This is a genomic window from Streptomyces sp. NPDC050759 (assembly GCF_044456945.1).
Lineage (GTDB): Bacteria > Actinomycetota > Actinomycetes > Streptomycetales > Streptomycetaceae > Streptomyces.
This window is the reverse complement of record NZ_JBITGI010000004.1, coordinates 226,555-339,900: the sequence shown is the minus strand read 5'-3', so window position 1 is coordinate 339,900 and position 113,346 is coordinate 226,555. Positions and strand designations below refer to the sequence as shown.

At 70.9% G+C, this 113,346-nt stretch carries 101 protein-coding genes and 2 tRNA genes (2 of these 103 cut by a window edge); 61 read left to right on the top strand and 42 right to left on the bottom strand.

Annotated features, from left to right (window positions below; all coding sequences use genetic code 11):
* From ACIBJB_RS15055 to ACIBJB_RS15045, 3 genes are all read right to left on the bottom strand, one after another.
* On the bottom strand, positions 1-1,078 hold the 5' portion of the coding sequence (locus ACIBJB_RS15055; RefSeq protein WP_398930440.1) for a family 43 glycosylhydrolase. The gene continues 407 nt to the left of window position 1, outside the view; the window shows 1,078 of its 1,485 coding nt (coding positions 1-1,078); its start codon is at positions 1,076-1,078; its stop codon lies beyond the left edge, outside the window.
* Positions 1,075-4,365 carry a discoidin domain-containing protein gene (locus ACIBJB_RS15050; RefSeq protein ID WP_398930438.1) on the bottom strand — a complete coding sequence of 1,097 codons (3,291 nt, stop codon included), beginning with the start codon at positions 4,363-4,365 and terminating at the stop codon, positions 1,075-1,077. Before ACIBJB_RS15050 ends, ACIBJB_RS15055 begins: the two co-directional genes overlap by 4 nt.
* Before the next feature lie 108 nt (positions 4,366-4,473).
* A complete protein-coding gene (locus ACIBJB_RS15045) occupies positions 4,474-5,502 on the bottom strand; it encodes a LacI family DNA-binding transcriptional regulator (protein ID WP_398930436.1) in 1,029 nt (342 codons plus the stop codon).
* Positions 5,503-5,674: 172 nt separating this feature from the next.
* Between ACIBJB_RS15045 and ACIBJB_RS15040 the strand changes: the two genes are divergently transcribed.
* From ACIBJB_RS15040 to ACIBJB_RS15025, 4 genes are read left to right on the top strand one after another with little or no spacing between them, the layout of a single operon-like run.
* Entirely contained in the window at positions 5,675-6,988 is a 1,314-nt protein-coding gene (locus tag ACIBJB_RS15040) for an ABC transporter substrate-binding protein (protein ID WP_398930434.1), read from the top strand.
* A gap of 32 nt (positions 6,989-7,020) precedes the next feature.
* On the top strand, positions 7,021-7,965 hold the full coding sequence (locus tag ACIBJB_RS15035) for a carbohydrate ABC transporter permease (protein ID WP_398930432.1): 945 nt from the start codon (positions 7,021-7,023) through the stop codon (positions 7,963-7,965).
* A gap of 14 nt (positions 7,966-7,979) precedes the next feature.
* Entirely contained in the window at positions 7,980-8,801 is an 822-nt protein-coding gene (locus ACIBJB_RS15030; protein ID WP_398930430.1) for a carbohydrate ABC transporter permease, read from the top strand.
* 4 nt (positions 8,802-8,805) lie between these two features.
* Positions 8,806-10,683: a glycoside hydrolase family 127 protein gene (locus ACIBJB_RS15025; RefSeq protein WP_398930427.1), complete on the top strand. Its 1,878-nt coding sequence runs from the start codon at positions 8,806-8,808 to the stop codon at positions 10,681-10,683.
* Between the two features lie 31 nt (positions 10,684-10,714).
* Here the strand turns inward: ACIBJB_RS15025 and ACIBJB_RS15020 are convergent, their stop codons facing one another.
* A complete protein-coding gene (locus ACIBJB_RS15020) occupies positions 10,715-11,710 on the bottom strand; it encodes a glycoside hydrolase family 43 protein (protein WP_398931000.1) in 996 nt (331 codons plus the stop codon).
* 59 nt (positions 11,711-11,769) lie between these two features.
* Entirely contained in the window at positions 11,770-12,627 is an 858-nt protein-coding gene (locus ACIBJB_RS15015) for a LysR family transcriptional regulator (protein WP_398930425.1), read from the bottom strand.
* Between the two features lie 69 nt (positions 12,628-12,696).
* On the opposite strand from ACIBJB_RS15015, the gene ACIBJB_RS15010 reads away from it, so the two are divergent.
* Entirely contained in the window at positions 12,697-13,620 is a 924-nt protein-coding gene (locus tag ACIBJB_RS15010) for an EamA family transporter (protein ID WP_398930423.1), read from the top strand.
* 42 nt (positions 13,621-13,662) lie between these two features.
* On the opposite strand, the gene ACIBJB_RS15005 is transcribed toward ACIBJB_RS15010, so the two are convergent.
* The gene (locus tag ACIBJB_RS15005) at positions 13,663-13,950 is read right to left on the bottom strand and encodes a DUF1905 domain-containing protein (protein WP_398930421.1); all 288 of its coding nucleotides are present in this window, start codon (positions 13,948-13,950) and stop codon (positions 13,663-13,665) included.
* Between the two features lie 24 nt (positions 13,951-13,974).
* Positions 13,975-14,634 (bottom strand): TetR/AcrR family transcriptional regulator, encoded by a 660-nt coding sequence (locus tag ACIBJB_RS15000; protein ID WP_398930419.1) that lies wholly within the window; start codon positions 14,632-14,634, stop codon positions 13,975-13,977.
* A 93-nt stretch (positions 14,635-14,727) separates the two neighbouring features.
* Between ACIBJB_RS15000 and ACIBJB_RS14995 the strand changes: the two genes are divergently transcribed.
* The 3 genes from ACIBJB_RS14995 (at position 14,728) to ACIBJB_RS14985 (ending at position 16,787) form a co-directional block, all read left to right on the top strand.
* Complete coding sequence (locus ACIBJB_RS14995; protein ID WP_398930417.1) at positions 14,728-15,414, top strand: class II aldolase/adducin family protein; 687 nt, start codon at positions 14,728-14,730, stop codon at positions 15,412-15,414.
* Positions 15,411-16,349 (top strand): carbohydrate kinase family protein, encoded by a 939-nt coding sequence (locus ACIBJB_RS14990; protein WP_398930415.1) that lies wholly within the window; start codon positions 15,411-15,413, stop codon positions 16,347-16,349. Before ACIBJB_RS14995 ends, ACIBJB_RS14990 begins: the two co-directional genes overlap by 4 nt.
* Before the next feature lie 108 nt (positions 16,350-16,457).
* Positions 16,458-16,787: a DUF2218 domain-containing protein gene (locus ACIBJB_RS14985; RefSeq protein WP_398930413.1), complete on the top strand. Its 330-nt coding sequence runs from the start codon at positions 16,458-16,460 to the stop codon at positions 16,785-16,787.
* Positions 16,788-16,796: 9 nt separating this feature from the next.
* Here ACIBJB_RS14985 and ACIBJB_RS14980 read toward each other — a convergent pair whose 3' ends face one another.
* From ACIBJB_RS14980 to ACIBJB_RS14950, 7 genes are all read right to left on the bottom strand, one after another.
* Positions 16,797-17,333 carry an NUDIX hydrolase family protein gene (locus ACIBJB_RS14980; RefSeq protein ID WP_088245341.1) on the bottom strand — a complete coding sequence of 179 codons (537 nt, stop codon included), beginning with the start codon at positions 17,331-17,333 and terminating at the stop codon, positions 16,797-16,799.
* A 33-nt stretch (positions 17,334-17,366) separates the two neighbouring features.
* Positions 17,367-18,521, bottom strand: coding sequence for an amidohydrolase family protein (locus tag ACIBJB_RS14975; RefSeq protein WP_398930411.1), 1,155 nt, complete (start codon positions 18,519-18,521; stop codon positions 17,367-17,369).
* Positions 18,522-18,523: 2 nt separating this feature from the next.
* Positions 18,524-19,927 (bottom strand): glutamine synthetase family protein, encoded by a 1,404-nt coding sequence (locus ACIBJB_RS14970; RefSeq protein ID WP_398930409.1) that lies wholly within the window; start codon positions 19,925-19,927, stop codon positions 18,524-18,526.
* A gap of 39 nt (positions 19,928-19,966) precedes the next feature.
* Positions 19,967-20,779, bottom strand: a complete 813-nt coding sequence (locus tag ACIBJB_RS14965; RefSeq protein WP_355748562.1) for an SAM-dependent methyltransferase — start codon at positions 20,777-20,779, stop codon at positions 19,967-19,969.
* 103 nt (positions 20,780-20,882) lie between these two features.
* On the bottom strand, positions 20,883-21,584 hold the full coding sequence (locus ACIBJB_RS14960; RefSeq protein WP_398930406.1) for a response regulator: 702 nt from the start codon (positions 21,582-21,584) through the stop codon (positions 20,883-20,885).
* Between the two features lie 197 nt (positions 21,585-21,781).
* Positions 21,782-22,465 (bottom strand): ABC transporter ATP-binding protein, encoded by a 684-nt coding sequence (locus ACIBJB_RS14955; RefSeq protein ID WP_398930404.1) that lies wholly within the window; start codon positions 22,463-22,465, stop codon positions 21,782-21,784.
* Positions 22,466-22,484: 19 nt separating this feature from the next.
* Complete coding sequence (locus ACIBJB_RS14950) at positions 22,485-22,853, bottom strand: DUF4333 domain-containing protein (protein ID WP_398930402.1); 369 nt, start codon at positions 22,851-22,853, stop codon at positions 22,485-22,487.
* Between the two features lie 185 nt (positions 22,854-23,038).
* On the opposite strand from ACIBJB_RS14950, the gene ACIBJB_RS14945 reads away from it, so the two are divergent.
* The 8 genes from ACIBJB_RS14945 (at position 23,039) to ACIBJB_RS14910 (ending at position 31,828) form a co-directional block, all read left to right on the top strand.
* A complete protein-coding gene (locus ACIBJB_RS14945) occupies positions 23,039-24,184 on the top strand; it encodes a sensor histidine kinase (protein WP_398930400.1) in 1,146 nt (381 codons plus the stop codon).
* 765 nt (positions 24,185-24,949) lie between these two features.
* Positions 24,950-25,582: a helix-turn-helix domain-containing protein gene (locus tag ACIBJB_RS14940; RefSeq protein WP_398930398.1), complete on the top strand. Its 633-nt coding sequence runs from the start codon at positions 24,950-24,952 to the stop codon at positions 25,580-25,582.
* A gap of 52 nt (positions 25,583-25,634) precedes the next feature.
* Positions 25,635-26,972, top strand: a complete 1,338-nt coding sequence (locus tag ACIBJB_RS14935) for a M24 family metallopeptidase (RefSeq protein ID WP_398930397.1) — start codon at positions 25,635-25,637, stop codon at positions 26,970-26,972.
* Positions 26,959-27,936, top strand: coding sequence for a thiamine pyrophosphate-dependent dehydrogenase E1 component subunit alpha (locus tag ACIBJB_RS14930; protein ID WP_398930395.1), 978 nt, complete (start codon positions 26,959-26,961; stop codon positions 27,934-27,936). The genes ACIBJB_RS14935 and ACIBJB_RS14930 overlap by 14 nt, the downstream gene beginning before the upstream one ends.
* Positions 27,924-28,904 (top strand): alpha-ketoacid dehydrogenase subunit beta, encoded by a 981-nt coding sequence (locus ACIBJB_RS14925; protein WP_398930393.1) that lies wholly within the window; start codon positions 27,924-27,926, stop codon positions 28,902-28,904. Before ACIBJB_RS14930 ends, ACIBJB_RS14925 begins: the two co-directional genes overlap by 13 nt.
* A gap of 22 nt (positions 28,905-28,926) precedes the next feature.
* Positions 28,927-30,273, top strand: a complete 1,347-nt coding sequence (locus ACIBJB_RS14920; RefSeq protein ID WP_398930391.1) for an amidohydrolase family protein — start codon at positions 28,927-28,929, stop codon at positions 30,271-30,273.
* Complete coding sequence (locus tag ACIBJB_RS14915) at positions 30,270-31,142, top strand: cupin domain-containing protein (RefSeq protein WP_398930389.1); 873 nt, start codon at positions 30,270-30,272, stop codon at positions 31,140-31,142. The genes ACIBJB_RS14920 and ACIBJB_RS14915 overlap by 4 nt, the downstream gene beginning before the upstream one ends.
* Positions 31,139-31,828 (top strand): SDR family oxidoreductase, encoded by a 690-nt coding sequence (locus ACIBJB_RS14910; RefSeq protein ID WP_398930387.1) that lies wholly within the window; start codon positions 31,139-31,141, stop codon positions 31,826-31,828. The genes ACIBJB_RS14915 and ACIBJB_RS14910 overlap by 4 nt, the downstream gene beginning before the upstream one ends.
* A gap of 17 nt (positions 31,829-31,845) precedes the next feature.
* On the opposite strand, the gene ACIBJB_RS14905 is transcribed toward ACIBJB_RS14910, so the two are convergent.
* The 5 genes from ACIBJB_RS14905 to ACIBJB_RS14885 form a co-directional block, all read right to left on the bottom strand.
* Positions 31,846-32,640: an SAM-dependent methyltransferase gene (locus ACIBJB_RS14905; RefSeq protein ID WP_398930385.1), complete on the bottom strand. Its 795-nt coding sequence runs from the start codon at positions 32,638-32,640 to the stop codon at positions 31,846-31,848.
* A 150-nt stretch (positions 32,641-32,790) separates the two neighbouring features.
* Positions 32,791-33,123, bottom strand: a complete 333-nt coding sequence (locus ACIBJB_RS14900; protein WP_398930383.1) for a DUF3140 domain-containing protein — start codon at positions 33,121-33,123, stop codon at positions 32,791-32,793.
* Between the two features lie 31 nt (positions 33,124-33,154).
* Positions 33,155-33,634: a Dps family protein gene (locus ACIBJB_RS14895; RefSeq protein WP_398930381.1), complete on the bottom strand. Its 480-nt coding sequence runs from the start codon at positions 33,632-33,634 to the stop codon at positions 33,155-33,157.
* Positions 33,631-33,888, bottom strand: a complete 258-nt coding sequence (locus ACIBJB_RS14890) for a WhiB family transcriptional regulator (RefSeq protein ID WP_398930379.1) — start codon at positions 33,886-33,888, stop codon at positions 33,631-33,633. The genes ACIBJB_RS14895 and ACIBJB_RS14890 overlap by 4 nt, the downstream gene beginning before the upstream one ends.
* 44 nt (positions 33,889-33,932) lie before the next feature.
* Positions 33,933-34,733 carry a lysophospholipase gene (locus ACIBJB_RS14885; protein ID WP_398930377.1) on the bottom strand — a complete coding sequence of 267 codons (801 nt, stop codon included), beginning with the start codon at positions 34,731-34,733 and terminating at the stop codon, positions 33,933-33,935.
* A 137-nt stretch (positions 34,734-34,870) separates the two neighbouring features.
* Between ACIBJB_RS14885 and ACIBJB_RS14880 the strand changes: the two genes are divergently transcribed.
* Positions 34,871-35,644: a sulfite exporter TauE/SafE family protein gene (locus ACIBJB_RS14880; protein ID WP_398930375.1), complete on the top strand. Its 774-nt coding sequence runs from the start codon at positions 34,871-34,873 to the stop codon at positions 35,642-35,644.
* Here the strand turns inward: ACIBJB_RS14880 and ACIBJB_RS14875 are convergent.
* Complete coding sequence (locus tag ACIBJB_RS14875; RefSeq protein WP_398930372.1) at positions 35,630-36,424, bottom strand: TIGR01458 family HAD-type hydrolase; 795 nt, start codon at positions 36,422-36,424, stop codon at positions 35,630-35,632. The genes ACIBJB_RS14880 and ACIBJB_RS14875 overlap by 15 nt on opposite strands.
* 136 nt (positions 36,425-36,560) lie before the next feature.
* Here ACIBJB_RS14875 and ACIBJB_RS14870 point away from each other — a divergent pair, with 136 nt between their 5' ends.
* The gene (locus tag ACIBJB_RS14870) at positions 36,561-37,307 is read left to right on the top strand and encodes a cobalt-precorrin-6A reductase (protein ID WP_398930370.1); all 747 of its coding nucleotides are present in this window, start codon (positions 36,561-36,563) and stop codon (positions 37,305-37,307) included.
* Positions 37,308-37,442: 135 nt separating this feature from the next.
* On the opposite strand, the gene cobF is transcribed toward ACIBJB_RS14870, so the two are convergent.
* The gene (gene cobF, locus ACIBJB_RS14865) at positions 37,443-38,216 is read right to left on the bottom strand and encodes a precorrin-6A synthase (deacetylating) (protein ID WP_398930368.1); all 774 of its coding nucleotides are present in this window, start codon (positions 38,214-38,216) and stop codon (positions 37,443-37,445) included.
* A 400-nt stretch (positions 38,217-38,616) separates the two neighbouring features.
* The gene (locus tag ACIBJB_RS14860; protein WP_398930366.1) at positions 38,617-39,135 is read right to left on the bottom strand and encodes a DUF309 domain-containing protein; all 519 of its coding nucleotides are present in this window, start codon (positions 39,133-39,135) and stop codon (positions 38,617-38,619) included.
* A gap of 100 nt (positions 39,136-39,235) precedes the next feature.
* On the opposite strand from ACIBJB_RS14860, the gene ACIBJB_RS14855 reads away from it, so the two are divergent.
* Positions 39,236-39,309: transfer RNA gene (locus ACIBJB_RS14855), tRNA-Pro, on the top strand.
* A gap of 202 nt (positions 39,310-39,511) precedes the next feature.
* On the opposite strand, the gene dhaK is transcribed toward ACIBJB_RS14855, so the two are convergent.
* Positions 39,512-40,516, bottom strand: a complete 1,005-nt coding sequence (gene dhaK, locus ACIBJB_RS14850) for a dihydroxyacetone kinase subunit DhaK (RefSeq protein ID WP_398930364.1) — start codon at positions 40,514-40,516, stop codon at positions 39,512-39,514.
* A 535-nt stretch (positions 40,517-41,051) separates the two neighbouring features.
* Here dhaK and ACIBJB_RS14845 point away from each other — a divergent pair.
* From ACIBJB_RS14845 to ACIBJB_RS14810, 8 genes are all read left to right on the top strand, one after another.
* Positions 41,052-41,900, top strand: a complete 849-nt coding sequence (locus ACIBJB_RS14845) for an MIP/aquaporin family protein (RefSeq protein WP_398930362.1) — start codon at positions 41,052-41,054, stop codon at positions 41,898-41,900.
* An 86-nt stretch (positions 41,901-41,986) separates the two neighbouring features.
* The gene (glpK, locus tag ACIBJB_RS14840) at positions 41,987-43,504 is read left to right on the top strand and encodes a glycerol kinase GlpK (RefSeq protein WP_398930360.1); all 1,518 of its coding nucleotides are present in this window, start codon (positions 41,987-41,989) and stop codon (positions 43,502-43,504) included.
* An 82-nt stretch (positions 43,505-43,586) separates the two neighbouring features.
* Positions 43,587-45,299, top strand: coding sequence for a glycerol-3-phosphate dehydrogenase/oxidase (locus ACIBJB_RS14835; RefSeq protein WP_398930358.1), 1,713 nt, complete (start codon positions 43,587-43,589; stop codon positions 45,297-45,299).
* 246 nt (positions 45,300-45,545) lie between these two features.
* Complete coding sequence (locus tag ACIBJB_RS14830; RefSeq protein WP_398930356.1) at positions 45,546-46,592, top strand: glycosyl hydrolase 53 family protein; 1,047 nt, start codon at positions 45,546-45,548, stop codon at positions 46,590-46,592.
* 20 nt (positions 46,593-46,612) lie between these two features.
* The gene (locus ACIBJB_RS14825; RefSeq protein ID WP_398930354.1) at positions 46,613-47,944 is read left to right on the top strand and encodes a right-handed parallel beta-helix repeat-containing protein; all 1,332 of its coding nucleotides are present in this window, start codon (positions 46,613-46,615) and stop codon (positions 47,942-47,944) included.
* Positions 47,945-48,328: 384 nt separating this feature from the next.
* Positions 48,329-49,021, top strand: coding sequence for a hypothetical protein (locus tag ACIBJB_RS14820; RefSeq protein WP_398930352.1), 693 nt, complete (start codon positions 48,329-48,331; stop codon positions 49,019-49,021).
* A 326-nt stretch (positions 49,022-49,347) separates the two neighbouring features.
* The gene (locus tag ACIBJB_RS14815; protein WP_398930998.1) at positions 49,348-50,187 is read left to right on the top strand and encodes a pectate lyase; all 840 of its coding nucleotides are present in this window, start codon (positions 49,348-49,350) and stop codon (positions 50,185-50,187) included.
* Between the two features lie 63 nt (positions 50,188-50,250).
* Positions 50,251-50,757, top strand: a complete 507-nt coding sequence (locus ACIBJB_RS14810; protein WP_398930350.1) for a MarR family winged helix-turn-helix transcriptional regulator — start codon at positions 50,251-50,253, stop codon at positions 50,755-50,757.
* A gap of 133 nt (positions 50,758-50,890) precedes the next feature.
* Here the strand turns inward: ACIBJB_RS14810 and ACIBJB_RS14805 are convergent, their stop codons facing one another.
* Positions 50,891-52,786, bottom strand: coding sequence for an acyltransferase (locus ACIBJB_RS14805; protein WP_398930348.1), 1,896 nt, complete (start codon positions 52,784-52,786; stop codon positions 50,891-50,893).
* Positions 52,787-52,919: 133 nt separating this feature from the next.
* Here ACIBJB_RS14805 and ACIBJB_RS14800 point away from each other — a divergent pair, with 133 nt between their 5' ends.
* Both ACIBJB_RS14800 and ACIBJB_RS14795 read left to right on the top strand, forming a co-directional pair.
* Positions 52,920-53,582: an NUDIX domain-containing protein gene (locus tag ACIBJB_RS14800; RefSeq protein WP_398930346.1), complete on the top strand. Its 663-nt coding sequence runs from the start codon at positions 52,920-52,922 to the stop codon at positions 53,580-53,582.
* An 87-nt stretch (positions 53,583-53,669) separates the two neighbouring features.
* Positions 53,670-54,653: an aldo/keto reductase gene (locus tag ACIBJB_RS14795; protein WP_398930344.1), complete on the top strand. Its 984-nt coding sequence runs from the start codon at positions 53,670-53,672 to the stop codon at positions 54,651-54,653.
* A gap of 11 nt (positions 54,654-54,664) precedes the next feature.
* Here the strand turns inward: ACIBJB_RS14795 and ACIBJB_RS14790 are convergent, their stop codons facing one another.
* The 3 genes from ACIBJB_RS14790 to ACIBJB_RS14780 all read right to left on the bottom strand — a co-directional run bounded on the left by ACIBJB_RS14790 (position 54,665) and on the right by ACIBJB_RS14780 (position 57,630).
* Positions 54,665-55,384: a TetR/AcrR family transcriptional regulator gene (locus tag ACIBJB_RS14790; RefSeq protein WP_398930342.1), complete on the bottom strand. Its 720-nt coding sequence runs from the start codon at positions 55,382-55,384 to the stop codon at positions 54,665-54,667.
* A gap of 284 nt (positions 55,385-55,668) precedes the next feature.
* On the bottom strand, positions 55,669-56,862 hold the full coding sequence (wecB, locus tag ACIBJB_RS14785) for a non-hydrolyzing UDP-N-acetylglucosamine 2-epimerase (protein WP_398930340.1): 1,194 nt from the start codon (positions 56,860-56,862) through the stop codon (positions 55,669-55,671).
* 18 nt (positions 56,863-56,880) lie between these two features.
* Positions 56,881-57,630, bottom strand: coding sequence for a hypothetical protein (locus tag ACIBJB_RS14780; protein WP_398930338.1), 750 nt, complete (start codon positions 57,628-57,630; stop codon positions 56,881-56,883).
* 340 nt (positions 57,631-57,970) lie between these two features.
* Between ACIBJB_RS14780 and ACIBJB_RS14775 the strand changes: the two genes are divergently transcribed.
* Positions 57,971-59,758, top strand: a complete 1,788-nt coding sequence (locus ACIBJB_RS14775) for a glycoside hydrolase family 15 protein (RefSeq protein WP_398930336.1) — start codon at positions 57,971-57,973, stop codon at positions 59,756-59,758.
* Between the two features lie 18 nt (positions 59,759-59,776).
* Here ACIBJB_RS14775 and galE read toward each other — a convergent pair whose 3' ends face one another.
* The 4 genes from galE to iolC all read right to left on the bottom strand — a co-directional run bounded on the left by galE (position 59,777) and on the right by iolC (position 64,814).
* Complete coding sequence (gene galE / locus ACIBJB_RS14770; protein WP_398930334.1) at positions 59,777-60,844, bottom strand: UDP-glucose 4-epimerase GalE; 1,068 nt, start codon at positions 60,842-60,844, stop codon at positions 59,777-59,779.
* A 94-nt stretch (positions 60,845-60,938) separates the two neighbouring features.
* Positions 60,939-61,724: a GntR family transcriptional regulator gene (locus ACIBJB_RS14765; RefSeq protein ID WP_398930332.1), complete on the bottom strand. Its 786-nt coding sequence runs from the start codon at positions 61,722-61,724 to the stop codon at positions 60,939-60,941.
* Between the two features lie 35 nt (positions 61,725-61,759).
* Entirely contained in the window at positions 61,760-63,634 is a 1,875-nt protein-coding gene (gene iolD, locus ACIBJB_RS14760) for a 3D-(3,5/4)-trihydroxycyclohexane-1,2-dione acylhydrolase (decyclizing) (RefSeq protein WP_398930329.1), read from the bottom strand.
* A 202-nt stretch (positions 63,635-63,836) separates the two neighbouring features.
* Positions 63,837-64,814 carry a 5-dehydro-2-deoxygluconokinase gene (gene iolC, locus ACIBJB_RS14755; protein WP_398930327.1) on the bottom strand — a complete coding sequence of 326 codons (978 nt, stop codon included), beginning with the start codon at positions 64,812-64,814 and terminating at the stop codon, positions 63,837-63,839.
* A 259-nt stretch (positions 64,815-65,073) separates the two neighbouring features.
* Between iolC and ACIBJB_RS14750 the strand changes: the two genes are divergently transcribed.
* The 6 genes from ACIBJB_RS14750 to ACIBJB_RS14725 all read left to right on the top strand — a co-directional run bounded on the left by ACIBJB_RS14750 (position 65,074) and on the right by ACIBJB_RS14725 (position 71,119).
* Complete coding sequence (locus ACIBJB_RS14750) at positions 65,074-66,093, top strand: sugar ABC transporter substrate-binding protein (protein WP_398930325.1); 1,020 nt, start codon at positions 65,074-65,076, stop codon at positions 66,091-66,093.
* Complete coding sequence (locus ACIBJB_RS14745) at positions 66,093-67,172, top strand: ABC transporter permease (protein WP_398930323.1); 1,080 nt, start codon at positions 66,093-66,095, stop codon at positions 67,170-67,172. The genes ACIBJB_RS14750 and ACIBJB_RS14745 overlap by 1 nt, the downstream gene beginning before the upstream one ends.
* A 7-nt stretch (positions 67,173-67,179) precedes the next feature.
* Entirely contained in the window at positions 67,180-68,097 is a 918-nt protein-coding gene (locus ACIBJB_RS14740) for an ATP-binding cassette domain-containing protein (protein ID WP_398930321.1), read from the top strand.
* Position 68,098: 1 nt separating this feature from the next.
* On the top strand, positions 68,099-69,001 hold the full coding sequence (locus ACIBJB_RS14735) for a sugar phosphate isomerase/epimerase family protein (protein ID WP_398930319.1): 903 nt from the start codon (positions 68,099-68,101) through the stop codon (positions 68,999-69,001).
* A 10-nt stretch (positions 69,002-69,011) separates the two neighbouring features.
* Complete coding sequence (locus ACIBJB_RS14730) at positions 69,012-70,031, top strand: Gfo/Idh/MocA family protein (protein WP_398930317.1); 1,020 nt, start codon at positions 69,012-69,014, stop codon at positions 70,029-70,031.
* A 92-nt stretch (positions 70,032-70,123) separates the two neighbouring features.
* Positions 70,124-71,119 (top strand): hypothetical protein, encoded by a 996-nt coding sequence (locus ACIBJB_RS14725; protein ID WP_398930315.1) that lies wholly within the window; start codon positions 70,124-70,126, stop codon positions 71,117-71,119.
* Here the strand turns inward: ACIBJB_RS14725 and ACIBJB_RS14720 are convergent.
* From ACIBJB_RS14720 to ACIBJB_RS14705, 4 genes are all read right to left on the bottom strand, one after another.
* Entirely contained in the window at positions 71,116-72,117 is a 1,002-nt protein-coding gene (locus tag ACIBJB_RS14720) for a Gfo/Idh/MocA family protein (protein WP_398930313.1), read from the bottom strand. The genes ACIBJB_RS14725 and ACIBJB_RS14720 overlap by 4 nt on opposite strands.
* Positions 72,118-72,315: 198 nt before the next feature.
* Entirely contained in the window at positions 72,316-73,320 is a 1,005-nt protein-coding gene (locus ACIBJB_RS14715; protein ID WP_398930311.1) for a Gfo/Idh/MocA family oxidoreductase, read from the bottom strand.
* Positions 73,321-73,374: 54 nt separating this feature from the next.
* Complete coding sequence (locus ACIBJB_RS14710) at positions 73,375-74,151, bottom strand: SDR family oxidoreductase (protein ID WP_398930309.1); 777 nt, start codon at positions 74,149-74,151, stop codon at positions 73,375-73,377.
* Between the two features lie 37 nt (positions 74,152-74,188).
* Positions 74,189-75,355 (bottom strand): phytanoyl-CoA dioxygenase family protein, encoded by a 1,167-nt coding sequence (locus tag ACIBJB_RS14705; protein WP_398930307.1) that lies wholly within the window; start codon positions 75,353-75,355, stop codon positions 74,189-74,191.
* 107 nt (positions 75,356-75,462) lie between these two features.
* Here ACIBJB_RS14705 and ACIBJB_RS14700 point away from each other — a divergent pair, with 107 nt between their 5' ends.
* Positions 75,463-76,482, top strand: a complete 1,020-nt coding sequence (locus ACIBJB_RS14700; RefSeq protein ID WP_398930305.1) for a LacI family DNA-binding transcriptional regulator — start codon at positions 75,463-75,465, stop codon at positions 76,480-76,482.
* 12 nt (positions 76,483-76,494) lie between these two features.
* Here ACIBJB_RS14700 and ACIBJB_RS14695 read toward each other — a convergent pair whose 3' ends face one another.
* The 3 genes from ACIBJB_RS14695 to ACIBJB_RS14685 are packed head-to-tail and all read right to left on the bottom strand — an operon-like array spanning position 76,495 to position 79,696.
* Positions 76,495-77,544 (bottom strand): Gfo/Idh/MocA family protein, encoded by a 1,050-nt coding sequence (locus tag ACIBJB_RS14695; RefSeq protein ID WP_398930303.1) that lies wholly within the window; start codon positions 77,542-77,544, stop codon positions 76,495-76,497.
* Positions 77,545-77,552: 8 nt separating this feature from the next.
* Positions 77,553-78,545, bottom strand: coding sequence for a Gfo/Idh/MocA family oxidoreductase (locus ACIBJB_RS14690; RefSeq protein WP_398930301.1), 993 nt, complete (start codon positions 78,543-78,545; stop codon positions 77,553-77,555).
* Complete coding sequence (locus ACIBJB_RS14685; protein ID WP_398930299.1) at positions 78,542-79,696, bottom strand: Gfo/Idh/MocA family protein; 1,155 nt, start codon at positions 79,694-79,696, stop codon at positions 78,542-78,544. Before ACIBJB_RS14685 ends, ACIBJB_RS14690 begins: the two co-directional genes overlap by 4 nt.
* 113 nt (positions 79,697-79,809) lie before the next feature.
* Between ACIBJB_RS14685 and ACIBJB_RS14680 the strand changes: the two genes are divergently transcribed.
* Positions 79,810-80,814: a LacI family DNA-binding transcriptional regulator gene (locus ACIBJB_RS14680; RefSeq protein ID WP_398930297.1), complete on the top strand. Its 1,005-nt coding sequence runs from the start codon at positions 79,810-79,812 to the stop codon at positions 80,812-80,814.
* Here the strand turns inward: ACIBJB_RS14680 and ACIBJB_RS14675 are convergent.
* The 3 genes from ACIBJB_RS14675 to ACIBJB_RS14665 all read right to left on the bottom strand — a co-directional run bounded on the left by ACIBJB_RS14675 (position 80,804) and on the right by ACIBJB_RS14665 (position 83,972).
* Positions 80,804-81,148: a cupin domain-containing protein gene (locus tag ACIBJB_RS14675; protein ID WP_398930295.1), complete on the bottom strand. Its 345-nt coding sequence runs from the start codon at positions 81,146-81,148 to the stop codon at positions 80,804-80,806. The two genes, ACIBJB_RS14680 and ACIBJB_RS14675, sit on opposite strands and share 11 nt — an antisense overlap.
* 210 nt (positions 81,149-81,358) lie before the next feature.
* Positions 81,359-82,837 carry an MFS transporter gene (locus tag ACIBJB_RS14670; protein ID WP_398930293.1) on the bottom strand — a complete coding sequence of 493 codons (1,479 nt, stop codon included), beginning with the start codon at positions 82,835-82,837 and terminating at the stop codon, positions 81,359-81,361.
* Positions 82,838-82,928: 91 nt separating this feature from the next.
* Complete coding sequence (locus tag ACIBJB_RS14665; protein ID WP_398930291.1) at positions 82,929-83,972, bottom strand: zinc-binding dehydrogenase; 1,044 nt, start codon at positions 83,970-83,972, stop codon at positions 82,929-82,931.
* Positions 83,973-84,297: 325 nt separating this feature from the next.
* On the opposite strand from ACIBJB_RS14665, the gene ACIBJB_RS14660 reads away from it, so the two are divergent.
* The 6 genes from ACIBJB_RS14660 (at position 84,298) to ACIBJB_RS14635 (ending at position 89,929) form a co-directional block, all read left to right on the top strand.
* Positions 84,298-84,948: a GntR family transcriptional regulator gene (locus ACIBJB_RS14660; protein WP_069761104.1), complete on the top strand. Its 651-nt coding sequence runs from the start codon at positions 84,298-84,300 to the stop codon at positions 84,946-84,948.
* A 49-nt stretch (positions 84,949-84,997) separates the two neighbouring features.
* A complete protein-coding gene (locus ACIBJB_RS14655) occupies positions 84,998-85,747 on the top strand; it encodes a PIG-L deacetylase family protein (RefSeq protein ID WP_398930289.1) in 750 nt (249 codons plus the stop codon).
* Complete coding sequence (locus ACIBJB_RS14650) at positions 85,744-86,448, top strand: 4-carboxy-4-hydroxy-2-oxoadipate aldolase/oxaloacetate decarboxylase (protein ID WP_398930287.1); 705 nt, start codon at positions 85,744-85,746, stop codon at positions 86,446-86,448. Before ACIBJB_RS14655 ends, ACIBJB_RS14650 begins: the two co-directional genes overlap by 4 nt.
* A complete protein-coding gene (locus tag ACIBJB_RS14645) occupies positions 86,445-87,527 on the top strand; it encodes a 4-oxalomesaconate tautomerase (RefSeq protein ID WP_398930285.1) in 1,083 nt (360 codons plus the stop codon). The genes ACIBJB_RS14650 and ACIBJB_RS14645 overlap by 4 nt, the downstream gene beginning before the upstream one ends.
* Positions 87,527-88,477 carry a catechol 2,3-dioxygenase gene (locus ACIBJB_RS14640; protein WP_398930283.1) on the top strand — a complete coding sequence of 317 codons (951 nt, stop codon included), beginning with the start codon at positions 87,527-87,529 and terminating at the stop codon, positions 88,475-88,477. Before ACIBJB_RS14645 ends, ACIBJB_RS14640 begins: the two co-directional genes overlap by 1 nt.
* 126 nt (positions 88,478-88,603) lie before the next feature.
* On the top strand, positions 88,604-89,929 hold the full coding sequence (locus ACIBJB_RS14635; RefSeq protein ID WP_398930281.1) for an MFS transporter: 1,326 nt from the start codon (positions 88,604-88,606) through the stop codon (positions 89,927-89,929).
* Positions 89,930-90,031: 102 nt separating this feature from the next.
* Here ACIBJB_RS14635 and ACIBJB_RS14630 read toward each other — a convergent pair whose 3' ends face one another.
* Positions 90,032-90,628 (bottom strand): TetR/AcrR family transcriptional regulator, encoded by a 597-nt coding sequence (locus tag ACIBJB_RS14630; RefSeq protein ID WP_398930278.1) that lies wholly within the window; start codon positions 90,626-90,628, stop codon positions 90,032-90,034.
* Positions 90,629-90,804: 176 nt separating this feature from the next.
* On the opposite strand from ACIBJB_RS14630, the gene ACIBJB_RS14625 reads away from it, so the two are divergent.
* The 17 genes from ACIBJB_RS14625 to ACIBJB_RS14545 form a co-directional block, all read left to right on the top strand.
* Positions 90,805-92,232 carry an MFS transporter gene (locus tag ACIBJB_RS14625; protein ID WP_398930276.1) on the top strand — a complete coding sequence of 476 codons (1,428 nt, stop codon included), beginning with the start codon at positions 90,805-90,807 and terminating at the stop codon, positions 92,230-92,232.
* A gap of 81 nt (positions 92,233-92,313) precedes the next feature.
* Positions 92,314-92,387: transfer RNA gene (locus ACIBJB_RS14620), tRNA-Pro, on the top strand.
* A 704-nt stretch (positions 92,388-93,091) separates the two neighbouring features.
* Positions 93,092-94,570, top strand: coding sequence for a sugar transferase (locus ACIBJB_RS14615; protein ID WP_398930274.1), 1,479 nt, complete (start codon positions 93,092-93,094; stop codon positions 94,568-94,570).
* An 82-nt stretch (positions 94,571-94,652) separates the two neighbouring features.
* Positions 94,653-95,969, top strand: coding sequence for a nucleotide sugar dehydrogenase (locus ACIBJB_RS14610; RefSeq protein WP_398930272.1), 1,317 nt, complete (start codon positions 94,653-94,655; stop codon positions 95,967-95,969).
* Complete coding sequence (locus ACIBJB_RS14605) at positions 95,959-97,239, top strand: glycosyltransferase family 4 protein (protein ID WP_398930270.1); 1,281 nt, start codon at positions 95,959-95,961, stop codon at positions 97,237-97,239. Before ACIBJB_RS14610 ends, ACIBJB_RS14605 begins: the two co-directional genes overlap by 11 nt.
* Positions 97,236-98,603, top strand: a complete 1,368-nt coding sequence (locus ACIBJB_RS14600) for a Wzz/FepE/Etk N-terminal domain-containing protein (RefSeq protein ID WP_398930268.1) — start codon at positions 97,236-97,238, stop codon at positions 98,601-98,603. The genes ACIBJB_RS14605 and ACIBJB_RS14600 overlap by 4 nt, the downstream gene beginning before the upstream one ends.
* Positions 98,600-100,117, top strand: a complete 1,518-nt coding sequence (locus ACIBJB_RS14595) for a Wzz/FepE/Etk N-terminal domain-containing protein (RefSeq protein WP_398930266.1) — start codon at positions 98,600-98,602, stop codon at positions 100,115-100,117. The genes ACIBJB_RS14600 and ACIBJB_RS14595 overlap by 4 nt, the downstream gene beginning before the upstream one ends.
* A 3-nt stretch (positions 100,118-100,120) precedes the next feature.
* Positions 100,121-102,049: an asparagine synthase (glutamine-hydrolyzing) gene (gene asnB, locus ACIBJB_RS14590; protein WP_398930264.1), complete on the top strand. Its 1,929-nt coding sequence runs from the start codon at positions 100,121-100,123 to the stop codon at positions 102,047-102,049.
* A gap of 25 nt (positions 102,050-102,074) precedes the next feature.
* The gene (locus ACIBJB_RS14585; RefSeq protein WP_398930262.1) at positions 102,075-104,243 is read left to right on the top strand and encodes a bi-domain-containing oxidoreductase; all 2,169 of its coding nucleotides are present in this window, start codon (positions 102,075-102,077) and stop codon (positions 104,241-104,243) included.
* Entirely contained in the window at positions 104,243-106,207 is a 1,965-nt protein-coding gene (locus ACIBJB_RS14580) for an alginate lyase family protein (protein ID WP_398930260.1), read from the top strand. The genes ACIBJB_RS14585 and ACIBJB_RS14580 overlap by 1 nt, the downstream gene beginning before the upstream one ends.
* Before the next feature lie 164 nt (positions 106,208-106,371).
* Positions 106,372-107,910 carry a right-handed parallel beta-helix repeat-containing protein gene (locus tag ACIBJB_RS14575; RefSeq protein ID WP_398930258.1) on the top strand — a complete coding sequence of 513 codons (1,539 nt, stop codon included), beginning with the start codon at positions 106,372-106,374 and terminating at the stop codon, positions 107,908-107,910.
* Position 107,911: 1 nt separating this feature from the next.
* Positions 107,912-109,216, top strand: a complete 1,305-nt coding sequence (locus ACIBJB_RS14570; protein ID WP_398930256.1) for an O-antigen ligase domain-containing protein — start codon at positions 107,912-107,914, stop codon at positions 109,214-109,216.
* Positions 109,217-109,218: 2 nt separating this feature from the next.
* Positions 109,219-110,442: a glycosyltransferase gene (locus tag ACIBJB_RS14565; RefSeq protein WP_398930996.1), complete on the top strand. Its 1,224-nt coding sequence runs from the start codon at positions 109,219-109,221 to the stop codon at positions 110,440-110,442.
* On the top strand, positions 110,439-111,707 hold the full coding sequence (locus tag ACIBJB_RS14560; protein WP_398930254.1) for a class I SAM-dependent methyltransferase: 1,269 nt from the start codon (positions 110,439-110,441) through the stop codon (positions 111,705-111,707). Before ACIBJB_RS14565 ends, ACIBJB_RS14560 begins: the two co-directional genes overlap by 4 nt.
* Complete coding sequence (locus ACIBJB_RS14555; RefSeq protein ID WP_398930252.1) at positions 111,704-112,498, top strand: sugar phosphate nucleotidyltransferase; 795 nt, start codon at positions 111,704-111,706, stop codon at positions 112,496-112,498. Before ACIBJB_RS14560 ends, ACIBJB_RS14555 begins: the two co-directional genes overlap by 4 nt.
* The gene (locus tag ACIBJB_RS14550) at positions 112,495-113,142 is read left to right on the top strand and encodes a PIG-L deacetylase family protein (RefSeq protein WP_398930250.1); all 648 of its coding nucleotides are present in this window, start codon (positions 112,495-112,497) and stop codon (positions 113,140-113,142) included. The genes ACIBJB_RS14555 and ACIBJB_RS14550 overlap by 4 nt, the downstream gene beginning before the upstream one ends.
* A gap of 3 nt (positions 113,143-113,145) precedes the next feature.
* Positions 113,146-113,346 carry the start of an NAD-dependent epimerase/dehydratase family protein gene (locus ACIBJB_RS14545; RefSeq protein ID WP_398930248.1) on the top strand. It continues 825 nt past the right edge of the window, so only the first 201 of its 1,026 coding nucleotides appear in the window; its start codon is at positions 113,146-113,148; its stop codon lies beyond the right edge, outside the window.

Sequence of the window (113,346 nt, the reverse complement as noted above, 5' to 3'; positions counted from 1 at the left end):
TTTCCCAGCTGTAGGTGGGCGTGGACAGTACGCGCCGGGTGCCGCTCGCGGTCCAGGGGTTGGACAGCGGCCGGATGAACATGGGCTGTGAACCGTTGTAGAAGGTGCCCAACAGATAGAGCTGCCCGTTGAGCTGGAGGATGCTCGGGTCCAGTTCCCAGGTGTTGTCCTGGGTGGGGTCGAGCAGGTCGGCCTTGAAGGTGTAGGGGCCCATGGGGTCCAGTCCGGCGCTCTCCAGCACATGGATGCGCTGGGTGCCGAGGTCGTACGGTTCGCGCCCGGCCGTGTAGTAGAAATACCACCGCTTCCCGTTGGGCCCGTCGAGCAGGTGGAACTCCGGAGCCCACATCGTGCCTGCCCCGTTGGGTCGGGTCAGGTTGAAGATCACCTGGTCGGGGGCGGTGGCGAGCCCGGCGAGGGTGCTCGCCTTGCGCATGGTGACCGTCGAGTTCCAGGTCGTGGTGGCGAGGTAGTAGGAACCGTCGTAGTACGTCAGCCAGGGGTCGGGCCCGTGCTGGGAGAGCGGGTTGGTGAAAGTGCCCGGGCCGGTGCCGCCGCCGGTGAGGGCGGGCAGTCGCCACACCCGGCCGTTGCTCGTGGCGCACGGCAGTTGGACCAGGTTGGTGTTCGAGGCCGACGAACCACCGTTCGGCGCCACGCACTTGCCGGAGCCGACGGACACCAGGTTGAAGGTCTTGTCGGTGCCCGCGACCGTCACCGGGACGAGCCGCCACTGCTGGTTCGTCCCGCCGTGGCAGGGCCACTGGATGATCGCCGCGTTGTCCGCCGTGGAGGCGCCGTTGACGTCGACGCACTGACCGGAGCGGGTGGTGATCGTGTACGTGTCGCTCGTACCGGAGACGGGTGTGTAGACGAGGTTCTGGTCGGCGCCCGACGAGCAGGTGAACGCCCGGAGTTGAGCGCCTGCGGTGGTCGAACCCCCGGGCAGGTCCAGGCAGTTGCCGCCACTCTGGTTCACGGCCGTCGAGGTGAACGTGACGGCGGCGGACGCGGGCGGTGCGACGAGCCGGGCCGTTGCCAGAACGAGCAGGGCCAGGAGGATTCTGGATCTGGTCACGGGCCGTACACCTTTGCTTCGAGGAGGCCGACGGAGTTCGTGCCGTTGCTCGTGAGCAGGATGCGTAGTCGGGTGGTGTCGGTGGCGGTGAAAGTGACGCTGTTGTACTGGTTCCTGACCAGCGGATAGCCGCCCGCCCCGGGCACGTCGACGTAGGCGCTGCCGTTCCAGTACTGCAGCTTCCAGGCGGCGGGCAGGTCGATGCCCTGGTCGTCGTCGAAGAAGTACACGTCGGCCCTGTTCAGGGTCTTCGTCGTCGGCCAGGTCAGTTCGGCCCACTGCTGGCCCGTCTCCGGCCAGGTGCCCCAGCGCGGGTTGGCGGTGTCGTTGGACGAGGGCGGATCGATGCCGTCGTTGACGGCCGCGACACTCTCCCAGGAGGAGGTGTACGACGCCGAAGCCGTCGCCGATGCCGCCTGGTTGGCCGGTGGCTGGACCCCGCCCCGGTTGAACACCTTGACCTCGGTCAGGCCTGTCCTGGCACCGGAGGCGTTGGTGGCCAGGATGCGCACGCGCTGGGCGCTGATCGCCGGGAACCTCACCAGGTTGTAGTTGGCGCGCGGTGCCGCCGGACTCTTCGTCTGGCTCGGGGCGTCCACCCATGAACTGCCGTTGAAGTACTGGACGGTGTACGCCGACGGCGCTCGGTAGGTCGTACTCGCGGGGCGGCTGTCCTTGAAGTACAGGCGCACCTCGTCGAGCGTGCGGGCCGTGCCGAAGTTCAGCTCGTACCAGTCCTGGGCGGCCGATCCGCCGGCGCCCCAGAACGGTTCGTTGGTGGGGTGGCCGTCGACCGCTCCGCCCACCGTGCTGCCGGACCCGGTGGAGGAGGCGGACACGGTCGCCCCGGCGGCGAGGTTGGTCAGGTCGGCGGTGAGGTCGACGCCGGCCTTGGCGAGCATGTCGACCATGCGGGGGCTGTCCTGCACGACCTGGTTCGGCGCCTTGAGTCCGGAGACGGCCGTGTGGTGGGTGACCGTGCCGCCCGTGGTGACGTCACCGGTGGCCGGATCCCAGGTGAAGGGCACCAGCGAGCCGACCGTGGCCACCCGGTTGCCGTTCACGTAGATCGAGTAGCCCTCCGGGATGCCCGGGTACCGCACGACACCGTCGGCCGGGTCGTCCCAGACGATCGACAGGTCGGCGCCCCGGTAACGGACGTTGTTGACCGTGAAGTGGTCCCAGCCGATGTCGATGGGCGAGAGCTCCACCTTGGCGTCGTTGCGCGGCCGCAGCCCCGCCACGTCCTCGATCACGGTCCAGTTGCTGCTGCCGAGGATGTTGTGGTGGATCCAGGAGCGGTAGTCGATCGAGCTGCCGTTCCAGTCCGCCCAGAACTCGTTGGCGTCCGGCCACCGGGTGTCGCCGCCGACGTACTGCGCCCAGGCGTTCCAGTAGAGGAGCTTCTTGTAGTCCGTCGCGTTCATCCAGGAGTTGGGATAGTTGCGCAACACCGAGGAGTAGAGCCGGAACTGGACCGTGGAGTTGATGGTCGAGAAGTTGTTGGAGCCGGGCTCACCTGCGTCGGCGGCCGCCTTCTTGTCGACCTGGTTGGCCGTGTAGAACGGGAAGACCGGGTACTGGGCGGGGTCGTCGTACAGCCGCAACGCCTGCTTGTACGTTGCCGTGTTGGGGACCGCGCCGACAGAGAACGGGTAGTAGTTGTTGATCTCCTTCCAGGGCACCCACTCGTTGGTCGACTTCAACCGGTGCTCGAACAGCTGCCTGTTGGGGTTCCAGAGCACGTTGACGATGGCGTCCTTGATCTGGTTCGCCAGCGTGCGCATCTCGGTCGCCTTGGCGGTGTTGCCGGTCGCCTCGTAGGCCTGCGCGGCGGCGAGAGCCCCGCTGTACTGGTAGGCGGACTCGGCGCGGTCCATGTTCCCGGGCTTCCAGTGGAAGGAGACCGCGTCGGCGTCGTTGCCGGTCAGGGCGCCCCAGTCGTACTCGATCAGCTTGTTGTTGTCGTGGTCGTAGTAGGCGAGCTGTCCCTTCACATCGCCCTCGGCGTAGTGGGCGAGCTGGCCCGCGATCGCCGGCTGGCCGCCGTGGATCTGATAGCTCTTCCAGGCCGCCTCCGCGATGTACTGGGTGTAGCTGTTCGACCAGTTCGCCGGATCGCCCGGGTTGTCGAGGAAGCGGCCGCCCTTGGAGACCTGGCCGACGCTGAGCCAGTCCCCGTACGCGTAGGCCGGGTTGCGCAGGTACTTGAGGTCGTCGATGTGCATCGGCTGGGTCAGCGCGATCGCGTTGTTGTAGCCCAGGACGCCCTCGGTGGAGGTCGGGAACTGGAAGGTCTGCCCGGGGATGTCGGCGTCGAGGTTGTTGAAGCGCATCAGCCACCAGCGGTAGTAGATGTTCTTCTTGATCGCCGGTTCCGGTACGTCGATGTAGGGCACGTTCTGCGCCCACCACAGGTTGTAGGCCCGGACGTGGGTCGCGAAGGCGGTCGCGGGGGAGTAGCCCGCGTAGGCCTGGTACTCGGTCAGCGACTCGGGGATCTCGTCGGTGACGAAGCCCATGACTACCTTCGTAGTCACCGTGGCCCCGGCCGCGATCGTCACCGAGCGGTTGAGCCCTCCACCGGACGCGCTGAAACCGTCGCCGGTGAGCCGGGGCCGGACGGTGGTGAGGTTGTTGTAGGCGTTGACCTGGCCGGTCAGCTCACTGCCGGTGCCCGTGGTGGCGTACGGCGAAGTCGCCCGCAATTGCAGGGTGGTCGTGCTGCTGCCGTTGTTCCTGATCGACAGGTTCGTCACGGCGACGTTGTTGTCGGTGATGAACTTGGTCTGCTCGACCGAGACCGAACCGCCGGTGTGGACGCTCTTCCAGTGGCTGGGCGTCTGACGGCGCTGGGAGACCTGCTCGGTGAAGGTGCCCGGGGTGATCGCGACCGTGTAGGCGCTGTTGTCGTTGATGCTCTCCCAGTAGGCGACCTTGCCGGCGAACCCGAGCCGGGCGGGGTCGTGCTCCTTCATGAAGAGGGCCCGTCCGCGGCTCATCAGCCAGGGCCCGGCCGGGTCGTCGCCGGTGCGGGCCAGCAGCCGGTCCATCCAGAAGTCGGTGCCCGAGCTCTCCGCGTCGTAGATGGCCCGCATCATGTCACCCGTGGTCTGGGCGACGGGCGGGGCGGGGATCGCGGGCCCGGTGAAGGTGGGGAACCCGATGGTCTGCGCGGCACGGGCGGGGGCCGTGAGGGAGACGGAACACAGGAGGAGCGCCAGAATCACAAGCAGGCGCTGGGGGACGGTCCCGGTTCGCCGTCGCAGTGGAGTTCGTCTTCGCATCGGATGCTCCCCTTTGCTGAAACGACCTAAAAGGTTTTCGCAACGTAGGAGCGAGCTGATGGTGTGTCAAGAGAGGTCGGTGATGGCCGAGTTCGGCAACCGCATGGTTCAGGACAGGTGGGCCGTGGACCCCCGGATCACGACCCGGCACGGCAGCGTCTCCACCCCCGAGCGGGGAATGCCGTCGATCGCCCCGAACAGCGCCTCAGCGGCTGCCCGCCCGACCTGCTCCAGGTTCATGTCGACGCTCGTCAGCGGCGGCCGGGAGGCCGAGGTCAGCACCTGCCAGTTGTCGAAGCCCATGACCGCCACGTCCTCCGGAACCCGGTGCCCGCGCTCCCGCAGGATCTCGATGACCCCCCGCGCGATCTGGTCGCTGCCGCACAGCACCGCGTCCACGTCGGCCTGCCGCTCCAGCAGCATCGCGGTGGCCGCCCGCCCCCACCCCTCCGACCACTCCGCGAACCGCGGTTCCCCGACGAAGTCCAGCCCCGCGCCCGCGAGCGCCGCCCGGGCGCCGTCCGCCCGCTCCCGCGCGGCGAGATAGCCCGGGTCACCGGTGATGTGCGCGATCCGGGTGCGGCCGCAGGCCAGCAGGTGCTCGACCGCGATCCGGCCCGCGTCCACGTTGTCGGGCACGATCGACAGATCCGCCGGGTCGTCGGAGGGAGCGTACGCGTACACGACGGGAACGGGCAGGTCGCGGCCCAGGGAGGGGCGTGGATCGGTCCGGCTGCCCACCACGATCAGCCCGTCGACCCGGCGCCCGAGCAGCGCGCGCACATGGTGCTGCTCGCGGATCGCGTCCCCGCGGGCGTCGCACAGGAACACCGCGACCTCGCCCGCGCCGAAGGCGTCCTCGGCGCCCATGAGGATCGGGATGCTGAATCTGCCTTCCAGGTCGCTGGTGAGCAGTCCCACGGTGCCGGTCCGCCCGGCGAGCAGTCCCCGGGCCAGCTGGTTGGGCCGGAACGACAGCCGCTCCGCCGCCTCGATCACCCGCTGCCGGGTCTCGGCGCGTACCTGGCTGCGGCCGTTGAGGGCCTTGGACGCCGTGGCCACCGAGACGCCGGCGAGCCGGGCGACGTCGGTGAGGGTGGCGGTGTGCGAACGAGCGGGGCCGGGGGCGGGTGTCATGCGGGTCTCCTGTCTCGCGTCGCGCACTCTCAACCGTACGCGAGAATTTTCGCCCGCCCACCTGAACTCGTTGTTCTGCGCGGGGGATTGACGGGCATTGAGCTCGGTTCTAGCTTGACGAAAGCCTTTTCGGTTCGTTTCTTCCGGGTGCACGTCACGTAGGGGGATCGTCATGGGGAGCCCGTTCGGATCGCGTGGACCCGTCCGCCGACTCGTCACCGCCGCAGTCGCCCTGGTCGCCACCGTCGGCCTGGCCACGGCCTGCGGATCGGGGGACGACGACTCCGGCGGCGGGGCAGGGGGCACAGCGGACGCGAAGGGCGTCGACGACGGCGCCACGCTGACGATGTGGACCCGCGCGGCGACCCGCCCGCAGAGCGAGGCCCTGGTCAAGGCCTACAACGCCCACCACAAGAACAAGGTCGAACTGACCGTCGTCCCCACCGACGACTACCAGGCCAAGGTGGGCGCGGCCGCCGGTTCCAAGGACCTCCCCGACCTGTTCGCCTCCGATGTGGTGTTCGTCCCGAACTACACCTCCAGCGGGCTCTTCGCCGACCTCACCGACCGCATCGACGCCCTGCCCTTCGCGGACGACCTCGCCCAGTCGCACATCAAGGCGGGCACGTACGACGGCAAGAAGTACGTCGTCCCGCACACCCTCGACCTCTCGGTGCTCTTCTACAACAAGGACCTGTACCGTCGGGCGAAGCTCGACCCCGGCAAGCCGCCCACCACCCTGGCCGAATGGGACCAACAGGCGCGGGCTGTCGACAAGTTGGGCGGTGGCGTCGACGGCACCTTCTTCGGCGGCAACTGCGGCGGCTGCGGCGTCTTCACCTGGTGGCCGTCGATCTGGGCCGCAGGCGAGGACGTACTGAACAAGGACGGCACCGAGGCACTCCTGGCCTCCGACACCGCCGAGAAGGTCTACGACACCTACCGCGGCTGGGTCCAGGACGACATCGTGGCCCCCGGCGCCCGCGACGAGACCGGTGTGACCTGGACCGGTGTCTTCCCGAAGGGCAAGGTCGGCGTGATGCCCATGCCGTCGACGACCCTGGGCCTGATGCCCAAGGACCTCGACCTCGGTGTCGCCCCCATCCCCGGACCCGACGGCGGCAAATCGACCTTCGTCGGCGGGGACGCCATCGGCATCTCCGCCACCAGCGACAAGACCGACCAGGCCTGGAACTTCCTCGCCTGGTCCGTGGGCGACGAGGCACAGGTCGACGTGGTCGCCGCGCACAAGGACGTGGTGGCCCGCACCGACCTCGCGTCCAACAAGTACTCCAAGGCCGACCCGCGCCTGGTCACCGTCAACCAGCTGGTGGCGGACGGCCGTACCCCTTACGCCCTGAAGTTCGGTCAGACCTTCAACGACCCCAACGGGCCCTGGCTGACGCTGATGCGCGACGCCGTCTTCGGTGACGCGGCGAAGGTCGACAAGGACAACGAGGCCGTCACCGCCTCACTGGGCGACTGACCGTGCCGCAGAGGCTACGGCCGAGGAGGGACATGCAGGTGAAGGCACCGGACCGGGAGGCAGTCGAACCCCTGGTCCGGACGGAACGCCGGCACCGTCGCTGGTGGCACTCCCGCACCCTCCAAGGCCTCGGATACGCCACCCCGACAGCCGTGTTCGTCGCCGTCTTCTTCGTCCTGCCGCTCCTCCTCGTCGGCCAGATGTCGCTCCACGACTGGCCGTTGCTCGCCGGCGACCGGGGCGGCAACACCCCCGAGAACTACACGGACGTCACCGACAGCACACTGTTCTGGCCCGCCGTCCGCTTCACGCTCCTCTACACGGGGATCGTCACCGTCGTCCTCCTCGGCCTCGCGCTCCTCCTCGCGCTGCTGGTGCAGGAGTCCCGCCCCGGCACCGGCTTCTTCCGCACGGTCTACTTCCTGCCGGGCGCCCTCGGCCTCGCCTCCGCATCCCTCCTCTTCTGGGGCATGTACAGCCCCACCACCGGCCCCCTCAGCCGTCCCCTGGAGAAACTAGGCCTGGCCGACGGCCCGGTGTCCTTTCTCGGCACACCGAACTCCGCCCTGCTGTCGACGGTGTTCCTCGTCGTATGGAAGTTCGCCGGCTTCTACATGCTGATCCTGCTCGTCGGCCTCCAGCGCATCCCGCACGAGCTGTACGAGGCGGCGCGCATGGACGGCGCGAGCCGAGGCCAGATCTTCCGCTCCATCACCCTGCCGCTGCTGCGACCCTCCCTCGCCCTGTCCCTGCTGCTGTGCGTGACCGGATCGCTGCTCGCCTTCGACCAGTTCTTCGTCCTGACCAAGGGCGGCCCGGACAACAGCACGGTGACAGTGGTGCAGTTGATCTACCGGGAGGCGTTCCAGCGGCTCGACCTCGGTACCGCTGCGGCCCTTTCGATCATCGTGCTGGCCGCGCTGCTCCTCCTCAACGCCGTGCAGTTCCGCGGTCTGCGGCACGCCGACGAATCATGAAGGGAGACCGCGCCGTGCGCACCCGGGCTCTCGGACAGACGCCGTACTACGTCGTCGCCTCCGGCCTCGCCGTCATCTTCCTCTTCCCGCTGCTCTGGAACACCTGGGCCTCCGTCAGCGCCCAGCCCGGCACCGCCCAGGAGTCCGGCTACGGCCTCGGCAACTACCGCACCCTCCTCGACTACGACGCCGGACTGTGGCGCTACCTGCTCAACTCGACCGTCGTCTCGGCCCTCACGGTCGCGCTCACCGTCGGTGTGTCGCTCCTCGGCGGCTACGCCTTCGCGCGGTTCAGCTTCCCCGGCAAGAACCTGCTGTTCCTGCTGACCCTGGCCATCCTCATGGTCCCGTACGCCACCCTCCTGATCCCCCTCTACGTCCTCCTCGGTCGGCTGCATCTCCAGAACTCCCTGGTCGGGCTGAGCCTGGTGCTGGCCATGTTCCAACTCCCCTTCGCCACCTTCATGATGAGGATCTCCTTCGAGGCGGTCCCCCGCGAATTGGAGGAGTCGGCCCTCGTCGACGGCTGCGGCACCGCGGGCGCGCTGCGCCGGGTGCTGCTCCCGGCGGTGCGTCCGGGACTGATCACGGTGGGCCTTTTCGCGTTCCTCGCGGCCTGGAACGACTTCATCGCGCCGCTGATCCTCATCTCAGACAGCGAGAAGGCGCCCCTGCCGCTGGCCGTCGCGAATCTGCGCCAGCAGAGCATGGGCGCCGTCGACTACGGCGCCACCGAGGCGGGTGTGGTGGTGCTCGCCGTGCCCTGTCTCCTCGTTTTCCTGCTTCTGCAACGCCACTACGTGCGCGGGTTCATGTCGGGCGCCCTGAAGGGATGACGCGTTGAAGTCGACGTCGAAGGCGAACACGGACGTTGTCGTACCGGTCGCACCGAGACGCGGCCGGCTACGGCCGCTCGGACTCGAGGAGGTCCGGATCACCGGCGGCTTCTGGGCGCGCCGCAGGGAGGTCAACGCCGGCGCCACCCTCGACCACTGCCGCGACTGGATGGAACGCGTCGGCTGGACCGGCAACTTCAGCGCACCCGTGGAGCAGCGGCGCGGACGGGAGTTCGCCGACTCCGACGTGTACAAGCTGCTCGAAGCGATGGCCTGGGCAGGCACCGGCTCCGACACGATCACCGAGACGATCGCCTCCGCCCAGGAACCCGACGGCTACCTCAACACCGCCTTCGGTCGCCCCGGCCAGCAGCCCCGCTACAGCGACCTCGAATGGGGCCACGAGCTGTACTGCTACGGCCACTTGATCCAGGCGGGCGTGGCTGAGATCCGCACCCGTGGCGAGGGCGAGCTGGCGAAGACCGCCCGGCGGGCCGCCGATCACGTGTGCGCTACTTTCGGCCCCGGCGGCATTGACGGCGTGTGCGGACACCCCGAGATCGAGACCGCTCTGGTCGAACTGGCCCGCGCGACCGGCGAACAGCGCTACCTCGACCAGGCGGCCCTCTTCATCGACCGGCGAGGCCGAGGCAGGCTCGCCGACGGCGAGTTCGGCCGCGCCTACTACCAGGACGACCTGCCCGTCCGGCAGGCCACCGTTCTGCGCGGTCACGCCGTCCGTGCCCTCTACCTCGCGGCCGGTGCCGTGGACGTCGCCGTGGAGACGGGGGACGAGGACCTCCTCGCGGCCGTCCTACGGCAGTGGGAGACCACGGTCGCCCGGCGCACCTACCTGACCGGCGGCATGGGCTCCCACCACCGCGACGAGTCCTTCGGGGACGACTTCGTCCTCCCACCCGACCGCGCCTACTCGGAGACCTGCGCCGCCGTCGCCTCCGTGATGCTGAGCTGGCGGCTCCTCCTCGCCACCGGCGAACCACGCTTCGCCGACCTCGCCGAGCGGACCCTGTTCAACGTCGTCGCGACCTCACCCTCCGAGGACGGCCGCTCCTTCTTCTACGCCAACACCCTGCACCGCCGCCGACGCGGCACCGTCCCGATGGCCGACGCCGTGAGCCCGCGCGCCGAATCGAGCCTGCGCGCCCCCTGGTTCGCGGTGTCCTGCTGCCCGACCAACGTGGCCCGCACCCTGGCCCTGCTGCCCGCGTATCTGGCTTCCGTCGACGACCACGGCATCCAGCTCCACCAGTACGCGGACGCCGAGATCTCCGTCGACCACATCGCCCTGCGCGTCCGCACCGCCTACCCGTCCGACGGGACCGTGACCGTACGGATCGCCCGGTCCCCGGACCATCCCTGGACCCTGTCCCTGCGCGTTCCGGCGTGGACGGAGGGCGCCACGGCCCGGCTGGTCGACGTGGACGGAACCCGCCGCACCGTTCCCCCGGGCACGGCGACGGTCACCCGCGTTTTTTGCCCCGGCGACGAGATCCGGCTCGAACTGCCCGTGGCCCCGCGCTGGATCGGGCCGGACCCCCGCATCGACGCGGTACGCGGCACGGTCGCCGTCCAGCGCGGCCCCCTGGTGTACTGCGCCGAGTCGGTGGACCTGCCGGACGGACGGGAGGTCGACGCCGTACGGGTGGACACCGCCGCCGAGCCGGTGGAAGGACCGGACGACACGGTCGTGGCGCCGGGCGAACTCGCCGAGCCGCACGACGAGGAGTGGCCGTACCGGCCGCCGGACCAGGCCGAGGTGCCCGCCGCCGAGCGGCAGGGGATCGTGCTGGTGCCGTACCACTCCTGGGCGAACCGCGGCCCGTCGACGATGCGGGTGTGGCTGCCGACGACCGGGCGCTGACCCCACGCCTGCTTCAAGTGGGCCGAACCCTTCACCCGCTGATGTCGTCGCCGTCCAGGTCGGTGCACTGCCGCAGCACCCGCAGCTCGTCACCCTCGACCCGCATCTCGTACAGCTTCCCGCGCGCGTTCTCGAAGGGGCGGTGAAGGATCATCATCAGCCGTCCGTCGAAGGTCCGGAACAGCATCCCGTGCCCGCTGTCGTCCCGGACCAGCGGCCGGCGCTGCTCCCAGGGGCCGGTCAGCTCACCGGACGTGGAGACGGCGTAGGTCTGCACGTAACCGCCGCTGACGGTGCCGTCCGCACCGGCCGTGTTCTTCTCGTACGTCGACCACAGCATGAGGAGGGCACCGTCAGGGGTGCGGTGGAGCTGCGGGCCGTCGGTGACGTAGGGGGCGAGCTGGTGCGGTACGCCCGCGGGGATCTGCTCACCGAGCCAGAACGCGTCCGAGCCCTTGAACAGAAAGACGGGCTCGCCGACCGTCCCGGTCAGATCGGGAGCCAGCCGGACGGCCTCCATCGTCCCGTCGACGGTCTGCAGCCACTCGTGCGCGTACACCATCCAGGGCTGCCCGGCCGGATCGACGTAGAGCGTGCCGTCGAGGGTCATCAGGTGCGCGGGCGGCGTGGGTCCGGACGGATCGACCACGGTGAAGGGCCCGAGCAGCGAGTCGGACACGGCGGTGACCGTGCCGCGCGCGTGGTTCGGCAGCTGGAAGGGCGTGCCCCAGCGCCCGGCCGGCGGCACCGTCAGCACCCGGCCCTCGTCGTGCAGCGTGGTGAACAAGTAGTACCTGCCGTCCCACGCATGCACCTCCGGCGCCCACCCGCCGTCCCGCGCCCAGATCCCGTCCTGCTCGTCCGTCCGGAACACCACGACGGGCCGCTTCCACTCCCGCAGATCCCGGCTGCGGTAGACCATCGTCCCGACGCCCTCCACACCCGACACGGACGGTTCGTTGGAGGTGTAGAGGTAGTACGTCCGCGTCTCGGCGTCGGCGACGACGAACGGATCGTGCAACGGCATGTCGGGCAGCCGCAGGGGCTCGGTGTCGGTCACGGCTGAACGATACGTCGACGTCGTGATCAGCCGGTCGCGAGGATCTCGTGCGTCAGCGCGATCAGGTCCGGCAGGGCCGGATGCCCCGGCCCCTCGCGCCGGGCGAGGACCAGCGGGACGTCCGGGGCGTCCGCGAGCGGGCGGAAGACCAGTGCCGGGTGGGTGTGGTTGCCGGGGGTGGCCGTCGTGGAGATGCCCACGGCGCGGCCCGCGGCGATGGCCATGAGCCACTCGTCGGTGTTGGTCACCTCCAGGGTCGCCAGGGGTTGGGCCGTCGGGGGCCACAGGTCCATGGTCGTGGTGCCGGAGACCGTGTTGAGAGCGATCCGATGGGCCGTGAGGTCCGTCAGGCCGACCTGGGGGAGAGCGGCAAGAGGGCTGTCGGACGCCATCACGACCACCCGCTTCTCCGACCCGAGCGGTTCCGTACGGAGGCCGGGCGCGGTGACCTCGCCGCGCAGCAGGGCCGCGTCGACCTTGCCCTGGGTGAGGCCCGCCGTACGGTCGTCGATGCGGAGGAGCTCCAGGGGAATGTCGGGGTGCGCCTCGTCCCAGCGGCGCAGCAGGGTGATGGTGTGGTCGCCGAGTGCCGCCCAGGAGTGGCCGAGGCGCAACGGCCAGGACGTGAGACCCCGGGGGTCCAGCGCGGTCTCCACGGCGGCCAGGGCCACGGCGGCCTTGTCGCGGAACGTGCGGCCCTCGGCGGTGAGTTCGAGGTGGTGGGTGGAGCGGTCGACCAGCCGGACGCCCAGGTGGTCCTCCAGCCTGCGCAGAGTGCGGGAGAGCGCGGGCTGACCCAGACGGAGCCGGGTCGCGGCGCGGGTGATGTTGCCCTCCTCGGCGATGACGAGGAAGGCGCGCAGGTGCCGCAGCTCGACGGTCATGTCTGTGGAGCATAACCGCGGGTGAACCGGCATTTCACATGCCGCTCGAGGATTTCTAGCGTGTACGGCATGACCTCTGCGGCGCACCCGTCGTCCACGCACACCGCCTCACCCCTTCCCGTACGGCATCCCGCGGGCCGCGGCTCCCTCGGCGGCGTCGGCCTCGTCCTGGCCGGAGCCGTCTCGGTCCAGTTCGCCTCCGCCTTCGCGGCCCTGCTCTTCCCCCGCGCCGGGGCACTCGGCACGGTGGCCCTGCGGGCCGTGTTCGCCGCGGTGCTCCTGCTGGCCGTGACCCGGCCCCGGCTGCGCGGCCACTCCCGCGGCGACTGGGCAGTGGTCACCGGCTTCGGTGTCGCCCTCGGCTCCATGAACATCCTCTTCTACCAGTCGATCGACCGGATCCCGCTGGGCGCGGCGGTCACCGTTGAGGTGCTCGGCCCGCTCCTGCTCTCCGTCGCCGCCTCCCGCCGCGCCGCCGGCCTGTTGTGGGCCGCCCTCGCCCTGACCGGGGTCTTCCTGCTGGGCCGGAGCGACTTCGGCGCCCTGAACGTCGCGGGCGTCGGCCTCGCGCTCGGCGCCGGGGCCATGTGGGCGGCGTACATCGTGCTCAACGCCCGCGCGGGCGCCCGCTTCCCGCGGCTCGACGGACTCGCCGTCGCGATGACCGTCGCCGCGCTCGTCAGCCTGCCGCTCGGCATCGGCGCCTCGGGGGCGACCCTGCTGGAGCCCGGGGTGCTCGGACTGGGCCTCGCGATCGCGGTCCTCGGCTCGGGGGTGCCGTACACCCTGGAACTGCTCGCCCTGCGACGGCTGCCCGCCGCGACCTTCGCGGTCCTCATGAGCCTGGCCCCCGCCCTCGCCGCACTGGCCGGCTACCTGGTCCTCGACCAGGCGCTGTCGCCGCCGCAGTGCGCCGCGGTCGCGCTGGTGGTGACGGCGAGTGCGGGCGCGGTCCGGATGAGCAGCCGGGAGAACCGGAAACGGTCCGGATGAGCGGCCGCGAGAATCCAAACGGTTCTGATACAGCCGTGAGAACTAGAAGCGGACCGTCATCTTCACTCTCACGTCGTCCCCCGCCTCGAGCCCCTCCGGCCCCCGCACGGCGTTCTTGACCGGCAGCAGATAGCCGCCGTCCTTCGGGAACAGCGACGTAGTGAAGGTGACCTCGCCGATCCGGGCCTCGACCGGGATCACGCCCCAGCCGTACGTGGCCATCCGGGCCACCTCGCCGATGTCGGCGGACTCCTGGTCGGGCACCGGGACGAAGTAGTAGGGCGCCGGGCCGCGCCATTCGATCACCCGGCCGGTGAAGGTGAGCTGCATCGGACCCCCGTCGCGCAGAAGACGTCAGGACCCGTTGTACCGCGCCGCGATGTCCGTGAGATAACCGCGCAGCAGGATCTTGGTCTCCTCGAGCAGCGCCGCGTCCCCCTTCGTCTCCCGGCGGAAGGCCTCCTGGGCGAGGGCGTCGGCGGCGAGGATCGCGGCGTGGCAGACGCGGGCGAGGGTCTCGTCGTCCTCGGCGAGCCGCAGGGCGAGCAGGATGCGGCGGATCCCGTCGGCCATCCGGCGCTTGTGCTCGCGGTCAGCGGTCCGGGTCCGCTCGGTCAGTCCGCTGCCGAACCACAGGGCGCGGAAGCCGTGTTCGGTGCGGTAGATCTCCGCGTACGCGTCGATGAGGACGCCGACCGGGTCCTCCCAGCGCTCGGCGGCCGCGGCCTCGACGAGCGCGTCCATCGCCGCTTCCAGCTTGGCGAAGTAGCCGGCCGCGAGCGCGTCGATGATCGCCCCGCGGTCGGGCAGGTACTGGTACAGCGAGCCGACCGACACCCGCGCCTCGGACGCGATCCGGGTGGTGGTGAGCGACTCGACGCCCTCCTCGACCAGGATGCGCTCCGCCGCCTCGAGCACCCTGGCCAACCGGGCCCGACTGCGGGCCTGTTGGGGAGTGCGGCGCAGGGCGGCGACCCATGCCGCCGGGTCGGCGTCCGGGGTGGGCTCAGCCACGGGACGACCTCCGCTCACTCACGTGAACACCTCACGTGACAACCTCCGAACGTGAACGTGACTTTGTTTCAGGTTTAGGTTAGCGTCGCGCGCATGACCGACTCAAGCCCGGTGCTGGGCGAGGAGCGGGCCGCCGTGGCGGACGCCTGCCGCCGTCTGGGGGCCGAGGGACTGCTCATCGGTACGGCGGGCAATGTCAGCGTACGCGTCAAGGACCACGTGGCGATCACCGCGACCGGCGCCGTCCTGGCCGAGCTCACCCGGGACCAGGTGACCGTGGTGGACATCGACGGTGAGATCGTGGCCGGCAGCCTGCTGCCGACCTCGGAGCTCGACCTCCATCTGGGCGTCTACCGCCGCTACGGCACCGCCGCCGTCGTGCACACCCACGCTCCGATGGCCACCGCGCTCTCCCTCGTCCTCGACGAACTGCCCTGCATCCACTATCAGTTGCTGGCCCTCGGCGGCACGGTCCGGGTCGCGCCGTACGCCACCTTCGGCACCCCGGAACTCGCCGAGTCGGTCCTCACCGCGCTGGAGGGGCGCGGTGCGGCCCTGATGGCCAACCATGGCGCGGTCACCCACGCCCCGACCCTCGACAAAGCGGTCGAGCACGCGCTGCTCCTGGAGTGGGCCTGCGGTGTCTACCAGCGCGCGGCCGCCCTGGGGCAGCCCCGCGTCCTCGACGAACAGCAGCAGATCGCGGTGATCGAGGCCGCCCTCGCCCGCAACTACGGCACCACGCAATCCGCACCATCCGCGCAGGAGGGAACTCGATGAAGGCACAGAACGTCGTCACCATGGGTGTGCACGTGCTGGACGTGCTGGTACGGCCGGTCGAGGAGATACCCGCAGGCCAGGGCGCGACCCTGGTCGAGGACATCCGCATGACCGCCGCCGGCACGGCCGCGGGCACCGCCCTCACCCTCGCCAAGCTGGGCGCCTCGGTGCGCACCGCCGGGGCGATCGGCACCGACCCGACCGGCGACCTGCTCACGCAGCTCCTCGACAAGGCGGGGATCGACACCCAGTTGCTCGTCCGCCGTACAGACACCTCCACCTCCGCGACGGTCCTCCCCATCCGCCCCAACGGTGACCGCCCCACCCTCCATCTGCTCGGCGCCAACATCACCTACGGTCTCGACGACGTGCCCTGGGACGCGGTCGCCGAGGCGACCCACCTCCACCTCGGCGGCCCCGAGCTGATCGGAGCCGAGGTCGCCGCCCGCATCCTGGCGCACGCCAAGGACCACGGCGTCACCACCTCGGTGGACCTCCTCGCGCCGGGTGAGCTCGGCACCTTCGACCAGATCGAACCGCTGCTCCCGTACGTCGACTTCCTGCTCCCCAACGAGGACCAGGTCCTCGGCTTCAGCGAGGAAGAGGACGTCGTCACCGGCGCGAAGAAGTTCCTGGCCGGCGGAGTGGGCCTGGTCGCGGTCACCCGTGGCGGCGATGGCGCCCTACTCGTCACCGCCGAGGGCACCGAGACCATCCCCGCCTTCGAGGTCGAGGTCGTCGACACCACCGGCTGCGGCGACGCCTTCTCGGCGGGCTTCCTGCGCGGGGTGGGCCTGGACCGTACGCTACGCGAGGCGGCGATCCTGGGCAGTGCCGCGGCCGCGCTGGTGGCGCAGGGCCTGGGCAGCGATCATGGCGACTTCGACCTGGCGGAGGCCGACGAGTTCTCCATGACGAGCAAGACCCGCGCATAGGCCGCACACATACCTTGCGCGGTGCGAGGGGCGCGGAATGGACGTGGGACGACCGGTGTTGCGGCAGCATCGAGTCCGTACCGCGCCACCGCACTCCTGGGAGTACCCATGCCCCGCTCGGAAGCCCGCGTCGCCACCGACCGCCCGCACCGCTACGCCAAGCAGCTCGCCTCGCACCTCGGGCGTCGCAGCCAGACCACGTGGGACGAGGAGAGCGGTGAGGGCAGCCTGCTCTTCCAGAACGGAGGCAAGGGCTCCCTCACCGCCACCGAGGGTGCGCTGCTGCTGACGCTGGAGACGGAGTCCGAGCACCTCGATCTCCTGGAGGGTGTCGTCGGCAGCCACCTGGTCCGCTTCGGCAGCAAGGACGAACTCGTCGTCGAGTGGACGCGGGGCAGCGGCGAGTCCGGTACGACGCAGCGCAAGGAGACCGACTGACGGGTGACCTCAGATCGCGCAGCCCACATGAGCCAGCGCCTGCTTGAGCAGCACCCCGTGACCGCCGGGCATCTCGCTCTCCACCGCCGGTGACAGGGCCTCCTGCGGGCTGAACCACACCAGGTCAAGGGCGTCCTGGCGGGGCTGGCAGTCGCCGCTCACCGGGACGACGTAGACGAGGGACACCGCGTGCTGGCGCGGGTCGTGGTAGGGCGTGACCCCCTGGGTGGGGAAGTACTCCGCCACCGTGAAGGGCTGCAGGGAGGGCGGGATCCGGGGCAGGGCGACAGGTCCCAGATCCTTCTCCAGGTGGCGCAACAGGGCGTCCCGGACCCGCTCGTGGTGCAGAACGCGGCCGGAGACCAGCGTCCGGCTGACCGTTCCGTCGGGTCCGATGCGCAGCAGCAGGCCGACGCTGGTGACTTCGCCGCTGTCGTCGACGCGCACGGGCACGGCCTCGACGTACAGGATGGGCATCCGGGCGCGGGCCTGCTCGAGATCGTCGGCGCTCAGCCAGCCGGGCGTGGTATCGGTCAAGTCAGACATTGCTAGATCATACTTTCCGGGGACGGCGGGCGCTCAGTCGCGCTCGCCTGGTGGGACGGGGGACGGGGCGGGAAGTCCGTAGAGGCGGCGGGCGTTGTCCCCGCCCGTCCAGGCCACGACGCGCAACGCGTCCGGCAGGCTCAGTTCGTCGGCGTCCACCCGCTCCTGGAGCAGGCCTGCCAGCCCCTGCCGGAACGACAGCGCGCCGAGCAGATGGAATTCGGCCACTCCGTACGCGTCGGAGCTGTACAGCAGCTTGCGGAACGGCGTGATCTCCAGCGCCTCCGCCAGGATCGCCCGGGACCGTGCGGGGCCGACGTAGTGCAGGGTGAGGCCCACGTCCAGGTAGACCTGCTCGAACACCGCGGCCAGATAGGCGGCCTGCCGCTGATACGGCCAGCAGTGCAGCAGCAGGACCGGGATCGTGCCCGCGGTCAGGTGCAGCCAGTCCGTGAGGTGGGTCGGGTCCACGCGGTGCATCCGGATGTCGCTGTCGCCGAACCCGGTGTGCAGTTGGAGGGGCAGCCCCAGGTCCACGGCGGTCCACAGCAGATGCCGTACGAGAACCGGATCGGCCAGTCGTCCACCGCGGGCGAGCCAGTCGGCGGCGGCACGGGTGACCTCCGCGTCCGCGGGGCGCGCCGGGTCCAGGTCGAAGCCGGTGCGGTAGGCGGCGACCGACTTCACGGCCACCACACCCGGCCGCCCCACGGCCTCCAGAGCGGCCGCGCGGAACTCGTCCGCGTACGCGTCCGGCTCCACGCCCCGCCCCGCCACCGCCTCCGCGACACCCTCGAGGCGCACGACCTCGAACGCCGCCCCGCCCGCGGCCTCTGCCAGCTCCGCCGGTGTGGTGAGACGTTCCGCCGCGTACCCGGTGTCCACGCAGAACACGTCCGTGCCCGCGGCGGTCAGGAAACGGCGGTTGACCTCCTGCGGGCCGAGTTCGGCGCGGCGGGCCAGGTAGGCGTCGGGCGACGCGTGGCGCGGGAGATCCAGCAGGGGTGCGCAGTGCCGGCGGACCGCCACGCCGACGGGGCTGTCGAAGGAGGAGATCCCCGGCCAGGCCGCGCCCTCGGTGAGCAGCGACTCGAAGCCCGTCCGGTCGAGGCCGTCGACGACGACCCCGTGGCAGTGGTGGTCCACCAGCCGGGCGGCGGCGAGGGCCTCCTGGACCTGTCCGGTCATGCTCAGTACTTCCAGCGGTACGCCGCCGCGATCTGCTCGTCGTCCAGATCGGCCACGGAATCGCTCTCCCCGAAGCGCACGGCGACCACGGCGTCGGCGAGGACCGGACCCAGCGCGGCCCGCAGCTGTTCGTCGGCTCGGAACGCCCGGACCGCCTGGGAGAGGGAGGTCGGCAGCCGGCGTACGCCCATGGCGGCGGCCCGGTCGGCGGCGAGCAGGGCCGGATCGCCGGTGATCTCCCTGGGGAGCGGCATGGCCGAGGTCAGTCCGTCGAGCCCGGCGGCGATCAGACCGGTGAACGCGAGATACGGGTTGGCGGCCAGGTCGACCGGCTTCAGCTCCAGGTTCGCGGCCCGGTCGGTCACGCCCGCCGTGCCGGTGACGATCCGCACGGCCGCCTCCCGGGTCTCGCGGCCCCAGGCGGTGAACACCCCGGCCCACTGGGAGGGTTGGAGACGCAGATAGCTGGCCGGGCTCGGCGCGGTCAGGGCCGTGAGCGCGTGCAGATGGGCGAGGACGCCCGCGACGAACGACTCGGCCTCGGGCGTCATGCCGTACCGGCCCTTGCCGCCCGAGTGCAGGTTCACGTCCTCGCGCCAGGCGGAGAGGTGGAGATGGCCGCCGTTGCCGACGCCCTCCGCGAAGACCGCCGGGGCGAAGGAGACGACCAGCCCGTGCCGCTGGGACACCGCCCGGATCGTCTGCCGTACGAGCACGCTGACGTCGGCGGCCGCCACCGGGTCCAGGGCAGCCGTCGAGATCTCGAACTGCCCGGCCGCGTACTCGGGATGGAGCTGCTCGACCTCGATGCCCTGCTCGGCGCAGGCCGCCAGCAGGTCGGCCGCGTAGTCGCCGAGCTCGACCTGGCGGGTGGCGCCGTACGCCGGTCCCGACACGGCGGGCAGGAAGTCACCGTCCGCCGCTGGGCCCCGGCCCACCGCCCACTCGATCTCGACGCCCGCCTTGAAGGTGATCCCGTGCCGCTCGGCGGCCTCGGTGACGATCCGCCTGAGGACCGTGCGGGAGCAGCCCGGATGCCGCTCGCCCTCCTGTGTGATCCGGTCGACCGGCGCCCAGGCCCAGCCGGGCTGCCCGGCCAGCGCCACGAGCCGGTCGAGGTCGGGGTAGAGGCGCAGATCGCCGTCGGGGGAGCCCAGGGTGTCGGTCGTGACGATGGAGTCGTTCGCCAGGAACGTGTCGAACACCGGCGACATGCCCACGCCCCAGGCCGCGGCGGAGGGCAGCTTCGCCGTCGGGATCGTCTTCACCCGGCAGATGCCCGCGGTGTCGACGTAGGCCAGGACCACCCCGCGCACACCCTTGTCGGCCAGCTCGTCGCTCAGTGCGGCGGCCCGGTCCACGTCACCGGGACGGCCGCCGGGAACGGGGTCGGCAAGGGTGGTCATACGTCCTCCACGACGGGCTCGGCCGGTACGGATCCCGCGTCACGGTTTCACGGCCACCGCGCCGAACTGCGGTACCACGACCGGGGAGTCGGACTCGGCACGCCACTGCGAGCAGGAGACCAGGCCCGGTTCGAGGAGGTCGAGCCCCTCGAAGAAGGTGGCGATGTCCTCGCCGCTGCGGGCCGTGATCGGCGGAGTGGCGTTCTCGTTCCAGAACTTCATGGCCGGGATCTGGCCCTCACCGCCGAGGTCGGCGTCGAACGTGGGGTGCGTCAGGGCCAGATGGCTGCCGGCGGGCATCGCGGCCATGACCTCCCGCGCGATCCGCCGGGCCTCCTCGGTGTCGAGGACGAAGTTGAGGATGCCGAGCATCATCACCGCGACCGGCTTGCTCAAATCCAGGGTCTGCGCGGCGCGTTCGAGGATCGCGGCCGGGTCGTGGACGTCGGCGTCGATGTAGTCCGTGACGCCCTCGGGGGTGCTGGTCAGCAGGGTGCGGGCGTGGACCAGCACGATCGGGTCGTTGTCGACGTACACGATCCGTGCGTCGGGGGCGATGCGCTGGGCGATCTCGTGGGTGTTGTCCACCGTCGGCAGCCCGGTGCCGATGTCGAGGAACTGCCGGATGCCCTGCTCCTCGGTGAGGAAGCGCACCGAGCGGCCCAGGAACCAGCGGTCCGCGCGGGCGATCTCCTGGATGATCGGGAACATCCCGGCGACATGATCGCCGACCCGCTGATCGACCTCGTAGTTGTCCTTGCCGCCGATCCAGTAGTTCCACACGCGCGCGTTGTGCGCCACACCTGTGTTCAGCCTCGCCGACGCACCCGACGGGGTGTGGCTCTCGCTCACTACTGTGCTCCTTCTCGTGCCCGCGGCCGTTGCCGCCATTGTGCCGTCCGATGATCAGCTTGTCCCGGAAACGGCGACTCGAACGCCCCGTCCGAGGTCCGACTCAGCCCTCCCGCCGCGCGTGCCCGTTCTGCCAGGCCCAGGCCGCGATCTCCACGCGGTTCCGTGCGGCCAGTTTGAGCTGGACGCTGGAGAGGTGGGTCTTGACCGTGGAGAGGGAGACATACAGCTCGGCGGCGATCTCGGCGTTCGTACGGCCGAGGGCGACCAGGCGGACCACGTCGAGCTCACGGTCGGTCAGGGGCTCGGTGGCCGGCCCGGGGCGGGGCGCGGTGACCGGCTCCGGCGTCCGGTCCGCCGTGACGTGCCGGAGCAGACGGACGGTGACCGAGGGGGAGACCAGTGAGTCGCCGGCCGCGGCGGCGCGGACCGCCTCGGCGAGGAGCGTGGGCCCGGAGTCCTTCAGCAGGAACCCGCAGGCACCGCCGCGCAGCGCGCCGTAGACGTACTCGTCGAGATCGAAGGTGGTGACCACGACCACGCGCATCGGATCGGCGACGTCGGGCCCCGCCAGCAGCCGTGTCGCCTCCAGCCCGTCCAGCTTCGGCATCCGGATGTCCAGCAGACACACGTCGGGCCGTACCTCCCTGGCCAGCCGCACCGCAGTCTCCCCGTCGCCGGCCTCGGCGACCACGGTGATGTCCGGCTGCGCGTCCAGGAAGAAACGGAAGCCGGTACGGACCATGTCCTGGTCGTCGGCGATCAGCACGCGGATGGGCGCTGCCGGCGGGGCGGGGCTCGTCATGGGTCGATCATGCCTCAGGGGGAGGAGGGTGAGGAGCGGCTGTGGATGGATGGAGGGCGGGGGCGGGGTGGCTGCTTCGGTGGGTGTGGTTGAGGGCGGGGTGTGGTTGAGGGTCGGATGTGGTTGAAGGCGGGGTGTGGCCGAGGGATGTGCCAGGTCACGGGCAGGGCGGGGGAACGTATGGCATCTCCTGGCGCTCAGGCGACCGTGTACTGGCTGTGACCGCTGATCCGGCCGTCGCGGACCTGCAGGACGCGGTCGCAGTGGGCGGCGACATCCGCGTCATGGGTGACCATCACCAGGGCGGCGCCCTGTGCACGCGTGACGGACGTCAGCAGCCGGACCACCTCCGTGCCGGTGGCCTGGTCCAGGGCACCCGTGGGCTCGTCGGCGAAGACCACGTCCGGTTCGACGGCCAGGGCCCGGGCGATCGCCACGCGCTGGGCCTGTCCGCCGGAGAGCTGGCCGGGCCTGCGGTGTGCCAGGCCGTCGAGGCCCAGCGGTGCGAACCAGCGGCGGGCCCGCTCGACGGCCTGCTTGCGGGGTATGCCCTCCAGCATCAACGGCAGCGCCACGTTCTCCTCGGCGGGCAGCTCCGGGAGCAGCTGACCCGACTGGAAGACGAACCCGAACCGCTTGCGGCGCAGGGCGCTCAGCCGGTTCTCGCCGAGCCGGTCAAGACGCTCGCCCCTCAGCAGCACCTCGCCGCCGTCCGGGCGGACGATCCCCGCGAGGGTGTGCAGCAGGGTGGACTTGCCGGAGCCGGACGGGCCCATGATGGCCAGCGAGTCGCGCTCGCCCACCTCGACATCCACCCCGGCGAGGGCGGTGGTGGAGCCGTACTTCTTGACGAGGCCGTAACCGGCCAGGACGGTGTTCATCACGTGAGCCGGTCCTCTGTTAGCGGTCGAACTTCCAGGTGAGGGACGTGGCCGAGGCCTTGACCACGCTGACGGGTATGTCCACGGTCCCGCCGCCGCTTTTCTTGCCGGTGCAGGTCAGGGTGGCCCCCGCCACGGCCTTGAGCCCGCTCGGGCAGGAGACGTCGGTGACCTTCACGCCGACCCACGGCAGCGGGTGGTACTTGCTCTGGGTGCGGCCCTCGACGACGTACGCGGCGAGCGCCTTGTGGCCGCCGACGGACGCCGTGCTCTGCGTGTCCAGGGAGGTGGTCGACTCGGTACCGGCGAGGAAGTAGGTACCGAAACCGAAGACCACGGCCGCGCCGGCCACCGCGCCGACACCGGTGACGAGGGTCTTGCGCTGCATCGCATGCTCCTGAGGGCAGTGAGGGAGTTCTCCCGGGAGGACTCCTGGAGGGAAGTGGCTCCACTCTCACCCGCGGACACGGGCGCCCGCCTCGGCCGAACGGCCATGGTCTGCGGGCCCGGCACGGCGGCGCCTCGACCGTTCGGCCGATCCCGTGTGCGGCGACCGCGCATACGGTGAGCGGCATGAAGTCCGTATCTGCCCGGGGCTGCGCGGGCGGCGCCGGTACCGGCGCGCTGTTCGCGGCGGTGTTCGTCGACGTGGCCTACTCGACCGAGGGCGACGGTCCCTCCTGGCCGTTGGCCGCGACCCTGCTGCTCGGCGGCGTCGCCGTGCTGTGGCCGGCCGCCCGGCACCCCCGGTGGCTCACCCCGCAGCTGCGTACCACCGTGCCGGCCGTCGCCTCCCTGGTCTGCACGGTGGACTCGGTGGCGCGCTCCGGCGTCCTGTTCGGCCCGGGCGAGCTGGCGATCCTGCTGTGCCTGCTGTTCATCGCGGTACGGCACTGCCCGCGCAACTGGGTCGTGGCCTGCGCCGCGCTCGACGGGGCCGCCGTGCTGGCGCTTCCGGTACGGCCCTTTCTGGGCGAGCAGGACACCATGCTGGGGTTCATGCTGATCGGGCTTCTCCTGGTCGGCCTCACCATCGCGTTCGCCGCGTATCTGCGTTCGCAGGACTACCGGCGGACCGTCGCCGTCAGCGAGACCCGGCGGGCCGAACGCCTGGCCATCGCCGCCGACCTGCACGACTTCGTCGCCCACCATGTCACCGGCATCCTGGTGCAGACGCAGGTGGCCCGCATGATGGCGGACACCGGCACCGAGGAACTCGACCCCGTCCTCGCCGGCATCGAGCGTGCCGCGACCGAGGCGCTGGCGTCGATGCGCCGGACGGTCGGCGTCCTGCGCGACACCGACGACGCGGCCGACCGCCGCCCGGTGGGCGACCTCGCGGGTATCGCCGGTCTCACCGAGGGTTTCGCGAGCCCCATCCAGAAGGTCACCCTGCATCGCGACACCTCGGTGCCCGACGACCTTCCGCACGAGGTGCAGGCGGCCGCCTTCCGCGTGGTGCAGGAGGCCCTGACCAACGTACGCCGACACGCGGGCGACGCCACCCAGGTCACCGTTGGGCTGCGCTACGAAGGGGCCCGTCTGCAGGTGTCCGTGTCCGACGACGGGCGCGGCGGCAGCCAGTTGCCCGCGGCGGCGCACGGGGGCGGCTTCGGACTCGTCGGCCTGAAGGAGCGGGTGACCGCACTCGGCGGAGAACTGCAAGCGGGGCCGCGGGCGGAGCACGGGTGGGAGGTGCGGGCGGTTTTTCCGGGGTGACGTGGCCGTCTTTGCGGAGTGTTGCGGGTGGTCCGTTCTGGGGGAAGCGGTGGTCTTTGGTCTGCCGCGGAGGGCGTGGTGGTCTTTCCGGGGTGCTGCGGGTGGCTTGTTGCGGGGGACGTGGTGGTCTGTCGGGGTGGCGTGGTGGCCCTTCCGGGGGTGTCGCAGGAGGGCTGTCTCGGGGGGCGTGGCGGGTCTGCGCGGATGGCGCGCGGTCGAGCCGTCCGATGCGGCCGCCGTCGGGGCCAGCGGTCTTCCCGGAGTGTCGGGGTGGGCTTTCCCGGGGCCGTGGCGGTCTTTCCGGTGCTGCCGGTGTGGTCCGTCGCGGGCTATGCGGGGGGGGTCTGTCTCGGGCTATGCGGCAGCCCGCCGCGGGGGACGGGGCGGTCTGTCGCGGCGGGCGTGGCGGTCTCCACGCGAAGCGCCCCAGCGGTCTGGTGCGAGGTGACACGGGGTCTGTCCCGAGGCGACCCAGCGGCCTGGCCCGAGGCGACCCAGAGGCCTGGTGCGAGGCGACCCAGCGGTCTGGTGCGAAGCGACTCAGCGGTCTGGCGCGAGGTGACACGGGGTCTGTCCCGAGGCGACCCAGCGGCCTGGCCCGAGGCGACCCAGCGGCCTGGTGCGAGGCGACCCAGCGGCCTGGTGCGAAGCGACCCAGCGGTCTGGCGCGAGGCGACCCAGCGGTCTGTCCCCAGTGATGCGGGCGGTCTTTCCCGGGTGAGGGGCCCGGTTGTTCAATGGGGCTGCACAGGAGAGGAGCCGCCCGTGTCCCCTGCCCCCGTGCCGTCGGTCGGCGCACGCATTCGGCAGGCGCGTCTGGAGCGCGGCCTGGGTCTGCGCGCCCTGGCCCGCGAGGTCGGCGTCTCCGCGAGCCTGGTCTCCCAGATCGAGACCGGGAAGAGCCAGCCCTCGGTCAGCACCCTGTACGCCATCACCACCGCTCTCGGCATCTCCGTCGAATCGCTCTTCGAGGTGCGGGAGACCGCGGCGGCGGCGAGTTCGGCCACCGTCGTGCACGCACTGGCGGCCTTCTCGGCCGACCCCGGCCGACGCATCGGCCCCCTGGTCACGCCGGGTGAGCGAGACGTGCTGGAGCTGGACTCCGGCGTCGTGTGGGAGCGGCTCGGGCACGTCCCCGGCACGGACGTCGACTTCCTGCTCGTCACCTACCGGCCCGGCGGCTCCTCCTCCGGTTCGGGCGGCCTGATGCGGCACGCGGGCACGGAGTACGGCTATCTGACCTCCGGCGAACTCGTCCTCACCCTCGGCTTCGACGAGCAGGTCCTGCACCCCGGCGACGCCGTCAGCTTCGAGTCCACGACCCCCCACCGCTACCGCAACGACGGCGACGAACCGGCCGTGGGTGTCTGGTTCGTGTCGAGCCAAACCGTTCAGTGACGCTTGACACTCCTCGCGGACGGTCGTTGACTCGACGGTGGGGGTGGTCGCGATGGCGATCCGCACTTACGGCCCCAATGCCGTCGACTGGGAACAGCGCGTCGACCTGGACCGGCTGCGCAGACAGCGCCTGGCCCGGCTCCACGACACACTGAGCCGCTCCGAACTGGGCGCCGTGCTCAGCTTCGACTTCGCCAACATCCGCTACATGACCGCCACGCACATCGGCACCTGGGCGATGGACAAACTGATCCGCTTCGCCCTGCTGGTCCGCGGCGGCGAGCCGATCGTCTGGGACTTCGGCTCCGCGGCCCGCCACCACCAGCTCTACAACCCGTGGCTCGACTACAGCGACGGCAAGGGCGGCCCGCCCACCGGAGCCCGCGCGGGCATCTCCACTCTGCGGGGCGCCTTTCACCCGGACGCCGGCATCGCCGAGGACGTCGCCGCGAAGATCGCCGCCGAACTCCGCGCCCACGGCCTCGCCGGCGAACCGCTCGGCGTCGACGTCGCCGAGATGCCGGTCCTCGCCGCCCTGCGCGCCGAGGGCATCGACGTCGTCGACGGGCAGCAGGTCTTCCTGGAGGCCCGCCGTATCAAGACCGGCGACGAGATCTCCCTGCTCGCCCAGGCCTGCGCGATGGTCGACGCGGCCTACGAGGAGCTCTACGGCTACCTCCGCCCAGGAGTCCGCGAGAACGAGTGCGTCGGACTGGTCAGCAAAGTCCTCTACGACCTCGGCAGCGAGTACGTCGAAGGCGTCAACGCCATCTCCGGGGAGCGCTGTTCACCCCACCCGCACGTCTACAGCGACCGCCTCATCCGCCCGGGCGACCCCGCCTTCTTCGACATCCTGCACAGCCACCTCGGCTACCGCACCTGCTACTACCGCACCTTCGCCGTGGGCAGCGCCTCCCGCGCCCAGCGCGACGCCTACGTCCGCTGCCGGGAGTACATGGACGAGGCGATCTCCCTGGTCCGCCCGGGCGCCACCACCGCCGACATCGTGCGGGTCTGGCCGCGCGCCGAGGAGTTCGGCTTCGCCGACGAGACCGCCGCCTTCGCCCTCCAGTACGGCCACGGGGTGGGCCTGTCGATCTGGGAGAAGCCCATCTTCAGCCGCCTGGTCTCCCTCGACCACCCCGAAGTCCTCGAGGAAGGCATGGTGTTCGCCCTGGAGACCTACTGGCCCGCCGCCGACGGCTGGTCCGCGGCCCGGATCGAGGAGGAGCTGGTCGTCACCGCCGACGGCTGCGAGGTCATCACCAAGTTCCCGGCCGAGGAACTGCTGGTGGCCGGCCGCAAGTACTGGACGGTGGGCGGCGAGCTCAACACGGCCCGGGAGGCGCAGTCCCATCTGAACACGGGGACCTCCGATGGACACCGCTGAACTCCTCACCCTGTACGAGCAGATGGCCCTCATCCGCCGTACGGAGAAGGCCGCCCACGACCTGTTCCTCCAGGGCCTCGTCAAGGGCACCACCCACCTCGCCGCCGGCCAGGAGGCGATCGCGGTCGGCGCGAGCGCCGCTCTGCGCGAGGACGACTACGTCTTCGCCACCTACCGCGGCCACCACCACGCCATGGCCCGGGGCGCCGGCCCCGAGGAGTGCCTGGCCGAACTCATGAGCAGGGCAACGGGGTTGTGCAAGGCCAAGGGCGGGTCCATGCACCTCACCAAGGCCGACGCCAACATGCTCGGCTCCTACGCCATCGTCGGCGCCCACCTCCCCATGGCGGTCGGCGCCGCCTGGTCGGCGAAGCTGCGCGGCACCGGACAGCTCGCGGTCGCCTTCTTCGGGGACGGCGCCACCAACATCGGCTCCTTCCACGAGGCGTTGAACCTGGCCGCCGTATGGAAGCTGCCCGTGCTGTTCGTCTGCGAGAACAACCTGTACATGGAGTACACGCGGATCGCCGACGTCACGGCGGTACCCCGGCCTGCCGCCGACCGGGCACCGGCGTACGGCATCCCCGGTGAGATCGTCGACGGCAATGACGTCGTCTCCGTCCAGGAGGCGGTGGCACAGCTGGCGCGTCGGGCCCGGGCCGGAGACGGGCCCGCCGTGCTGGAGGCCGAGACCTACCGCCACTTCGGACACAGCCGGACCGACCCGGCGACCTACCGCCCCGCCGAGGAGGTCGAACGCTGGCTCAAGCACGACCCGCTGGACATCGCACGCGGCCGGCTGATCGAGGCCGGGGTGCCCGAGGAGAAGGTCACCGCGGCCGACGAGCGCGCACAGACGGTCGTACGGCAGGCGGTCGAGGCCGCGAAGAGCGCGCCGCCGCCGGATCCGCGGGAGGCGTTCACCGACGTGTGGGCGGACGGAGGTGCGGCATGGCGGACGTGATCACGTACCGGGAGGCGGTCGCCGAGGGCCTCGCGCGGGAGATGCGACGCGATCCGTCCGTCGTCTGCCTGGGGGAGGACATCGGGGAGGCCGGCGGGGTGTTCAAGACCACCGCGGGGCTGTTCAAGGAGTTCGGGCGGGAGCGGGTGTGGGACACGCCGATCTCCGAACAGGCCATCGTGGGAGCGGCGATGGGTGCCGCGATGACCGGGATGCGGCCCGTCGCGGAGATCATGTTCTCCGACTTTTTGGCCTGCTGTTGGGACTACCTCGCCAACGAGATACCCAAGGTGCGTTATATGACGGGCGGTCAGGTCACCGTGCCCCTCGTCGTTCGCACCGCCAACGGCGGCGGGCTCGGTTTCGGCGCGCAGCACTCGCAGGCCACCGAGAACTGGGCACTGACCGTCCCCGGGCTGAAGATCGCGGCACCTTCCACCCCCGCCGACGTCATCGGCATGATGGCGGCCGCGATCCGCAGCGACGACCCGGTGGTGTTCTTCGAGCACAAGGGGCTGCTGGCGAGCAAGGGAGCACCCCCGCCGCCGGACCACGTCGTCGAGCTGGGCCACGCGGCCGTCGTCCGCGAAGGAGCGGACGTGACGCTGGTCGCCCTCGCCTCGATGGTGCCGGTCGCGCTCACGGCCTCCGAGTTGCTCGCCCAGGAGGGCATCGACGCCGAGGTCGTCGACCTGCGCTCACTCGTGCCGCTCGACATGGCCACCGTCCTCGCCTCGCTCGGCCGGACCTCCCGGCTGGTCACCGTCGAGGAGAACCCGTACCAGGGCGGCTGGGGCGCCACGCTCGTCTCCGTCGTCGCCGACGAGGGCTTCGCTCTGCTGGACGCGCCGGTGCGGCGGGTGGCGGCGGAGTGTGTGCCGCTGCCGTTCGCGGACGTGCTGGAGGAGCAGGTCATCCCCACCGTCGACAAGGTCGTGGCGGCCGTCAGGAGCCTCGCCGCGTACTGAACACCCCCTAGGAGGAAGCGCGATGACCCATCGGACACTCCTTCGAGCCGGACACGTGCTCTCCATGGACCCCGACATCGGGGACCTGCCGAGGGGTGACGTTCTCATCGAGGACGGGAAGATCGCGGCCGTGCGGCCGGACATCGGCGCGGACGCCGAAGTCCTCGACATGACCGGCCGCATCGTGATCCCCGGCTTCGTCGACACCCACCGCCACACGTGGGAGGCCTCGATCCGGAACGTGGCGCCCGACGCCACCCTCGACGACTACTTCGTCGACATCCTCGACACCTTCGCACCCCTCTACACCCCCGAGGACGTGTACGCGGCCAACCTCGCGGGCGCCCTGGAGTGCCTGAACGCCGGCATCACCACGCTCGTCGACTGGTCCCACATCAACAACACGCCCGAGCACCCGGACGCGGCGATCCGGGCCCTCACAGAGACCGGCATCCGCGCCCAGTACGCCTACGGCAGCGCCAACACCTCCCTCGCCGACTACTGGTTCGAGAGCAAGATCGCGATCCCGGGCGACGACGTCCGCCGTGTCCGCAGCGAGTACTTCGCCTCGGACGACGGCCTGCTCACCCTGGCCCTCGCCACCCGCGGCCCCGGTTTCTGCGTCAACGACGTCGTCACCTCGGAGTGGGCCCTCGCCCGCGAGCTGGACATCCCGATCACCGTGCACGTGGCCATGGGACGGCTCGCCGGCCGCTTCGGGATGGTCAAGCAGCTCCACGACCTCGGACTGCTCGGCCCCGACACCACCTACGTCCACTGCTGCTATTTCAGCGAGGAGGAGTGGCGGCTGGTCGCCGACAGCGGCGGTACGGTCTCCATCGCACCGCAGGTGGAGACGCAGATGGGGCACGGCTGGCCGCCGGTGATGAAGGCGATCGAGCACGGACTGCGCCCCTCGCTCAGCATCGACGTCGTCACCACCGTGCCCGGCGACATGTTCACCCAGATCCGCGCGGCCTTCGGCGCCGAGCGGGCCCGCGTCAACGCGGCGAGCTGGGAGGCCGATGTCCCCGTCCCCGACACGATGTTGACCGCGCGTCAGATGCTGGAGATCGCCACCCGCAACGGCGCGCATGTCGCCGGCCTGGAGGACCGCACCGGCTCCCTCACCCCGGGCAAGCGCGCCGACGTCGTCGCGATCGACGCGACCGCCCTGAATGTGGCCCCGGTTCACGACGCCGCCGCGGCGGTCGCGCTGAGCGCCGACGTGTCCAACGTGGAGGCCGTGATCGTGGACGGCGTCGTCCGCAAGCGCGACGGCAGGCTCACGGCCGACGTGGCGCGTGCCCGGCGCCTGGTCGAGGAGTCCCGTGACCGGTTGCTGGCCGCGAAGGAGGCCCGGGCGTGACGCGACACCTGGTGCGCCGGGCCGCCGACGTGCCGGAGCCGTCGTACGACGAATTCGGCTACCGGCGACGGGAGTTGGTCGGCGAGGGCGACGGCAGCTCGCACACCGGTTTCGGGGTGTGCGAACTGCGGCCCGAGGGCGCGGTCGCGGCCCATGTGCACTCGTACGAGGAGAGCTTCCACGTCCTCGACGGCATCGTGGTCCTCGATGTGCCCGAGGGGTCGTATCTGCTGGAGGAGGGGGACTACGGTCTCCTCCCGACCGGGGTCCCGCACGCGTGGCGCGGCGCCGGGGACACCGTCGCCCGCTGGGCCGACATGCTCGCGCCGGTGCCGCGGGCCCGGTACGGGTACGACACTCAGCCGGTCCCGGGGTGGCCCGCGCGGCCGCCCGTCCGTATCGACGTCCGTGATCCGCGTACCCGGTCCTTCGGTCACTTCGAGCCCGCCCAGATGGACCCCGGCAAGCAGTCCCAGGACCTGCTCGCGGTGTCGGCGAGCATGCGGACCGCGCTCCTCGTCTACAGCGGGATCACGGTGAAGATGATGATCGACAGCGATCTCGGCGCGGTGGCCTCGACGATGTTCATGGTGCAGTACGCGCCCGACGGCGTCGCGGGCACGCACGACCATCCCTTCGAGGAGACGTATCTGTTCCTCGAGGGTGAGGTGGACGCGGTCTTCGACGGTGAGCGGTACCGGCTCGGTCCGGGCGACTGCGCCTGGGCGGGCGCCGGTTGTGTGCACGGCTTCTCCAACGCCGGTAACGGGCCGCTGCGTTGGCTGGAGACACAGGCCCCGCAGCCGCCGGCACGGCACTCGTACCGCTTCACGCGGGACTGGGACTACCTGAGGGAGGCTTCCCGATGAGCGGCGTGGTGGTGATCGGCGGAACCTCGGGCATCGGCAGGGAGTTCGCCCGGGTGCGGGCGGAGCGCGGCGACGAGGTGGTGATCACCGGACGCGATGCCCACCGCACCGACACCGCGGCCAAGGAGATCGGCGCCCGGGGGCTCGCGCTGGACCTCGCGCAGCCGAAGGGGATCGCCGCCGCGCTGGGCGAGGTGGGGACCGTCGACCACCTGGTGATCGCGGGCGTCTCCCGGGACGAGAACCGGGTGAGCGCGTACGACATCGACGCCGCCGTCCACCTCGTCACGCTCAAGCTCGTCGGCTACACCGCCGTCGTGCACGCGCTGCGGTCCCACCTGCACGACGACAGCGCCATCGTGCTGTTCGGCGGACAGGCCAAGGAGCGGCCCTACCCGGGCGCGACGACGGTGGCGACCGTCAACGCCGGGGTGAGCGGGCTGATGCGCACTCTCGCCGTCGAACTCGCGCCCGTCCGGGTCAACGCGATCCACCCCGGAGTCGTCGGCGACAGCCCCTACTGGCGGGCCAAGCCGGAGCAGGTCCTGGCGGGACTGCGGGCCAGGACCCCGACCGGACGGCTCGCGACCGTGGCGGACGTGGTGGACGCCGTGGACTTCCTGTTGCGCAACGGCTCGGTCAACGCGGTGGAGTTGAGCGTGGACGGGGGATGGCTGCTGGGGTGAGTGGCCGGCCTTCGGACTCAGCGCTTGATGCCGACCGCCCCGTACAGCGATACGGGATCGCCGTCCTCCCGCGCGTCCGGACGCCACCGCGACAGGGACACGATCCCCGGCTCCAGCACCTCGAGTCCCTTGAAGAGACGGCCCACTTCGTCGTGCGAGCGGGCCACGAGAGTCACTCCGCTCGCCGTGTACGCCGCGATGCCCGCGTTCACGTTCTCCGGATCGAAGTCCGCCGTCATCGCCGACAGCACCAGACAACTGCCCGGCGCCAGCGCGCCGACCAGCGTGTCCACCAGCGCCTGTGCGCCGTCCTCGTCGGAGATGAAATGCAGCAGCGCGACCAGCGACAGCGCGACGGGCTGCTCGAAGTCGAGGACGGCGGAGGCCCCTTGGAGGATCCGCCGCGGCTCGCGGGCGTCGGCCTGGAGGTAGTGCGTCGCCCCCTCCGGTGTGCCGTGCAGCAGGGCAGCCGCGTGGGCGAGGACGATCGGGTCGTTGTCGACGTACACCACCCGCGCGTCCGGTACCGCGGACTGGGCGATCTGGTGGAGGTTGGGCTCGGTGGGGATGCCGGAGCCGATGTCGAGGAACTGGCGGATTCCCGCTTCCCGTACGGCGACCCGCGTGGCCCGCTCCATGAACCGGCGGTTGGCGCGTGCCTGCCGGGGCGCGTCGCCCTGCGCCGTGATCTGCCGTCCGAGCTCCTCGTCGACGGGGTAGTTGTCCTTCCCGCCGAGGAACCAGTCGTACACCCGGGCCGGATGCGGCCTGCTCGTGTCGATCCGCCGGCCGGCCGACTCGGTCCCGGACACACGAACTCCTCTGCTCGACTGAATGTGCGAGCAGTGTGCCATGCCACCCGGCGCGCCCGAGGGTGTCTTCGGCCGGTTCGTCAAGGATGGCCGAGCAGCCATGGGCGACGGGCGGAAACCCGTCGCCCATGACCCACGATCCGGCTGTGGCTACGGCTTGAGCGGGTCGTGTCCCAGCGTCATCAACCGATGCCTGCGCACGGTCTGTTCGGCCTCGGGTTCGTTCTCCACGTCTGCCTCGGCGGTGACGGTGTCCACGACCTCGTACATCACCTCGATGTCGTCGTCGGTCAGGTCCGTGCGCCGCTTCTGCAGGATCGCGAGGACATGCTGCCCGATCGGCTCACCCGCGTGCTCCGGCAGCGGCTCCGTCGACTCGTCGGCGTCGCTCACCCGCAGCCAGGCGGCCAGTTCCTGCGAGGTCATGTTCACCGCGCGGTGGAAGTCCTCCCACAGGGCGTCGAGTTCGAGGGTGTCGGTCATCGCATGTGCCTTTCCGTGGTGCTTCGGGCGGTCAGTCCCGGGGCCAGTTCTCGGCCTCGAACATCCAGCGCTGCTTCTCCAGCTCCGCGGTGATGCCGATCAGCAGATCCTGCGTGACCGGGTCGGCCTTCTCGGTGGCGTCGATACGCTCACGCAGCCGGCCGATGGCCGCCTCCAGCGTCTCGACGATCAACCGGACGACGTCGTCGTCCCGGATCCAGCCGCTCTTCGAGCCGGGCAGCGTGTAGGCCGCGGCGATCGTCTCCGGCCGGCCGTCGGGCGGCAGGCCCAGTGCCGCGGCACGCTCCGCCACCGTGTCGGAGAACGAGCGGGCCGTCGACACCACCTCGTCCAGCTGAAGGTGGATGGACCGGAAACGGGGGCCCACGATGTTCCAGTGCGCCTGCTTCCCGATCAGCGACACGCCGAGCAGATCCACCAGAGTGCTCTGCAGGGCCTCACCGACCACCTCGCGGGCCGCATCGGGCAGGGTGCTCCTCACCACAGTCATACCGTGCTCCTCCTTCTGGCATGGTCAATGCCGTTACGGAGCAGCGCGTCGCGTTCCTGCTCGCAGGTTCCGCCCCACACGCCCGAGGTCTGTCCACCGCTGAGCGCCAGGTCGAGGCACTCGGGGGTGACCGGGCAGCGGGCGCACACGCGCTTCGCCGCCGCGATGTCCCGCAGCGCGGGTCCTTGTGTGCCCACAGGGAAGAACAGCTCAGGGTCCTCTCCCACACAGGCCGCTCGACGCAACCACTCCATGGGGGCGCGGGTGCCCAGGGCCTACTCGTGCAAACAGCGGTGTCTCAGCGTGTGAGCACGGCGTCGAGGAAGTCCGTCACGTCTGCGAAGACCGCCGCCCTGTTCGTCTCGTTGAACACCTCGTGCCGGGCACCCGCGTAGATCCGCTCGGTGAACCTCTCGCCCCTGAGCCCCTCGACACCGACGCGGCTCCCGGCGAGCGGGACCAGGCGGTCCTCGTCGCCGTGCAGCCACAGCAGCGGGAGCGGTCCGACGCCGCCGTTCCTGGACACGGTCTCCAGGGTGCGGGCGAACGCCTCCACCGTGGGCCGCTTCATCGGACCGTGCCAGACGAGGGGATCGGCCTTGTACGCCGCGCCCACCGCCGGGTCCCGGGAGAGCGAGGCCGGACTGATGGGCGTGTCGGGGATCTCCTCGAGGGCGAGCAGCGCCCCCGGCAGCTGCCAGGCGCCGATCACCGGCCCCGACAGGACGAGCGCGGCGAGCTCGGTGCCGTACCGCTGGGCGAAGCGGGCGGCGATCAGACCGCCCATGGAGTGCCCGACCATCACGAGGGGCACGCCGGCATGGGCGTCCCGGGCCAGGTCGGCCACCGCGTGCACATCCGTGACCACGTCCTCGAAGTCCTCGATCAGGACCCGCTCGCCCGCGGACTTCCCGTGCCCGGTGTGATCCGGCCCGAAGACGGCCGCGCCGTGCGCCACGAGGACCCCGGCGAGCTCTTCGTACCGGCCGACGTGCTCGCCGTAGCCGTGCACGAGGAGGGCCACGTACCGGGGCCGGTTGTGGGGCCACTCGCGCACGGTGAGGGGGCCGTGAGTTCCGGCGAGGACGTGCTCGGCCATGTCTCCTCCAATTGCGCCACAGTGCGAAACCAACAGCGCCCGTGCATGCCACGGCACTGGCGGGAGCGCGCCAACAGGACCACTCGGCGAGACGGCACTGACAAGTCCGTCCACCCGCACCTAGCATCGGTCTCCGCATGGACACGATGACGCTTTGGCACATTTCCGGTTGGGGGTTCGCCGCGCTCGCCGCCGCGGCGGTGCTCGTCGGCTTCTCCAAGACGGCCGTGAGCGGTGCCAACACCGTCAGCCTCGCGATCTTCGCCGCCGTGCTGCCCGCCCGCGCCTCCACCGGCGCCCTGCTGCCGATCCTGATCGCCGGGGACGTGCTCGCGGTGCTCACCTACCGACGGCACGCCCACTGGCCCACCCTCTGGCGCCTGTTCCCCGCGGTCGCGGTCGGCGTGGTCGCCGGGACGCTGTTCCTGCAATGGGCGGACGACGGGATCGTACGGACGTCGATCGGCGCGATCCTGCTGTTCATGGCCGCAGTGACGCTGTGGCGCCGGCGCGCGGCCGACACGGCGGAGGAACCCGACGAGGTCGCCACCCGGACCGGCCGCGTCAAGGCCCGTTCCTACGGCGTCCTCGGCGGCTTCACCACCATGGTCGCCAACGCCGGTGGTCCGGTGATGTCGATGTACCTGCTGTCGGCGGGCTTCCGCAAACTCGGCTTCCTCGGCACCTCGGCGTTCTTCTTCCTGATCGTCAACGTCTCCAAAGTGCCCTTCAGCGTCGGCCTCGGCCTGATCGACGGCCACTCGCTGCTGCTCGACCTCGCCCTCGTGGCCTTCGTCGTACCTGGTGCGTTCCTCGGCAAATGGGCTGTGAACCGGATCAACCAGAGGCTCTTCGAACAGTTGGTGATCGCGGCGACGATCGTGGGCGGCGTACAGCTACTGGTCCACTGACTCGGCCAGCAGCGCCGGCAGGTCCGCGAAGGAATCGATCACGTGGTCGGGCGTGCCACTTGCCGAGCGGTGGGTCTCCGGGAGGTACTTGCCGGTCTTCACGAGCACCCCGGTGAGTCCGGCGCGCTGCGCGGCCAGTACGTCCGACTCGATGTCGTCCCCCACCATGAGCGCCTCGTCCGCCCTGACCCCGAGCCGTGCGAGCGCCGCCTCGAAGAACGCGGGCGACGGCTTGCCGGTGACCTCGGCCTCGGTCCGGGCGGCCTTCTCCAGCCCGGCCAGGAAGGCCCCGGAGTCGAGCTGGAGGCCGTCGTCGGTACGCCAGTACAGATTGCGGTGCATCGCCACCAGTCGGGCCCCGCGCTGGAGGTGCGCGAAGGCCTGGTTGAGCGCCGCGTAGCCGAACTCGGGCCCGGCACCGCCGAGGACGACGACATCGACGTCCTCGGACTCGCCGCCGACGAGCGTGACGCCCGCGAGATCCTCGGCGATGTCCCCACTGTTCAGCAGCGTGCAGCGCGCGCCGGGACGGTGCTCGGCCAGATACGCGGCGGTGACCGCGGGCGCGGTGAGAATGTCCCGCGCCGACACGGCGAATCCCGCCCCCGCCAGCACCGAGGCGATCGACGCCCGCGTCCGCGAGGTCGTATTGGTCACCAACGCGACCTCGAGACCGGCCTCCCGAACCTCCCGCAACGCCGCCACCGCCCCCGGCAACGGCTCCCACGACACGGTGAGAACCCCGTCGATGTCGATCAGGACTGCGCGCACGGATGCCATGCCCGGACGATAACCACGGACGGGCGGGAGCGCCTGTCGTCGTGCGTCCGGCCGCCCTGCCGTAGGCGACCGCCGTCCGCCTACGGCGCGCACCCGTCGTGCCGACTTCCGCCCCTGACCTCGTACGCTACCCGCCATGGGCCCCCACATCCTGATCCTCGGCGGCACCACCGAGGCCCGCGAACTGGCCGCCGTGCTCACGGCGCGGCCGGGAGTTCGCGTCACCACCTCTCTCGCGGGGCGGGTGACCCGGCCGGGCGCGGTCGCGGGAGAGGTGCGGATCGGGGGGTTCGGCGGAGCGGCGGGGCTGGCCGACTGGATGCGGCAGGAGCACGTCGACGCCATGGTCGACGCCACCCATCCCTTCGCCCGTGCGATCACCGCCCATGCGGCGCAGGCAGCCGCGGCGACCGGCGTGCCCTCCGTGGTGCTGTGCCGCCCGGGCTGGCGCCCCGCACCGGGGGACCGCTGGCATCCGGTCGACTCCCTCGACGAGGCCGCCGAGTTGCTGCCGAGCCTTGGCCGCCGGGTGTTCCTGACCACCGGCCGCATGGAGCTCGCGGCCTTCGCCCACCTCACCGAACTGCACTTCGTCGTACGGTCGGTGGAGCTGCCCGAGCCGCCCATGCCCCCGCACACCGAAGTGCTCCTGGCCCGTGGCCCGTTCACGGTGGCCGACGAGTCGACGCTCCTCTACGACCACTGCATCGATGTCCTGGTGACCAAGGACAGTGGGGGAGTGGCCACGTCCGCCAAACTCACGGCCGCCCGCGAACTGGCCCTGCCCGTAGTGGTCGTACGCCGACCGCCCCTCCCGGAGGGGGTGAACTCCGTGCCGGACGTGGCGGGAGTTCAGCGGTGGCTGGACCTGGACTCGCCGTGACGCCGGGAGGCGGCCACGAACCCCGTCAGGCGGTGCCGCCGCCGGCCAACGTCCGCGCCCGCCGCGGCAGTCCATTGTTCAGCCATCCCCGTGCAGGTCAGGGCGGTCCGCTCGGGTGCGGCCCCGGAGGCAGGGCTACCGCTGCTTCGGATCGCGGCGCAGCAGATACGTGTCCATGATCCAGCCCTTGCGCTCCCGGGCCTCGGCGCGCATCCGCTCGATCCGGGGCGCGGCCTCGGCGATCGGCCCGGAGACGAGGATCTCGTCCGGCGTGCCTATGTAGGCGCCCCAGTAGATGTCGATGTCCTGGTCGGCGTACGCGCGGAAGGCCTGGTGGGCGTCGAGCATCACGACCACGTCGTCCACCCCCTCCGGAAAGCCCTCGGCCAGACGTCGGCCGGTGGTGATCTGGACGGGCCGCGCGACCCGGTTCAGCCCGGTGCGGTGCCGTGCCACCAGCGCCGACACACTGCTGATGCCCGGCACGACGTCGTACTCGAAGGACACCGAGCCGCGCTCCAGGATCTCCTCCAGGACGCCGAGCGTGCTGTCGTACAGCGACGGGTCCCCCCACACCAGGAACGCGCCGCTCTCCCCCTCGCCCAGCTCCTCGGTGATCAGCCGCTCGTAGATGTCGGCACGGGCACTGCGCCAGTCCCCGACGGCGGGGGAGTAGGCGTCGCCGCCCGCACCGCGGTCCCGCTCCGGGTCTCGGGCCTCCACCACCCGGTACGACCCCTCTGGTACGTGCGCGTCCAGCATGTCCCGGCGCAGCCGCGTCAGGTCGCTCTTCACCTCGCCCTTGTCCAGGACGAAGAACACGTCCGTGCCCCGCAGCGCCCTGACCGCCTGGAGGGTCAGCTGCTCGGGGTCGCCCGCGCCGATACCGATGACATGAATCTTTCGCACACCCCGAGTCTGCCGCACGCCACTGACAGTACGTACACCGCGTCCACCAGGGCTGTCCGGGCGGCCGAGGTAGTGGGTGAGGCGGCGAATGGCCCGGCGTGACGCGGGTGCCTGCAACTCCCCAGGGGCGCGGGGAACTGCGCGACCAGCCCCCACCGGCCCGCAGACGCGCAAAGACCCGGCGAGGCATCCCCGTAGGCGCCCGGCTCACGCCCCGCGCACGCGGCCCGCGGGGAACTGCGCGACCAGCCCCCACCGGCCCGCAGACGCGCAAAGACCCGGCGAGGCATCCCCGTAGGCGCCCGGCTCACGCCCCGCGCACGCGGCCCGCGGGGAACCGCGCGACCAGCCCCCACTCGCCCGCACCCGCCCGACAACCCGACCCGGCCCTCGATGAGGCCTATCCGCGCAACCGTGGTGCCCGCGCCCCCGCGTCGACGCTCGCGCCGGTCTCCTCCACAAGGTCCGCGAGTCGCCGGGCCCAGTCCGCCAGCCCCGCGAGATCCATTCCGTACGGCCGTGCTCGCCCCGCGGCCGACGCGGCCCACTCCTCCACGGCCCCGGCGCCCCGCCGTAGCAGCCGCGCCCCGCCCGTGACGTTCCCCCGGGCCGCGTGGGTCAGTCCCACCGCGAGCTGGGCCAGCCCCCGCCACAGGGCCCGCTCCTCGTCGGGGCCCGACTTCCAGGCGTCCTCGAAGACCTCGTGCGCATGAAACGGGCGCCCCGCGTCCAGCAGTTCCTGAGCCTCGGCCACGGTCTGCTGCGGGGTGCGCACCACGCCCTCCGGTTGCCGGGCGACGCCGTCGGCGCCGTACGGAAGTGGCCGCCCGAGCCCGTCCCGCGGCCGGGCGTTGCGCGCCCGCCCCTCGCTGTCCCGGTCCCGCGCGCCCGTCTGCCGTCCTGAGGATGTACTGGCCATACGCCGATTGTCCCGCGCCCGGCGCCCGCTTCGGTCCGGCCCCCGACGTGGGGTAAAGTTCTGTCGGCGCGTTCCCGCGATCCACCGCGGGGCAGCGCACCGGGACGTGGCGCAGCTTGGTAGCGCACTTGACTGGGGGTCAAGGGGTCGCAGGTTCAAATCCTGTCGTCCCGACGGTGCGGAAACGCAGGTCGGAGGCCGTCCTCTCATCAATGAGAGGACGGCCTTGCGTGCGTCCGGGGGTGTGGTGGTCGCAGGCCTCGTCTGCGGTCGGTCGGCCGTGGCGGCCGCCATCCAGCGCCGGAAGAAGTCTGCTTCACGCAGCGGATCGCTCCGCCCGGCATCGGGTCTGGCCGGTCCTACCGCCACGATGTGGTCAGCGGCCCCATCGCAGCGCGGCGGTCTGCACGGGCGCGTCCCACAGCCGCAGCATTTCCGCGTCGGCCCGGCACAGTGTCACCGAGCAGCCCGCCATGTCCAGCGACGTGACGTAGTTGCCCACGAGCGTCCGTGCCACCGGCACGCCCCGGGCCTCCAACAGCCGGGCCACCTCGGCGTGGAACCCGTACAGCTCCAGCAGCGGCGTCGCACCCATCCCGTTGACAAGGGCCAGTACCGGCCCGTCGGCCGGAGCCATCTCCAGCAGCTCGTCGAGTACGGCGCCCACCGCGACCTCCGCGATCGCTCGGGCCGGCATCATCGCGCGCCGCTCTCGGCCCGGCTCGCCGTGGATCCCGACCCCGAGCTCCATCTCCCCGTCCGGCAGGTCGAAGGTCGGGCCGCCTTTCGCGGGAGTGCTGCAGGGGCTGAGCGCCACACCGAAACTGCGCGAGGACTCGTTGACGCGCCGGGCGATCGCGGCCACCTGCTCCAGCGGTGCGCCCTCCTCGGCGGCAGCCCCGGCGATCTTCTCCACGAACAAGGTCGCCCCGGTGCCCCGCCGCCCGGCCGTGTACAGGCTGTCGGTGACGGCGACGTCGTCGTTGACCAGGACCCGCTCGACCCGGACGCCGTCTTCCTCCGCGAGTTCGGCGGCCATCTGGAAGTTCAGCACGTCCCCGGTGTAGTTCTTGACGACGAACAGCACTCCCTGCCCGGCCTCGACGGCGCTCGCCGCGCGCAGCATCTGGTCCGGGACGGGCGAGGTGAACACGTCCCCGGGACACGCGGCCGACAGCATCCCGTATCCGACGAACCCCGCGTGCAGCGGCTCGTGCCCGGAGCCGCCGCCGGACACGAGCCCGACCCGCCCGCCCTCCCGCGCGTCTCGCCGTACGACCACCCGCCGCTCCACGTCCACGTTCAGCTCCGGGTGGGCGGCGGCCACGCCCCGCAGGGCATCGGCGACCACGGTCTCCGGACTGTTGATCAGCATCTTCATGGGGACCTCCCGGGTGGAACCGGCGGCGGAGCCTCTGCCTCGTGTCCTCACGGAGCTCAGGCACCGCCGGTGACAGGCGGGCGCATTCGCGATCGCACACCACACGACCAGTGTGCCGTCTTTCCGTGGACATCCGCGATGGGGGCCGGCTGCCGCCCGCCTCCCAGGACGGGGCGCGGCCAGATCGGTCGGCCTCGTGGACCCCGAAGGCAGGTGCCGCCCAAGCGCCCCGGGTCTGGCGTCCACATCGGCGCCCAAGTTGCCTGCACCGACGAATGCTTCACCAATGTGCAGCCGTTCCGCGCGCACGGCGCGGTGACGTGTGCGCGAAGCCGTCGGCCGCGGGGCCGCGGACCCCAGGTCAGCCGGACCATTGGCGTCGGCATCCCCTTCTGTCCGGTCAGGGGTCCGAGGGCGATATCCGGTTCGAGCTCCCAAGGCCTCGTGCGCATGACTCTGGACGGTTTTAAACTGATCTGTGGAGTACTCGGGGCAGTCGACGGCCGGCCCTCGGGCCGGCGGGAAGCGGGCACCCATGGCTGAGCGACTCAAGAGATCGGGACTGGTCGGCGAGCTTTCAGCGGAATTCGCCGGCACGATGATCCTCATCCTCTTCGGTTGTGGTGTGGTGGCTCAGGTCGTGGCCGGCGGGGCCCTCACGACCCCGCCGGGCGGCCTGGGAAACCACGACAGCATCGCCTGGGCCTGGGGCCTCGGCGTCACCCTGGGTGTGTATGTCGCGGCGAGGCTGAGCGGTGCTCACCTCAATCCCGCGGTGACCGTCGCGCTGGCGGCGTTCAAGGGTTTCCCGTGGAGCAAAGTGGCTCCTTACGCGCTGGCCCAGACGGCCGGCGCCTTCGTGGCAGCCCTGCTCGTCCGGTGGAACTACACCGAGGCGCTGGCGAAGGCGGATCCCACCCACACGATCAAGACGCAGGGCGTGTTCTCCACGCTGCCGGCCAACGGCAACCCGAACCTGCCGGTCAGCGACTGGGGCGCATTCCGCGACCAGATCATCGGCACCGCGATCCTGCTGCTGCTGATCCTCGCGGTCACGGACCTGCTCAACACGCCCCCAGGCGCCAACCTGGCGCCGTTCATCGTCGGCCTGATCGTCGTGGCCATCGGTATGGCCTGGGGCACCAACGCGGGTTACGCCATCAACCCGGCACGCGACTTCGGTCCCCGGCTGGCCAGCTTCTTCACCGGGTACGGCGGAGCGTGGCGAGATCAGTACGGGCACTTGTACTTCTGGGTGCCGATCGTCGGCCCGCTGATCGGAGGTCTGCTGGGAGCGGGCCTGTACAAGCTCTTCATCGGCCGGTTCCTGCCGACCGCCGAGCCGGAGCCCCCGGGACGGGTACCGGCCCCGGACGAGACCTGACACGAGAGCGGCACGAGAGCTGACCGGCTTCCGGGGTTGCCCTCATCCGGCTGCCCCCGGGAGCGCCCAAGGAGAGGCGGCATCCCATGGCGGACTTCGTCGGCGCGGTGGACCAAGGGACCACCAGCACCCGTTTCATGATCTTCGACCATGCCGGCAACGAGGTGGCGAGGCACCAGCTGGAGCACTCACAGATCCTCCCGCGCTCGGGGTGGGTCGAACACGACCCGGTGGAGATCTGGGAGCGCACCAACTCGGTGATGCAGAACGCGCTCCGGCACGGAAACCTCGCGCCGGAGGACCTGGCGGCCATCGGTATCACCAACCAACGGGAGACGACCGTTGTCTGGGACCCGCGCAACGGCCGCCCCTACTACAACGCCATCGTCTGGCAGGACACCCGTACCGACTCCATCGCGGCAGCGCTGGACCGCTCGGGCCAGGGCGACGTCATCCGCCGCAAGGCAGGGCTGCCGCCGGCCACGTACTTCTCCGGCGGCAAGATCCAGTGGATCCTGGAGAACGTCGACGGAGTCCGCGAGGCGGCCGAGCAGGGCCATGCCCTCTTCGGCAACACCGACTGCTGGGTGCTGTGGAACCTCACCGGCGGCCCCGACGGCGGCGTCCACGCCACCGACGTGACCAATGCCAGCCGCACCATGCTGATGGACCTGGAGACCCTCGACTGGGACGACGAGCTGCTGGGCTTCTTCGGGGTTCCCCGGGCGATGTTGCCGACCATCAGCCCGTCCTCCCACCGGGAGGCGTTCGGACAGACCCGTACGTCCCGGCCGCTGCGGGCCGCCATCCCCATCACCGGTGTGCTCGGCGACCAGCAGGCAGCCACCGTCGGGCAGGTCTGCTACGCGCCGGGCGAAGCCAAGAACACCTACGGCACCGGCAACTTCCTGGTGCTCAACACCGGCACGGAACTGGTGCGGTCCCAGCACGGCCTCCTGACCACCGTGGCGTACCAGTTCGGCGACAGCCCGGCGATCTACGCACTCGAAGGCTCCATCGCCGTCACGGGCTCCGCGGTGCAATGGCTGCGCGACCAGCTGAAGATCATCAACGACGCCGCCGAGAGCGAACGCCTGGCGCGTACCGTCGAGGACAGTGGCGGGATCTACTTCGTCCCCGCCTTCTCCGGCCTGTTCGCCCCGTACTGGCGTTCCGACGCCCGCGGCGCGATCGTCGGCCTCGCCCGGTACAACGACGGCGGCCACCTGGCGCGGGCCGCCCTGGAAGCCATCTGCTATCAGAGCCGCGATGTGGTGGAAGCCATGGAGCAGGACTCCGGCGTCCACCTCGACGTGCTCAAGGTCGACGGCGGCGTGACGGCCAACGACCTGTGCATGCAGATCCAGGCCGACGTCCTCGGCGTCCCGGTCAGTCGCCCGGTCGTCGCCGAGACCACCGCGCTCGGCGCCGCCTACGCCGCCGGTCTGGCCACCGGTTTCTGGCGGGACACGGACGAACTGCGCACCCACTGGCAGGAGTCCAAGCGCTGGGAACCCCAGTGGTCCGAGGAACAGCGCGAGGAAGGATACGCGGGCTGGAAGAAGGCGGTGGAGCGCACGCTCGACTGGGCCAAGGTCGAATAGGTCCCGGCCGGGAGCGACCGAACGGGGCCGCGCGAGCCGTGTGCGCGGCCCCCACCCGCACCCGCTGCACGAGGAGGACACCATGGCGAACCCGGTGGCTCTCTCGCCCGGGGCACGCGCGGAGGCCCTCGTCCGACTGGGAGAGGGGGAGCTCGACGTCCTCGTCGTCGGGGGCGGCGTCGTCGGCGCCGGCGCGGCCCTTGACGCCGCCACCCGGGGCCTGAGAGTCGGCCTGGTCGAAGCCCGGGACTGGGCCTCGGGCACGTCCAGCCGCTCCAGCAAGCTCATCCACGGCGGCCTGCGCTACCTGGAGATGCTGGACTTCCGGCTCGTCGCCGAAGCCCTGAAGGAACGCGGACTCCTGCTTCAGGTCCTGGCCCCTCACCTGGTGCGTCCGGTGCCGTTCCTCTACCCGCTGCGACACCGGATCCGGGAGCGTCCGTACGTCGGCGCCGGCGTGCTGCTGTACGACACCATGGCCGCGGCCTCCGGTACCTCCAGAGGTCTGCCCCACCACCGCCACCTGCTCAAGCGCCGAGCCCTGCACGAGGCGCCCGCGCTGCGCTCCGACGCCCTGGTCGGCGCGATCCAGTACTGGGACGCCCAGGTCGACGACGCCCGGCACACCATGTTCCTCGCCCGCACGGCCGTCGCCTACGGAGCGCTGGCCGCCAACCGCACCCGTGTCAGCCGCTTCCTGCGGCAGGGCGAGCGGGTGGTGGGAGCCGCTGTCACGGATCTGGAGACCGGCGACGAGACCGAGGTGCGAGCCAAGCAGGTCATCAACGCGACCGGCGTGTGGACCGACGACACCCAGGCCCTCGCCGGCACGCGCGGCCAGTTCCACGTCCGCGCCTCCAAGGGCGTACATCTGCTGGTACCCCGTGACCGGATCAACTCCCGCACCGGGCTGATCCTCCGCACCGAGAAGAGCGTGCTGTTCGTCATCCCCTGGGGACGACACTGGATCATCGGGACCACCGACACCGACTGGACACTCGACAAGGCCCATCCCGCCCTCAGCTCCCAGGACGTCACCTACCTGCTGGACCACGTCAACAGCGTCCTGGCCACGCCTTTGGTTCCGGAGGACGTCGAAGGTGTCTACGCCGGTCTGCGTCCCCTCCTGTCCGGCGAGGCCGCGGAAACCAGCAAACTGTCACGGGAGCACCTGGTCGCCCACCCGGTCCCCGGTCTCGTCGTGGTGGCGGGCGGCAAGTACACGACCTATCGGGTGATGGCCAAGGACGCGGTCGACGAGGCGGCCCGCGGCCTGGACGAGAAAGTGCCCGACTGCGTCACGCAACGCGTTCCGCTGCTCGGCGCCGACGGCTATCCGGCCCTCTGGAACTCCCGCCACAACCTCGCCCGGTCATCCGGGCTGCATGTCGCCCGCGTCGAGCACCTGTTGAACCGCTACGGCTCCCTGGTGCACGAGCTGCTCGCCATGGTCGCGGCCGACTCCTCGCTCGGGGAGCCGTTGCCGAGCTCCGACGATTATCTGCGGGTCGAGGCCGTGTACGCGGTGACCCATGAGGGTGCCCTGCACCTGGAGGACGTGCTCGCCCGCCGTACCCGGATCTCCATCGAGTCCTGGGACCGTGGTGTGGACGCGGCGCAGACCGTTGCGGAACTGATGGCGCCTCACCTGGGGTGGGACCAAGCGCACCGGCATCGTGAGGTCGACCACTACCTGAAGCGGGTGGCCGCCGAACGCGAGGCCCAGCAGCAGCCGGACGACCAGACCGCCGACGCGGTCAGGCTCGGCGCCCCCGACATCATTCCGGTGCACTGAGGCGTGCCTGAGGTAATTCTGATGAACCGCACCGGCGAGGGCCTGCGGGAACCCTTTCTCGAGCGCTCCGGAGACTGAGGACGGCTTTCGCTGGAGTGGCAACCTCGTCGGGACCGGCGGCCACCTACAGGCGAAGTCCCGGACGGCTCCCGCCCCGGTACCGGCCGCCACACGGCTGAGCCCGCCGGTGGGAGGTGTTCCATATCGCCGCACCTCGCCCCGATCCCGCGAACCGAGGAACCCCACATGACCGACACCGAACGAACCGAGCCCTCCGGCTTACGGCGGCGCAGTGTCCTGCTCGGCGCAGCCGCCGGCGCCGGCGCGCTCGCCCTGGGCGCAGGGCCCCTGGCGACCCCGGCGCAGGCCGCGTCCTTCGTCAAGGGCGCCGACGTCAGCTGGCTGCCGCAGATGGAGGCGCAGGGCTACTCCTGGAACAACAGCGCCGGAGTGCGCCAGGACCTGTTCACCATCCTCAAGGGCTACGGCATCACCGCGATCAGCCTGCGGACCTGGGTCAACCCGTCCAGCGATCCGGCCAACGGGCACTGCTCCATCGAGGAGACGGCTCAGCTGGCGAAGCGCGCCAAGGACGCCGGTATGCAGGTCCTCATCGGCTTCCACTTCGGCGACACCTGGAACTCGGTCGGGGTGCAGAACCCGCCGGCGGCCTGGGCGAGCATGACCTACAGCCAGATGCTCGACGCGATGTACGACTACGTGTACCACGCGTGCAACATCATCAAGTACTACGGCGTCACACCGGCCTGGGTGAAGATCGGCAACGAGACCAACTCCGGCATCTGCAAGCCGGTCGGCAGCATCAGCCGCCCCGCCCAGATGACGGGCCTGCTGAACGCGGCGTACGACATGTCCAAGCAGGTCTTCCCGAGCACGCCGGTGCTGGTGCACCTGGCGCAGCCGCAGAACCTGGCCGGCGTCCAGAACTTCCTCAACGCCTACCGGGACAACGGCGGACGGTGGGACATCACCGGCCTGTCCTCCTACGCGCAGGGCGGCAACGTGCCCGCCGTGCTGGCCAACATGCAGACCATCCAGTCCGGTTACGGCAAGCCGGTCATGCAGGTGGAGTACGGCGGACCGGTCGGCAAGCCCACCCAGGTGCGCGACTCGCTGCGGGCGTTCGTCACCGGGCTGCAGGGTTTCGGCGGCCTCGGCACCTTCTTCTGGGAGCCCGAGGGCTACCCGTCGTTCAACGGCTACAACAGCTCGGCCTGGGACGAGAGCACACGGCGGCCCACGGCGGCCATGGACGGATTCCTCAACGGATGAACCAGAACCAGGAGTCAGCGATGAGTTCTGCCCAGCTGGTCGGGCGTGCCCTGCTGGTTTCGGCGGTCGCCCTCGGCCCCCTCGTGATCCCGGCCAGTTCCGGGGCCGTGAGCAGCGCAGCCGCCTTTTACGTCTCCCCGAGCGGCAGCGACAGCGCCGCGGGGACGCAGACCGCTCCCTGGGCGACGATCGCCCATGCGCAGGCCGTCGCCCAGCCGGGCGACACCGTGTACTTCCGGGGCGGCACCTACCGCTACACCCGCGCCAACAGCGGCTGTACGAGCCGGACGGCCAGGGTCGACGCCATCACCCTGAACAAGAGCGGCAGTTCGGGAAGCCCGATCCGCTACTGGGCCTACCCGGGGGAGAAGCCGGTGTTCGACTTCTCGGGCATGACGGACGACTGCCGGATCAAGGGCTTCGACGTCACCGGGAGCTGGCTTCACCTCAAGGGGCTGGAGGTCACCGGGGTCCGCCAGAACAACAACCTCAACCACGAGTCCTGGGGGATCTGGATCTCGGGCAGCAACAACACCTTCGAGCAGATCGACACCCACCACCACATGGGACCCGGTCTGTTCATCCAGAACGGCGGCGGCAACCTCGTCCTCAACTCCGACGCGCACGACAACTACGACACCAACTCCTCCAACGGGGCCGGTGAGAACGCCGACGGGTTCGGCGCGCACATCTCGGCGGGCAACCCCGGCAACGTGTTCCGGGGCTGCCGCGCGTGGTGGAACGCCGACGACGGCTTCGACCTCATCAGCGCCTACTCGTCCGTGACCATCGAGAACTCCTGGGCGTGGCGCAACGGGTACATGCCGGGAACCACCAGCGCGGCCGGCAACGGCACCGGCTTCAAGGCGGGCGGCTACGGCGGCGACTACGACGCCGGCGCCGTCAAGCACACCGTGCGCACGTCGGTGGCGTTCCTCAACCGGGCGTCCGGCTTCTACGCCAACCACCACCCGGTCGCCAACGACTACTTCAGCAACACCGGTTACGGCAATCACCCCGACTTCAACATGCTGGGAGTCGACTCCGGGGGCGCCGATGTCGGCCGGGGCAACCTGCGCAACAACCTCGCCTACACCGGCACGTTGACGTCGAACATGACCGGCACGAGTGCCGCGAACAACTCGTGGAACCTGGGCGTCGCCCTGTCGGACGCGCAGTTCCAGAGCGTGTCGACGTCCGGCTGGGACGCCTCCCGCCAGGCCGACGGGAGCCTGCCCGCGCTGCCCCACCTCCGGCCCACGGCCAACAGCACCTTGATCGACAAAGGCGTGAACGTCGGGCTGCCGTACAAGGGGCAGGCGCCGGATCTCGGTGCCTTCGAGATCTCCTGAACCGAGTGCCGTTCCCGCTCAGCCGCCACTGACGAGCGCTCCGGACGCATTGTCAGTGGCGGCTGCCATGACCCGACCATGCTCTTCCACACCCAGCGAGGAGCGCGGCTGGGTGGACCTCACGCGGGGCGTGCCGGCGCTGGAGCAGTGCACCGGCCCGCCGCCCGACGTCTCCGTCCCGGTCCGGACCCTGGTCGAGACCCTCCTGGCCAAGAACACCCTGAACCAGCTGCATGCGCTGATCGCGGTCGTGCGGCTCGCGGGCGAGGACACCCTGCACGCGGTCGTGGAGCGTCTCTCCGGATCTATCTCCTCACCCCGGCCGAGGAGGAGACCCATGTCTACTCCAACCGCTTCGCCGCGCATCTCGTCCACTACCAGCGGATGTTCGCGCTGTTCAGAGCCCGGGGATGGGCGAGCGACCGGCTCGGGCCCTGGGACGGCGGGGACGAGGACGTGGCGGAGCGGACGCTGGGAGCAGGGCAGTGGCGGGCCCGCTTCCACCACGGGCTCGCCGACTGGCAGGGCGAGGATCTGCTGGCCACGACCGACCAGGTGCGCTTCGCCCGCCGGGTCGCGGGCGACTGGCAGGAGGCACCGCTCACCGACGTGCCGCCGCTGGTGTTCAGCGAGGCCCTGCGCGACGTGGACCTCTTCGTCGGCGTGACCTCGATCGCCGCGGACCCCCAGTGGACCGACCGGGGCCCGGAGCGCGCCTACTGGGAGCGGGCCGGGTTCGCCGAGCTGACGGCGAGCGCGGAGGCGCGCAGGGACGTCCTCGCGCGGATCCTGCCCCGGTTGAAGATCGCCGACCGGTGCTCGCTCGACGCCCGTCACCTCGTCGTTCGAGGCGGCTTGCGGACGTACCGGATCCATCTGGGCTCGGCGAACATCCTGATGGAGCCCGACAACTCGTATCTGTGCATCGTCCCGGCGCGGCGGAAGGGCGACGGCAGGGTGTTCCTGCCGTTCGAGGACGACCGGCTGTCGGTGATCCTCAGCAAGGCCTTCCTGCTCGCCGACGACACGGAGATCACCGACCCCACCATCCTCGCGCAGCTCGGGCGGCGTGCCTGAACCCACAGAGTGATCGACTTTTTCGCGGATCGACGGCAACCCCTGCGTGGCGGGCGGCGACTAGTGGGGCAAGGGCGCACCCCCACTGCCTCCGCCGAACGTCCCGATTCGCGAACGAGAGTCACCCCATGGGCACCAGAGGAACCGCGCGCAAGCCGCACCGCAAAAAGCCCACCCGCCACCGAGGCCTGCTGCTCGGCACGCTGGCCACGATCCTGGTCGGCGGTGCCGTCATCGGCGGTGTGCTGCTGACGACGTCCCCGTCCGGACCGCGCGCGGGCACCTACCGGCTGGGCGGTGCCACGGGGACGGCGTCCCCGCCGCCCATGACCGCGTCTCCCTCCCCGTCGTTGTCCACATCCCCATCTCCATCCGTATCTCCGTCTGCTTCGAGGACGTCGGCATCCCCGCGCGCCTCCGCATCGGCGACGAAGCGCGCCTCCACCTCCGCGCCGGCCCCGGCCACCGCCGGATTCGCGGCCTGGCCCGCCGCCACCGGTGAGAAGGCGGTCGCCACCACCATCGAGGTCTCCGGCACCTACGACGGCACCCTCAGGCGCTTCTACGGCTCGGGCGGCCTCGGCAGCGACAGCCAGGACGAGGACCAGGGCCCGCTCTTCGAACTAGCCGACGGGGCGACGCTGAAGAACGTCATCCTCGGCTCCCCGGCCGCCGACGGCGTGCACTGCCTGGGCAGTTGCACCCTGAAGAACGTGTGGTGGCAGGACGTCGGCGAGGACGCGGCGACCTTCAAGGGGACGTCGGCCTCCGCGACGTACCTCGTCGACGGCGGCGGTGCGCGGAAGGCGGACGACAAGGTCTTCCAGCACAACGGCGCCGGAACCCTGACCATCAGGAACTTCCAGGTCGCCGACTTCGGCAAGCTCTACCGCTCGTGCGGCAACTGCAGGACGCAGTACGAACGCCATGTCGTCATCAGCCATGTGAAGGTCACCGGGCCCGGCAAGGACATCGCGGGCGTCAACGCCAACTACGGTGACACGGCCACCCTCTCGGGCGTGACCATCGTCGGGGACAGCAGCAGGAACATCACCGTCTGCGAACGCTTCCAGGGCAATGCGTCGGGCGCCGAACCGTCCTCACTGGGCACCGGGGCGGACGGCACGCACTGCAGCTACAGCGCGTCGGGCATCACGTACCGGTGAATGGGCGTGCGGCCGTGGACCTGGTGATTGAAGCTTAAAACGGAGCGTGAGTAGGGTGACCCCATGGACACGACTCCACGCTGGCTGGACGCCGAGGAACAGCGGGCCTGGATGGCATACGTCGAGTTCTCGACCCTCCTCGGCGACTACCTGAACCGCCGGCTGAGGCGCGACGCCGGGACGACCCACGCCGACTACACCCTGCTGGCCCAGCTCTCCTCGGCCCCCGACCGCGCCCTCGGCATGTCCGAGCTGGCCCGGCGCCTGAAGATCACCCGTAGCCGGCTCACCCACGCGGTGAACCGGCTGGCCGAGGCCGGCCTCGTGGACCGCCGTGAGGACCCCGCCGACGGGCGCGGCCAGCTCGCCGTCCTCACCGACGAGGGCATGACCCTGCTGGAACAGGCCGCTCCCGGACACGTCGAAGCGGTACGCCGGGCGGTCTTCGACGCGCTCAGCCGGGAGCAGGTGCGCCAACTCGCGGAGATCGGGGAGGCGATCGGGGAGGCGTTGCACCGGGTGGAGAGTGCGGAGGCGGATCCGGCGGTGCTGCCTTGGAGACGGCGCTGAGGAAGGGCGGGGCGGGGGAGTTCGGAGGGTCTGTCGGATCGGCGGGGCAGGGCAGGTGTTCTGCCGGGTGATCCGATGCCCCCGGGATTCCGATGCCGTGTCGGACCGGCCGGGGTCCCGAAGCCCCGTCGGCTCAGCTCAGGCCCGCGATCCCCTGCCTGGCCGGTTCGGGTCGGTGGATGCCGCGGGGGCGGTAACCCAGTTCGCCGGAGCGGCCCAGCAGGTCGGCGAGATACCAGACGATGGCCAGCCACATCTCCGTGCCCTGGAGCCCCGGCTCGGGTCCGGGGCCATTGGCGCCCGGGCCGAAGCCGAAGCCCCGGCCGTCCTGCCAGCGAGGCAGGACCGTGGCCAGCTGCCGTTCGGCCCAGTCGTGGATCTCGCCGGAGCGGTAGCCGTCGGCGCCCCGCCCGAGTTGTGTGGTGCACAGCCACAGGGGATGGGCGACGTCGAGCACGTTGCACGCGTTCTCCCGGCCGGGACCGAAATGCCGGGCGTCGCGCGCATGATCCAGGACGGCGTCCACGACCCGTTCCGGAAACGGCACCGGCAGCCCGAACTGCGCGAACGAGCCCCGCGTCAGCCGGTAGTAGCCGTTGACCACCTGGAGCCGGCCCTCCTCGGCAGAGGGGCTGCCCCACATCCCGGTCCAGGGATCGACCCTGGTCAGCAGCCAGCCGAACAGCGACTCCGGCGTCCCGTGACCGTCGTCGCTGCCGACGTCGTGCCGCAGGTTCCAATGGGCGGCAGTAGCAAGGCTGTCGACCCAGGCGCCCGCGCCCCACGCACCGGTCCGCCAGGGCAACGCCTCCAGTAGTGGGACGAGTTGACGTGCCGTCATGTCTCTTACACCGCGCACCGGATGGGGGAGTCCGGGGCCCAGCAGATCGAGGGCGTAGCCCACGCACAGGACGTGATAGAGCGCCGCTCCCTCCCCGATGAACCCGTCGGCGTCCGCCACCGGCAGCGGCTCACCGAACTCCGGCACGAGACCGCTCTTCGGATCCTGGAGCCCGCTCAGCCGCCCGATGTGCTCCTCGGCGGACAAGTGCTCCGGCACAGCCCCGAGCAGCAGGTCGGCGATCTCCACGGCGTCGCAGTGAGCCCGCACGGTGGGAGCGGCGCCGGGCCGGTCGACGTACCGCTCACCGTCCCAGCAACGGTCGAGGAGTCCGGCAGCCTGATCCCGGGCGGTGTCGGCGAAGGCGGCCAGGGTGGCTGCGCGGGGGCCGGGGTCGCGCGCCGGACGGGGTGCGGGCATACGGCCGCCCCCTGGCCGTATGCCGGGCAGATCCGCCCCCAGGGCACCCGCAGCCGCAGCCGCAGCCGCCTCGGCGTCCGCCGCCTGGGGCTCGAGGTCGGGCGCCAGGCCGGTCGTGGGCGTACGGCCGTCCTCCGGCCGTATCCCTGACAGAGCGGGAGCCGGAGTTGGAGCCGCCCCCACCCCCCGCGCCTCCCGCCGGTCCCGCAGCACCCGCGCAGGATTGCCCGCGGCCACCGACCACGCCGGCAGATCTCTCGTGACCACCGCCCCCGCCCCGATCACACAGTGATCGCCGATGGTCACGCCGTCCACGACGATCACATGCGAGCCGATCCAGACGTCGTCGCCGACCCGGATGCCCCGGCTGGTGAGCGGCTGGCGGAAAACGGGCCGGTCGGGAGCCGTGGAGTGGTTGAAGCCGAGCAGCGAGGTGTGGGCGCCGATGCGGACGCCGTCGCCGAGTACGACGTTCCCGCGCACCGTGGTGAACGGGTTGAGCGTGCAGTCCGAGCCGGCGTGCAGCTCCCCGGTGACATAGGCGTGCGCGGCGATGTACGAGTCGTCGCCGAGCCGCAGCCGGTCCGGGAACACCGCCGCGGACTCGGCGACGTAACACCGCTCGCCGATCCGGGTGTCGCCGCCGACGGCCCGCTGCACCTCCCGCTGCGCGGCGCGCTGTTCCTCGGTCGCCTCGTCGGCGAAGAGCCAGGGGCAGTGGTCGAAGTGCCGTAGGGACGGCTGCGACCGATGATCCTGATGATCCATACGAGCACGCTATGCAGCGCGAGGGCCGCCGGGGAAGGGGTGCCGTGCCGGACGCGCCCCGCCCCGGAATGGTAGAAGCGGTCATGACCAACTCGCACTTCTCCCGCTCCTCCTCCCGTCCGGCAGGTGTCCGATGACCGAGGGCATGGACACCCCCGACCGCCGGGGCCGCACCGGACTCGACCGCACCGGCCTGGACCTGACCGGCAACCCGCGCGTCAAGGTTCGCGATGTGAAACTGCTGTCCAGTCACTGGTATGTCGAGCGGGCCACGACCTTCGACATCCAGCACGCCGACGGGAGCTGGAACACTCAGCAGCGCGAGACCCACGACCGTGGCAACGGCGCCACCATGCTGCTGTACGACACGGAACGCGAAACCGTCCTGCTCACCCGCCAGTTCCGCTTCCCGGTGTATGTCAACGGACACCCCGACGGACTGCTGATCGAGACTCCCGGCGGGCTGCTCGACGACGATGACGAGCACCCCGAGATCGCCGTTCGACGCGAGGTCGTCGAGGAGACCGGGCACACCATCGGCGAGGTCCGGCACGTCTTCGACGTCTACATGAGCCCCGGTTCGGTCACCGAGCGCGTCAGCTTCTACGCCGCCGAATACGCCCCGTCGACCCGCACGCACGAGGGCGGCGGCCTCGACGAGGAGGGCGAGGACATCGAGATCCTCGAACTGCCCTTCCGCAGGGCCCTGGAGATGATCCGTACCGGGGAGATAGCCGACGCCAAGACCATCATGCTGCTCCAATGGGCGGCCCTGGAGGGCCCGTTCGCCAAGTGACCACGCGGGCCCTTGACTTGAAGTGCGCTTCAAGATGAAGACTCCCGTGTGTGCCCCGGAGACGGGTACACACGGGAGGGAATCACCATGAAGTACCGCACCATCGGCACCGACCCGGCGACCCGCCGCGAGGTCAGCGTCCTCGCGCTCGGCGCGATGCTGTTCGGCTCACGGACCGACGAGGAGACCTCCTTCGCCGTCCTCGACCGCTATGTCGAGGCCGGCGGCAACTTCATCGACACGTCCGACAACTACGCCTTCTGGGAGGACGGCGGCCAGGGCGGCCAGAGCGAGGAACTGCTCGGCCGGTGGCGGCGCAGCCGCGGCGTGGGAGACGAGGTCTTCATTGCCACCAAACTCGGCGCCCGCCCCCTGGCCCCCGGCACGAGCTACGTCGACAACGCGGAGGGCCTGTCGGCGAAGGTGATCCGGGAGTCCGCGGAACGCAGCCGGGAACGCCTGGGTGTGTCGAGGCTGGACCTGCTCTACGCGCACATCGAGGACCACAACGTCCCCCTCCAGGAAACGGTGGAGGGATTCGCCGAGCTGGTCTCCGAGGGCACGGTGGGCCTCCTCGGTGCGAGCAACCACGCGATCTGGCGGGTGGAACGGGCCCGAGCCCTCGCCGCCGCGGCCGGACTGCCCGGCTACGAGGTCCTCCAGTACGCCCACAGCCACCTGCGCCCCCGCACCGACGTCCCCGATCCCCTCTTCCCCGACGGCAGCCTCGGCCACGCGGGCCCCGACCTGCTGAGCTACCTGCGGGCCGAGCCCGGCCTGACCCTCGTCGCCTACTCACCCCTCCTGAAGGGCGCCTACACCCACCCGGACCGCCTCCCCGCGGACTTCGACCACCCGGGCACCCCGCCCCGCCTGAAGGCCCTGACCGAGGTGGCGAAGGAAACGGGCGCCACCGTCAACCAGGTGGTCCTGTCCTGGCAGCTCGGCTCGGACCTCCCGATCATCCCGCTCGCGGGAGTCTCCTCCCTGGCACAGCTGGAGGAGAATCTGGCGGCGGTGGATCTGGAGCTGTCGGGGGAGCAGCGGGCGCGGCTGGACGGGGTGAACTGAGACCGCTCCCCTCATCCCTTTCCGGTGAAACGGTCGAGCAGCGCGTCCAGTCCGGTGATCAGACCCTCTGTGCCGCCCTGCTCGACCAGGTCCGGAGCGATCGCGCGAAGCCTGGGCAGTTCCTGCGGCGGCATACGGTGCAGGCCGAGGCGGAACGCGGGCTCGGCTTCCTCAGGGTTGTCCACCATGGCCCGCAGTTCCACGGAGACGTAGCCGAGAACCCAGGCCGTGAACGCGTGGAAGGCAGCGGTCGCGCGCTGGTCATCCAATCCGGCGGCCTGGAGACAGCCGAGCACCCGTTCATGGGCACGGAGGACCGGGAGGGGTCTGCGGGCCAACGGTACGGCCATCATGCGAGTGGAGAGCAGCGGCACCACCTGTGGGTGGGCGAGGCACACCTGGTAGGTGGTCAGCGCGATGCGGTGCAGTCCGGCCCGCCACGCGGCGCTCGTGGCGGGATCCCCTGACATCTGACCGAGTCGTTCCTCCAGCTCGAGGTGGAGAGCTTCGACCAGGCCGTCCAGCAGCGCGTCCTTGCTGGACGCATAGCGATACAGAGCCATTGCCTCGACGCCGAGTTCCGCGCCCAGACGACGCATGCTCAACGCGGAGAGACCTTCGTCGTCGACCAGCTCCAGGGCGGCCGACAGCACCCGCTCCCGGCTGAGCCTGCCGTGCCGCCCATGGTCGCTCGCGCGTCGGGCCGGGCCCGCCCCCGAGTCATTGGCCACTGCCTGCCTCCTCAACAACGATGTCCCCGAATTCGGCAATGTCGTCCTCCGTGTAGAGGCCGACGGAGCCCTTCGTGTACGGATCGCGGCGGTCCGCGTACGTGGTCGAAGGCTGGGAATCCACCTCAACGGTCATGGTGGGCCCGGTCTGTCGTACCTCGAACCGGTGCCAGGAGCGGATCGGGCGGGAGCGTCGTGCCCGGTGGCGAGGATCACGGTGTCCCCCCCCGGTCCCTTGACGGAGCCGGCGCCGTAGTACTGGGTTCGCTCCGGTCGCCCGGCCCTCACGCGGCGACGACCCTCGGGGTCGGCGCGTGATGCATGTGCAGCCCGAAGTCGTCGGCCAGCCGCTCGAGGATCCGGGTGGACGCGTGACCGTCGCCGAACGGATTGCTCGCTTCCGCCATGCGGTTGTACTGCGTGCGGTCGTCCAACAGGGAGGTGACCACAGCGTGTACCGCCTGAGGGTCTGTCCCGATGAGTCTCGCGGCCCCGGCCCGGACCACCTCGGGGCGCTCGGTCGTGTTGCGCAGAACCAGAACGGGTTTGTCGAAGCTCGGTGCTTCTTCCTGGACACCGCCGGAGTCGGTGAGCACGAGCTCGCAGGCGCTGAGGGTCGAGATGAAGTCGAAATAGTCCAGCGGTTCCGTCAGCGTGATCCGTGGGCAACCGGTCAGGACCGGAAGGAGGACATCGCGGACGGCCGGGCTCTTGTGGACGGGCACCAGAAGTTCGACGTCCTGGCGCTCGGCCAGTCGCAGCAGTGCAGAAGCGAGGGCCCGCATCTTCCCGCCCTGGTTCTCCCGCCGGTGCAGAGTCACGATTACCCCCCGCCCATGCGTGCGGAAGGCCGATCTGCCGGTCGCGCACCCATGGGCCCAGAGCAGGTTGTCGATGACCGTGTTCCCAGTGACGACGACCTGTTCGGCGGGGACGGCCTCGGCCGCCAGAGCCGCGGCGGCCCCCGGTGTCGGTGCGAAGTGCCACCGTGTCATCCGGGTCACCAGGCGTCGATTCATCTCCTCGGGGAAGGGGTCGTCGATGACGCCGCTGCGCAGCCCCGCTTCCACATGGGCCACCGGAATGTGCTCGTAGAACGCGGCCAGGGCACCGCACAGCGTGCTGCTCGTGTCACCTTGGACGACGAGCAGATCCGGCCGCTCCGCTCGGAAGACGTCGCCCAACCCGTCGATCAGACGGGCGGTGAGGGAGGACAACTGCTGGCACTTGCGCATCACGGAGAGGTCATGAGTGGCCGTGAGCCGCAGGCGTCCGAGCAGCGTCTCAAGCATGTCCCGGTGCTGACCGGTGTTGACGAGCACAGGTGAGAACAGCGAAGACGACTGCATGGCCCGGAAGATCGGAGCGAGCTTGATGGCCTCGGGCCTGGTGCCGAGAACGATCGCCACGTTCAGCACGCGGTCCGAGGCCGTTTCGCGGCGGGTGACGCCGGGGGGCGGGAAGTCGATGTGAAACACGTGATCACCATCAAGACGCTAGCTGGGGTGCTCTGGAAGACGCCGGCTTTTCGCCCAGGTCCTACGGCGCGACAACTGCCGGAGACCGGTCCGCGGGTCGGCGCGCATGTACACGTACGCGCACACAGGTGCCACGCCGAACGAGAGGACTTTCGCCGACCCGTCGTTCTGTACGGCGCTGAACGCAGTGGTGCAGAAGGCGACCACGGAGAATGTCGTCAGCAGGATCAGCAGCGGCAGCGTGAGAGTCACGAGCAGAATCGCGGCGGTGGCCGCCCAGCCTCGGTCGAGACGTTGCAGGGTTCGCGCGCGGGAGTGGCCGGGCACGAGTCCGCCATGGCTGGTCAGGTAGTGCAGCGCCTCGACCACCTTCGGCCGGTCCTCGAGGCCGAAGGTGGGCTGGCCCGGGGCGGAGTCGGGGGAGACGTCCTCCGACCGGACGAGGGCGCGGTGGCGTTCGGGTGTTCCGGGAGCGAGCACGTCGAAGAGAACGTCCCCGAAGGCCAGGTGGCGGTCGGTCGCCGTCGTGTAATCGAGGGGACTCTCGGCGACGTACCGGAGATCCGAGGCGCCCACCAGCAAGGGGAAGACGCCACCGTCCGGGCGTTGTCCCTGCGCGAGCACCTCTGCCGCGCCCGGATCCGCGACCCGCAGCCGCCTGACGGCTGCCTGCCGAGTGGCCAGTTCGCCCGACCAGTCGCGTTCGGCGTCGTCAAAGAGGATGAGCGTGCGTCCCGCGCCACGCTGGGCCGTCCTTGTGGGAGGCATGGTGGGCGGGTAAAAGTCGGCGGCCGACTTGGTGTCGCCGCCTTCTGCCAGTCGTGCGGGCAGCCTGACGCCTACCAGGCCCTGTCTGCCCCGGGTGAGGCCGGTGGACCACCGATGTGCGCGACGGCCGCCGACAGCCACTATGACAATGCTGCCCGAGGCCATGCCGGTCATCAGATCCTCCGGAGCCGTAAAGATACGACGTAAACATACATACGTCATTTACACGTTTTTATCAAGAGATGCGGCTATTTTCTGTTTTGTTCCGAATGTGCGGAACGGCTGATCGCCGCTGTATCCTGAAAAGGCGGCGAAGCGCACGACGGCGTGGTCCGGGATCATGAGTACGCCCATCGAGGATTACGCCCTCATCAGTGACCTGGAGACCGCCGCCATGGTCGGTCGGGACGGGTCCATAGACTGGTTGTGTCTGCCCCGCTTCGACTCGCCGGCCTGTCTGGCCGCGCTGCTCGGCACAAGGGACAACGGCTTCTGGCGGGTGGCCCCGGCCGCCGGCCGTTCCTGCACGAGCCGGGCCTACCAGCGGGACACGCTGATTCTTGAGACACGGTGGGCCGGGTCGGACGGCGCGGTGCGGGTCACCGACTTCATGCCGCCCCGTACTGAACTGCCTTGCCTCGTCCGGCTGATCGAAGGGCTGGCAGGGTGCGTCGACATGCGCAGCGAACTGCGGCTGCGCTTCCACCAGGGCCGTGTGGTGCCCTGGATCAGAGTCGCTGAACCCGGCACCGTCGCGGTGGCCGGTCCCGACGCCGTGTGGCTGCACGCCGACGGGCTGGTACAGGTGGCCGGGCCCCAGGACTCCACCATGCTCGACTTCACTGTCAGGGCCGGCCAGCGGCTGGCCCTGACGCTGGTCTGGTCGCCCTCGCACCTGCCCGGCCCACCGGCACCGCTGGCCGTCCCCGCAGAGGTGGCTCTGAAGGAGACCTGCGACTTCTGGCGGTGCTGGGCCGGACGCTGCCGGTACCAGGGCCCGTGGCGCGACGCGGTGATGCGGTCCCTGATCACCCTCAAGGCGCTCACCTACGCCCCCACGGGTGGCATCGTCGCCGCCCCCACCACCTCCCTGCCCGGCCGCATCGGCGGCGAACGCAACTGGGACCACCGTTACTGCTGGCTGCGTGACTCCACCCTCGCCCTGTCCTGTCTGCTGCGCAGCGGATACCGCGAGGAGGCAACGGCCTGGCTGGACTGGCTGGTGCGGGCCGTTGCCGGGGACCCGGGTGATCTGCAGACCGTGTACGGGGTGAAGGGGCAGCGCCTGCTGCCGGAGACCGAGGCGCCCTGGCTGCCCGGCTACGCGGGATCACGGCCGGTGCGGTTCGGGAACTCGGCGGTCGGGCAGTTCCAGCTCGACGTGTACGGCGAGGTCCTGGACACGCTCTGGTTGTCGCTGCGGGCAGGTATCCCCATGCCCTCCCATGTGTGGGACCTGGTCCAGGCGTTGATGGGCTTCCTGCTGCGGCACTGGCGCGAACCCGACCAGGGACTGTGGCAGGTGCGCGGGCAGCGGCGGCAGTTCGTCCACTCGAAGGTGATGGCGTGGGTGGCCGCCGACCGTGCCGTGCGGATGGGGGAGCTGCTGGGGCGCAACGGTGCCTCGGGCGAGTGGCGGGCCATGCGCGACGAGGTGCACCGACAGGTGTGCCGAGAGGGCTGGGACGCGCGGCGGCACACCTTCGTACAGTCCTACGGCTCCTCGGCCCTCGACGCCTCGGCCCTGCTCATGTCCCGGGTCGGCTTCCTGCCCACCCGCGACGAGCGGGTTCGCGGCACCGTGCGGGCCATGCGCGGACTCGAGCACGGCGGCTTCGTACGCCGGTACGCGCAGGGCGGTGCCGGACTGCACGAGGTGGACGGCCTGCACGGCGACGAGGCCGCGTTCGTCGCCTGTTCCCTCTGGTACGCCGACGCCCTCGCCGCGACCGGGCGGCCGAGACGGGCCCGGGAGCTGTTCGAGCGAGTCCTCGGCGTCCGCAACGACGTGGGTCTGCTGGCCGAGCAGTGGGACCCGGGCGCGGGACGTCAACTGGGCAACACACCGCAGGCGTCGAGCCATATCGCCCTGGTCGAGACGGCCTTCGCGCTGTCGTCCGCGCGCTGATCCGGGCTCGTGGTGCCGTCAGTCGTGGGCGTCGGGCCGGCGTGCGGAATCCGCGTATCCGTGCGGGTTGAGCTGCCCGAAGTGCCAGGCGTCCCGGCACATGTCGCTGAGGGTTCGGGTGGCGCGCCAGCCCCAGTCGCGGGCCACCGCGCTCGCGTCCGCGACGAGTTCGGGGATGTCGTCCGGGCGGCGGGGCCTGATGTCGTAGGGGAGGGGTCTTCCGCAGGTCCGTGAGAACACGGCGATCGTCTCCAGGACCGAACTGCCCTTGCCCGAACCGAGGTTGTACACCCTCATGCCGGATGTGCCGGTGAGGTGGTCGAGCGCGACGCGGTGTGCCTCGGCCGCGTCCATGACGTGGAGGTAGTCGCGGATCGCGGTCCCGTCCGGGGTGGGGTGGTCGGCGCCGAAGACCCGCAGCCGGTCCAGCCGGCCTTCCGCCACCTGTGCCAGCACCTGGAGGGGGCTGTCGGGCGTGCCGTGCGGGTCCTCGCCGAGCAACCCGCTGGGGTGGGCGCCGGCCGGAGTGGCGTGGCGCAGGCACAGGACCGTGAAGTCGTCCCGGTACCGGCAGACGTCGGTGAGGATCTGCTCGCAGATCCACTTGGACCTCGCGTACGGGCCGACCGGATGGGGCGGGGTGGTCTCGTCGAGCGGGCGGGGGCCGGCGTCGCCGTAGACCGCGCAGGTGGAGGCGTACACGAGGCGGCGCACGTCGTGTTCCCGCATGGTGTGCAGCAGCGCGATCGTGCCGCCCAGGTTGGTGTCGTAGTACGGGAGGGATGTCCGGGCCGACTCGCCGACGGCGTGGTGTGCGGCGAAGTGCACGACGGCGTCCACGCAGTGTCGGTCGAAGACCGCCGAGAGGGCGCGCCGGTCGCGGATGTCCAGTTCGTACACGGCGCCGACGAACCGGCCGGCGATGCGCTCCACGCGGGTCAGGACCTGCGGGGCGCTCCGGGAGTAGTCGTCGACCACGACGATCTCGTATCCGTGGTCGAGGAACTCCACGCAGGCATGGCTGCCGAGAAAGCCGGCCCCGCCGGTGACGAGGACGGTCGACGGAACAGACTCGCTGCGTGCCATGACCAGGACGCTCTCGGGCGTACGTCTACGCCATATGTTTACGGCGTATATGTACGACTCTCCGCCCTTTCGTCTCCCGCGTCAAGCCATGCGGTCACGGCCTGACCAGCAACTGGAAGTCAAAGGTGTACCGCGACGCACGGTAGATGTGGGTGCCGTACTCGACCGGGCGGCCGGTGTCGTCGTAAGCCGTGCGTTGCATGGTCAGGACCGCGGCGCCCGGCTGTTCGTCGAGGCGGGCGGCCTCCTCGGCGGTGGCGGCGCGGGCGCCGATGGTCTGGCGGGCGCTGTGCAGGGTGATGCCGGCGGTGCGCAGCACGCGGTAGAGGCCGGTGGCCTCCAGGCGGTCGCTGTCGAGGTGGAGGAGGCCGGTGGGCAGGTAGTTGCCGAGGAGGGCCACGGGCTGGCCGTGGGTCAGGCGCAGGCGCTCGAGCGCCGTGACCTCGCTGCCCTCCGGGACGGACAGCGCGGCCGCCACGTCTGCCGATGCCGGGACGGTCTCGTTGCGGACCACCCGCGTCGCCGGGCCCTGCCCGGCCGCCTCCAGGTCGTCGTAGAGGCTGCTGAGTTCCAGGGGGCGCCTGACCTGGCTGTGCACCACCTGCGTGCCCACACCGCGCCGGCGGACCAGCAGGCCCTTGTCCACCAGGGTCTGGATGGCCTGGCGGACGGTCGGGCGGGACAGGCCGAGGCGGATCGAGAGGTCGATCTCGTTGCCCAGGAGGTTGCCCGGGGCGAGCACGCCGTGCTCGATCGCCGCCTCCAGCTGCCGGGCGAGCTGGTAGTACAGCGGCACCGGACTGCCCCGGTCCAGGGCGAAGTCCAGGCAGTCGAGCGCGGGGCCGGTCGCGGCACGTGACGTGTCGCCGTGCTTCGCCATGGGGGTACCTCCCTCAAAGGGTCGGGGGCGGGCCATCAGAGGTGGGTGCGGCGAGCGGCTGCCTGACGGTCGTACTCCGTCCTCGCCGCTACGGCGGCCCCGCGCGACGCCGTCTCCGCCACCGGCACGTCCCACCACGCCTCTGCCGGGGGAGCGGTCGGGGTCGCGGTGTCCGTCTCGACGTAGACGCAGGTCGGCCGGTCCGAGGCGCGGGCCGTGGCCAGGGCCTCGCGCAGCTCCCGTACGGTCTTGGCGCGCAGCACGTCCATGCCGAGGCTCGCCGCGTTCGCGGCCAGGTCGACCGGGAGCGGGGCCCCGCTGAAGGTGCCGTCGGCCGCGCGGTAGCGGTACGCCGTGCCGAACCGCTCGCCGCCCACCGACTCCGACAGGCCGCCGATCGAGGCGTAACCGTGGTTCTGGATGAGGACCAGGTTGATCGGCAGGCCCTCCTGGACCGCGGTGACGAGTTCCGTCGGCATCATCAGGTAGGTGCCGTCGCCGACCAGCGCCCACACCGGGGTGTCGGGGGTCGCCTGCTGCACGCCGATCGCGGCAGGGATCTCGTAGCCCATGCAGGAGTAGCCGTACTCCAGGTGGTACTGGCGGGGGCTGCGGGCCCGCCACAGTTTGTGCAGGTCACCGGGGAGCGAGCCCGCCGCGTTGATCACCACGTCGTCGTCGCCGACGACCGCGTCCAGCGCGCCCAGCAGCTGGGTCTGGGTCGGCACCGCGTTCTCGTCCGCGGCCTCGAAGGCCCGGCTCACGACCCGCCCCCAGCGCTCCTTGCCCGCCCCGTACTCGGCCTCGTAGGCCGCGTTCACGCGGTGGCCCTCCAGCGCCGACGTGAGCGCCTCCAGACCCGCTTTCGCATCGCATACGACCGTCCGCGCGGCCAGCTTGTGGGCGTCGAAGGAGGTGATGTTCAGGTTGAGGAAGCGGACGTCCGGGTTCTGGAAGAGGGTGCCGGAGGCGGTGGTGAAGTCGGAGTAGCGCGTGCCCACGCCGATGACCAGGTCCGCGGTGCGCGCGAGGTCGTCGGCGACCGCCGTCCCGGTGTGGCCGATGCCGCCCAGGTCGGCGGGGTGATCGTGGCGCAGGGAGCCCTTGCCCGCCTGCGTGGACGTGACGGGGATGCCGGTGGCGTCCACCAGCGCCTTCAGGGCCCCCTCGGCCTCGCTGTGGTGGACCCCTCCGCCCGCCACGATCAGCGGCCGCGCGGCCCCCAGGATCGCCCGCACCGCCTCCGCCAGCTCCACCGGGTCCGGCACGGGACGTCGTACCCGCCACACCCGCTCGGCGAAGAACTCCTCCGGCCAGTCGTACGCCTCCGCCTGCACGTCCTGGGGGAGGGCGAGGGTGACCGCGCCGGTCTCGGCCGGGTCGGCGAGGACCCGCATGGCCTGGAGGGCTGCGGGGATCAGGGCCTCGGGGCGGTGGATGCGGTCGAAGTAGCGGGACACCGGGCGCAGGGTGTCGTTCACCGACACGTCCGCCTCCGTCGGATGCTCCAACTGCTGCAGGAGCGGGTCGGCGGCGCGGGTGGCGAAGTAGTCGCCGGGCAGGAGCAGGACCGGGAGGCGGTTGATCGTCGCCAGGGCCGCGCCGGTGACCAGGTTCGTGGCGCCCGGGCCGATCGACGTCGTGACCGCCTGGGCCGACAGGCGGTTCAGCTGGCGGGCGTGGCCGACGGCCGCGTGGACCATCGCCTGCTCGTTGCGCCCCTGGTGGAAGGGCATCGCGTCCTCGCCCGCCTCCAGGAGGGCCTGCCCGATGCCCGCCACGTTGCCGTGGCCGAAGATGCCCCAGGTCCCGGCGATCAGCCGGTGCCGTACGCCGTCCCGCTCCGTGTACTGGACGGACAGGAACCGCACGAGGGCTTGGGCGACGGTCAGGCGGGTGGTGCTGCTCATCAGGACTTCTCCGGTGCCGTGTGGAGGGGGAGGCGGGGGCGGTGGGCGGTGGGCTGGTCGGGCGCGCTGCGACCGCCAGGTGCTGCAGGGATCGGCTGGGCACGGCCACGTGCGGGGGCCCGGAACCGTCCGCCGCCGGGCGCCGGGATCGTCGTACGGCCATCCCGTGGCTCGTGTCCGAAGCCGCTGACGGAAGGGTCGGTCACGGCGCGACGCCGTTCAGGAGACCGTCGACCTCGGCCTGCGTCGGCATCGCGGAGGAGCAGGCGAGGCGGGCGGCGACATGCGCGCCGGCCGCGTTGGCGTACCGGAGGGTCCGCTCCAGCTCCCAGCCGGACAGCAGCCCGTGGCACAGCGAGCCTCCGAAGGCGTCGCCGGCGCCGAGGCCGTTGACGACCTCGACCGGGACCGGCGGGACCTCGGCCGTCGTGCCGTCGCGGTGCACCGCGAGGACGCCCTTCGGGCCCTGCTTCACCACGGCGAGCTCCACACCGGCCGCCAGCAGGGCCTCGGCGCACGCCCGGGGTTCACGCTCCCCGGTGGCGACCTCGCACTCGTCGAGGTTGCCGACCGCGACGGTCGCGTGCCGCAGGGCCTCGGCGTAGTACGGGCGGGCTTCGTCGGGGTCGGCCCAGGCCGTCTCACTCCACAGCGCGGGCCGCCAGTCGAGGTCGAAGACCGTGATGCCGGCCCGGTCGCGGCACTTCAGGGCGGCGAGCGTGGCCGAGCGGCTCGGCTCCTCGCTCAGACCGGTGCCGGTGATCCAGAAGATCCGGGCCGCGCGGATGGCGAAGTAGTCGAGCTCGTCGGTGTGTATCTCCAGGTCGGGGGCCTTGGGGTGGCGGTAGAAGTACAGCGGGAAGTCGTCCGGCGGGAAGATCTCGCAGAAGGTGACCGGGGTCGGGTAGGCCGCCACGGGAGTCACCCAGCGGTTGTCGACGCCGAACTCCGTGAGGGTCTGGTGGAGGTACGTGCCGAAGGGGTCCGCTCCGGTGCGGGTGATGACCGCGGTGGAGCGTCCGAGCCGGGACGCGGCGACCGCGACGTTGGCGGCCGACCCTCCGAGGAACTTGCCGAAGGACCGGACCTGCGCCAGAGGCACCCCCGACTGCTGCGGGTAGAGATCAACTCCGATACGGCCCATACTGATCACGTCGAACTGCTGGACTGGCTCGACCATGCGCGACGCTCCTCGATCCGGCACTGGGGATGCGAGGCCCTCCGGGCCCGTTGCATCCCAGGTGTAGGACTCGAAGGGCATTGCTGTCAATAGTTTGTACTTACATTCGGACCTGCTTGTGAAATGATGTCTTAACAAAGTATTGACAGCGGCCGCGCCAGGGGAGTTGGATCCCGTCCCAACGCAAGTTGGCGCGTTTTCGTAGATCCCGCCCCCTTTCCCGACGTTCTCCCCGTCGCACAGTGAGGTGCAAGGAAAGATGGACCGCTCTTCTCTCTCCCGTTCGCGGAGATTCGCTCCCGCCGTGGCCCTGGCTGCGGCCGCGGCCCTGACGCTCGCCGGCTGCTCCAGCAGCTCCGGCGGCAAGAAGTCCGAGGAGAGCGCGGACGGCGCCTCCGCGGGCAAGGCCACCACCCCCCGGATGACCATCGCGCTGGTGACCCACCAGTCGCCCGGCGACACCTTCTGGGACATCGTCCGCAAGGGCGCCCAGGCCGCCGCCGCCAAGGACAACGTCAAGCTGGTCTACTCGGCCGACCCGAGCGCGGGCGGCCAGGCCAACCTGGTGCAGAACGCCATCGACCAGAAGGTCGACGGCATCGCCATCACCCTCGCCAAGCCGGACGCCCTCAAGGACGTCGTCGCCAAGGCGAAGGCGGCGAACATACCCGTCGTCGGCCTCAACTCCGGTGTCAGCGAATGGCAGAAGCTCGGCCTGATGGAGTTCTTCGGTCAGGACGAGACCGTGGCCGGTGAGGCGCTCGGCAAGCGGCTGAACGAGGAGGGCGCCAAGAGCACCGTCTGTGTCATCCAGGAGCAGGGCAACATCGGCCTCACCCAGCGCTGTGACGGTGTCAAGAAGACCTTCACCGGCAAGTTCCAGACGCTGAACGTCAACGGCGCCGACATGCCGTCCGTGAAGTCGACGATCACCGCCAAGCTCAGCCAGGACAAGTCGATCGACTACGTCGTCGCCCTGGGCGCTCCCATCGCGCTGACCGCGGCGCAGGCGGGGTCCGAGGCCGGGAGCAAGGCCAAGGTCGCCACGTTCGACCTCAACAAGGACCTGACGACCGCCATCAGCAAGGGCACCATCGCGTTCGCCGTCGACCAGCAGCCCTACCTGCAGGGCTACCTGGCCATCGACTCGCTGTGGCTCTACAAGAACAACGGCAACTACATGGGCGGTGGCGAGCAGCCGGTGCTGACCGGTCCGGCCTTCGTGGACAAGTCGAACGTCGAGACCGTGGCCAAGTTCGCTGCGAAGGGCACCAGGTGATGGGTATGACCCAGCATGCCGAGCCGGCGGTGACGACACCGCCGGCCTCCGGCCCGGGCAAGGTCACGGACGGCCGGACCGCGGAACGACCGCTCGCGCTGCGCCTGCTGGCGCGCCCCGAGGTCGGGGTGTTCCTGGGCGCGGTGGCGGTGTGGATCTTCTTCCTGGTCGCCGCGCCGCCGGTGCGGGACGGCAGTTCGATGGCGAACATCCTGTATCAGTCCTCCACCATCGGGATCATGGCGTTGCCGGTGGCGCTTTTGATGATCGGCGGGGAGTTCGACCTGTCGTCGGGTGTCGCGGTGATCACCTCGGCGCTGACCGCGAGCATGTTCGCCTTCCAGCTGACGTTGAACGTGTGGGCGGGCATCGTGGTGGCGCTGCTGGTGGCGCTGGCGATCGGGTTCCTCAACGGCTGGCTGGTGGTCCGCACGGGCCTGCCCAGCTTCCTGATCACGCTGGGCACGTTCCTGATCCTGCAGGGCGTCAACCTGGCGGTGACCAAGCTGGTGACCGGGAATGTGGCCACCGACGACATCAGTGACATGGACGGCTTCGACCAGGCCAAGAAGGTCTTCGCGAGCTCCTTCGACGTGGGCGGCGTCCAGATAAAGATCACGATTGTGTACTGGCTGGTGTTCGCCGCGCTCGCCACCTGGGTGCTGCTGCGCACCCGGTACGGCAACTGGATCTTCGCGGTGGGCGGCAACAAGGACTCCGCGCGGGCGGTGGGCGTGCCGGTCACCTTCACGAAGATCTCCCTGTTCATGCTGGTCGGCTTCGCGGCCTGGTTCGTCGGCATGCACAACCTGTTCTCCTTCAACACCGTGCAGTCCGGCGAGGGCGTCGGGCAGGAACTGATCTACATCTCCGCGGCGGTGATCGGCGGCTGTCTGCTGACCGGCGGCGCGGGCTCGGCGATCGGCCCGGTCTTCGGCGCGTTCATGTTCGGCATGGTCCAGCAGGGCATCGTCTACGCCAACTGGAACCCGGACTGGTTCAAGGCCTTCCTCGGCGTGATGCTGCTCGGCGCCGTCCTGATCAATCTGTGGGTCAGCCGCACCGCGACCCGGAGGTAAATGCGCTATGACCACTGAAGAATCCGGCACCCACGGCGCCATCCTCACCGACGCCCCCGACCCTGCCAACGGTGACGGGACGATCGTCGAGCTGCGCAACGCGGGCAAGTCCTACGGCAACATCCGCGCCCTGCACGGGGTCAGCCTGAAGGTGCACCCCAGCCAGGTGACCTGTGTGCTGGGCGACAACGGCGCCGGCAAGTCCACCCTCATCAAAATCATCTCCGGCCTGCACCAGCACACCGAGGGCGAGTTCCTCGTCGACGGCGCCCCGGTGCGCTTCTCCACCCCGCGCGAGGCGTTGGACAAGGGCATCGCGACCGTCTACCAGGACCTGGCCGTGGTCCCGCTGATGCCGGTGTGGCGCAACTTCTTCCTCGGCTCCGAGATGACCAAGGGCCCCTGGCCGGTCCGCCGTCTGGACATCGAGCAGATGAAGAAGACCGCCGACCACGAGCTGCGCCAGATGGGCATCGTCCTGGACGACCTCGAACAGCCCATCGGCACCCTCTCCGGCGGCCAGCGCCAGTGCGTTGCCATCGCCCGCGCCGTCTACTTCGGCGCCCGCGTGCTGATCCTGGACGAGCCGACCGCCGCGCTGGGTGTGAAGCAGTCCGGTGTGGTGCTGAAGTACGTGGCCGCGGCGCGGGACCGGGGTCTTGGGGTCATCTTCATCACCCACAACCCGCACCACGCCTACATGGTCGGCGACCACTTCAGCGTGCTGCGCCTGGGCACCATGGAGCTGTCCGCCGCCCGCGACCAGATCACCCTGGAGGAGCTCACCAACCACATGGCCGGCGGCGCCGAACTCGCCGCCCTCAAGCACGAGTTGAGCCAGGTCCGCGGTGTCGACACCGAAGCCCTCCCCGAGGAGCAGGACCTCACCGCACCCGTGGCCGCCACCGGCGAGGGGAAGTCCTGAGATGACGGCCCCACTCGACCGTATCCGCGTCGGTTCGGCCCCGGACTCCTGGGGCGTCTGGTTCCCCGACGATCCGGTGCAGGTGCCGTGGGAACGCTTCCTGGACGAGGTCGCCGAGGCCGGCTACTCCTGGATCGAGCTGGGGCCGTACGGCTATCTGCCGACCGACCCGGCCCGGCTGACCGACGAGATCGCCCGGCGCGACCTCAAGGTCTCGGCGGGCACGGTCTTCACCGGGCTGCACCGCGGCCCCTCGGTGTGGGAGTCGACCTGGGAGCACGTCAGCCAGGTCGCCGCGCTCGCCCAGGCCATGGGGGCCGGGCATCTCGTCGTCATCCCGTCCTTCTGGCGCGACGACAAGACCGCCGAGATCCTCGAGCCGCCGGAGCTGACCCACGAGCAGTGGGCGCACCTGACCAAGGGCATGGAACGACTCGGCCACGAGGTGAAGGAGGCGTACGGCCTGGACCTCGTCGTCCACCCGCACGCCGACACCCACCTCGACACCGAGGACCACGTCGAGCACTTCCTGGACTCGACGGACTCCGAGCTCGTCAACCTCTGTCTGGACACCGGGCACTACGCCTACTGCGGCGGCGACAGCGTCAAGCTCATCGAGACGTACGGCGAGCGCATCGGCTATCTGCACCTCAAGCAGGTCGACCCGGGGATCCTCGCGGACGTCGTGAAGAACGAGGTGCCGTTCGGCCCGGCCGTCCAGCGCGGAGTGATGTGCGAACCCCCGTCCGGCGTACCCGAGTTGGAGCCGGTCCTGGTGGCGGCGCAGAAGCTCGGCGTGGAGCTGTTCGCCATCGTCGAGCAGGACATGTATCCGTGCGAGCCGGACAGGCCGCTGCCGATCGCGGTGCGCACCCGTAAGTTCCTGAGGTCCTGCGGCGCCTGAAGGGATGACCATGACCGAGCGAGCCCCCCTCGGCGTCGCCGTCATCGGCACCGGCAAGATGGGCGCCGACCACGTCCGCCGTATCCATGAGGTCATCAGCGGCGCCCGGGTGAGTGCCGTCGTGGATGTCGACGCGGAACGCGCCAAGCAGATCGCCGCCCGCGTCGACGGCTGCACCGCCTACACCGACCCGGCCTCCGCGATGGCGGCGGCCGATGTCGACGCCGTCCTGATCGCCTCGCCGGGCCCCGCCCACGAGGCGGCACTCCTGCAGGCCTTCGAGCACGACCTGCCGGTGCTGTGCGAGAAGCCGCTCACCCCCGACGCGGCCTCCGCACTGCGCGTCATGGAGGCCGAGCAGCGACTGGGCCGCAGACGTGCCCAGGTCGGCTTCATGCGGCGCTACGACACCGAGTACATGAAGCTCAAGTCCCTGCTGGAGACAGGCCAGTTGGGGCGGCCGCTCATGCTGCACAACCGGCACCGCAACGCCGCGAGCCCGCCCTTCTTCACCAGCTCCATGCTGATCAGCGACTCCGTGGCCCACGAGACCGACGTGACCCGCTGGCTCCTCGGACACGAGATCACCGCGGTCACGGTGCTGCGCCCGACGCCGTCCGCGAACGCCCCCGACGACCTCCAGGACCCGCAGTTCGTCGTCTTCGAGACCGACGGCGGCGCCCTCGCCGACGTCGAGATCTTCGTCAACTGCGGCTTCGGCTACCAGGTCCAGGCCGAGGCGGTCTGCGAACGCGGCACCGCCCGCGTCGGCGACGGCCACGCCATGGTCACCAACATGGCGGGACGCTGGGGCGGCACCATCGCCCAGGACTTCGTCGAACGCTTCGCCGACGCCTACGACCGTGAGGTCCAGGCCTGGGTCGACGCCACCCGCCACGGCGAGGTCACCGGGCCCAGCGTGTGGGACGGCTACGCGGCGGCCGCCGTGTGCGAGGCGGGCGTGAGGTCGCTGAACGAGGGCGGCCGGATGACCGTGGACCTCGTGGAACGGCCCGCTCTGTACGGCTGACTTCGCGCCGTACAGGGGGAGTTCGGCGAAGTTCCCCCGTGCTCGCTACGTGCTCGGTGAATCGCGGCATCGGCGTGACCTCCTGTGCCACCATGGCGCGGCTGTCCTCGGCGGGCGGCGAGGGGGTGCGCATGGGACTCGTACGGATACTGCTGCCGTTGCCGCGCGCGGCGGCCAGGCTGTCGCCGGAGAAGGGCGGACCGCTGCTGGGGGCCGTGCTGTCGCACTGCGTCACGCCTTCCTGGGCGGGGCTGCCGCCGCCGTCGCCCGCGCAACGGCTGGCGTGGGCCGAGGAGGCGGTCGAGGCCTACCGCGGGACGGCCGACACGGAGGGGCTGAGCCGTGCCCTGGCGCTGCGCGCCCACGCGTTGCTGCTGTCCGGCCGCTTCGAGGAGGCGTGCACGGCGGCGACCGCTGTACCGGGCGAGGCGTCCTGGGCGCTGACCGCCTTCGTCGGGGACGTGCGGGCGCAGGCGCTCGCGGGTGTCGGCCGGACCGAGGAGGCCGTTCCAGTGGCACAGGCGTGCGTGGAGGCGTACCGCCGGCTGTCCGCCCCCGACCGCAGGGACCGGGTGCTCGGCAGCCTGCCCGGCGCCCTGCGGACGTACGGGATGCTGCTCGCCGCGGTCGGCCGCAGCGAGGAGTCCGTGGCCGTCTACGAGGAGTGTGCCGCGCTCCTGGCCGCCATGTCGCTCCGGGAGCTGGCGCACGTCGAGCTGGTGCGTCCGCAGGTGCTCGCCGAACTGGTTGGTGTGCTGAGGGTGTTGGGGCGGTACGGGGACGCGCTGGGCGTGGGCCCCGAGGCCCGTGAGGCGCTGCGGGGGCCCCTCGCGTGGGCCGTTCCCGAGATCGTTCTGCCCTTGCGGGTACGGCTCCTGATCGATCTCGCCCGCTGCCACACCGCCACCGGGGACCCGGCCGAGGCCCGCGTCTGCGCTGTGGAGGCGGTGGCCGAGGCCCGCAAGCCGCACGGCGGGGGCGAGTTGACCTCGGCGCTGGACTGCCTGGCCGATGTACTCGGTGAACTGGGCCAGACGGACAAGGAGTCGATCACCCGGCGTGAACTGGCCGAGCTGCGCGACGGCTAGGACGTGCGCGGCCGCGGCTCGAACCCGGCCGCCCGGTAGGCCTCGTCGATCAGCGTCATCGTCGTCACCGCGTCGTCCGCGTCCAGCGGCAGCGGGGCGCCCCCGCGCACCCGGTCCGCGAACGCCTCCAGCTGGTAGGTGTACGACGACCGCGTGCCGAGCCGCTCGGTGCGCTCGCCGTCTCCGGTGCGCACCACGACCCGGTCGTCCCGGTGCGGCAGCACGAAGTTCGGCGCGAGGACCTCGCCGCGCGAACCGATGATCCGGCAGCTCATCTCCAGCTGGTCGTACGCCATGTGGCAGCGGGCCGACCCGGTCGCACCGCCGGGGAACGCCAGGTCGGCGTCGAGCCACTCGTCGACGCCGGGCGCCCCCGCCCTCTGCTCGCCCCGCGCGGACACCAGCCGGGGTGCGCCGCCCGCCCACGGGGCCAGCATGCGCAGCGCGTGCAGGCTGTAGCAGCCGAGATCCATCAGCGCGCCGCCGGCCAGCGGCAGCGACCAGCGCGGGTCGGTGTCCGGGGGCGCGGGGATGGCCACCAAGGCCTCCACGTGCCGCAGTTCGCCGATCTCACCGCTCCCGAGGATCTCGTGGAGCCGCCGGGTGACCGGGTGGAAGAGGTAGTGGAAGGCCTCCATGAAGACCGTGCCGGCCTTCGCGGCCGCCTCCCGCACCTCCGCGGCCTCCTCGGCGTTGCTCGCCGACGGCTTCTCGCTCAGCACATGCTTGCCGGCGGCGAGCGCCGCGAGGTTCCACGGCCCGTGCAGACCGTTGGCGAGCGGGTTGTAGACGACCTCCACCTCGGGGTCGGCGATCAGCTCGGCGTACGACCCCGCCACCCGCTCCACACCGTGCTCGGCCGCGTAGGCCTCGGCGCGGGACCGGTCCCGTGCGGCCACCGCGACGACCCGGTGACCGGTCGCCCGGGCCGGGCCGATCAGCGAGGCGCCGCTGATCCGCGCGGCTCCCAGTACTCCGATGCGCAGCGGTTCGCTCATGTCCGCGGTTCCTCCTCGACGGCGGCAGGACGGGGATCCTGCCGGATCAGTGTGCCCCGCACGGGCGGGAGATCTCGGGCGGGGGCCAGGACCAGGCCGCTCGTTCCAGCGCGCACGTCGGCCACGGTTCGTGGTGAACCGGGGCCCCGGCGGTCGGCGCCTCCCGTGGCCCGGGGCACCCGGTGCGCGGGCGGCGACTCAGGCGGAGCGGACCTCGGCGATCGTCACCGGGCGGTGCTCGTGCAGCGACAACGTGCATGCCTCGGCGATCCAGCCCGCCTCCAGGGCGTCCGCGATGGTGCACGGCGAGGGCCGGGTGCCGGCCACGACCTCGGTGAACGCGGTGAGTTCGGCGCGGTAGGCGGCCGTGAAGCGGTCCATGAAGAAGTCGTGCGGGGTACCCGCCGGGAAGGTCACGCCGGGCTCGACCGAGCGCAGCGGGAGCTTGTCCTCCAGGCCGACGGCGATGGAGTCCGTGAAGCCGTGGATCTCCATGCGGACGTCGTAACCCCGGGCGTTGTGGCGGGAGTTGGAGACCACCGCGATCGTGCCATCGTCGAGGGTGAGGATCGCGCCGGTGGTGTCGGCGTCGCCCGCCTCCTTGATGTACTCGGCGCCCCGGTTGCCGCCGACGGCGTACACCTCGACGACCTCGCGACCGGTGACCCAGCGGATGATGTCGAAGTCGTGCACCGAGCAGTCCCGGAAGATGCCCCCGGAGGCGGCGATGTACGCGGCCGGCGGCGGAGCCGGGTCCAGCGTGGTCGAGCGCACGGTGTGCAGCTTGCCCAGCTCGCCGCTCTGCACGGCGTTCCGGGCGTTGACGAATCCGGTGTCGAAGCGGCGGTTGTAGCCGATCTGGATCGGCACGTCGCTGCCCTCGACGGCCCTGAGGACCTCGACGCCCTCACTCATGTGCTTGGCGACGGGCTTCTCGCAGAAGACGGGGATGCCGGCCTCCACTCCGGCCAGGATCAGCTTGGGGTGCGCGTCCGTCGCCGCCGCGACCACGATGCCGTCCACGCCGGCGGCCAGCAGGGCCTCGGGCGAGTCCACGACCTCGCCGCCGAACCGCTCCGCGGCGGACTTGGCGGCCTCCGCGAAGGGGTCGGTGAGCACGAGTGACTCGACGGCGTCGAGTCCGGAGAGAGTCTCGGCGTGGAAGGCGCCGATGCGGCCGAGGCCGAGGATTCCGATGCGCATGAGGGTGCAGCTCCTTGAGGGTGTTTCGTGCGAGCGGTGTCTTTCAAGGGGAGGTCAGTCGAGGCCGCCGAGGACGTTCTGGTCCCAGTCGATCACCGAACCGGTCACCACGCCCGACCGGTCGGACAGCAGGAGGACCACGAAGTCGGCGATCTCGTCGGGCTGTCCGAGCTTGCCCATCGGGAGCTTGGCGGCGGCCTCCTCACGCCAGTCGTCGCCGGCGCCGTGGAAGGTCTTCTGGGTGGCGTCCTCGCCCTCGGTCGCCGTCCAGCCGATGTTGAGGCCGTTGATCCGCACCCGGTCCCAGCGGTGGGCGTGCGCCGCGTTCCGGGTCAGGCCGATCAGGCCGGCCTTCGCGGCGACGTAGGGCGCGAGGAACGGCTGCCCGCCGTGCGCCGAGGACGTGATGATGTTGACCACCGTGCCGGGCGCCTTGCGGCCGACCATGTCCGCCACCGCCGCCTGCATGGCGAAGAAGGGTGCCTTGAGGTTGATCGCGATGTGCTGGTCGAACAGCTCCGGCGTGGTGTCGAGGAGCGTGCCCCGGGAGGTGAGCCCGGCCGAGTTCACCAGGCAGTCGACCCGGCCGTACGCCTCGACGACCCGGGTGACGGACGCCCTGGCCTGCTCGGCGTCGGCGAGGTCGGCGCGGACGAACAGCGCCTTGCCGCCGGCCGCCTCCAGCTCCGCCACCAGCGCCGCACCGGGCTCGGGCCGGCGGCCGGTCACGGCCAGGACCGCGCCCTCGCGGACGGCGGCCCGGGCGATGGCGGCACCGACGCCCTGGCTGCCGCCGTTGACGAGGACGACCTTGTCGTCGAGAAGTCCCATGAATGTGCCAGTACCTTTCAGCTTGTGCGGCGCCGAGTCAGCTCGTGCGCCGCTCGGCGCCCGCCCGCAGTTCGTCTCTGAGCGTGCGCGGCGTCCAGCCCTCGGCGAGGGCCCGTCGTACGAGGTCCGCCTGGGAGGGCGGGGCGAGTCCGTCGACCGGAGGGTCGCTGTCGAGATTGGTGGGGAAGGGGTAGCCCTCGGCGCTCGCGGCGATCACGTTGTCCAGCCACTGTGCGTCGGCGCCGTCCGTCTTGCGGCGCAGCAGCGCCGGGTAGACGGCGTTCGACACCGCCTCCCGGTCCACGGTCTCCATGGCACGCCCGAAGGCCGAGGACACCTGCAGGAGATTGGCCATGCGCCGCACGCCGGTGGTGCGGTTGGTCCCGGCCGCGTGGAACAGCGCCGGGTTGAAGAAGACGGCGTCGCCCTTCGCGAGCGGCAGCTGGACGTGGTGGTCCTTGAAGTACGCCTGGAACTCCGGCCGCCGCCACGCCAGATACCCGGGCTCGAACAGCTGCGAGAACGGCAGGTACAGCGTCGGCCCCGACTCCACCGGCATGTCGCAGTGCGCGACGGCGCCCTGGAGCGTGAGCACGGGGGAGAGACGGTGCACGTGCGCCGGATAGGCCGCGGCGACCTCGTCGGAGAGGAAGCCGAGGTGGTAGTCGCGGTGCACGGTCTGCGCGAGGCCGCCCGGGTTGACCACGTTGACCTGCGAGGTGACCTGGTAACCGGGGCCGAGCCAGGCCTCGGACACCAGGGCGAGGACCGGGTTGGCGTAGTAGTCGGCGAACGCCGCCGGGTCGTAGAGGGCCGCCTTCTCCAGCGCGTTCCACACCCGCTCGTTGGCACCGGGCTTCGCGAAGTGGTCGCCCGCGGTCGTGCCCGCCGCGTACTGCTCGCGGATCAGCGAGTCGAAGACCTCGGTGAACCGGTCGACGACCGCGTGATCGGGGAACGCCCCCTGGAAGACCACGACCCCGGGGCCGTCGGCCAGGGCCCGAACCAGCTCCTCCTGCAGCTCCCTGCGGTCCTCGCCGCCGCGGACGCGCTCGGCGTCGTACAGCAGGACGTTCCGCTCCACGGCGGCGGCGTGCGGGTAGTCGGCGGGGTCGGCCGTCCGCTCGACGAGCGCACGGAACGAGTCGAGGTCGCAGTCCTGCTCGGACAGCCAGGCGCGGCGGTGTACGGCGATGAAGGACATCGGCGTCCTCTCGGTGACAGGGGCGACTCAGCGCTGTCATTCTTGTCATGACAAAGGCGTCGAACAACCAGCAGGCAGCCATCAAAAACCCCTCAAGGAGCAGACGCGTGGGTCACCCCTACCCGATCCGGGAAATCGCACGTCAGGCGGGGCTGAGCGAGGCCACCGTCGACCGGGTCCTGAACGGCAGGGGAGGGGTCCGGGAGAACACCGCCCGCGAGGTCCGCCAGGCGATCACGGATCTGGACCGGCAGCGCACCCAGGTCCGGCTGGTCGGCCGCACGTTCATGATTGACATAGTGATGCAGACGCCGGAGCGCTTTTCCACGGCCGTCCGTGCGGCCCTGGAGGCCGAGCTGCCCGCGCTGCATCCCGCCGTCCTGCGCTCGCGTTTCCACTTCCGTGAGACGGGCCCCGGCGCGGAGCTGACGAAGACCCTCGACCGGATCGCCCGGCGCGGCTCCCAGGGCGTGATCCTCAAGGCTCCCGACGTCCCCGAGGTCACGGCCGCCGTCGGCCGGCTCGCGGAGGCGGGCATCCCCGTGGTCACCCTCGTCACCGACCTGCCCTCCACGGCCCGCCTCGCCTACGTCGGCATCGACAACCGGGCGGCGGGAACGACCGCCGCCTACCTCATGGGCCAGTGGCTCGGCGACCGCCCCGGCAACGTCCTCACCAGCCTCAGCAGCGGCTTCTTCCGCAACGAGGAGGAGCGCGAGATGGGGTTCCGCAGCGCCATGCGCACCCGGCACCCGGAACGGGCGGTCGTGGAGATCGCCGAGGGACAGGGCCTGGACGCCACGCAGTACGACCTCGTCCGGGCCGCCCTGGAGCGGGATCCGGAGATCCGGGCGGTCTACTCCATCGGCGGCGGCAACATCGCCACGCTCCGGGCCTTCGAGGACCTGGGCAGGGAGTGCGCGGTGTTCGTGGCCCACGACCTGGACCACGACAACGACCGGCTGCTGCGCGAACACCGCCTGTCGGCGGTCCTCCACCACGACCTGCGGCAGGACATGCGGGAGGCGTGCCACATCGTGATGCGGGCGCACGGGGCGCTGCCGCCGGCGGGGCCGACGACGCCTTCGGCGATCCAGGTGGTGACGCCGTACAACATGCCGTACTAGGTCGCTGCCCTGCTAGGTCGCAGTCCTGTCGCGGGTCCGGTCCGGCTGTTCGCCGGGGAAGACGATCCCGCACCGCTTTCTGATCTCGTCCATCACCCGCAGCGTGGCGACCGAGTCGGTGAGCGGTCGCAGCGGCGTCTCGACGAGGCCGTCCCGGATGCAGCGAGCTGCCTCGGCGGCCTCGAAGTGCAGTCCGTCGTGGCCCGTACGAGGTTCGGTGTACGTCAGTGCAGGGCCCCCTCCGGCCGGGCCGAACACCACGTCGCCGGGCTGGTAGAAGGGCCCCGGGAGCCGGAGGGTCCCCTCGGTCCCCGCGATCACCGCCGTGCTCGGCGTGTCACTGAACAGCGTGGTGTGCACGACGGCCCGCCCGTCCAGGACGGCACCGATCTGCCCGTTCACCCCCGAGGGGTGCGCCTGCCCCGAAGCCTGCACGTTCTCCGCGGGGCCCAGCACCCAGGTGGCCAGCGACACCGGATAGGTGCCGAGATCGAGCAGTGGGCCACCGGCGAGATCGGCACGGAGGATGCGATGGCCCCCGGCGGGGTCGAAGTACTCACCCAGGTCGGCCAGCACGGAGCGCACCTCGCCGAGCATCCCGGAGTCGAGCACCTGCCGTACGACATCGAAGCGCGGCAGAAAGAACGACCACAACGCCTCGGCACAGAACAGCTCACGCGAGGCGGCGAGTTCGGCGATCTCCGCCCCCTGCGCCGCGTTCAGGCCGAGCGGCTTCTCGACCAGGACGTGCTTGCCGGCCTCCAACGCCAGTCGTGCGCAGGCGAGATGGGCGGTGTGCTCGGTGGCGACGTACACGACATCGACGTCGGCGGCGGCCACCAGCTCCTCGTACGAGCCGTATCCGCGCGTGATCCCGTGCCGGGCGGCGAACTCCTCCGCCCGGGCGGCATCGCGCGAAGCCACGGCGGTGAACCGCTGCCGGGTGTGCCGCTGGACCGAACCGATGAACCGCTCGGCGATCCAACCGGTTCCGAGGACACCCCAGTTGAGGGCGGGTGCGGCCATGGGGGCGGGGGTGCGGGGCGCGGGAAGTGTCGTCACGGTACGCCTCACACGGCCGGTGCGGACACGGGCACGGTCCGGCCGCCGTCCCGCATCGAGGCGATCACCGCCTCGGCGACCGCGGACGCGGTCAGCCCCGCACGCGCGGAGGCCAGCGGCGAGGGCCGTCCGGCCACGACCGCGTCGATCCACGCCTGCAGCTCCAGCCGGTAGGCCTCGGCGAACCGGGGCCGCCAGTCGGCCGGATATCCGGTGGACCGGTTCCGCTCCAGAGAGGTCACCACCAGTGCGGGATCGGCCAGCCGCAGCGCGCCCCGCTCGCCGGCGATCTCACAGCGGACCTCGTACCCGTAGCGGGCGTTGAGGAAGGTCTCGAGGGTGGTGAGCGTGCCGTCGGCCGTGTGCAGCAGCATCACCTGGGGGTCACGCAGACCGGGAGCGGACTCGCCCTCGGGCGCGTGCCAGGACACCGCGGTGACGGGCGAGTCCAGCAGCCACGGCACGACGTCGAACTCGTGGATCGACGACCCGGTGACGCTGAACTCGCTGACCGCGCCCGGTGCCGAGGTCACACCCCGGCTCACACAGTGCACCACCCTGGGCCGACCGCACCGGCCCTCTCCCAGCGCGGCCTTCAGCGCGACGTACGCCGGGTCGAACCGCCGCATGAACCCCACCGACACGAGCCCGCCGCCCGCCTTGTCGTCCTCACGCACGACCTCGACGCACTCGGCGACCGTCGGCGCCAGCGGCTTCTCGCACAGCACCGGCTTCCCGGCGCGCACGGCGGCCACGGTCAGCTCCGCGTGGGTGGAGTCGTGCGAGGCGACCACGACGGCGTCCACGCGGGAATCGGCGATCAGCGCCCACGCGTCGGGGCTGACGACCGCCCCCGGCACCCCGGACGCGACGGCCTCCGCTCGCGCCCCGTCGACATCCGCCACCGCCACGACCTCGGCCGACGACACGAACCCGTGCAGCAGCCGCACATGATCGGCACCCATCACCCCGGCCCCGATCACCCCCACCCGCACCGTCATGCCGACACCTCCACCCAGGAACCGCTTTCCGCGGACCGGGACATGGCGTCCAGTACGACGGCGCTGTGCACGGCGTCCTCCACCGTGGCCCCGTACGACGTGCCCTCGGCGACCGAACGCAGGAAGCGGTACGCCTCCACGACCTTGAGATCGTCGTAGCCCATGGCGTTGGCCGCGCCCGGCTGGAAGGCGCCGAACTCACCGTCGCCCGGGCCGACATACACCGTGCTGACGGGCTGGTCCTGGTAGCCGGTGCCGCGGCTGATGCCCAGCTCACCCATGCGGCGGAAGTCCCAGAACACCGCGCCCTTCGTGCCGTGCACCTCGAAGCCGTAGTTGTTCTGCTCGCCGACCGAGACCCGGCAGGCCTCCAGGACGCCACGGGCACCGGAGGCGAAACGCAGCAGGCAGTTGACGTAGTCCTCGTTCTCGACGGGCCCGAGCTCCCCGGTCGCCAGGGTGTGTCCGGCGGTGGCTCCGGTGGGGCGGGCGCGCTCGGGCACGAAGATCGCGGTGTCGGCCGTGAGGGAGGCGATGTCGCCGAGCAGGAAGCGGGCCAGGTCGGCGCCGTGCGAGGCGAGGTCACCGAGCACTCCGCTGCCGCCGCGTTCACGCTCGTAACGCCAGGTCAAGGCGCCCTGCGGGTGGGCGGCGTAGTCGCTGAAGAGCCGGACGCGGACATGGGTGACCGTGCCGATCTCCCCGGAGGCGATCAGCTCGCGGGCGGTCTCGACGGCGGGCGCGTTGCGGTAGTTGAAGCCGACCGCGCTCCGCACGCCGGTCCCGGCCACCGCGTCGGCCACCGCACGGGCGTCCTCGGCGCTGAGGCCGACCGGCTTCTCGATCCAGATGTGCTTGCCGGCCCCGGCCATCGCGACGCCGATCTCGCGGTGCAGGAAGTTGGGCGCGGTGATGCTGACGGCCTGGACGCGCGGGTCGGCGGCGACCTCGCGCCAGTCGCGGGTCGCCGAGGCGAACCCGAACTGCGCGGCCGCCTCCTCGGCCCGTCCCGGCACGTCCTCGGCGACGGTCACCAGTTCGGCGCGCAACGGGAGCCCGGGGTAGTGGTGCGGGACACGGGCGTAGGCCTGGGTGTGCACCCGCCCCATCCAGCCGAATCCGACGACGGCGACACCGAGCGTATCGACCATGGGGGAGCACCTCTTTGGACCGGTCCATTTCCTGTCCAGGTCACCTTGGGTGCCGTCTTCCCTGCCTGTCAACCCTTTGACAAGCCGCACCGCCCCATGGAACGGTCCATGTCATGAGACCGCCGACGATCCGTGATGTGGCCGACCGGGCCGGTGTCTCGAAGTCGCTGGTCTCGCTCGTGCTGCGGGGCTCCGACCAGGTGCGCCCGGAGAAGCGGGAGGCCGTGCTGCGGGCCGTGCGCGAGCTCGGCTACCGTCCGAACGCCGCCGCCCGCAGCCTCAGCGAACAGCGCACCCGCACGGTCGGCGTCCTCCTGAACGACCTGCGCAACCCCTGGTTCGTGGACCTGCTCGACGGTCTGAACTCCCTGCTCCACGACAACGGCCTGCGCATGCTCCTGGCCGACGCCCGTCTCAACCGCCGTACCGGACAGGATCCGGCCGGTCCCTTCCTGGACCTCGGGGTGGACGGCCTGGTCGTGGTCGGCACGCTGCCCGAGGCCGCCGCGCTCGGGGCGGTGGCCGAGCGGCTCCCGGTGGTCGTGGCGGGCGCGCGGGAGCCCGGGCTGCCGGGGGTGGACGTCGTCGCCAACGACGACGAGCGCGGCGCCCGCCTGGTCACCGAGCACCTGATCGGTCTCGGCCACCGGCGTGTCGCGCACATCGCGGGGTACGGGGCGGTCGGCGAGCTGCGCCGGCGCAGCTTCGAGGCGACGATGCGGGCGCACGGCCTCGCGCAGGAGGCGGTCGTCGAGGCGAGTGACATGACCGAGGAGGGCGGCTACCGCACGACGGTCCGGCTGCTGAGCCGCCCCGACCGGCCGACGGCCGTCTTCGCCTTCAACGACATCGCCGCGATCGGCGCGGTGTCGGCCGCGGAGGAACTCGGCCTGAGCGTCCCGCGCGACCTGTCCGTCGTCGGTTACGACAACACGAGCATCGCCCGGCTCCGCCACGTCTGGCTCACCACCGTCGACAACGCCAGCCACGAGGTCGGCCGCCGGGCCGCGCGGTGTCTGCTCGACCGGTTCGAGGGGCGTGGGGGAGAGGGGCGCACGGATCTCGCCGCGCCGGTGCTGGAGATCCGGGGGACGACGGCGCGCCCGCTCACAGGTTGATCGCGTACGCCTTCCGCAGCGTCTCGTGCACGGTCCACGTCGTACGGTCGCCCGCGCGCAGTACGGCCATGTCGCCGGGCCCCACCGTGAGCGTCGGCCCGTCCTCCACCTCGATGGTCGCCGACCCGCTGATCACGACGAACAGCTCGTCCGCCTCCGTGTCGGTGACGACCCCGGGCGTGATCTGCCAGATGCCGCGGATCTGTCGTCCGTCCTCCGACTCCCAGACCACCTTTCCGGTCACCTCGGGCGTCCCCGAGACGATCTGCTCCCGCGCGAGCGGCTCGGATTCGAGGTCGGCGTCGGGGATGTGGAGTACGAAGCTGTGGTCCATGGTGCGACCCTAGCGAGGTCGTTCCCGGCCCGTGTGTCGACAGAGTGTGGAGTGTCGGCGCAGGTGGAGGGACACTCCGTCGCGAACTGGCGGCACCTCCTGAATGCCTGAGCGGTCATCGTCCCGCGATCGGGCGCGCCCCACGCCCACGCCGAGCGGCCGCCGCCCCCACCAGGGAGCGACGGCCCGTCAGCCGGTACAGAACCCGGCTTACGCCTTGGCGCCGATCTCCGCCGGCCTCGTCGGTCCGTCGGCCGGGGGCTGCGCGGTGGCGTGCCGCTGGCGGGGGATGAAGGTCGCTACGGCGAAGGCGAGCAGCGCCGCCCCCGCCCCGATCGCCATGACGACCTTGAAGCCGTTCTCCGAGGGCAGCGCGGTGCCGCCGAAATCGGTGGTCATCCGGGCCAGGATCACCCCGGCGAGAGCGCTGGCGAAGGAGGTGCCCAGGGACCGCATCAAGGTGTTGAGGCTGTTCGCGGCGCCCGTCTGGGTGGGGTCCACGGCACCCATGATCAGGGCGGGCAGCGCGCCGTAGGTGAAGCCGATGCCGGCGCCGATGACGCAGGAGACCAGGACGAGGTGCCAGACCTCCGACATCAGGACGATGTTGAGCACGTACCCGGCGGCCACGATCAGCGCGCCGATCATCAGCGTGACCTTGGGGCCCTTGGCCTTGGTGACGGCCGCGGAGACGGCGGACATGGCCATCATCACCAGACCCTGCGGGGCCAGCACCAGGCCGACGGCCAACATGGACCTGCCGAGGCCGTAGCCGGTCTGCTCGGGCAGCTGGAGCAACTGCGGGAGCACCAGGGACATCGCGAACATCGAGACCCCGAGCGCGATCGAGGCGAGGTTGGTGAACAGCACCTGCGGCTTGGCGGTGGTCCGGAGGTCGACCAGCGGCTGCGGGCTGCGCAGTTCCCACCAGCCCCAGGACAGCAGGATCACGACCGCGGCGGCGCCGAGAGCGAGTGTGGTGCCGCTCGTCCAGCCCCAGTCACCGCCCTTGGACACGGTCAGCAGCAGGGAGACCAGACCGGCCGACAGACCCAGCGAACCGACGAGGTCGAACCGGCCCCCGGCGCGCACCTTGGACTCGGGCACGATCAGCACGACGAGGACGAAGGCGACGGCACCGAGAGCGGCCGAGACCCAGAACAGGATGTGCCAGTTCCAGTTGTCGGCGATGAACGCGGCGGCGGGCAGCCCCAGCGCGCCACCGACACCGAGCGAGGCGCTCATCAACGCGGTGGACCCGGCGAGCCGGTCGGCCGGCAGCGCGTCCCGCATGATGCTGATGCCGAGCGGTACGACCGCGGCCGCCAGACCCTGCAGAGCACGTCCGACGATCATCGGGACGAGGGAGTCGGCCAGGCCGCACACCAGCGAACCGGAGACCAGCAGCACGATGCTGAGCAGCAGCATCCGGCGCTTGCCGAACATGTCGCCGAGCCGCCCGACGACCGGCGTGGCCACCGACGCGGCGAGCAGGGTGGCGGTGACCGCCCAGGCGGTGTCGGAGGGCTCCGCGTGCAGGAGCTTGGGCAGCTCGGGAACGATCGGGATGACCAGGGTCTGCATCAGCGAGACGACGATTCCGGCCAGGGCCAGGACCGCCACCACGGCGTTCGGCTTCGGCGGGGCTGACGACCCCGCTTCGGCGGGTCGGGCAAGGGCGTCGGACATGGCTGGGCCTCCGGTCGGGAACCTGGGGATTGCTTGACTCACTTGCGGCCACGGCGAAGGCGCGGGCGCCGCACGGCGTGGTGGGGCACTTTCAGAGGTGTGATGCTTCGTCGAAGGTGACGACGACCTTCTCCGCGGCCCCGGGAGTCAGCGCGAGCTCAAACGCACGGCCGACCTCGGAGAACGGCACCCGGTGACTGATCAGCTTCGCGAACCGCTCCCGGTGCTCCACCAGCTCCGCCGTGACCTCGAAGATCTCCGTCGGATACCCCTGCGACGCGATGAGCGTCAGCTCACTGCGCAGCATGCCGCCGAGATCGACCTCGCCCTTCTTCTGTACGGCGACCATGACGAGCTTGGCGTGCCACTTGGCGTTGGCGATCACGGCGTCGAAGACCGCCGGTGCCCCCGCGGCGTCGATGTAGACGTCGGTGCCGGCCCGCGGCTGCCCGAGCGCGTTCGCGGCCTCGCCGTGCAGTTCCTTCAGCCGGACCGTGAGGTCCTCCGTGGCGGAGTCGACGATCGCGTCGGCGCCGACCGCCAGCGCGGTCTCCAGGCGCTCGGGGATGACGTCGACCACGGTCACGTGTTCGACCCCGGCCAGCTTCAGCCAGATCGTGGCGCCCAGGCCGATCGGTCCGGCGCCGAACACCACCACCTTGTCCGTGGGCTTCGCCTCGGAGCGGTTGACGGCGTGCCGGGCGACCGCCATCGGCTCGTTGAGGGAGGCGACGTCGAAGGGCATGTCCTCGGGAAAGATCGCGACGCTCGTGCCGACCTCGGCGTTCTCGATGAGCAAGTACTCGTCCATGCCGCCGAGTTCGCCGCCGCAGCCGATGATTCCGGTGGGTGCGCCCTGCGGGTTGACGACGACCCGGTTGCCGACCGCGAGACCTCTCACCTCGGCGCCCACCTCGACGATCTCACCGGCCGGCTCGTGGCCGAGCGGGATGGCCCGCATCGCCCCGTCCGCACCGGAGGGCATGCCGCCCAGGTACAGGAAGAAGGTGTCCGTGCCGCAGATCCCGCAGGCCCGGATCCGCACCAGGGCGTCCTTGGGGCCGGGTACGGGCCGCTCGACGTCCACCACGTCGACCTTGCCCTTCACGGCGTGGACGGACTTCATCGTGGCCATCGGGTGTCTCACTTTCGGGAGGGGCGCTGAGGGGGTGCCCAGTCTGCTGTCGTCTTGCTTGACTTAGGCAAGCATGCAGGGGTTACTTGAGTCAAGCAATCAATAATCCGTTGAGGCCTCCCATGTCACCCGGCAGCTGCGGCAGCTGGAGCGGATCGGGCACGTCGTGCGGGTCGCCGACCCGGACGACCGCAGGACCCACACCGAGGCCCCGCTCGACCTCCCCGCCCGGCGGGACCATGTGCGCGATACGGCAGACAAAATTGTTGACAATCTTGTCTGGCTAGATTTAGGTTCGACAGGCACTCACTCAGGGAGGGCAACGATGCCGAAAGAAGCCCGTCCGAGCACCGGGGAGCAGGCCAAGCAGCATGCGCTCGCGCAGCTGCGGCAGGCGATCCTGCACGGCGAGATGGCACCGGCGCAGCGGCTGGTGGAGAACGAGCTCGCCGAGCAGTTCGGTGTGACACGGGCCAGCATCCGGGCCGCACTCATCGATCTGGAGGCCCAGGGCCTCGTCGAGCGGATCCGCAACCGGGGTTCCCGGGTGCGGGTGGTGACCGTCGAGGAGGCGGTCGCCATCACCGAGTGCCGCATGGTCCTCGAAGGGCTGTGCGCGGCCAAGGCGGCGACCCTGGCCAGTGACGAGCAGCTCGCCGAGCTGACCGAACTGGGCACGGCGATGACCAAGGCCGTGGCCGACGGCGAGCCGATGACCTACTCCGAGCTCAACCAGGAGCTGCACGCCAGGGTGCGGGAGTTCTCGGGCCAGCGGACCGCCGTGGATCTGCTGGAGCGGCTGAACGCCCAACTGGTGCGGCACCGCTTCCAGTTGGCCCTTCGGCCGGGACGCCCGCAGCACTCCCTGAACGAGCATCTGGCGATGATCGAGGCGATCAGGGCCAGGGACCCGCAGGCGGCCGAGAAGGCCGTCCGCGCCCACCTCACCAGCGTGATCGAGGCGCTGCGCGACTGAAGCCGCGCGAGGCGGGCGCGAACCTGTCCACTTCAAGGAGATGTCCGTAATGACGCAGTCAGGCGCGCCCGCCGGCCCACGTTCGACACTGGTGATCACCGCGCATGCCGGGGACTTCGTGTGGCGGGCGGGCGGAGCCATCGCCCTGGCAGCCTCCCGGGGCGAGAAGGTCACCATCGCCTGTCTGACCTTCGGTGAACGCGGGGAGTCCGCCAAGGCCTGGCGCGAGGGCAGGAAACTCGACGAGATCAAGGCGATACGCCGGGACGAGGCGGAGCGCGCCGCCGCGACCCTCGGTGCCGAGGTGCGTTTCTTCGACGCCGGTGACTACCCGCTGGTCGCCACCGCCGAGTTGACCGACAGGCTCGTCGGGGTCTACCGGGCCGTCCAGCCCGACGTGGTGCTCACCCACCCCGTCGAGGACCCGTACAACGGCGACCACCCGGCCGCCAACCGGATGGCCCTGGAGGCCCGGGTCCTGGCGCAGGCCATCGGCTACCCGGGCGAGGGCGAGATCATCGGCGCCCCGCCGGTCTTCTACTTCGAGCCCCACCAGCCCGAGATGAGCGGCTTCAGGCCCGAGGTGCTCCTCGACATCACCGAGGTCTGGGAGACCAAACGCAAGGCCATGGAGTGCCTCGGCGCCCAGCAGCACCTGTGGGACTACTACACCGACCTCGCCGTCCGCCGGGGCGTCCAGCTCAAGCGCAACGCGGGCCCGAACCTGGGTCTGGCCCACAAGACCATGGCCGAGGCGTACATGCGCCCCTACCCGCAGATCGCGAAGGAGCTGGCATGAGCGGCGTGATCGTCACCAACCCTCCGAAGGCGGACCTGAAGGACGTCGACGCGCTCGCGCGGTACGGCGTGGCCACCGTGAGCGAGGCCATGGGCCGAACGGGCCTGCTGGGCCCGGCAATCCGCCCCGTCCAACAGGGCGTACGCGTCGCGGGCACGGCCGTCACCGTGCTCGGCTGGCCCGGCGACAACCTCATGATCCACGCGGCCGTCGAACAGTGCGGCGAGGGCGACCTCCTCGTCGTCACCACCACCTCGCCGTGCACGGACGGTCTGTTCGGCGAGCTGTTCGCGACCGCTCTGCAGCGGCGCGGGGTGCGCGGGGTCGTCACCAACACGGGCATCCGGGACACCCAGGAGCTGCGCGACATGGGCTTCGCCGCCTGGTCCCGCGCGGTCTCCTCGCAGGGCACGGTCAAGGCCACGGGCGGCTCGGTCAACGTGCCGATCGCCATCGACGGCCAGGTGATCCGCCCGGGCGACGTGATCCTCGCCGATGACGACGGTGTCGTGGTCGTCCCCCGCGAGCGTGCCCGCGGGACCATCGAGAGGTCCGAGGCCCGCGAGGCCAAGGAGGCCGCCACCCGCGCCGCCTTCGTCGAAGGCCAACTCGGCCTGGACCGCTACGGGTTGCGGGAGACGCTGCAGAGGCTCGGCGTGGAGTACCGGACGTACGAGGAGTACGAGGGGGAGCGGCCGTGACCGACGGGGTGCCCTGCCTGCTGATGCGGGGCGGCACGTCCAAGGGCGCCTACTTCCTCGCCGACGACCTGCCCGCCGAACCCGCCCTGCGCGACGACCTGTTGCTGCGGATCATGGGCAGCCCGGACGAACGGCAGATCGACGGCCTGGGCGGCGCGCACCCGCTCACCAGCAAAGTCGCCGTGATCTCCCCGTCCGCCGACCCGGAGGCAGACGTCGACTACCTCTTCCTCCAAGTCGTCGTCGACCGGTCCGAGGTGAGCGACCGTCAGAACTGCGGGAACATCCTCGCCGGCGTCGGCCCGTTCGCCGTCGAACGCGGACTCGTCCCGGCGGGGGAGCAGGAGACCTCCGTCCGGATCCGCATGGTCAACACCGGCGACCACGCGACAGCGACCTTCCCGACCCCCGGGGGCCGGGTGCGGTACACGGGGGACGCCGAGATCTCGGGCGTGCCGGGGACGGCCGCGCCCGTGGTGATCGAGTTCCCGCCGGGCGCCGGGGAGTTGCTGCCCACCGGCAACGCCGTCGACGTCATCGACGGCGTCGAGGTGACCTGCGTGAACAACGGCATGCCGACCGTCCTGATCGCGGCGACCTCCCTCAAGGTCACCGGCTACGAGCGGCCCCGTGACCTGGAGGAGGACGTGGCCCTGGCCGACCGCCTCCGTACGATCCGTCTGGCGGCGGGCCGCCTGATGGGCCTCGGGGACGTGTCCGACGCCACCGTCCCCAAGGTCACGCTGCTCGCCCCGCCGCGCGACGGCGGCGCGGTCACCACCCGCACCTTCATCCCGGTGCGCTGCCACACCTCCATCGGCGTCCTGGGCGCGGCCAGTGTGGCCGCGGGCCTGCGGATCGAGGGCGGTGTGGGCGCCGGCCTCGCGGCGATCGATCCCGGGAGCGACCGCGTCCGCATAGAACACCCCACGGGATTCCTGGACATCGAGAGCAGCCTGGCCGCCACCCCCGACGGCCGGCCCTCCGCCCGGCGCACCGCCGTGGTCCGTACGGCCCGCAAGATCTTCGACGGCACCGTCTTCCCCCGGGCCGCCGACCGACCCACAGGAGGTCACTGATGACTCCGCCGCTCGGCGACATCGCCCACATCGGCCACACCCAGCTCTTCACCCCGGACCTGGACGCCAGCGTCGCCTTCTTCACCGACTACCTGGGCCTGACGGTCAACGGCCAGGACGGTGACACGTTCTACCTGCGGACCTACGACGACTACGAGCACCACAGCCTGGTGCTCACCGCCCGCGACCGGCCCGGCCTCGGCCGGCTCGCCCTGCGCACGTCGAGCGAGGAGGCACTTCACCGCCGTATCAAGGCAGTTGAGGACGCGGGCAGCACCGGCACATGGGTCGAGGACGAACCCGGTCTCGGCAAGCTCTACGTCACCACCGACCCGGACGGCCACGAGCACGCCCTCTACTGGGAGAGCGAGTACTACCAGGCCCCCGAGGAACTCCGGCCGGCGCTGAAGAACCAGCCGCAGGCCAAGCCCAACAGGGGAGTGGGCGTACGGCGGTTGGACCACATCAACTTCCTCGCCGCCGACGTGCTCGCCAACGCCGAGTTCCAGCAACACGTCCTCGGCGCCCGGCCCACCGAGCAGATCCGGCTGGACAGCGGGAAGATCGCGGCGCGCTGGCTGACGTACACGAACAAGTCGTACGACGTCGTCTACACCTCGGACTGGACCGGCAGCGAGGGGCGGCTGCACCACATCGCCTTCGCGACCGACACCCGCGAGGACATCCTGCGGGCGGCCGATCTCGCCATCGACACCGGCGTGTTCATCGAGACGGGCCCCCATAAGCACGCCATTCAGCAGACGTTCTTCCTGTACGTCTACGAGCCCGGCGGCAACCGCATCGAGCTGTGCAACCCGCTCACCCGGCTGGTGCTGGCGCCGGACTGGCCGCTGGTCACCTGGACCGAGGAGGAGCGGAAGAAGGGGCAGGCCTGGGGGCTGCAGACCATCGCGTCGTTCCACACGCACGGGACGCCGCCGGTCGGCTGAGGCGTTCGGAGCCACCCCGCATCGACGTCACCGGATTGATTGTCGATGAGATTGTTGACAAAAGTGTTGACGTCTCCTGGGTGGCTCCTTAGCGTCTGGCGCACCACGTACGAGAGGCAACCAACGATGTCTTCCTCCCCCTCCCCGCTCCGGTCCGCCCGCGGCAGCCGACTGGCCCTCCTGGTCGTCGGCCTGTGCTGGCTGGCCGTGCTCTTCGACGGTCTCGACATGTTCATCTACGGCTCGGTGCTGCCGCACCTGCTGGAGACCAGCACCTTCGGCCTCACCGCGGACCAGGCCGGCGACCTCGGCAGCTACGCCACCTTCGGCATGCTGGTCGGCGCCCTCGCCGCCGGCACGATCGCCGACCGGATCGGGCGCAAGAAGCTGATGGTCTCCTGCGTGACCCTCTTCTCGCTGGCCTCCGGCGTGTGCGCGCTGGCGGACAGCGTCACGGTCTTCGGCCTCGGCCGGACCCTGGCGGGCGTCGGCCTCGGCGGCCTGCTGCCGACCGCGATCAGCATGGTCTCGGACTACGCCCCGCGCGGCCGCGGCGCCCTCGTCATCGGCCTGCTGATGACGGCCCACCACGCGGGCGGCATCCTCTCCGCCTACGTCGCCAAGTGGCTCATCGACCCGGTCGGCTGGCGTGCCGCCTTCTGGGTCTGCGTGCTCCCGCTGCTCTTCGCCCCGGTGCTGGCGAAGCTGCTGCCCGAGTCACTGAGCTTCCTGGTCGCCAAGGGCCGCGGCGAGGAGGCCAGGGCGCTGGCCGAGCGGTACGACGTCGAGGTGCCGGCCGCCAGGACCCGCGGCGCCGGTGACCGCTGGACCAACCTGGCGAACCTCTTCCGCGGCGACGAGTGGATCCAGACCCTGCTTTATTGGGTGGCCTCCTTCGGCGGTCTGCTCCTCGTCTACGGCGTCGCCACCTGGCTGCCCACCCTCATGCGGGCCGAGGGCTACGCGCTGGGCTCCGCCCTGTCCTTCGTGGTCGTCTTCAACCTGGGCGGCATCGTGGGCATGCTGGTCGCGGGCCGGGCCGCCGACTGCTTCGGCGCCCCGCGCATCTCCGCGCTCTGGTTCGCGCTCACCGCCGCCGGTGTCTTCCTGCTGAGTATCCACATGGACATGACCGTGACGATGATCGTCGTCTTCTTCACGGGCGTCTTCCTGAACAGTGCCCAGACGATGATCTACGCGACGGTCTCGATCCGCTCCGACGCGGACCACCGTGGCACCGCGGTCGGCTGGACCTCCGGCATGGGTCGCTTCGGCGCCGTCTTCGGTCCGTGGCTCGGCGGCCGGCTCCTCGCCTCGGGCAACGGCGACTGGGGCTTCACCGCCTTCGCCATCGCCGGCCTGTCGTCTATGGTCTTCATCGGCACCGCCGCCCTGCGCAGCTCCCGGCGGACGGCCACGGACAGCGAGCGGGAACTGGTCGCCGCGCACTGACGCCTGTGCACCAGGAGTCCTCTCACCTGCCCAGGGGCGCGGGGAACTGCTCGACCGGCCCCCACCACCCGCACCCGCAAACGGCGAGACAGGCCCGAGTCCCTAGGCGCCGTCCGCTCCAGGCACCGCTCGCACCCCGTCCAGCGCGATCGACAACACCCGATCGCGCTGGACCTCGTCGTCGAAGGCCGTCGCCGTGATGCCGGCGACCATGCGCAACAGGTCCACGAAGTCCATGTCCCGCCGTGCCTGGCCCGCCTCCTGCGCCCGCTCGAACAGCGGCCCGCCCGCCGCGTACATCGACTCCCGGCAGGCCGCGAAGATCTCCGACTCGTCGTTGAGGGCCTCGCGGACGGCCCGCTTGGTCACCATGTAGCCCGCGAACCGGTCGAGCCAGGCCGTGAGGGCCTGCCAGGGCTCCTGGTCGGCGAGGTCCTGAGCGACCTGCACCAGGGTGTTCACCTCGTCCGCGTAGACCGTCTCGAAGAGATGGCGGCGGGTGGGGAAGTTCCGGTACAGCGTGCCGATGCCCACGCCCGCCCGGCGCGCGATGTCCTCCAGGGAGGCCTCCGCCCCGTGCTCCGCGAACGCCTCGCGGGCGGCGGCCAGCAGGGCGTCGTAGTTGCGGGCGGCGTCCTTCCGGTGCGGTCGGCGGGACGCGACGATCTCGGTGACGGGGAACGACGACGGGGCTGTCACAGCTGCCTCCCGGGAGATGAAACGGAGGTGCACCTCCGGTACGGGTTGAAGCGGAGGAGTGCCTCCGCTAGAGTGGAGGCGTACCTCCACTTTAGCAGTCGAGGTACCTCCATCGTCCTTTCCGCGACCGCTTCCCACGAGGCTCCGGCCGCACTCTGTGTTCGGAGAGGCTCTCCATGCCCCGCAAGTCCACCCGTCTCACCTTCGCGGTCCTCGCGACCGGTGCCGGCGTGTTCTCCATGCTCCAGTCGCTGATCGCGCCGGCCCTGCCGACCGTCCAGCACGCGTTGCACACCTCGCAGTCCACCGCTACCTGGGTGATGACCGCGTATCTGCTGTCCGCCTCGGTCTTCACGCCGATCCTCGGCCGCGTCGGCGACCTGATCGGCAAGAAGCGCACGCTCGTCGCCGTCCTCGTGACCGTGGCGGTCGGCTGTCTCCTCGCCGCGCTCGCGCCGAGCATCGGCGTCCTCATCGTCGCCCGGGTCGTCCAGGGTGTCGGCGGCGCCCTCTTCCCGCTGTCCTTCGGCATCATCCGGGACGAGTTCGCCGCGTCCGAGGTGAGCGGCTCCATCAGCAACCTCTCCGCCGTGATCGCCGCCGGCGGTGGCGTCGGCATGGTCGCGGCCGGTCCCATCGTGACCGCGCTCGACTACCGCTGGCTGTTCTGGATCCCGGTCGCCATCGTGATCGCCGCCACGCTCATCGCCGTACGGTATGTGCCCGAGTCGCCCAACAGGGCGCAGGGCAACGTCAATTGGCTCGGTGCCGCCCTGCTGTCCGCGTGGCTGGTCGCGCTGCTGCTGCCGCTCAGCCAGGCGGGCACGTGGGGCTGGGGCTCGGCCCGGGTGCTCGGTCTGTTCGGCGCGGCCGTCGTGCTGTTCGCGCTGTGGCTGTACTCGGAGGCCCGCTCCCGCAGCCCGCTGATCGACCTGAAGGTGATGCGCCTGCCCGCCGTCTGGACCACCAACGCCGCGGCGCTGCTCTTCGGTGCCGGGATGTACTCGATCTGGTCCTTCCTGCCGGGCTTCGTCCAGACGCCGTCGTCGGCGGGGTACGGCTTCGGTGCGAGCGTCACCGCCGCCGGGCTGCTCATGCTGCCGATGCTGGTGGCGATGTTCTTCTCCGGTGTGCTCAGTGGCCGTCTGGAGCCCGTCGTCGGCGCCAAGGCCCTTTTGGTGACCGGTGCCGCGCTGGGCGCGGTGGCGTGCGGCTTCCTCGCCCTCTGGCACGACGAGCAGTGGCAGATCGCCGTCGTCGCAGGCCTGTTCGGCCTCGGCATCGGGCTCGCCTTCGCCTCCATGGCCAACCTGATCGTGGGCAGCGTCCCGGCCGACCAGACCGGCGCCGCCACCGGCATGAACGCCAACATCCGCACCATCGGCGGCTCCATCGGCGCGGCCGTCACCAGCGTCCTGGTCACGGGCCGTCTGCAGCCCTCGGGACTGCCGTACGAGTACGGCTACACCCACGGCTTCACCCTGCTGGCGGTGCTGTGCCTGGCGGCGGCGCTGGCGGCCCTGCTGGTTCCGGTACGGCGGGCCGGGCGCCGGGTCGTCACCGGGACCACGGAGCTTCGCGAGCCGGTCGCCACCCGCGGCTGACCTGCTGCCAGTCGGTCCGGCCGTGCGTGTGAGGTAGGGTCTACCTGCGCGATCACACGGAACATCCGTGGGAGACGCGGCCGGGACGTGGCGCAGCTTGGTAGCGCACTTGACTGGGGGTCAAGGGGTCGCAGGTTCAAATCCTGTCGTCCCGACGGTCGAAGGGTCTTCGCAGGCGGGAGCCTGCGGGGGCCCTTTTCGTATGCGTCGGGTCAGGCCTTCGGCCGCCGGCACGCGGCTGTCCACGAGGCCCCCCGCTGAGGCGAGTTGAACGGTCCGTCCAGCGGTGCCGCCAACCCGTCCCGCGGATTCCCGAAACTTCCGTCATCGCAGGTCACGAGGCCCGCCTTCGTGGCCGAATCACCTGCTGTGGTGATGGCTCGATTGTCCCATCTCCAAATCGTAAGCACATATTCCACACATCCCCCTCTGCAGACGGGGGTCCATGGTCTAGATTGACCTTGCTGCCCATGCTGGGACACGAGGCGACAAATAGTGATCTATGGGTCTTGCGCTGCGGACAGAGCAGAAACGTCTCGGCGCCAGGCTCGGGGGTGATCAGTTCTTGGAGCTCGAGGGGGGGCTTCGGGTGCGGGGGCATTCGGGGTTTCGGTGGGTTCCCGCGCAACTCGAGAGGCCGGCAGGACATGCAAGTCTGCCGCCTCCAGGGTGAGTTGCTCAACTAGCGCTGATGTATCCGGCATGTCATGCGCGGGGGGCGGTGCCTCCCGGGAGAGGAACAGCGCGGCGCGGGGCGGGGGGCCCTGCGAGGGCAGGAACATGCGGGAGGCGGGGGCCTCCCAGGGGAGGGAACCGTGTTTGGCAACCACGTCGTACCACTGGGGACCGGGGGGTTTCTGTGCGGCAGGGGGGAATAGTCCGCCCCTATCCGTCGGCGCGCGAGCGTCTGGCGAATGGGGCGATCAGCCAGTCGGCGAACGACTGGGAACAGCGGTACCGCCGTACCGTGATCATGAGCGACACCATCACCACCGCCTTCGTGGTGGAGGGGATCGGCAACTTCTTCGGGGTCCGGGACGCGGCCAACTGGCACGAGAAATGGGGGATACTCGCCGTCGGCACCGAGCTGCTGGTGCTGGGAGCGCTTGCGGTGGGCCGGGCGTGGGCTCCGGCCGTGCTCGGCCAGGGTGCCGAGGAATTCCGCCGGCTGGGGCGCTCGCTGTTCGCGGCGACCGTCGTGCTGGCGCTCGGCGGGATAGCCCTCACCTCACGCAACATCAAACTCTGGATCTTCGTCGCGATCCCCGCTATCGCGCTGGTCACCATGACCGCGCGGTATGTCCTCCGCCTCAGGCTGCACAGACAGCGCAAGGAAGGACAGTGCCTGAGACCGGTGCTCGCCGCCGGGAGCCCGGCCACCGTGCGCGACCTGATCGCCCGCACCCGAAAGTTCCCGCATCTCGGCTGGCGGGTGGACGGGGTGTGCACGACGGACGGTCTCGGAGTCGACGGTGACGAACTGGACGGAGTGCCGGTCGTCGGCCGGCTGGAGGACGTCGCCAAGCACGTCCACCACGACGGCTACCGTGTCGTCGCGGTCACACCCGACCCGCACTGGTCACCGCACCGCCTGCAGCGGCTGGCCTGGAACCTCGAGGGCAGCGATGCCGAGATGGTCGTGGCCCCCGTGCTGATGGAGGTCGCCGGCCCGCGACTGCACGTCGACGCGGTACTGGGGATCCCGCTCCTGCGGGTCAGCATGCCGACCTTCACCGGGGGGCGCCGGGCGATCAAAGGGGTCGTCGACCGGGTGGGCTCGGCGATCCTGCTGATGCTGTTCGCGCCACTGATGGTGCTCGTCGCGCTGCTCGTGCTGGCGGACAGCCGGGGCGGGGTGTTCTACCGCCAGCGCAGGGTCGGCAAGGACGGCCGCGAGTTCACCATTCTCAAGTTCCGCACCATGGTCCCCGGGGCTGACGGGGCACGTGCCGAACTGGCCGACCGCAACGAGGGCGCGGGGCTGCTGTTCAAGCTCCGCCGGGATCCGCGGGTGACCCGGGTGGGATCGGTGCTGCGCCGGTACTCGCTCGACGAACTCCCGCAACTGTTCAACGTATTGACCGGATCGATGTCGCTCGTCGGTCCGCGGCCTCCGCTGCCGGAGGAGTGCGCCGCGTACGACCCGGACATCCGGCGGCGGCTGCTGGTCAAGCCCGGGCTCACCGGCCTGTGGCAGATCAGCGGACGCAGTGACCTGCCGTGGGAGGAGGCGGTCCGCCTCGACCTGCGCTACGTGGAGGACTGGTCGCTGGCCCTGGACACAGTGATCTTGTGGAAGACGCTGCGTGCGGTGCTGCACGGGCAGGGGGCGTACTGATGCGCGAGGGACTGCTGCTCAACCGTCCCGTCGGGGCGCCAACCGCAGGCCACAAGGGCCTGCCTGGGGGAGGGGACGCGTCATGAAGGTCAGCGTTTTCGGGCTCGGCTATGTGGGCTGTGTTTCGGCCGCGTGCCTGGCCAGCATGGGTCACGAGGTCATCGGCGTCGACGTGAACCAGGTGAAGGTCGACCTGGTCAACGACGGCAAGGCCCCGGTGGTCGAGGAACGGATCGGCGAGCTCATCAGCGAGGTCGTGCGGACCGGAGCGCTGCGCGCCACCGCCGACGTCCGTGAGGCGATCATGGACAGCGAGGTGTCGCTGGTCTGCGTGGGCACGCCCTCGGAGCCCAACGGCAGCCTGTGCACCACCTACTTGGAGCGGGTCACCGAGGAGATCGGCGCCGCACTCGCCGAACGGGGCGGGCGTCACACCGTCGTGTTCCGCAGCACCATGCTCCCGGGCACCTGCCTGAACCTGCTGGTACCGATCCTGGAGAAGTACGTCGGCGGCACGGCCGGCGTGGACGTAGGGGTCGCGGTCAACCCGGAGTTCCTGCGCGAGGGCACGAGCGTGCGGGACTTCTTCGACCCGCCCAAGACCGTGATCGGCGAGCTCGACGCGGCGAGCGGCGACGCGGTGCTGGCCCTCTACGACGGCCTGCCCGGCGAGGTGTTCCGGGTGCCGGTCCCCACGGCCGAGGCGATCAAGTACGCGGACAACGCGTTCCACGGCCTCAAGATCGGCTTCGCGAACGAGCTGGGCGCGGTGTGCCAGGCGCTCGGGGTGGACTCGCACCAGGTGATGGACGTCTTCCTGGCCGACCGCAAGCTGAACATCAGCCCCGCCTACCTGCGGCCCGGCTTCGCCTTCGGCGGCTCCTGCCTGCCCAAGGACCTGCGCAGCCTGGTCCACGCGGCACAGCGGGCCGACATCTCGGTGCCCATCCTGGCCCACGTGCTGCCCTCCAACGCCGCACATCTGCAGCGCGCGGTGGAGCTGGTCGAGCGCACCGGCAAGCGCCGGGTGGGAATGTTCGGGCTGTCCTTCAAACCCGGCACCGACGACCTCCGCGAGAGCCCGCTCGTCGAGCTGGCGGAGAGGCTCTTCGGCAAGGGGTACGACCTCAAGATCTACGACGCCAACGTGAGCCTGTCCCGGCTGATCGGTGCGAACCGCGAGTACATCGAGACCCGGCTGCCGCACCTGGCGCAGCTGCTGGCGAACTCCGTCGACGAGGTGCTCGAGCACGCCGAGGTGTGCCTGGTCGGGACCAAGGACCCGGCCGTCCTGTCGGCGCTGCCCCATGGCGACGGCCCGGTGATCGTCGACCTCATCCATCTTCCCGACGCCGACAGGCGTCGGACCGAACCGGGGTACATAGGCCTTGCTTGGTAACACGTCGTTTGACGACACAGCCGGCGGCGACGGGTCGAACCGACGCGCGCTGATCCTGGTGGAGAACCTGTCGGTGCCGTTCGACCGGCGGGTGTGGCAGGAGTGCACGACGCTGCGTGACGCGGGCTGGACGGTGCACGTCATCTGCCCTCAGGGGGAGAAGCGGGACACGGAGCCGGAGGCGGAGATCGACGGGGTCCGCATCCATCGCTACCCGTTGCGCGCGGCCACCGGAGGACCGGCCGGTTACCTGCGGGAGTACGGATCGGCGCTGTGGCACACGGTCCGGCTGGCCCGCAAGGTCGGACCCGTAGACGTGGTCCACGCCTGCAACCCGCCCGACCTGCTGTTCCTGCCGGCACTGTGGATGAAGCGGCGCGGCGCGCGGTTCGTCTTCGACCAGCACGACCTGGTACCGGAGCTGTACCTCTCCCGGTTCGACCGCGGTGAGGACCTGCTCTACCGCGCCGTGTGCGCGCTGGAGCGGCGGACCTACCGGGCCGCGGACATCGTCCTCGCCACGAACGAGAGCTACCGGGACGTCGCGATGCGCCGTGGCGGCCGGCGCCCTGAGGACGTTTTCGTGGTGCGCAGCGCACCCGCGATCGAGCGGTTCCAACCGGTGCCGCCAGAGCCGGAGTTGAAGCGCGGCAAGCCTCATCTGCTGTGCTATCTCGGGGTCATGGGCCCGCAGGACGGTGTCGACTACGCCCTGCGCGCCCTCGCGAAGCTGCGTGACGAGTTCGGGCGGACCGACTGGCACGCGGTCTTCGTCGGCGCCGGCGACGCCTTCGACGCGATGGTGGAACTGTCCCGGCGGCTCGGGCTCTCCGAGCAGGTGGAGTTCACCGGGCGCGTTCCGGACGCCGATCTGGTGCGCTACCTGTCCACCGCGGACGTGTGCCTCTCTCCCGACCCGCGCAATCCGCTCAACGACGTGTCGACCATGAACAAGGTCCTGGAGTACATGGCGATGGGCCGGCCGATCGTCTCGTTCGACCTGAAGGAGGCGCGCGTCTCCGCCGGTGACGCCGCCGTCTACGCGCCTGCCAACGACGAGGCCGAGTTCGCCAAGCTCATCACGGTGCTGCTCGACGATCCGCAGAAGCGGGCCGAGATGGGCGAGATCGGTCAGGAGCGGGTCAGCGGTCCGCTCTCCTGGCGCAATTCGCAAGCCTCGCTGCTCGCCGCCTACGCCGCTGCCTGCGGTGACCGCACTGCGGTGGCGGCCGGCAAGGCGGTCCGGACAAGGAAGAGGCCGGGGCGTTGAACGAGGACACGATTCGTCTGGTCACGATCGGGCGGATGCTCCGTCGGCGGTGGCGCCTTCTCGTCACCCTCGCCATGGTGGGCGCGCTCGTCGGCTACGGCACCTCCGTGCTGTTCCCACCGCGGTACACGGCGTCGGCATCGGTCCTGTTGCCGGGGCAGTGGGAGGAGCGCGCGCTGCTCACCCAGGTGGATGTCGCGACCAGTTCGACGGTGGTGGACAAGGCGGCCACCGCTCTCGACTGGAGCGGCGTCAGCGGCACCGATCTGCGGGATCGCGTGAGCGCCAAGGCCTCCGACGGGAACATCATCAAGATCTCGGGTACGGCCGACACCCCGAAGCGCGCGCAGCAGCTTTCCGACGAGGTGGCCCAGCAGTTCGTCACGTTCGCCGCGCGGGTCTCGGGCGGCAGCACCGGCTCCGCGGCGGCCACGGGAACCGAGGCGCTGCGCAAGCAGGTGGAGGAGACCAACCGCCGCATCAGCGACCTGGCCAAGGAGGCAGATCCGGGGCAGTCCGTGGAGAGCGTGCAGGCCCGCACGGCGCTCGAGAGCCTGCGCAGCTCGCTGGAGGACGCCATGCAGAAGCTGGACCAGGCCGACCCGGCGACCGACAAGGCCGGCATGGTCGTCATGGGCCCGGCACCCCGGCCGACCGGCGAGGAGCCCCCGACGAGGGTGCAGCTCATCGCGGGCGGGGCACTGCTGTTCTTTCTGTTCGCGGTCATCGGCCATCTCGTTGCCGCCCGGATGAACCGCCGGCTGCGCACCGAACCGGAGATCGCCGCGGCGCTGGGCTCGGCGGTCCTCGGCACCGTGGACGTGCCGGGTGAACGGGGCGCGCAACGGAGGGAAGGCAGGGGCCCGCGGGCCTGGATCCGCCGATTCCTCGGCGTCGACACCCGGTGGGACCTCCCCGTTCCGCAGCGGTCCGGCGACGAGGCCGACAGACGGATCCGTTACCGGCGGGTGTGCGCTCGCCTCAGGGAACAGCTGCCGAACCCCCGGCGGCTGCTGGTCGTCGTACCGGACGGTGACGAGATCGCCCGCCGGGCCGCCGGACAGCTCGTCGCCGAGGCCAAGAGCGATCCGCAGCTGCGGATGGTGGAGGTCTCGGTGGACCGGCCGACGGTGCCGGACCGAGTCAACGAGTCCGGTGCCGTGGTCGTTCTCAGCGCGGGCAGCTGGACCGCGGAGGAGCTCGCCGGCATCGCCGAGGCGTGCGCGGACGGCAGGCACGAGGTCGTCGGCGTCGTCGTGGCCGGCATGGTCCAGGCCCGCCCCACGCGCTCGGCCGGCCAGCTTCCGGACGACGCCACCCTGGCGCTCGCGATGCCCGGCCACGCGACGGGAGGTTCGGCGTGACGACAAGTACGGCTTCGGAGTCGTCGGCTGCCACTCCGCTCATCGACCTGCAGTCGCTGGTGGTGGCGGTGCGCAGGCGCCGCCGCCTGTGGTCAGCCATGGCGCTGCTCGGACTGCTGGCCGGCGCGGCGGTGGCGGTCCTGATGCCGCCGCCGCCGACCGCGGTGACCAAGGTGCTGGTCGCGCACGAGCAGGACCAGCCGAACGACCCCGGAACGCTGATCAACACCGATGTCCAGCTGCTGGGGACCACGCGGATCGCCGCATCGGCCCTGAAGTCCCTCAAGTCCCCGGAAAAGCCGGAGGACTTCATGCGGGACTACCGGGGCACCGGCCTCAGCAACAACCTGATGGAGATCACTGCGACGGGCGACAGCGAGGCGGAGGCGGTGGCCCGGGCCAAGGCGCTGGCCGACGCGTTCGTCGCGGACCATGTGAAGCGGGTGCGGGACACCGCGAAGGCCGAGGCCAAGGCCCTGGTCGACCAGGAAAACCGCATGCGGAGCGAACTGGCCAAGATCAACAAGGAGATCGGGGACTCGCCGGAGAGCGACCCGCAGGCGTCGGCGAGCCTCGAGTCGCTCTTCGCCCGCCGCGCCGAACTCAACTCGCGCATCTCCGACTTCGACCAGCGTGCCGCGGAGGCACGCATCGGCACGCCCAACGTCATCGCCGGCACCCAGATCGTGGACGCACCGCGCGCGGTGCGGCACTCCCTGCCCAAGGCGGCCGCCACCGATGCCGCGATCGGGCTCGTCCTCGGGCTCGTCCTCGGGCTCGCGCTGGCCGCGGTCGGCGTTGTGGTGACGGACCGCCCCGTGCTGCGCCGGGACATCGCGGCGAACCTGGGCGCCTCGGTCATCGCGGAGCTGCCCCTGCGGTCGGGCAGGCTGTGGCGGCGCCGACGGACCCGGGCGACACGCGAACGGCTCACCGCGACCCTCGCCCGCACCGTGCGCGGCTCCGCGGAACCGGTGTCGCTGCTGGAACTGGGCTGTGCGCGCAACGCGAGCGTGATCGCCCTGGACCTCGCCAGGGCGATGACCGCGGAGGGGCCCGTCGTCATCGTCGACGGTCTGCCCGATCCGCACCTCGCGCAGCACCGCCCGAAGCCGGGAGACCCCACCGTGGTCAGCGGCGAGCGCGCCGCGGCCGTGCCGCCCCAGGAGCGCCGGCTCGGCGTCGGCTCGGTGGCGCCCGGCACGGCGTGGACCGACCTGCAGTACCTCGGCACCCAGACCGTGCTCGTCGTGCGGGCCGGGCACGGCACCGCCGCATGGCTGCACACCGTGGCGCGGCAGCTCGCGGACCAGCGCATCCCGGTGATCGGTGTGGTGCTGATCGACCCGGATCCGCGTGACCGGACCGACGGCACGCTGTGGGACGGCCTGCACACCGCGCTGCGCGGCCGGAGCGAGCGGCCGGCCCGGCAGAACGGGACGGGCCGGCGGCGGTTGGAGCGGGAGCCGGTGTGGGCCGCACAGGGCCAGGACAACGACCAGGAAGCGCGGTAGGACATGTGTGGCATCGCAGGTACGTACCGCTGGCCGGACGGGAAGGCCGTGACCGACCGGCTCACCGACACCCTCGCCCACCGCGGTCCGGACGGGGCGGGCCGGTACGGCCACCCCGCCGGTGACGGCGAGGTCCAGCTCGGGCACCGTCGGCTGGCCATCATCGACCTGTCCGAGACCGGCGCCCAGCCGATGGTCTCGGACGGCCTCGCCCTGACCTACAACGGCGAGCTCTACAACGCGCCCGAGCTGCGTGCCGAGCTGGCGGCCGCCGGGGTGCGCTTCCGCGGTACCTCCGACACCGAGGTGCTCCTGGAGGCCTGGCGGCGCTGGGGCACGGACTGCCTGCCCCGGCTGCGCGGCATGTTCGCCTTCGGGATCTTCGACGAGCGAACCGGTGAACTGGTGCTCGCCCGCGACCAGTTGGGCATCAAGCCGCTGTTCCTGCTCCGGCGCGGTACGGGCCTGGTGTTCGCCTCCGAACTCAAGGCGCTCGCCGCCGCGACCGGCGGGACGCTGGAGGTGGACCACGCGGCGCTGGTGGCCTCGCTGCTGTACTACTGGGTGCCGGACTCACGGTGCGCGTTCCGCGAAGCGGAGAAACTGCCGCCGGGGAGCTGGCTCAGGTGCCGCCCCGACGGCCGGGTGGAGCGCGGCCAGTACTGGAACCTGAAGGACGTCGCCGCCGAGGGCCAGGAGCGGGCCCGGGCCGGTGAGCAGCCGGACATCGCCGCCGTCGTCGAGGAGTCGACCCGGCGCCACCTGCTCTCCGACGTACCCGTGGCGACCTTCCTCTCCGGCGGTCTCGACTCCAGCTATCTGACCGCGCTGGCGGCCCGCGACCATCCCGGGATCTCCGCCTACACGATCGGGTTCCGCGCCGAGGACGCCAAGTTCGAGGCGATGCCGGACGACCTGCGCTATGCCCGGCAGGTGGCCGAGCAGTTCGGCGTCGACCTGCACGAGATCGAGATCGCCCCGAACGTGCTCGACCTGCTGCCGAAGATGACGCACCACCTGGACGAGCCGATCGGCGACCCCGCCGCGATCAACACGTTCCTGATCTGCTCGGCCGCCCGGGAGGCCGGGGTCAAGGTGATGCTCTCCGGGATGGGTGCCGACGAGCTGTTCGCCGGGTACCGCAAGCACCTGGCCAACCTGCTCGCACTGCGCTACCAGCGCGTGCCCCGGCCCCTGCGGCGCGGGGTGTCCGCGGCCGTGGACCGGCTCCCGGTCGCCACGAGTCGCCGGGGGTTCCGGTCGGTGCGCTTCGCGAAGCGGTTCCTGTCCTTCGCCGATCTGCCGGAGGAGACCGCGTTCCGGCGCAGCTACACCATGTACGACCAGGACGAGCTGCTCGCCCTGGTCGACCCGGACCTGGCCGGGACGGTCGACGACGTGCTGACCGAGCACGCGGACATCTACCAGGACAACGACCTCGACGACTTCGTCAACCGCATGTGTCTGGGCGACGCCCGGATGTTCCTGCCGGGCCTGAACCTCGCCTACACGGACCGCTCCAGCATGGCCGCCTCGACCGAGGTGCGGGTGCCGTACGTGGACGTCGAGGTGGTCAAGGCGGCGTTCGCCGTGCCCGGCGACCGCAAGATCGTCGGACGGCAGGGCAAGGCGGTCCTCAAGGAGGCGGCCACCTCGATCCTGCCCCGGGAGATCGTGTACCGGCCCAAGGGCCTGTTCAGCGCCCCGCTGCGGGCCTGGATGAGCCGCGATCTGGCCCCGCTGGTGCGCGAGGTGGTGAACGACGGCGTGCTCGTCAACTCCGGGATCCTGCGCCGCGACGCGCTGGCGCGGATGGTCGCCGAGGACGCCGCGGGGCAGCAGGACTTCTCCAAGCATCTGTGGCATGTGCTGACGCTCGAGTACTGGTATCGCGACGCGACCTCTGGCTCCGGCCAGAGCCAAGCGGCCTGACGGCGTGGAAACAAGAGGAGCTCGGGTGAAACAGGTTGTTCAGAACTACAAGAGCGGCGAGCTGGCGGTGCTCGACGTGCCGGTGCCGGGATGCAAGCCGGGCGGTGTGCTGGTCCGCAGCGTCTACTCGCTGATCTCGACCGGGACCGAGCTCATGAAGGTGTCCGAGGCCGGCATGTCGATGCTGGGCAAGGCCCGCTCCCGCCCTGACCAGGTGGCCAAGGTCATGCAGAGCGTGGCCACCAACGGGGTGCCCGCCACGTACCGCAAGGTGATGGGCAAGCTGGACTCCTACACGCCGCTGGGCTACTCGCTGTGCGGGGTGGTCGAGGAGGTCGGCGCCGGCGTCGACGACGTGAAGGTCGGCGACCTCGTGGCCTGCGCCGGCAACGAGCACGCCCTGCACGCCGAGCTGAACTGGGTGCCGAAGAACCTCTACGCCCCGGTGCCGGACGGCCTCGCGCCGCGGCACGCCGCCTTCGGCACCGTAGGGTCGATCGCGATGCAGGGCGTCCGCCAGGGCGAACCGCAGCTGGGCGAGGTGGCGCTGGTCATCGGCCTCGGGCTGATCGGGCAGCTGGTGGTGCAGCTCCTGACCGCCTCGGGAGTCCGCGTCGTCGGGGTCGACCCCGACCCGTCGCGCTGTGAGCTGGCCGAGCGCCTGGGCGCCGCGGCCTGCGGCGATCCCGAGTCCGCGGCCGTGGAGGCCGCCGTCGCCGAGCTCACCGGCGGTCACGGCGTGGACCAGGTGTACCTGGCCGCCGGCGGTGGCAGCAACCAGCCCGTCGAGCTGGCCGCCCGGCTCTGCCGGGACCGCGGCCGGGTCGTCGACATCGGCAAGTGCCGCCTGGACCTGCCGTGGAACGCGTACTACGAGAAGGAGCTCGACGTCCGGTTCTCCCGCAGCTACGGCCCCGGGCGCTACGACCCGGCGTACGAACTGGAGGGTCGGGACTACCCGATCGGTTACGTGCGCTGGACCGAGCGCCGCAACCTGGCGTGCTTCCTCGACCTCGCCGCCCGCGGCAAGGTCGACGTGGAGCCCCTGATCTCCCACGTCGCCGACTTCGACGACGCCGTCGAGACCTATCAGCGCCTGAAGGACGGCGACCTGAAGGCCATCACCGCGCTGTTCCGGTACCCCGAACAAGGGGTGGAAGCGGAATCTCCGGCGGTGGCCGTGCCCGCGGTGAAGGTGAAGCCGAGTCCGGCCCGGGCCACCCGGACGCAGGTGAAGCTGGCGTTCGTCGGCGCCGGGAACTACGCCACGTCGATGCTGCTGCCGCACCTGGCACAGCGCGACGGCGTCGAGTTGTCGACCGTCGTCACCACGACGGCGTTGTCCGCGGCCAACGCGCAGCGGAAGTTCGGCTTCGCCGAAGCGACCACCGACCTCGACGCCGTGCTCGGCGACAAGTCCATCGACGCGGTGTTCGTGGTGACGCGGCACAGCTCGCACGCCGACCTGACCCGGAAGGCGCTCCTCGCCGGCAAGACGGTGTTCGTCGAGAAGCCCCTGGCGCTCACCGAGGACGAGCTGGCCGGTGTGCTCGCGGCGGTGGAGGAGTCCGGCAACGACCGGCTGCAGGTGGGCTTCAACCGCCGGTTCGCCCCCCTGCTGCACGAGGCCAGGCAGCAGTTCGGCACCCGCACCGGCCCGGCGAGCCTGCGCTACCTGGTCAACGCGGGCCGGCTGCAGCACGGCAGCTGGTACCTCCAACAGGGCACCGAGGGCTCACGGTTCGCCGGTGAGGGCGGACACTTCATCGACACGGCGAGCTGGCTGCTCGACGCCGATCCGGTATCGGTGTACGCGGTCGCCCCGTCCGGCAACGAGGACCTGCAGGTCCTGCTGAGCTACCCGGACGGGTCCACCGCCACCATCAGTTACGTCACCACCGGCGCGGCCGGCTTCCCCAAGGAGACGCTGGACCTGGTCGCGGACGGCAAGGTGCTGCGGCTCGACGACTTCGTCCGGGCCTCGGTCTACGGCCGCAAGAAGTGGGTCAGTTCACGGCTGCCCAAGGCCCGGGACAAGGGCCAGAACGCCGAACTGGCCGCGTTCATCAAGGCCGTGCGGACCGGCGGGCCGATGCCGGTGCCGCTGGAGTCCCTGGTCGCCACCACGGCCGCCACCCTCGCCGTGCAGGCCGGCCTGGCCGGCGGCGCGCCGGTGACCTTGGCGAGGGCGTAATGACGATGAGCGCGGGCTGGTACCTGCGGCGGCTGTCCCGTATGGGGCCGCGGGAGGTCGGCGGCCGGGTGGGCGACGCGGTGCGCAGGCGGCGGTGGCGGTCGGCGCCGCCCGACTGCCCGAGCGTGACCGGCGCCCGGTTCACCGCGGTCCTGCCCGCCGGGACGATCGCCGCGGTACCTCCGGACGCCGCGAAACGTCTCATCGCCGAGGCGGACCGGCTCATGGACGGGCACGCCGAGTACTTCGGGGTGGTCCGCGACGACATGACCGACCCGGACTGGTGGTGCGACCCGAAGACCGGGCGCCGGGCTCCCTCGGGCTACGCCTTCGACGTGCCGTACCGGAACGAGGACGCGGTCGGGGACATCAAGCAGATCTGGGAGCCGTCCCGGCACCAGTACCTCACCGTGCTCGCCGCCGCTTACGCGGTCACCGAGGACGAGCGGTACGCCGAGCGCGTGGCCGAGCACCTGCGGTCGTGGTGGGAGGCCAACCCACCCCTGCGCGGCGTGCACTGGATCAGCGGCATCGAGCTGGGCATCCGACTGCTGTCCTGGGTGTGGATCCGTCGCTTGCTCGACGGCTGGCCCGGCGCGGCCGGCCTGTTCGAGGGCAACCAGGTGGCGCTGAACCAGATCTGGCACCACCAGCGCTGGCTGGCCGCCTTCCCCAGCCGGGGCTCTTCGGCGAACAACCACGTCATCGCCGAGACCGCCGGGCAGTTCGCAGCGGCCTGCGCGTTCGACTGGTTCCCCTCGTCGGAGCGTTGGCGGGCCGGCGCGCTGCGGTCGCTGGAGCGGCATCTGCGTGGCAACACCTACCTCTCCGGCCTCAATCGCGAGCTGGCCACCGAATACCACGGACTCGTCCTGGAGCTGGGCCTGGCCGCGGTGGCCGAGGCGGACGCCGCCCGCGTGCCGGTCCCCCCGACCGTCCGGCTCGTACTGCTGCGGATGACCGACGCGCTCGCGGCCGTCGTGGACAACCGGCTGCGGCCGCCGCGCCAGGGAGACGCGGACGACGGACACGGTCTGGTCGTGGACGGGCCGGACACCGACCGCTGGGCCTCGCTGCTGGCCACCGGGGACGCCGTGTTCGGCCGGCTCGCCTGGTGGCCGACGGTGACCGGCACCGATGTGCGCACCCCGCTGCTGGCCGCGCTGATCAAGCCCGGCGCACCGGCGGTGGCCCGCCCGGAGAGCCGGCCGGCCCACTTCGCCGACGCCGGCATGACCATCCTGCGCGGTCCGCAGGAGATCTGGTGCCGCTGCGACGGCGGTCCGCACGGCTTCCTGTCCATCGCCGCGCACGCCCACGCGGACGCGCTGTCCGTGGAGGTCCGGCACGACGGCGTCGACGTGCTCGCCGACCCGGGGACGTTCTGCTACCACGGGCAGCCCGAGTGGCGGCAGTACTTCCGTTCGACCCTCGGCCACAACACCCTGCAGCTGGACGGCGGTGACCAGTCCGTCTCCGGCGGCCCGTTCCTGTGGACCCGGCATGCCGAGAGCCGCGTCCTGGCCGCGGACACGTCCGGCACCTCCGACGCGGCAACGGCCCGCTGGTGTGCCGAGCACGACGGTTATCAGGGCTCCGTGCACCGCCGCACGGTGGAACTGAGCGCTGAGAGCCAGGAGTTGAAGGTGGTCGACGAAGTGCGCGGCCCGCGCCGGGACGTACGCCTCGCGTTCCACCTCGGTCCGGCGATCGCCGCGGACCTGGTGGGCAACAGGGCAGTGCTCACCTGGATCGTGGACGGCGAAGGACGCTCCGCGGTGCTCGACCTGCCCGGGCAGCTGTCCTGGCGGGCCCATCGCGGCGAGACCGACCCGCCGCTCGGCTGGTACTCCGCCGGATTCGGGCGCAAGGAACCCTCGACGACGCTCGTCGGCACCGGGTTCGCCGACGGCACGGAGGGCTTCACCACCGTGCTCGTGTTCCGCGGCTTGGAGGTGTCGTGAAAGTCACCTGCCATGCCCGCGGTGTCCGGTGCGTGCCTTCGGGGTACCGGACGAAGGCCCTCGACGGGAAGTCGCTGCTCGGGTCTTCGGCCGGTACGGCGAGGGTGCGTGCCGGGAGCTGTGGGTGCTGTGCGGGACCTTCACCACACCTACAAGGGGAGCGCGTGGGGATCACGATGCGGCACTGGGCGTGGGCGGCACCCCTGGCGCTTGCCCTGCTGGCGACCGGCTGTGACAGCACCTCAGGCGCCCCGGGCGCCCGGGGCGCGGAGCCGAGCGCCGCGCCGTCCACGTCCGGCGGCCGAGCCGTGGCCCGGGTGTGCGCCGAGCCCGCGGCCGGGCCGGCGAAGGCGCCGGCGGGCGCGGTGACGGTCGACCCCGCGGTGGTCGGTGACCTGGCGGCGAAGACCCTCAGCAACCCCCCGCACACCACGTTCTGGCTTCGACCGGGCAAGCACAGGCTCGACCCGGACCGCTTCGCCCAGGTCGTCCCCAAGGAGGGGAACCGCTACCTCGGTGCGCCCGGTGCGGTGCTCGACGGCGCGAAGAAGAACCAGTACGCGTTCAGCGGTACCGCCCGCGATGTCACCATCGGCTACCTGACCGTGGAGCGTTTCGTGGCGCCGTTGGACGAGGGCGTGGTCAATCACGACTCGGCCGACGGGTGGGTGATCGAGCACGCGACGATCCAGAACAACTCCGGCGCCGGGCTGATGGCCGGAGCCCGCCAGCAGGTCCGCGCCAACTGCCTGCGCGCCAACGGCCAGTACGGCATGAACGCCTACAAGGGCAGCGGCCGTATCACCGGTCTGGTGGTCGAGGGCAACGAGATCGTGGGCAACAACACCGGCGACTGGGAGCGGCGGCGCAAGGGCTGCGGCTGCACCGGAGGCATCAAGTTCTGGGCCGTCGACGGTGCCGACGTGCGCGGCAACTGGGTGCACGACAACCGGGGCACCGGGTTGTGGGCGGACACCAACAACAACGACTTCCGCATCGAGAACAACGTCATCGAGGCCAACGACGGCGCCGCGCTGATCTACGAGATCAGCTACAACGCGGTCATCCGGAACAACACGATCCGGCGGAACAACTGGGTCGAGGGCCGCGCCGCGGCCGAGGGCGGAGACAACTTCCCGTTCGCGACCGTCTACCTGTCCGAGTCCGGTGGCGAACCACGGATCAAGGCCCGCACCGACAAGATCGAGATCTATCGGAACGTGCTGGAGGACAACTGGTCGGGGATCACCCTGTGGGAGAACGCCGACCGGTTCTGCAACAGCCCGGCCAACACCTCGTCCGGTGACTGCACCCCGCTGGTGAAGAACACCGACCGCTGCGCGAAGCCGGCCATCGCCAAGCCACCGCTGTACGACGACTGCCGGTGGAAGACCCAGCGGGTGGACATCCACGACAACCGCTTCGTGCTGGACATGTCCGTCGTCAAGTGCACGGACAAGTGCGACCGCATGGCGGTCCTCTCCAACTACGGCACGTATCCCGACTGGTCGCCGTACAAGGGCGAGAAGGTGGCCGACGCGATCACCCGCAAGCAGCACAACCGCTGGCACGACAACGTCTACCTCGGACCGTGGAAGTTCGTCGCCCACGACCCGAGCCGGGTGCTCACCTTCCAGGAGTGGCAGGGCACGCCGTACCAGCAGGACACGGGCAGCACCTTCCGCGCAAAGGCAGGTGGTTGAGATGAGCGGAGACCTGCACCGCGGCAGCCTGCCGGGCACAACGGACCCGGCGGGCACGCGACCCGGCGCCGAACCGCGCCCGGCCGGCCCACCGAAGATCGTCGGGACGGTCTGGGGACTGCTGATCCTCAACACGCTCGGCTCCACCGGGGCGAAGACCATCATCCCGCTGCCCCGTTCCCTCATCCAGTTGGTCACCATGGGCGCACTGGTCGCCGCGTTCACGCTGGCGCTCCTGGTCAATGCCCGGCTGCGCATCCGACCCAGCGCCTACGTGCTCCTGCTCACCCTGCTCCTGGTGGCGAGCGTGATCTCCAGCGCGCACCTGGAGTCCGGGTTCGGCGCGCTGTTCCGCTGCTTCCGGCTGGCTCTCTTCGTCGGCACGCTGTGGCTGCTCAGCCGCTGGTGGGACGGGGGCCTGACGTTCGTCCGGCCCCACATCCGGGTGTACTTCGCGGTTCTCGGAACGGTGGCCGCCGGCCTGGTCGTCTCACCGGGCGCGGCTTTGCCCGGCGAATACGAGGGACGCCTCGTCGGCGCGTTGTGGCCGCTCACCCCGCCGCAGATCGGACAGTACGCCGCGGTGGTCATCGGGCTCACCGTGCTGCTCCTGCTGGGCCGCCGGACCGACGGGAGAAGCGCGGCGATCGTCATCGTGCCGTCGCTCGGCGTGCTCGCGTTGACCCATACCCGGACGGCCACGCTCGGCATGCTCGTGGGGCTCGTGCTGGCGATCGGCTCGCTCATCCTGACCAGCGCCGCCGCCCGCCGGTTCTTCACCTGGGCGGTGCTGTGCGCCACGGTGGCCGCGGTCGGGTTCGCCTCCGCGCTGCAGGCGTGGTTCCTGCGCGGGCAGAGCCAGGAGAACTTCTCCAGCCTCACCGGCCGGGCCAAGGTCTGGGACGCTCTGCTGGGCGAGCACCGGTCGATGTCGGAACAGGCCTTCGGCGTGGGTCTGGGGGACAAGTCGTTCGGCGGGCTGCCGATCGACAACAGCTGGCTGGCCGTCTACAACGAGCAGGGTCTGATCGGCGTCACTCTGGTCGCGGCGATCATCGTCGTGCTGGGCGGCGTCGCGCTGCTGCGGCCACCGTCGCTGCAGAGGGCCTGCGCGATCTTCCTCATCAGCTACTGCGGGATCGCGTCGTACACCGAGGTCGGCCTGGGCGACGCCTCACCGTATCTGCTGCACCTGGCTCTGGCCGCCTCGCTCCTCGCGGCACCGGCCGAGCCCGCTCCGCTCTCGATGCCCGAAGTCCGTCGACGACGCGTCCCGCGCTGGGCCCAGAGATCGGAGGCGACGTGAGCATGCACGTCCTCGTGGTGCACAACCGTTACGCCTCGGCGCAGCCGAGCGGAGAGAACAAGGTCGTCGACCAGGAGGTGGAGCTGCTGCGCGCGGCCGGCCACCGGGTCGAGGTGTTCGAGCGGCGCAGCGACGACATCGCCGCCCGGTCCCTGCTCGGCAAGGTCGCGGTGCCGCTCCTCGTGCCGTGGAACCCGGGGGTCCGCAAGGAGCTCACCGCCCGGCTTCGTTCCGACCGGCCGGACGTGGTCCACATCCACAACGTCTTCCCGCTGCTGTCGCCCGCGGTGCTTGCCGCCTGCGCCGACGCCGGGGTGCCCGCCGTGGCCACGCTGCACAACTACACCCAGGTCTGCCCGCCCGGCACGCTGCAGCGGGACGGCCGGCCGTGCACCGAGTGCGTCGGCTCCTCGCCGCTGCCCGCCGTCCGGCACGGCTGCTACCGCAACTCCCGCCTGGCGACCGTGCCGCTCGCGGTCAGCCTGTCGGCCAACCGGAGGCGGTGGTGGTCCGGCGTGGAGCGGTTCTTCTGCATCTCCGCCGCGCAGCGCGACGTCCTGGTGCGGTCCGGCATGCCGGCCGAGCGGCTGGCGGTGAAGCACAACTTCGTGCCCGAACCGGGCACTCGCCGCGAGGGTGACGGCGAGCACGTGCTCTATCTCGGCCGGCTCGCGGAGGCCAAGGGCGTGCGGCTGCTCATGACCGCGTGGGACGAGATCGCGGCCGGCGGCGGTGTGGGCGTGCCGCTCGTGATCGCCGGCACGGGGCCGCTGGAGCGAGAGGTGACCGCCTGGGCGGCGGGCCGGGACGACGTACGGTACGCCGGCCTGCTGGACACGGCGGAGTGCCGGAAGGCCATCGCCCGCTCCGTCGCCGTGGTGGCTCCCTCGACATGGCTGGAGGCGTTCGGCCTGGTGGCGGTCGAGGCGATGGCGGCAGGGGTGCCGACCGTCGCCGCCGGCCACGGCGCCTTCGTCGAACTCGTCGACGACGGCGTGACCGGGCTGCTGCACCAGCCGGGCGAGCCGGCCTCGCTCGCCTCCTGCATACGCCGGATCGCGGCCGAAACGGACCGCAACCGGGAGATGGGCCACGCGGCCCGGCGCCGTTACGAGCAGGGCTTCAGCCCGGCCGTCGGCCTGGAGCGCCTGGTGGAGGGGTACCGCACCGCGATCGCGGGTCGGACGGAATCAATGGGGGACGGAACAATGGGGGGCAGTAAATGACACGATGCCGACTCTGCGGCTCGACGACGCTGGCGAGTGTCGTCGATCTGGGGGCGACACCGCCGTGCGAGAGCTTTCTCGCCGCGGACCAACTGGACCTGCCGGAACCGGCGTACCCGCTGCACCTGCGGGTCTGCACGGACTGCTGGCTGGCGCAGATCCCGCCGCTGATCACACCGGAGGAGACGTTCAAGGAGTACGCGTACTTCTCCTCGTACTCGACCTCCTGGGTGGAGCACGCCCGCACGTTCGTCGCCGACGCCGTGCAGCGGGTGGGTCTCGGCTCCGATGGCTCCGACGGCTCCGAGGCCTTCGTTGTCGAGGTCGCGAGCAACGACGGGTACTTGCTGAAGCACGTGGTGGACCGGGGGATCCGCTGCCTGGGCATCGAGCCGTCGGTGAACGTCGGCGCCGCGGCGCGGGACGCGGGTGTGCCCACCCTCACGGAGTTCCTGAGTCCGGACACCGGTGCGGCCGTCCGCAAGGAGCACGGCCCGGCGAACCTGGTCGTGGCCAACAACGTGTACGCGCACATCCCCGACGTGGTCGGGTTCACCCAGGGCCTGCGCGCCCTGGTCGCCGACGACGGCTGGGTCTCCATCGAGGTGCAGCACCTGCTGACCCTGATCGAGGAGAACCAGTACGACACGATCTACCACGAGCACTTCCAGTACTACACGGTCGCGTCCGCGATCCGAGCCCTCGCGAGCGGCGGACTCGCGCTCGTGGACGTGGAGTTGCTGCCCACGCACGGCGGCTCCATCCGGCTGTGGGCCCGGCCGGCCGAGGTGGCCGGTGAGCCGACCGAGCGGGTGGCCGACGTGCTGGCCCGCGAGAAGGCCGCCGGGCTGCAGGAGCTGTCCGGCTACACCGAGTTCTCCGACCGGGTGGCCAAGGTGCGCCGGGACCTCCTCAAGTTCCTCATCGAGGCGGCCGAGCGCGGCGAGACGGTCGTCGGCTACGGCGCCCCGGGCAAGGGAAACACCCTGCTCAACCACTGCGGCATCCGGCCCGACCTGCTCGCGTACACGGTCGACCGCAACCCCTACAAGCACGGCAGGTTCACCCCGGGCACCCGCATCCCGATCCTGCCGCCCGAGCAGATAGCCGTCGACAAACCGGACTACGTCCTCGTCCTCCCGTGGAACCTGCGGGCCGAGCTGGTCGAGCAGCTGTCCTTCGTGCACGACTGGGGCGGCCGGCTGGTCTTTCCCATCCCGGAACTGAGCATCGTCGACGTCGCCTTGAAAGAGGTCTCAGCATGAAGGTCGTTCTGTTCTGCGGCGGTTACGGGATGCGGATGCGCAACGGCACCTCCGACGACGTGCCCAAGCCGATGGCGATGGTCGGCCCGCGCCCCCTGATCTGGCACGTCATGCGCTACTACGCGCACTTCGGGCACAAGGAGTTCATCCTGTGCCTCGGCTACGGGGCGCACCACATCAAGGACTTCTTCCTCAACTACGAGGAGACGACCTCCAACGACTTCGTGCTCCGCAAGGGGGAGACCGAGCTGCTGTCCACCGACATCTCGGACTGGACGATCACGTTCGCGCAGACCGGCATCGAGTCGCCGATCGGGGAGCGGCTGCGCCGGGTGCGGCACCATCTGGACGGCGACGAGATGTTCCTCGCCAACTACGCCGACGTGCTCACCGACGCCCCGCTGCCGGAGATGATCGAGAAGTTCGCTCAGCGCGACGCGGGTGCGTCGATGACGGTGGTACCGCCCCAGTCGTCGTTCCACTGCGTGGAACTGGGCGAGAACGGACTGGTGGGGGGCATTACCGCGGTGAGCGATCTGCCGCTGTGGGAGAACGGCGGCTACTTCGTGCTCCGCCAGGAGGTCTTCGACCACATACCGGAGAACGGTGACCTGGTCGCCGACGGATGCGGCCAACTCGCCAAGCGCGGGCGGCTGGTGGCGTACCAGCACCGCGGCTTCTGGAAGCCGACCGACACCGTGAAGGAGCGGGCCGCGCTCGACGACGCCTACACCCGGGGCGACCGCCCGTGGGCCGTGTGGGAGCAGGACAGCGCCGGGGTGAGAGCGTGATCCGGCTCGGGGCCGGGCGCCTCGACCGGATCGTCGCGGTGGCCGCGCACTGCGACGACATCGCCATCGGCGCCGGCGGCACACTGCTGACGATGTGCCTCGCGCACCCCGGTACCCGCGTCGACGCGCTGGTGCTCTCCGGCGGTGGCAGCGAGCGGGAGCAGGAGGAACAGGCCGCGCTCGCCGCCTTCTGCCCGGGCGCCGACCTGCGGCTGACCGTGCTCAAGCTGCCGGACGGCCGGATGCCCGTGCACTGGGAAGAGGCCAAGGCCGCGGTCGAGGACCTGCGCGGGCGGACCGAGCCGGATCTGGTCCTCGCCCCGCGCACCGACGACGCGCACCAGGATCACCGCGGTCTGGCGCAGCTGGTACCCACCGCGTTCCGCGACCACCTCGTGCTCGGCTACGAGATCGCCAAGTGGGACGGCGATCTCGGCCGTATGGCGGCGTACCAGCCGCTGGCGCCGGAGATCGCCGAACAGAAGGTACGGCTGCTGCAGGAGCACTACCCCTCGCAGCGCCACAAGCCCTGGTACGACCGGGAAGCCTTTCTCGGCCTGGCCCGGATCCGCGGCATCGAATGCCACGAGCGATACGCCGAGGCGTTCGCCGTCACCAAGCTCACGCTCAACCTGGGGGACTGAACCTTGCGCGTACTACTGACCGGACACCAGGGCTACCTGGGCACCGTCATGGCCCCCGTTCTCATCGCCGCCGGACACGAGGTCGTCGGCCTCGACGCCGGCCTGTTCGCCGACAGCGTGCTGGGCGAGCCGCCCGCGGACCCGCCCGGGCACCGGGTGGACCTGCGCGACGTCACGGCCGAGCACGTGGCCGGGGTGGACGCC

Bases quoted from the DNA above. Each gene is read 5' to 3' on its own strand.
- ACIBJB_RS14930 (WP_398930395.1), top strand. From the start codon at position 26,959: ATGGACACCGCTGAACTCCTCACCCTGTACGAGCAGATGGCCCTCATC.
- ACIBJB_RS14640 (WP_398930283.1), top strand. From the start codon at position 87,527: ATGACTCCGCCGCTCGGCGACATCGCCCACATCGGCCACACCCAGCTC.
- ACIBJB_RS14715 (WP_398930311.1), bottom strand. From the start codon at position 73,320: ATGCGCATCGGAATCCTCGGCCTCGGCCGCATCGGCGCCTTCCACGCC.
- ACIBJB_RS14920 (WP_398930391.1), top strand. From the start codon at position 28,927: ATGACCCATCGGACACTCCTTCGAGCCGGACACGTGCTCTCCATGGAC.
- dhaK (WP_398930364.1), bottom strand. From the start codon at position 40,516: ATGAAGATGCTGATCAACAGTCCGGAGACCGTGGTCGCCGATGCCCTG.
- ACIBJB_RS14910 (WP_398930387.1), top strand. From the start codon at position 31,139: ATGAGCGGCGTGGTGGTGATCGGCGGAACCTCGGGCATCGGCAGGGAG.
- ACIBJB_RS15050 (WP_398930438.1), bottom strand. From the start codon at position 4,365: ATGCGAAGACGAACTCCACTGCGACGGCGAACCGGGACCGTCCCCCAG.
- ACIBJB_RS14725 (WP_398930315.1), top strand. From the start codon at position 70,124: ATGGCGCGGCTGTCCTCGGCGGGCGGCGAGGGGGTGCGCATGGGACTC.
- ACIBJB_RS14565 (WP_398930996.1), top strand. From the start codon at position 109,219: ATGCACGTCCTCGTGGTGCACAACCGTTACGCCTCGGCGCAGCCGAGC.
- ACIBJB_RS14650 (WP_398930287.1), top strand. From the start codon at position 85,744: ATGAGCGGCGTGATCGTCACCAACCCTCCGAAGGCGGACCTGAAGGAC.
- ACIBJB_RS14580 (WP_398930260.1), top strand. From the start codon at position 104,243: ATGACGATGAGCGCGGGCTGGTACCTGCGGCGGCTGTCCCGTATGGGG.
- ACIBJB_RS14845 (WP_398930362.1), top strand. From the start codon at position 41,052: ATGGCTGAGCGACTCAAGAGATCGGGACTGGTCGGCGAGCTTTCAGCG.
- ACIBJB_RS14795 (WP_398930344.1), top strand. From the start codon at position 53,670: ATGAAGTACCGCACCATCGGCACCGACCCGGCGACCCGCCGCGAGGTC.
- ACIBJB_RS14625 (WP_398930276.1), top strand. From the start codon at position 90,805: ATGCCCCGCAAGTCCACCCGTCTCACCTTCGCGGTCCTCGCGACCGGT.
- ACIBJB_RS14805 (WP_398930348.1), bottom strand. From the start codon at position 52,786: ATGGATCATCAGGATCATCGGTCGCAGCCGTCCCTACGGCACTTCGAC.
- ACIBJB_RS15015 (WP_398930425.1), bottom strand. From the start codon at position 12,627: ATGACCGTCGAGCTGCGGCACCTGCGCGCCTTCCTCGTCATCGCCGAG.
- galE (WP_398930334.1), bottom strand. From the start codon at position 60,844: ATGGCACGCAGCGAGTCTGTTCCGTCGACCGTCCTCGTCACCGGCGGG.
- ACIBJB_RS14660 (WP_069761104.1), top strand. From the start codon at position 84,298: ATGCCGAAAGAAGCCCGTCCGAGCACCGGGGAGCAGGCCAAGCAGCAT.
- ACIBJB_RS14880 (WP_398930375.1), top strand. From the start codon at position 34,871: ATGGACACGATGACGCTTTGGCACATTTCCGGTTGGGGGTTCGCCGCG.
- ACIBJB_RS14610 (WP_398930272.1), top strand. From the start codon at position 94,653: ATGAAGGTCAGCGTTTTCGGGCTCGGCTATGTGGGCTGTGTTTCGGCC.
- ACIBJB_RS14735 (WP_398930319.1), top strand. From the start codon at position 68,099: ATGACGGCCCCACTCGACCGTATCCGCGTCGGTTCGGCCCCGGACTCC.
- ACIBJB_RS14830 (WP_398930356.1), top strand. From the start codon at position 45,546: ATGACCGACACCGAACGAACCGAGCCCTCCGGCTTACGGCGGCGCAGT.
- ACIBJB_RS14710 (WP_398930309.1), bottom strand. From the start codon at position 74,151: ATGGGACTTCTCGACGACAAGGTCGTCCTCGTCAACGGCGGCAGCCAG.
- ACIBJB_RS14655 (WP_398930289.1), top strand. From the start codon at position 84,998: ATGACGCAGTCAGGCGCGCCCGCCGGCCCACGTTCGACACTGGTGATC.
- ACIBJB_RS14985 (WP_398930413.1), top strand. From the start codon at position 16,458: ATGCCCCGCTCGGAAGCCCGCGTCGCCACCGACCGCCCGCACCGCTAC.
- ACIBJB_RS14955 (WP_398930404.1), bottom strand. From the start codon at position 22,465: ATGAACACCGTCCTGGCCGGTTACGGCCTCGTCAAGAAGTACGGCTCC.
- ACIBJB_RS15040 (WP_398930434.1), top strand. From the start codon at position 5,675: ATGGGGAGCCCGTTCGGATCGCGTGGACCCGTCCGCCGACTCGTCACC.
- ACIBJB_RS14895 (WP_398930381.1), bottom strand. From the start codon at position 33,634: ATGACTGTGGTGAGGAGCACCCTGCCCGATGCGGCCCGCGAGGTGGTC.
- ACIBJB_RS15005 (WP_398930421.1), bottom strand. From the start codon at position 13,950: ATGCAGCTCACCTTCACCGGCCGGGTGATCGAATGGCGCGGCCCGGCG.
- iolD (WP_398930329.1), bottom strand. From the start codon at position 63,634: ATGAGCAGCACCACCCGCCTGACCGTCGCCCAAGCCCTCGTGCGGTTC.
- ACIBJB_RS14690 (WP_398930301.1), bottom strand. From the start codon at position 78,545: ATGACGGTGCGGGTGGGGGTGATCGGGGCCGGGGTGATGGGTGCCGAT.
- asnB (WP_398930264.1), top strand. From the start codon at position 100,121: ATGTGTGGCATCGCAGGTACGTACCGCTGGCCGGACGGGAAGGCCGTG.
- ACIBJB_RS14750 (WP_398930325.1), top strand. From the start codon at position 65,074: ATGGACCGCTCTTCTCTCTCCCGTTCGCGGAGATTCGCTCCCGCCGTG.
- ACIBJB_RS14945 (WP_398930400.1), top strand. From the start codon at position 23,039: ATGAAGTCCGTATCTGCCCGGGGCTGCGCGGGCGGCGCCGGTACCGGC.
- ACIBJB_RS14995 (WP_398930417.1), top strand. From the start codon at position 14,728: ATGACCGACTCAAGCCCGGTGCTGGGCGAGGAGCGGGCCGCCGTGGCG.
- ACIBJB_RS14925 (WP_398930393.1), top strand. From the start codon at position 27,924: ATGGCGGACGTGATCACGTACCGGGAGGCGGTCGCCGAGGGCCTCGCG.
- ACIBJB_RS14890 (WP_398930379.1), bottom strand. From the start codon at position 33,888: ATGGAGTGGTTGCGTCGAGCGGCCTGTGTGGGAGAGGACCCTGAGCTG.
- glpK (WP_398930360.1), top strand. From the start codon at position 41,987: ATGGCGGACTTCGTCGGCGCGGTGGACCAAGGGACCACCAGCACCCGT.
- ACIBJB_RS14555 (WP_398930252.1), top strand. From the start codon at position 111,704: ATGAAGGTCGTTCTGTTCTGCGGCGGTTACGGGATGCGGATGCGCAAC.
- ACIBJB_RS14665 (WP_398930291.1), bottom strand. From the start codon at position 83,972: ATGGCCACGATGAAGTCCGTCCACGCCGTGAAGGGCAAGGTCGACGTG.
- ACIBJB_RS15035 (WP_398930432.1), top strand. From the start codon at position 7,021: ATGCAGGTGAAGGCACCGGACCGGGAGGCAGTCGAACCCCTGGTCCGG.
- ACIBJB_RS14705 (WP_398930307.1), bottom strand. From the start codon at position 75,355: ATGTCCTTCATCGCCGTACACCGCCGCGCCTGGCTGTCCGAGCAGGAC.
- ACIBJB_RS15045 (WP_398930436.1), bottom strand. From the start codon at position 5,502: ATGACACCCGCCCCCGGCCCCGCTCGTTCGCACACCGCCACCCTCACC.
- ACIBJB_RS14975 (WP_398930411.1), bottom strand. From the start codon at position 18,521: ATGACCGGACAGGTCCAGGAGGCCCTCGCCGCCGCCCGGCTGGTGGAC.
- ACIBJB_RS14875 (WP_398930372.1), bottom strand. From the start codon at position 36,424: ATGGCATCCGTGCGCGCAGTCCTGATCGACATCGACGGGGTTCTCACC.
- ACIBJB_RS14935 (WP_398930397.1), top strand. From the start codon at position 25,635: ATGGCGATCCGCACTTACGGCCCCAATGCCGTCGACTGGGAACAGCGC.
- ACIBJB_RS14740 (WP_398930321.1), top strand. From the start codon at position 67,180: ATGACCACTGAAGAATCCGGCACCCACGGCGCCATCCTCACCGACGCC.
- ACIBJB_RS14720 (WP_398930313.1), bottom strand. From the start codon at position 72,117: ATGAGCGAACCGCTGCGCATCGGAGTACTGGGAGCCGCGCGGATCAGC.
- ACIBJB_RS14815 (WP_398930998.1), top strand. From the start codon at position 49,348: ATGACCGCGTCTCCCTCCCCGTCGTTGTCCACATCCCCATCTCCATCC.
- ACIBJB_RS14730 (WP_398930317.1), top strand. From the start codon at position 69,012: ATGACCGAGCGAGCCCCCCTCGGCGTCGCCGTCATCGGCACCGGCAAG.
- ACIBJB_RS14990 (WP_398930415.1), top strand. From the start codon at position 15,411: ATGAAGGCACAGAACGTCGTCACCATGGGTGTGCACGTGCTGGACGTG.
- ACIBJB_RS14745 (WP_398930323.1), top strand. From the start codon at position 66,093: ATGGGTATGACCCAGCATGCCGAGCCGGCGGTGACGACACCGCCGGCC.
- ACIBJB_RS14960 (WP_398930406.1), bottom strand. From the start codon at position 21,584: ATGACGAGCCCCGCCCCGCCGGCAGCGCCCATCCGCGTGCTGATCGCC.
- ACIBJB_RS14970 (WP_398930409.1), bottom strand. From the start codon at position 19,927: ATGACCACCCTTGCCGACCCCGTTCCCGGCGGCCGTCCCGGTGACGTG.
- ACIBJB_RS14685 (WP_398930299.1), bottom strand. From the start codon at position 79,696: ATGGTCGATACGCTCGGTGTCGCCGTCGTCGGATTCGGCTGGATGGGG.
- ACIBJB_RS14980 (WP_088245341.1), bottom strand. From the start codon at position 17,333: ATGTCTGACTTGACCGATACCACGCCCGGCTGGCTGAGCGCCGACGAT.
- ACIBJB_RS14560 (WP_398930254.1), top strand. From the start codon at position 110,439: ATGACACGATGCCGACTCTGCGGCTCGACGACGCTGGCGAGTGTCGTC.
- ACIBJB_RS14570 (WP_398930256.1), top strand. From the start codon at position 107,912: ATGAGCGGAGACCTGCACCGCGGCAGCCTGCCGGGCACAACGGACCCG.
- ACIBJB_RS14885 (WP_398930377.1), bottom strand. From the start codon at position 34,733: ATGGCCGAGCACGTCCTCGCCGGAACTCACGGCCCCCTCACCGTGCGC.
- ACIBJB_RS14675 (WP_398930295.1), bottom strand. From the start codon at position 81,148: ATGGACCACAGCTTCGTACTCCACATCCCCGACGCCGACCTCGAATCC.
- ACIBJB_RS14900 (WP_398930383.1), bottom strand. From the start codon at position 33,123: ATGACCGACACCCTCGAACTCGACGCCCTGTGGGAGGACTTCCACCGC.
- ACIBJB_RS14810 (WP_398930350.1), top strand. From the start codon at position 50,251: ATGGACACGACTCCACGCTGGCTGGACGCCGAGGAACAGCGGGCCTGG.
- ACIBJB_RS14950 (WP_398930402.1), bottom strand. From the start codon at position 22,853: ATGCAGCGCAAGACCCTCGTCACCGGTGTCGGCGCGGTGGCCGGCGCG.
- ACIBJB_RS14765 (WP_398930332.1), bottom strand. From the start codon at position 61,724: ATGGCGAAGCACGGCGACACGTCACGTGCCGCGACCGGCCCCGCGCTC.
- ACIBJB_RS14860 (WP_398930366.1), bottom strand. From the start codon at position 39,135: ATGGCCAGTACATCCTCAGGACGGCAGACGGGCGCGCGGGACCGGGAC.
- iolC (WP_398930327.1), bottom strand. From the start codon at position 64,814: ATGGTCGAGCCAGTCCAGCAGTTCGACGTGATCAGTATGGGCCGTATC.
- ACIBJB_RS14800 (WP_398930346.1), top strand. From the start codon at position 52,920: ATGACCGAGGGCATGGACACCCCCGACCGCCGGGGCCGCACCGGACTC.
- ACIBJB_RS14680 (WP_398930297.1), top strand. From the start codon at position 79,810: ATGAGACCGCCGACGATCCGTGATGTGGCCGACCGGGCCGGTGTCTCG.
- ACIBJB_RS14780 (WP_398930338.1), bottom strand. From the start codon at position 57,630: ATGCCTCCCACAAGGACGGCCCAGCGTGGCGCGGGACGCACGCTCATC.
- ACIBJB_RS14775 (WP_398930336.1), top strand. From the start codon at position 57,971: ATGAGTACGCCCATCGAGGATTACGCCCTCATCAGTGACCTGGAGACC.
- ACIBJB_RS15010 (WP_398930423.1), top strand. From the start codon at position 12,697: ATGACCTCTGCGGCGCACCCGTCGTCCACGCACACCGCCTCACCCCTT.
- ACIBJB_RS14670 (WP_398930293.1), bottom strand. From the start codon at position 82,837: ATGTCCGACGCCCTTGCCCGACCCGCCGAAGCGGGGTCGTCAGCCCCG.
- ACIBJB_RS14835 (WP_398930358.1), top strand. From the start codon at position 43,587: ATGGCGAACCCGGTGGCTCTCTCGCCCGGGGCACGCGCGGAGGCCCTC.
- ACIBJB_RS15020 (WP_398931000.1), bottom strand. From the start codon at position 11,710: ATGCCGTTGCACGATCCGTTCGTCGTCGCCGACGCCGAGACGCGGACG.
- ACIBJB_RS14870 (WP_398930370.1), top strand. From the start codon at position 36,561: ATGGGCCCCCACATCCTGATCCTCGGCGGCACCACCGAGGCCCGCGAA.
- ACIBJB_RS14820 (WP_398930352.1), top strand. From the start codon at position 48,329: ATGTTCGCGCTGTTCAGAGCCCGGGGATGGGCGAGCGACCGGCTCGGG.
- ACIBJB_RS14635 (WP_398930281.1), top strand. From the start codon at position 88,604: ATGTCTTCCTCCCCCTCCCCGCTCCGGTCCGCCCGCGGCAGCCGACTG.
- ACIBJB_RS14825 (WP_398930354.1), top strand. From the start codon at position 46,613: ATGAGTTCTGCCCAGCTGGTCGGGCGTGCCCTGCTGGTTTCGGCGGTC.